Origin of the sequence: Acinetobacter sp. WU_MDCI_Abxe161 (assembly GCF_025514355.1) — a bacterium.
GTDB lineage: Bacteria > Pseudomonadota > Gammaproteobacteria > Pseudomonadales > Moraxellaceae > Acinetobacter > Acinetobacter pittii_E.
Genome location: NZ_JAHPTU010000006.1, coordinates 112,719 through 228,061, shown reverse-complemented (window position 1 = coordinate 228,061; position 115,343 = coordinate 112,719). Strand labels below are relative to the sequence as shown.

Genomic DNA, 115,343 nt, shown 5'->3' with positions numbered 1-115,343 from the left:
CACAGGTTTCTGTAATCGCACAGATAAACAAGTTGGCTTTGTCTTGAAAGTGGTTATAGACCGTCAGTTTAGTTACACCTGCTTCCTGTGCAATCTGGTTCATGCTGGTACCGTGATAGCCAGATTTCAAAAAAATAGCTTTAGCGGCTTGTAAGATACGAGCACGTTTTTCTAGATCTTTCGGGCGTCCACTTTGATTAACTGTTTGCACAAAATCCTCTAAATAATAATTTTAAAAATAAACACTTACATGTTTTTCTTTAATTAATGTACCAATGGGTATATTAATTAAAAAATAAACGAACTATGATGCAAGCATATTGTGCCTTAAAAAATCAGTTTGAATAAGAGCGATAAGATATGAATGTGTTAAAACCTCTCATCATGAGTATGGTGATTGTTTGTATGGTCACATTAATGGGGTGTAGTGAAGAGACTCCAAAAGCAGAAGAAATACCCTATGTGATGGTGGCACAGCCCTTAACCACACTTAATGAACAAAAAAGCTATGCAGGGGATGTTCAAGCGAGACAACAAACGGCTTTAGCATTTCGGGTAGGTGGACAAGTTACGGCTCGTTACGTGGATGTAGGCGACCGGGTTAAAGTAGGACAAGTATTAGCAAAGCTTGATGTGGCAGATGCTCAGCTACAATTAAATGCTGCTAAAGCTCAGCTAGACAATGCACAGGCTTCAGCAAAAACGGCAGCAGATGAACTTAAACGCTTTCAGCAATTACTCCCGATTAACGCTGTAAGCCGTTCGCAATATGACACTGTAAAAAATCAATATGACGCAGCACAAGCAGCCTTACAGCAAGCTCGTTCTAACTATGAAGTTTCTGCCAACCAAACAGGTTATAACCAACTTGTTTCTAACAAAAATGGTGTTATTACTGCGCGAAACATAGAAATTGGACAAGTGGTGGCAGCAGGACAAGCTGCTTATCAACTTGCTATTGATGGTGAACGTGAAGTTGTCATTGGTGTACCAGAACAAGCGGTTAGCGAGATTAAAGTTGGCCAATCTGCTTGGATTACCTTGTGGTCTAAACCGAATGAAAAATTTGCCGGATATGTTCGCGAAGTTTCTCCTGCAGCGGACCAGTCCCGTACTTTTACAGTTAAGGTAGCACTCAAAGAAGGCCAGTCTGCTATTCAGCTTGGACAAAGTGCACGCGTATTTTTTAGTTCGACTCAAACCAACGTGATGAGCGTACCACTTTCGAGTGTTTCAGCAACAGATAACCAGCCTTATGTGTGGGTGGTTAATGCAAATCAAACTTTACGTAAAGTACCTGTAACGATTGGTGCATATGGCAAAGATAGCGTACCTATTTTAACTGGTTTAGCTCCAAATGATTGGGTTGTGATTGGCGGCGTACATCTGCTACGTGATAAACAGAAGATTCACCCGATTGACCGTGAAAACCGTGCGGTGAAAATTCAGGGAGTGAAACAGCCATGAAATTCAATCTCTCGGAGTGGGCATTAAAAAATAAAGGTCTGGTCCTTTATTTTATGCTCTTGCTTGGCATTATCGGCGCGATCTCTTATTCAAAACTCTCACAAAGTGAAGACCCGCCATTTACCTTTAAAGTCATGGTTGTACAAACCTACTGGCCGGGGGCAACTGCGAAAGAAGTTTCAACGCTGGTGACTGACCGTATCGAAAAGGAACTCATGACAACAGGGCAGTATGACAAGATTATGGCTTACTCCCGTCCGGGTGAGTCAATGGTCACATTCGTTGCCAAGGATTCACTGACTTCTGACAAGATTCCTGATGTTTGGTACAACGTTCGTAAGAAGGTGAATGACATTCGCCATGAACTACCAAATGGTGTACAAGGTCCATTTTTCAATGACGAATTTGGAGACACTTTCGGTAATATTTATGTTCTAACAGGCAAAGACTTTGACTATGCGCTTTTAAAAGAATATGCAGATCGTTTGCAATTACAGCTTCAAAGAGTCAAGGATGTGAGTAAGGTCGAATTGATTGGACTACAAGATCAAAAAATCTGGATTGAGATTTCTAACACTAAAGCGGTACAGCTTGGAATTCCGGTTACAGCAATTCAAGAAGCCTTACAAAAGCAAAATAGTATGGCAAGTGCTGGCTTTTTTGAAACGGGTACAGACCGTATTCAAATTAGGGTAAGTGGGCATTTACAAGATATTGAGGAAATTAAAAAAACACCTTTGTTGGTTGGTGATAAAACCATTCAACTGGGTGACGTTGCGGATGTCTATCGTGGTTTTAGCCAACCTGCTCAACCACGTATGCGTTTTATGGGTGAAAATGGTATTGGTATTGCCCTATCCATGCGTAAGGGCGGTGACATTATTGCCTTAGGTAAAAATCTGGAAACAGAGTTTGCCCAACTGCAAAAGACCCTACCTCTAGGTATGAAACTGCAAAAAGTTTCCGACCAACCTGTAGCAGTACAACGTAGTATTCATGAGTTTGTGAAGGTACTCGCTGAGGCAGTCATTATTGTCTTGTTAGTGAGTTTTTTCTCTTTAGGATTCCGTACGGGACTGGTTGTCGCTTTTTCTATTCCTTTAGTTTTAGCAATGACCTTTGCGGGTATGAATCTATTCGATGTCGGACTGCATAAGATTTCACTCGGTGCCTTGATTCTAGCGCTAGGTTTATTAGTCGATGATGCCATTATTGCTGTCGAGATGATGGCAATTAAGATGGAGCAGGGCTATAGCCGAATTAAAGCCGCCGGATTTGCATGGAAAACCACAGCATTTCCAATGCTCACCGGAACACTCATTACTGCGGCGGGTTTTTTACCTATTGCGACAGCTCAATCTGGTACAGGTGAATACACTCGCTCTATTTTTCAGGTGGTAACAATTGCCTTATTGGTCTCTTGGGTGGCAGCGGTTTTATTTGTGCCTTATTTAGGTGAAAAGCTATTACCCGATTTTACCAAAACAGGCCATCAGGCACCTTGGTATGTTCGCCTATGGGCAAGATTAACTAAAAAGCCGCAACCGCAAACTGTGGCCATTTCTCAGGACCATCACTACGATCCTTATCAATCTAGCTTCTATCTACGTTTTAGAAAGATGGTCGAGTTTTGTGTAACCTACCGTAAAACTGTAATTGCGACTACGGTGGGTATTTTTGTGCTATCTGTACTGATGTTTAAACTGGTTCCGCAACAGTTTTTCCCACCTTCGAACCGTGCCGAAATTCTGGTCGATTTAAAACTTGAAGAAGGTGCTTCTTTAACAGCAACAGAACAAGCTGTAAAAAAAGTTGAAAACTTCCTGTTTAAACAAAAAGGGATTGATAACTATGTGGCGTATGTCGGTACAGGTTCACCACGTTTTTATTTACCGTTAGACCAGCAATTACCGCAAGCCAGCTTTGCACAGTTTGTTGTGCTCGCATCATCGCTTGATGATCGTGATGAAATTCGACGTTCGTTGGACACACAAATTAAGCAATTACTTCCGCAAGTTCGTACTCGCGTGTCATTACTAGAAAATGGCCCGCCTGTTGGTTATCCATTGCAATATCGTGTGTCAGGAGAAGATTTAAATCTGGTGCGTAAAGAGGCGCAGCAGGTCGCTAAGGTGATGAGTGAAAACCCGAATACCACTAATGTACACTTAGATTGGGGTGAGCCAAGTAAGATCATTTCCATTCAGATTGACCAAGACCGTGCTCGACAAATGGGCGTATCGAGTCTGGATTTAGCGAACTTCATTAATGCATCAATTACGGGTAGTGCGATTGAGCAATATCGTGAAAAGCGTGAACTCATTGAAATCCGTTTACGTGGAGATCAGGCAGAGCGCGTTGAAGTGGCTTCATTGGCAAGCTTAGCTGTACCTACAAACAATGGAACGACAGTACCTTTAGCCCAAATTGCAAAAATTGAGTATAAGTTTGAAGATGGTTTGATCTGGCATCGTAACCGTTTACCGACGATTACAGTTCGCGCAGATATTCGTACCAATTTACAGCCTGCTACCGTTGTGGGTGAGTTAGCTGAATCAATGGATAAGTTACGCGCTGAATTGCCAAGTGGCTATCTGATTGAAGTGGGTGGAACTGTAGAAGAATCTGCACGTGGGCAAAATTCCGTTAATGCGGGTATGCCGCTCTTCTTGGCTGTGGTCATGACATTACTTATGATTCAGCTCAAAAGCTTATCTCGCGCGACCATCGTGTTGTTAACAGCTCCATTAGGTTTAATTGGTGTAGTTTTATTTTTACTGTTATTTAACAAACCATTTGGCTTTGTGGCGATGTTGGGCACAATTGCACTCTCTGGCATGATCATGCGTAACTCGCTTATTTTGATTGATCAAATTGAACAAGATAGGCAAGCAGGTCATCCAACTTGGGAAGCGATTATTGAAGCGACAGTGCGTCGATTCCGTCCAATTATTTTGACTGCTTTAGCTGCGGTTCTGGCCATGATTCCACTTTCACGGAGTATTTTCTTTGGTCCGATGGCAGTTGCGATCATGGGCGGCTTGATTGTTGCCACCTTACTGACATTATTTTTCCTACCTGCACTGTATGCAGCGTGGTTTAAGGTGAAAAAAACCGCATAAAATACATAAATTTTTTGTGAATAAAGGTGCGAAATATTGAAAACTCCAATATAGTAGCACCTGTCTTTACACAAAAAATACAGGAATATTTCACTGCATAAAAAATAGGCAAAATGCAGTGAATTGAGGTGAAATACAGATGGGGCAAGACCATATCGAACAGCATCGCCGTTATATAGTAATTTCTTATGCGTTCATGTTTCTTGCATTGTTTACGGTTATTTTTGCGGCCTTTGCTTATTTGGTCGCTCGTAAAGTAGCAGTGGTAGATAATGCTGAAGTTTGGATTCATGCGCATGCACTATGGATTATGCGCAACGGGATTCTATTTCTTTGTATGGCAATTTTTGCTGTGGTCTGGTTTATTCCGCTCTTCTTCTTTGCATGGGACAGTAATCTTTGGGTCACAGCCTCTACAGTTGCTGGTGTAGTTTTTAGCGCTATCGCGTGGTTATTTCTATTAAATGCATGGTTAAAAGGCTTGTCTAAATATTTAAAAAATAAGGCAGTTTTTTAATATATCTATTTTTTGAACATTTTCCCCTTGTAAATTCGGCTAAAGTCCCCCATTTAGTCGGCAATAGAGTATTGATAAAATTCCGTGAGGAGCACCGCCAAAAATGGCTAAACGTGATTATTATGAGGTTTTAGGCGTTTCAAAAACCGCAAGTGATGATGAGATCAAAAAAGCCTACCGTAAATTGGCGATGAAATATCATCCTGATAGAAACCCTGACAATGCCGAAGCTGAAGAGAAATTTAAAGAAGCTGCTGAAGCTTATGAAGTTTTATCGGACAGTGAAAAGCGTAGCATGTACGATCGCATGGGTCATAATGCGTTCGAAGGCGGCTTTGGCGGCGGCGGTGGTGGCTTCGGTGGATTTAGTGCCGAAGACATTTTCAGTCAGTTCGGTGATATCTTCGGTGGTGCATTCGGTGGTGGCGGACGTCAACAACGTCAACGTCGCGGATCAGATTTACGCTATGTAATGGAACTTACCCTTGAAGAAGCTGTAAAAGGGGTGAAAAAAACCATTACCTTTACTGCTCCTGCACCATGTGATGTGTGTGATGGTAAAGGCTCTAAAAATCCAAAAGATGTTGAAACCTGTAAAACTTGTCATGGTTCAGGACAAGTACGTATGCAACAAGGTTTCTTCTCTGTACAACAAACATGTGGTACTTGTCGTGGTCAAGGTAAAATTATTAAAAACCCTTGTCAGGCATGTCATGGTTCAGGTGTGGCTGACCGTCAACAAACGTTGGAAGTTACCATTCCAGCGGGTGTAGATAATGGTGACCGCGTTCGTTTGAGTGGTAAAGGCGAAGCAATTCGTGATGGCCAATCAGGTGACTTGTACGTTGAAGTTGTAGTTCGTGAACACGAAATTTTCCAACGTGACGGTGCAGATCTTTATATGGACGTACCAGTAAGCATTGCTGATGCTGCACTTGGTAAAGAAATTGAAATTCCAACTTTGGAAGGTCGCGTTAGCTTGAAGATTCCTGAGGGAACTCAAACAGGTAAATTATTCCGCTTACGTGGCAAAGGCGTTCGTCCAGTACGTAGCAGCATGGTGGGTGATTTACTCTGCCGTATTGTGGTCGAGACTCCAGTCAACCTAAATTCTCGTCAACGTGAATTACTTAAAGAGTTACAAGCTTCTTTTGATGGCGAAGACAGTGCTTCTTCACCGAAGAAAAAATCATTCTTTGATCGTTTGTTCGATTAATGCTTGATTAGACAAGAAATTAAAAAGAAGGCGGATATTGATAAAATATCCGCCTTTTTATTGCGCTGATCTATCTTATTATTTTTATTCTGCTTAAAAGAAAATGACTACTGCTTACTCTGTAGGGTGAGCTACATCAATATCATTAACACTTACAGTCGGTTCGCTAGAAGCAAGAATAGGAGTATTTTCGATCACTGGTGCGGCTACTGCTTCTGCCTGTACAGCTACTTTCGGTGCTTCTGCTGTTGTTTCGCCAATAATCGGGTCAATATCTTCAACTTTAACGTCAGCATTGTTATCGGTTGTCACGCTTGTTTGAGCTATAGGTGTTGCTGTTTGAGTATTTACGTTTGTTGTAATACGTGTTTTAGATAAGCTTTCTAATGTGTCTCCTGGCTGGATTGCTGGCTCTGCAAATGCCATTGAACTCATTATCCCCATCATCGCTGTAAATCCAATAATTTTCGAATGCATTTTGAACTCCTTTATCGTCATCTTTTTCTCATTCGTGGCTCCGTAGTGTGCCGATCAATTCTTTAACTTTTGTGAAAACAGATTAAATTTCAGTTCATCTCAAAAAATAATTTTTACTTTTTATCGGGAGCAAAGAGTTTTGATATAGTAGACAAATTACGTAAAACAGAAGATTGAGAAGGATTATGTCAGCAGCTCCACGCATTGGTATTTTAGGTGCAGGCGGTCGTATGGGCCGTACGCTTATTCAAGCAGTTCAACAAGCAGGCTATCAATTAGCCGCTGCAGTAGAGCGTCCGGAAAGTAGTTTGGTGGGCACTGATGCAGGTGAGCTTGCTGGCATTGGTTCAGTGGGTGTGAAGGTTTCAGGAAACTTGGTAGATGTTTTGAAAGACTGCGATGTAATCATTGATTTTACCGCACCAGTTGCAACTGCTCAGCACTTAAAGCTTTGCCGTGAAGCTGGGGTTGCCATGGTTATTGGTACAACAGGTATGTCAGATGAGCAAAAAGCTGAGTTAGACGAAGTTGCTACTCATACACCTGTGGTTTACGCTGCGAATTATTCGGTGGGTGTAAATGTATCAATCAAGTTACTTGAGCTTGCAGCAAAAGTATTTGGCGATACAGTAGATATTGAAGTCATTGAAGCTCATCACCGTCATAAAGTAGATGCGCCATCAGGTACAGCGTTAATGATGGGTGAGGCAATTGCAGATACTTTAGGCCGTAACCTAAAAGAAGTTGCTGTATATGGTCGTGAAGGGCATACAGGCCCACGTGATCGTCAAACGATTGGTTTTGAAACTATTCGTGGTGGTGATATTGTTGGCGAACACACGGTTATGTTCATTGGTGAAGGTGAGCGCGTTGAAGTGACTCATAAAGCAACTAACCGCATGAATTTTGCTGCTGGTGCAGTGCGAGCTGCGGCTTGGGTTGTGGGTCGTGAAGCGCGTAAATATGATATGAAAGATGTTTTAGGATTGAACGACGTACAGGTTTAAAACCCTGTACGCATTCCATGTGTAGCGAGAAAAACAAGATAGAGCAGAACATGAATAAAAAACAAATTGCCTTGACCACTCTTCTTTGCTTGAGCAGCCTCTGGACGGGGGCTGCTTCTACAGAAAAAGCTAAATTAAGCTTAAATCGCAATAATATTAAAGTCTGGACTTATCAAAAGCCCGATAATCCAGTCTTTCAATATAAAGCAGAAACCACATTTGATGTACCACTTGAACGCGCTGTCGCTGTGATTTTAGATGTAAATCGTGCTGACCAGTGGGTGCCTTATATGGGCAAAGTTCAGATGTTGTCTCAAGATGAGAAAAAAGGTGAATTCACGCTATATATGGTGTTGGATTTTCCGTTTCCTTTAAAAGATCGTGATGTGGTTGTAAAAGGAAAAATGAGCAAAGCCGCAAATGGCATTGTGACAATTAAAAATACTGCGATTAGCGGAAATTATCCGATACAACCCGATGTAGTGCGTTTGACACATTATGAAGGGGACTGGACATTCCAGAAAGTTGCAAATAATAAGGTGAAAGTAACCACCAGTGGTTATGCAGATCCTGCTGGTTCAATTCCATTGAGCTTTGTGAATATGTTTGTTCAACAACAGCCTTACCAGATGCTACTTAAAATGAAGCGGGAAGTGATGAGTCCGATTTATGAACAACCAAAATTACCAGAAATCTTAAAATAAATAACTTAAAAAAAGCGCCTGATTTCAGGCGCTTTTCTTTATTAATCTGAACACTGCTGCAATGTTTGGACGGGACTACTTTCGCGTTTGATTTGGAATAAAACCAATAACAAACCTAACCCAGCCAACAATGCACCAGCAAATGATACTGCGCTATAACCCCAACCTAAATCGAGTACTAACGCTCCTGCTGCGGCACCGACTGCATTACCTAAGTTAAACGCACCGATATTTACTGAAGATGCAAGTCCAGGTGCTTCATGAGCGACTGACATGACACGCATTTGCAAAGGTGGTACTAAAGCAAAGGTTGCTGCACCCCAGATGACTAATGCAATGGCTGCTCCAATCTGGCTTTGTGCAAGGATGGGGAAAGTCACCATCATGATAATCAACAGAACCAAGAAGCCAATCAAAGTTTTGTTGATGGATAAGTCTGCAAAGCGACCGCCTAAATGGTTACCAATCGAGAAACCGACACCAATCAACACCAACATAAAAGTAATAAAGGTCGGTGAAGCATGGGTAAACTCAGTCAAGCTTGGCGCAATATAGGTATAAAGCGTAAACATTGCACCTGCACCGAGTACGGTGGTGAGTAGCGCAAGAACCACAGGAGTACGCGTTAACACCTTCAACTCAGCTTTCACATTTGGCTTTTGGGCAACCATGCCTGATGGCAGGGCTTTCCATAAAGCGAGCATCGTAATCACACCAAGCAAGGAAATCGCAAGGAAAGACATACGCCAGCCAATGTTTTGCCCAACCCATGTTGCCAACGGTACACCACCAATGTTGGCAATGGTTAAGCCCATAAACATGGTCGCTACAGCGCTGGCCTGTTTATGTGCGGGCACAATGCTTGCTGCCACAACAGAGCCAATTCCGAAGAAAGCACCATGATTCAGGCTTGTGATGAGACGCGCCCCTAATAAGCTCATATAGCTTGGTGAAAATGCTGCGATCAGGTTACCTATCGTAAAGATCGCCATGAGGAAAATAAGCGCATTACGTCGTGCAAAACCACCAAACCAGAGGGTCATGAAAGGTGCACCGAGCATGACGCCAAGTGCATAACCTGTAATTAACATTCCGGCCGTTGGAATTGAAATCCCTAAATCATGAGCGATATTTGGCAACAATCCCATTGGTGAGAATTCAGTAGTGCCAATGGCAAAGGCACCAATTGCCAATGCCAATAACGAGAACGCCGTATTTGATTGAGTGTTCATGAGTTTAGTCCCAAACTGGTGCCCATGGTTCTGGGCTAACTTCACGACTGTTACGATCAAGTCCGGCAATCATTTGCATTTCAGCTGAAGTTAACTCGATATCCTGTGCTTTTAAATTACTGATCAGGTTTTCACGTTTAGTCGAAGATGGAATAACTGCAAAACCACGTTGCAATGCCCATGCCAGTGCAATTTGCGCTGTCGTTGCTTGATGAGCTGCTGCAATTTCAGCTAAAACAGGGTCTTGAAGCACTTTACCGTACGCAAGCGTCATATATGAAGTGACATCAATATTCTTCTCTTGTAAGAAATTCACAAGTTTATGGTTTTGAAGATAAGGGCTCAGCTCAATCTGGTTGGTTGCAATATGCTCTGCACCAATTATGTCAATCGCTTGTTGGGTAAGCTCAATATTGAAATTTGAAATACCAATTTGTTTGGTAAGACCTTGTTGTTTCGCTTCAAGTAACAGTTGCATGATTTCAGGAATTGAAACGCCTAAATCTGGGGCTGGCCAGTGAATCAAAGTGAGGTCGACATGGTCAGTACGAAGCTTTTCCAAGCTCTCTTTTAAGCTCGGAATAAACTTATCTTGAGCAAAATTATCTACCCAGATTTTTGTAGTTAAAAATAAGTCCTGACGTGACACGCCACTTTCAGCAATAGCTTGACCAATCGCCGCTTCATTGTCATAAATTTGAGCCGTATCAATTGCACGATAACCTACATCTAGTGCATTTTTAACAGAATCAATCACCGCTTGTTCTTTAAGACGGAAAGTTCCTAGACCAAAACGAGGGATATTCATGTGTTCACCTGAATTTAAATAATTGTTTAACTTGAGGTGCATTTTGCTTTTTTTATTGTTGCGAAAAAATAGATGAATAAGCAAAATATCTTTGATCATTAGTCAATAATGGAATAAGACATGAAATCAACAATTGAAGAACTGGTTGCCTTTATCACAATTGTTGATACAGGTTCATTTGTAGCGGCAGCAGAACATCTAAAACAAACACCTTCAGGGGTTAGCCGATCTTTAACACGTTTGGAAGCAAAACTTGATGTGACTTTGCTGGAGCGAACGACACGTAAATTAAAGCTCACGCAAGAAGGGCAACAGTTTCTGGTCAAGGCTCGTAAAATTTTAAATGAGTTAAATGCGGCCGAAGAAGAATTACAAAAGTCTGATCAAGGTACTGCCGGTCTTATTCGTGTTGATTCTGCCACACCATTTGTTTTACATGTCATTGCGCCATTAATGCATAAGTTCCGCGAGTGTTATCCTGATATTGAAATTGAACTCAATAGTAATGATCAGGTGATTGATCTCTTGCAGCATAAAACCGATGTCGCATTTCGATTTGGGGAACTTAATGATTCAAGTCTTCATGCCAAATTAGTGTGTAAAAGTCGTTTATATATTGTGGCAAGTCCTGACTATTTAGCGATTAAGGGAACACCGACACAACCTGAACAACTCGAACAACATGATCTGATCGGTTTTACTAGACCTTCATATATCAATAGTTGGCCAATTAAAGTCGGCGATGAATATTTTTTTGCACAATCAAAAATTAAAGCTTCTAGTGGAGAGACGGTACGTCAACTCACCATTAGAGGACATGGTATTGCACGGCTATCTGAATTTGAAGTTTGGAAAGATATTGAAGAAGGACGCTTGATTGCATTATTCGAAGACCAAATTGAGCATCAATATCAAAGCATCCATGCTGTGTATTATCAACAAGAGCATCTACCAAAACGAATCCGTTTATTCATTGAGTTTTTGGCAGAACAGTTAAAAGATGGTTTTAAAAACGCTCTCTAAAAGTAGCATAGCCATCAGTTGGAAAATGAACCTCTAGAAGTGGAGTGGTTTGTCCTTCTGATGAATGCTGGGCCAGAAAATAGCTTTTTTGCTGTTGGCGGCAACTAAAATATAATTTGGAATAGGCCGAGTTCACCATCACAACTTCATTTGAGCTATTACGCTTATATTGATAATGAGAAATCGTACTGGCTTCATCATCAGTGCGCTGCTCCAATTTGTAGTCTTGTTGATTGGTTATTTTTAAATAACCCTCAATCAGACTTTGGCAAACGGTATGTCTGTGCTGCTCATTTTTTGGTTGTGGTTGGCAACCTGCTAAAACAATAGTAAATGACAATATAGCTTTTAATTTCATGATCTTGCTACTCTTTGAGTTGATTTCTATAGCGTAAAGGTGTTCTATAAACCAGTACAGATACAGAAATTTTTAAAAAAGCAGCACAGAATGACTTTCCAATATCAGGTTCTTGCCAATCAATTAGCACATCGAATTTATCAAGATGAGCTCAAGCCTCATCAAAAGCTGATTTCGTTACGAGATTTCGCTCGTCAGCACACTATTAGCTTAAGCACGGCAAAAAGTTGTTATGAATTGCTCGAGGCGAGGGGGCTCATTTATGTAAAGCCGAAATCGGGTTACTTTGTGGTTGCCAGAACCCAATCTAGTCCTATTCCTGATAGCCCCGATTTTTTGTCTTTACCTCGGCAAGTCTCAAATCTGGAGTTGCATAACCAAATTCAAGAAGCCGCCTTACAAAGCCATCTGGTACCATTAGGCTCGATTCAGTTAACGCCTCATTTTATTCCGGTGGAAGGCTTACGCCGTTCTATTCAACGTGCTTTAAAAAATTGTCAGCCACAAGACTTTCTCTACTGTAATAAACAAGGACATGAGCAATTAAGAAAAGCGCTTTCTGATCATTGGCGCGAAGATGGCATTTTCATTGCAGCAGAAGATATTTTCATTACCAATGGTTGTATACCTGCTTTGTCGTTAGTCATTCAGCATCTAACAGAAGTAGGGGATAGTATTTTGATCCCGACGCCTACTTTTAATGGGCAGCTACAGCTTTTAGCCAGTTTAAAACGGCAGATTATTGAAATTCCAGCGCATCATCGAGGTATTGATCTTGAACGTTTAGAATCATTGATGCAGCAGGGTTTGGCTAAGGTTTGTCTCATGACTGCCAATTATCAAAACCCTTTAGGATATTGTTTAAGTAATTCAGAAAAACAAAAGATTGCTGAATTAGCTGCAAAGTATCAGTGCTTTATTATTGAAGACGATATTTTTGGTGAATGTGGTTACAGTAATGAACGCCCACTACCGATTCGCTATTGGGACCGTGAAGGCTATGTCATTTGGTGTGGGTCGGTTTCTAAGTCGCTGTCGAGCGCGTATCGGGTAGGGTGGTTTTGTTTAAGTGCAAAGCTACAGCATTTAAGACTTGAGCTACTGGCAAGTAATATTGGGGTAAATACACCGCTACAATTAGGTCTGGCAGATTTTATTTATAGCCGTGGTTATCGAGAGCATTTAGAGCAGCTACGGCCAAATCTGATGCGGCAAGTTGAGCAATATCGCAGTTGTATTTTAAGAGCCTTTGACGGCCTTCCAATCGCATTGAGTCAGCCAGAAGGGGGCTATGCACTCTGGATACAGTTACCTAAGGGCATTGATACATTAGCGTTGTATTACACTGCAAAAGCCCAAGGAATTACTGTGGTTCCCGGTCATGTTTTTGGTGAAGATGAACGTTATCGGCATTTCATTCGGTTAAACGCGGGTCATGAATTAACAGCAGATGTCCGCCAAGCAATTAGTGACTTGGCGGAATGGTCGCGACAACAGATGAAAACAGTAAATTAGTTTTATTCTGCAAAGTCTGCTTTAAGCACAATTCGATAACGTGCCTGACCTGAGTGTAAACGTTCAATTGCTTCATTAAGCTCGGACATTGCAAACAGCTCAATTTGAGGGGCAATTTTTTTGCGTGCAGCAAACTTTAAAAGTTGACGCAGTGCAGCAGGTGAACCGGTAGGTGAGCCTGTCACTGACTTGGCACCGTCAATAAGTGATCCGACAGAAACTGGAACAGGTTCAAGGGTAAGTCCCAAGAAGTGCAAAGAACCATTCGGTGCTAGCGTAGAAATGAAAGCGCGCCAATTTAAGGTCACATTCACGGTACTCAGCAATAAATCAAATTTACCTTTTTGTGCTTTTACCGCGTCTGTGTCGCGGCTATTCACCACATGATCGGCGCCCATTGCTTTGAGCTCTTCCGTTTTATCAGGATTAGAACTGAATGCCGTGATTTCACAGCCCCAAGCTTTAAGTAGCTTAATGGCCATATGACCTAAACCGCCAATGCCAATTACACCTACATGGTGTGTTGCCTGAATTTTGTGTTTGAGTAGTGGATCAAAAACGGTAATCCCACCACAAAGTAAAGGCCCTGCACTTTCTGGGTCTAAATCATCGGGAAGGGGAATAATCCACTGCCAACCTGCACGTACTTTATCGGCAAAACCACCAGCATGCCCCACGATTGTTGCTACATTTTCACCCGTACAAAGGACTTGCTGACCACCAATACATTCATCACATGCTTGGCAGCTCTCAGCGGTCCAGCCAATACCGACACGTTGCCCGATTTGTAGACCTTTGGCTTCTGAGCCTAAAGCAACAATTCGTCCAATAATTTCATGCCCTGCAACCACAGGGTACACAGTTGAACGCCACTCATTGTTCAAAACAGAAATATCAGAATGGCATAAACCACAGTATTCAACTTTTACTTCAACCTGATGCGGTTGTAACTCACCTGCATCAAATTGGTAAGGAACCAGTTTTTCACCTGCCTGCATAGCAGCATAAGCTTGAATTGTATTATTGCTCATCGGAAACTCCTTAAGCGGGTTTGATCCGTTATGGTGGGTTATGAAGCTTTAAACTGACAATTGTTTTCATGATCATTGACCATGCCTACTGCTTGCATAAAAGCATAACAGGTGGTTGGGCCAACGAATTTGAAGCCATTCTTTTTAAGAGTTTTGGAAAGTTTTACGCTGAGTTCGGTTTGTGCTGGTGCCTGACGATAATCTACAACATCGTTTTGTTGTGGGGCCGCATCTACAAATTGCCAAAGCCATGTAGTGACATCACCGACTTGTGCTTTGAGTGCTTGCCAAGCAATTGCATTATCACGAATTGCTTTAAGTTTGCCTAAGTGGCGAATTAAACCCGCATCGGATAATTTTAGTTCTAAAAAGTCATCTGTGAATGAGGCAATATCTGCAATTGGGTGATTAAAGAAGTGCTCTCGGTAACTTTCTCTTTTTTTGAGTACGGTAATCCAAGATAATCCTGCTTGCTGACCTTCCAGACAAAGCATCTCAAATAATCGTGCTTCATCATGTTCTGGTTTACCCCATTCTTCATCATGATAGGCAATATAGAGGGGATCATTGGAACACCATCCGCAGCGTTGAGTTTTCATGATGATGCTCCTTATATTTATCTTAGAATTTTAAAGTTTAAATAACACCCATTCATTTGGGCGCGTATCCCAATAATACAGTTCAGCTTGAGTTAAGTCTTCAAACTTTAGCCAAAAGTCTTTGCCCAATTTATCTGAAAAACCAGTACTGATTAGCAGGGCATCGTCGCTGATTTCCATGATCCAGCCTTGATAGCTATTGCCATTTAAAATGATCTTTTGCTGATTGCCTGACTCGGCAAACTCTACTAAGCGATTGATCAGCGCTTCCGACATACAATGTTCCTAGCGTAAATAAGAATAAGGGTTAATAGCACCACGTCCTTTACCATCTAGATAAAGACCATAATGCAAATGAGGTGAAGTATAACGTGCATTGCCCGTGTTGCCGACATAGCCGATCAGATCCCCTTTTTTGACATAGTCACCGACATTTAGTCCACGTTTGTGCCCATCAAGATGAGCATAATAATGCCATGTTCCTGCTGGACCTAAAATCCAGATGACTTTACCACCGAGATTATTATTGCGCAGATCTGCAACAAGCCCTTCGGTTGCACTGTACACTTTGGTTCCACGTGGAGCCAAAATATCAATTCCTTCATGACTACGGCCCTGACTGCGTGCAGCTCCCCACGTATCTTTTAACTCATCTCGGTCGACACCTTTTACAGGCACAGGAAGTCGATTTGCAAGTTGCATACTTTTAAGCTTGCTGACTTGATCGGGTGAGAGTGGGGCTGGTTTTTTAGGTGCACTGGCACAGGCAGCCAAGAGAATAATTAAAAAGCTAAGTGAGAAATGAGAAACAAAACGTCGCACAAAATACTCCCTGTCACTGCCATATCAAAATTATTTTACTCAATATGTCATGAACGGCTTGTCGAGATCAATTTTTTCATTGCTGTTGGAACGCCCTTGGCAACAGCTTGTTCTGGACTAAGCCATTGTCCTTCGAGTTCAATTGCCAGATGTTCTTTTTGATCAGGTTCCACGTGGAACGTGTGGGCATTAAGTAACCATGTAAAATGAGTGAAACTATGACTGATCTGAAAGGTTTGCGGTTGAGGTTGCAATTTAAATTGCTGACTTAAGCTAAGACGTTCGTGTTCAATTTCTAAAATGGGTAAACAGAATAAACCACCCCATAAACCATGAGATTGTCGTTGTTGCCAGAACCATTCATCTTCACACTGAATGATAAGAACATCTGCTGTTCTAACGGGTGGTGTTTTTTTAGGTTTTTTAAATGGGAGTTCTTGTTCTAGGCCTTGTTGGTAAGCTTGGCAGTGAGCTTGCATTGGGCAATATAAACAAAGAGGCTTTTTAGGCGTACAGATGGTTGCACCCAAGTCCATAATTGCTTGAGTGTAATCATGGTTACGCTGGGTTGGGCAAAGCGCTTCAGCTAGTTTCCACATTTCACGTTCATGTTGGGGTTTACTTAAATCATCCTCAATAGCAAAGAAACGGGCTAAGACACGTTTCACGTTGCCATCCATAATGACCCCGTACTGACGTAAACCCAAAGACATGAGCGCACCTGCGGTAGAGGGACCGATGCCAGGTAGTGCAATCCATTCTTCTAGCGTTTCAGGAAACTTACCCTGCTGCATTACAAGACCTGCGGCCTTGTGCAAATTACGAGCTCGAGCGTAATAACCCAGACCTGCCCAATAAGGTGCTACTTCATCCCAAGTTGCATGACCTAAAGCTTCTACAGTCGGGAAGCGCTCCATAAAGCGGTCGAAATATTGCAGAACTGTTTTAACTTGAGTCTGCTGCAACATAATTTCAGAAACCCAAACTTTGTATGGATCATCTGCGACTTGCCACGGCAAATCATGACGACCATGTTGATCGAACCAGTTTAAGAGGGCATCAGAAAAAGAAAAGTCGGGCATGAACAGCTAAAGAAGAAAAGTAAGAGTTAAATTATAGCTGAAATTTGTGGGGAGATTTTGTTTAAAGCAGGTGAAGTACAAGTACCAGTTAAAACAGAGATGACCTTAAAAAGCGTGATCTCTGTTTCAATAATAAAAAAGGATTAATCCTTTTGTACACCCCAACGCTGATCAAGTTTCAACGGCTGGTTTTTGTAGTACGGAATGACATGAATGTGGAAATGATCTGAATTTTGTCCGAACACTTCACCATCATTGAAGCTAATATGGAAACCGTCTGGTTGATGGCGAAGCTGCGTTTCGTGGCGTGCAATTTCAAGAAGTGTAAGCAGGCCTTGATGCTCTTTAGACGTGATGTCAAAAAAAGAACGAACATGGCGTAGTGGTGTTACTACACAGTGACCTTTAGACAACGGATTAGAATCAGGTAAAATTACAGCAAATTCATTCTTATCAATGATGTCATATTCATCAAATTCGCAATACGGACATTTCTTGTCAGTCATTGTTGTATCCTCTCATGTTATTCCATTAAACCCCGAGTGCGGGAAATAAGACTAGGCTTTGCTCTAGCTCAACGGGAGTATAGTTATTGAAGTATGGTTTAAAAAATACAGTAAAAATATTGCAAAGTCATAAACATTTAAGGGAGCAAATGCAAATAAACAATTTGCTCCAAATTCGCTTCTTTTATTTTAAAGTACGTTCTAATAAAGCGTACATTTTAGCAAGGCCTTGTTTTTCCGCTTCGCTATTGTAGCCAAGGTCTACACCGTTCGCTTTAGCTCTTTCATCTGCAAGCGGGTTACTAAAGCCATGTTTAGCACCTTCTAAAACCACTACCTCGTGTTTCACCTCAGCAGCTTGCATCTCTTTTTCAAAATTAGCAACATCTTCTAAGGTGACCATACTGTCTAATTCACCATGAAGAACTAAAATTTCACCTTGAATGTTGCCTTTTTGAGCAGGTGCCTTAGGTGTTAGCGTGCCATGGAAGGTTGCAACTGCTTTTAGGGGAGCACCTGAGCGAGCAAGGTCTAATACCACTTTCCCGCCATAACAAAAGCCAACAGCTGCAAGTTTTTCACCGTTTACTTCTGGTTGGGCTGCAAGAGTCTGAAGTCCAGCATTTGCACGAGTAGTGACAGTGTCTAATTCTTCAAATGTCTGCATCATCCATTCATAGGCTTGAGCTGCAGTAGTTGTGACTTTTTTATCACCATACATGTCAATTGCAAGCGCAGCATAACCATGTTCAGCAAGCTCACGCGCACGTTGTTCGGTATATTCGTTACGGCCCCACCATTCAGGAGCAACAATCACACCCGCAACAGGTGTTTCACTATCTGGAGCAGCAAAGTAACCAATTAAATGGCTGCCATCTGGTGCAGTATATTGAATTTCACGGGTTTTAATTGCTGTACTCATAACCTTAATCCTGAAATTTAAAGAGATTTAAACACGCTTGATTAAAGCACAAAAAAATAAAGTAATATAAATAACTATGTAAGAATCTACATCAAAAGAAAAAGTTAGAAAATTTTTGCAATAAAAAAAGAAGGAAACTGGTTCCTTCTTTTTTATATATGGTCATGATTAAATTAAGTCCTGCCTCGCGAAATGAACCCAATTACAGCAAGAATTACAGCTATAACTAATAAAATCACGGCAAAGTCTTTAGATAACCCTGCAACACCACCAAACCCTAATAGACTGGCAATGAGTGCAATCACTGCAAAAATTATTGCCCAACGGAACATATGCTGTCCTCCTACTTATTTTTCATTGTCCTTTAACTATATAGGGTGTTTTTTGCACCGAATGTGTCGTTTATGTGGTTGAAATGTATATTAAACAATCATTTTGTGATGTTAGGAATACAGCTTCTTTTTTCGTACAGATCACTTCAATGCTATACTTAGATACTGTTTTATCTCATCTGCTGCTAAAAAATTATGCCTACCGAGACCTCACTTCGTCCATTGTTTTGGAAAAATTACACGCTTGAGCAACTGACTCAAATTGAGTGGGAGGCTTTATGTGACGGGTGTGGTTTATGTTGTCTGGTAAAGCTAGAAGATGAAGATACCCATGAGGTGGCTTATACCAAAGTGGCTTGTAAGTTACTTGATTGCAGTACCGGTCGTTGCTCGGACTATTCTAATCGTCAACAACAAGTACCTGACTGTTTGCAATTAACGGTAGAGTCTTTAAAAACAATTCACTGGTTGCCATCAAGCTGTGCCTATAAACGCTTGAATGAAGGTAAAAATTTACCTTCTTGGCACTATTTAAATACGGGTTCTCGACAAAGCGTGATGAATGCGAAAAAGTCGGTTGCAGGACGTTGTATTTCTGAAATTGATGTCCATGAAGATGATCTTGAAGATTACGTTGTACGTTGGGTACGTTAAGCAGATCTGCATAAGCATTTTTAATTACAGCGTATAATAAAGTAACACTTTTATCGTAAATTTTTTGCTCATCTCCGTTATATAACAATAAAAACAAAAGGAGATAAAAATGATGAGACGACTAGCAGCCCCGTTATTATGTAGTAGCTTTTTTTTGTTAATGGCTTGTGGTTCTAATAATACCAATTCAAAAAATCTTGAACAAAACACCTCTGCTAAAACAGAACAATCTAATTCAGTCAAACAATCTTATCAGGTTGAAACAGTTGCACATTTTGATGAACCTTGGGCAATAACAAGTTTGCCAGATCAGCGTTTATTAGTGACGGAGCGCCAAGGTAAATTAAAAATTTTTAATCCTAAAAATAAACAGATGTTGGATGTTTCAGGAGTACCTCCAGTGAGTTATGGCGGACAAGGTGGTTTGGGTGATGTAGTTTTACATCCCAACTTTGCGAAGAACCACTGGATTTATCTGAGTTATGCAACAAAAGGGCAAGGTGGGTATGGTGCAGCCATCTCACGAGCGAAATTAGATTTGTCCAACCCCAATCAACCTAAACTTACAGATGTGAAGCAGATTTGGCAGCAAGTACCCAAAGTTTCAGGTCAAGGCCATTATGGGCATCGCATGGTTTTCGGGGCCGATGGAAAACTTTGGGTGAGTTCAGGGGAACGACAAAAATTTGACCCTGCCCAAAACATGAAAAGTAACTTGGGTAAAATCTTGCGTTTAAATGATGACGGCTCGGCATCTGTAGGTAACCCTTTTTATCAGCAAGGCGGGGTAACTGCTGAAATATGGTCGCTTGGACACCGTAATCCGTTAGGAATGACATTTGACCCTCAAGGGCAACTATGGGTGGTTGAAATGGGCCCGAAAGGTGGTGATGAGCTTAATATTATTACCAAAGGTGAAAATTATGGTTATCCAATCGTTTCAAATGGAGATCATTATTCAGGTCTGCCAATTCCAGATCATCACACTCGCCCAGAATTTAAAGCACCTGAAATTGACTGGACTCCTGTAATCTCTCCGTCGAGTTTGATCATTTATCGCGGACAACAATTTCCGGCATGGCAAAATAAGGCTTTAATTGGAGGCTTATCTTCCGAAGCGATTATTGTTGTGGATTTACAGCATAAACCTGTGAAAGAAGTGCAAAGACTAGATATGAAGCAACGTATTCGTGGTTTGCATGAAGCACAAGATGGTTCGATTTGGGTCATTGAAGATGGTTCAAAGGCACGCTTACTTAAGCTGACTAAGAAAGCATCTTAAGGTGATAAAACCGCCTGTAAATAAAGGCCGTGTCTCATAGATTCAAATTGTAGATTTCTGTGAGACACAATAGACTATAGATAAAAGACGATAAAGCTATTTGAAATGTCAGACACCCATATTCCACTTCCCGAACGCCTACGCCCGAGAGACTTGTCTGAAATTATTGGGCAAGATCATTTATTAGGTGAGAATGCACCACTGCGTCAAATGATTGATCAGGGTCATTTACCTTCTATTATTTTTTGGGGGCCACCGGGAGTTGGTAAAACCACAATTGCTTTGCTGTTAGCTCAGGCGATAGACCGCCCATTTGTGAGCTTATCTGCGCTGAATACGGGTGTAAAAGAATTACGTGAAGTCATTGCAGAAAGTGGTGATTTACTAACACCTGTGGTTTTTATTGATGAAATTCATCGTTTTAATAAATCACAGCAAGATGCTTTATTGGGTGCAGTTGAAAAAGGTAAAATTACCTTAGTTGGAGCGACCACCGAAAACCCGTCTTTTGAGGTGAATAGTGCGCTTTTATCACGCTGTCAGGTTTATACCTTAAACAGTTTAGACAGTGAAGCGGTCCAGACTCTCATTAATAATGCACTTCAAGCCGATAAATTTTTAAAAGAACGCTATATTCATATTGAAGAATACGATGCTCTCATTCAATTCGCTGCTGGTGATGCCCGTAAAGCGCTTAATTTACTTGATCTGATTGCCAGTACATTTGAACCAGAGATTGAAAATACCATTACTAATGCGGTTGTGGTGAAAGTAGCACAGCAAAATATTGCACGTTATGACAAATCTGGGGAACAGCATTACGATTTAGTTTCTGCCTTCATTAAATCGATTCGGGGCAGTGATCCAGATGCAACCCTGTATTGGATGGCGCGTATGCTCAAAGGCGGGGAAGATCCGGTTTTTATTGCAAGACGTATGCTCATCGCAGCTTCTGAAGACATTGGAAATTCTAACCCAAATGCATTATTACTTGCTGGTGAGTGCTTTCGTTCAGTACAAGCTGTGGGTATGCCTGAAGCTCGAATTATTCTGGGCCAAACGGCGGTTTATTTAGCGACAAGTGCAAAAAGTAATAGTACCTATTTAGCGATTAATAAGGCCTTGGAACTTGCTGATAAGACTGCAAATTTACCTGTGCCTTTACACTTAAGAAATGCACCAACCAAGCTTATGAAACAGCAGGGTTATGGAATTAATTATCTCTATCCTCACGATTATCCTGAGCACTTTGTGCTGCAAGACTATTTGCCGCCTGAGTTAAAGGGAACCAAACTCTACGAGTCTGCGAGAAACAAGCGTGAAGTTGAAGGTGAGCGCTTGCAACAACGTAGATGGCAGCAAGAACAGTAATAACCTATTCGTTTTATCAAGCTACACCTAACGATGATCATGCTGTTCCAGCTCTTCAGTTACCTGACCATAAATCAGTAGCGTGAACACGCCTGTACCACCAATAATATTACCAATGGTGGTTGGGACTAGAAAAGTAAACAGATATTCCTTAATGGAAGCCTCTCCTTGCCAGACGAGATAGGACATTTCGGTAGAGCCAACTACTACATGGGTAAAGTCACCTAGTCCTATCAGATAAGTCATGAAAAAGATGAGCAGGAACTTATTGCTGACTGAAGGCAGCATCCAGACCAATGCTGCAATTAACAGCCCTGACATAATACCTTTAAGCATATTCTGGGTCGCAGTAAAGGAACCTACATGATGGGCTAGCTCATCGAGTGCTTGGTCAATACCGGGAGTAAACAGGTGAGTAGTGAGGAAAAATAAACTCGCTAAACCTGTTCCAATCACATTGCATAGAATCACAATCCCCCATAAGCGGCCTACTGCTCGTAATTTATCGAAGGTAAAGGGCTTGAATAAAGGTACAACTGTGGTGATGGTATTCTCGGTAAAGAGCTGCATGTGACCCAAAATTGCGATCAGGAACCCAATGGTATAACCGATATTGGTGATTAAATCGGTCCAGATAGCATCAGTCGGGAGATAAGAAGCAATAATCGCTTTAAATACAAATGAAAAACTGATGACCAAACCTGCGGCAATTCCTGAAAAGATCAGCGCAGCCGTCGGGCGATCCAGTTCCTCGGCACCATCACGACGGATAATTTCATAGACCAGACGGGGTGACAGCTTCTCATGTTCTTCAACCGCTATTTTTTCACGCCAGCTTAAGGTTTTCTCGACCTTTTTTTCCTCTATTTCGTGATCCATCAGGTTTACTCCTCACTGAATAAATTTCTTATATTTATAGTTTTATTTATTGTTAAGGCAGTGCTCAGGATAAATCTAGTCTATTCATAACACGTTTATGTGTCTTTTTATAAATTGAATATGCAATGCAGCAGATCATCGAAAATAAGGTTAAAGAAATGTATAAGCTCTTAAAGTGCGGATGAGTGCCATATAGTCGCCTTGAGAGGCTTTAGAAATAACGGATTCAACCTCTGTTTGAGTCCAGCCTTGTTTTAAAGCAGAACTGCTAAAGTTGGTTAATAAGACTAGAGGATTTTCACCAAAATGGACTGGATGATTGATTAATTTCTTTTCAAACTTAGTTATTTCCATAAATTCGCCCTAGTTTTTAAATTTAATTATTGTGAAGTACTTTGTGTTTTTTTAGATTTTAGTGTTTTAAATTAAGTTTGTGCAAGTGATAATTTATTTTAATAGACAAATCTGTCTATATTATTTGGTTCTCGGGCATTAAATATAAAAAAACCGGGCTGAAACCCGGTTTTTTATGAAGTCACTGATTAGATGTCAGATAAATCTACGCCTAAACGAGCAGCAACTTCTTCATAAGCTTCAACAACACCGCCTAAACCTTGACGGAAACGGTCTTTGTCGAGTTTCTTCTTAGAGTCTTTATCCCATAAACGGCAGCCGTCTGGAGAGAACTCATCACCAAGCACGATACGGTCATGGAAAACACCGAATTCAAGCTTGAAGTCCACCAAAATCATGTTGCCTTCAGCAAACAATGCTTTTAATACGTCGTTTACTTTATAAGTTAAAACTTTCATTTGTTCTAACTGTTCAGCAGTCGCCCAACCTAAAGCAATCGCTTGAGATTCGTTAACCATTGGGTCGCCTAGACCGTCATCTTTATAGAACAATTCAAATGTAGGAGGAGTTAACTCTTTACCTTCTTCTACACCTAAGCGACGGCATAGAGAACCAGCTGCGTAGTTACGAATTACACATTCAACTGGAATCATTTGAAGTTTTTTAACAAGCACTTCAGTTGGAGAAAGCAATTTTTCAAAATGCGTTTCAATACCCGCAGCAGCAAGTTTTTCCATAATGAAGGCGTTAAAACGGTTGTTCACCTTGCCTTTACGATCTAGTTGTTCGATTTTTTCGCCGTTGAACGCAGAGGCATCATCACGAAAGACTAAAATCAGATGGTCGGCATTGTCTGTTTCATATACAGATTTTGCTTTACCAGTATAGAGCAAGGTTTGTTTTAACATGAGGGAACCTTTTTAAAAAAAATGCCTAGTAAACGACTAGGCTGGCCAATTTTGGTAAATCTGGTTTAACACTTCAGCGGCCACATCTGGACTTGCAAAAGTGTTATCTACATTAAATAGAGCAAGAGTATGACTAGAACCCACACCAGTAAGTTTAAGCACATAAGTATTGTCATTTACTTTAATCGTCGCCTGATTACTGCCTTGAGCGATGATGTTGTAATTTAAAGTACTTAAAGTTGCTTTGGTGTATTGCCAAATCTCGGTCGTATTTCCATCAACTTTTAATAACGGGTTTTTATTACCGTCAGTCACAAGTTGAGGGCGTCCAAGGGCAGTCGTGGTTTGAGCAGACGCATCTGCTGTAGCATTACCTTGTGTTTGTTCAGGGCGTGGCAATTCAAAACGGTTACCACGCTTGTTTTCAAACTTCGGTGCGTTATCGATAGCGCGCTGCTCTACAGTTGGTGCAGGATACAAAGGTGTCGCTGGTCGTACAGTTGCATCGGCAGGGTACTCAAGCGGGGCAAGTTCCTTGGCATTTTTATAATCTAAAGAATGATTATTAATTGCGAAGCGACTACAACCAGCTAAACTTAAGGCTGAAACTGCAAGGACTAAACCAAGACGTAATTGCATCATAAATTGCTCTTATTAAATAATTCCCGCATCTTTTAGGGCATTGCGGAGAGGTTCGCGATATTGCTCAGCGAGAGGAGTGAGTGGTAAGCGAATACCAGTATCAATCAGTCCCATCTCATGTAGTGCCCATTTCACAGGAATTGGGTTTGATTCGCAAAATAGAATATTGTGTAAATTTGCAATCTTATTGTTAATCGTCTTCGCTTGTTGTTCATCTTTAGCAATCGCAACAGCACATACTTCACTCATTGCTTTAGGTGCAATATTGGCAGTAACCGAGATATTGCCGTCAGCGCCAAGAAGCATGAGTTCCCAAGCAGTCTCGTCATCACCTGAGTACACAGCCATTTTGCCGTTTAAAGCCTCGATTAAAGCTTTACCGCGAGGTACATCACCTGTCGCATCTTTAATACCAACAATATTAGGGATCTCTGCTAAACGTACAGCTGTGTCGTTTGCAAGATCTACACCAGTACGGCCAGGTACGTTATAAAGAATAAGAGGGAGCTCTACGGCTTCAGCAATCGCTTTATAGTGTTGGAATAGGCCTTCTTGAGTTGGCTTGTTATAGTACGGCGTTACAAGTAAAGCTGCATCTGCGCCAAGATCTTTCGCAGCTTTAGTTAATTCGATTGCTTCACGGGTTGAGTTTGCACCAGTACCGGCAATAATTGGAATACGTTTATTAGCTACACGAATAATTTCTTTAATAACCTGTGTGTGCTCTTCCATGCTCAATGTTGAGGCTTCGCCGGTTGTACCGACGGCTACAATACTGTTTGTACCTTGTTCTATGTGCCACTCAACCAGCTTCTCAAGACCCTTCCAATCTACACCGCCGTCTTTCAACATTGGTGTGACGATTGCGACGATTGAGCCTTGAATGGTCTGTGCTTGCTGAGTCATTTTTAAAAATATCCTATTTATCCATCCGAATCTGAGGTAAGAAAAACAAAATGTGGGATGGTTGCAGTATTTTGATTGTCCAGTTCTAACAATAACAGATTGTTGAATGACAATTATGCAAATTATGACTGATCAGACGCATAAGAACAATACGCCTAACGGATAATCGCGATGTAAACTTGAGGAAAAGATAGGATGTTTTCATTATTGTCAGCTGAGAGAGGCCAGTAAATATAACAATACAGCCTGATTCGACTGAGCCTTACTTAATATAGGCTTTTTTTATGGCAAGATAGAATGCAATTTTCCCGATTGGGATTGAAGATGACATGAATATGAATAAACAACCCCAAAATGCGGCTTTAATCGTAGTTGATGTACAAAATGGTTTTACACCGGGTGGAAACTTAGCAGTTGCCGATGCCGATACAATTATTCCAACCATTAACCAATTGGCCGGTTGTTTTGAAAATATTGTTCTGACTCAAGATTGGCATCCAGATAATCATATTTCTTTTGCACAAAACCATTCGGGCAAACAGCCATTTGAAACGATTGAACTCGACTATGGACCGCAGGTGCTTTGGCCTAAGCATTGTGTGCAGGGCACCAAAGATGCTGAGTTCCATGCTGATTTAAATATTCCAACTGCTCAACTGATTATTCGAAAGGGCTTTCATGCGCATATTGATAGCTACTCGGCCTTTATGGAAGCAGACCACAACACAATGACGGGTTTAACGGGATATTTAAAAGAGCGTAGCATTGATACGGTTTATGTGGTCGGAATTGCCACAGATTTTTGTGTCGCATGGACTGCTTTAGATGCAGTTAAACAAGGTTTTAAAACTTTAGTGGTTGAAGATGCTTGCAAAGGTATTGATCTGAATGGTTCATTAGAACACGCGTGGCAAACCATGCAGCAACGAGGTGTTGTACGTATTCAATCGACTGATCTGTTGAGTAAGTATTAAGTATATTGCTCTAGTATTTTAACTTTCATATTTTATTTTTAGGGATAGAAAATATGGCTGCATTTCTGCGTTTTACTCAATTTATTCAAAAAACTTTTGCCCTATGGGTGATTGTTTTTGCAGCTCTGGCGCTATGGCAGCCTGAATTTTTTGTCTGGCTCAAAGCATACATTCCATGGATTTTGGGGATTATTATGCTCGGCATGGGAATGACCATGACCGTTGATGACTTTAAAGGGGTATTACAAAGCCCTAAAGCTGTGTTGATTGGGGTGGTGGCACAGTTTGTGGTTATGCCGGGTTTGGCATTTATCTTATGTAAATTATTTAATTTACCGCCTGAAATTGCTGTCGGTGTCATTTTAGTGGGATGTTGTCCGGGCGGAACGGCTTCAAACGTAATTACTTATATGGCTAAAGGCAATGTGGCTTTATCGGTGGCCTGTACATCGGTGTCTACGCTTTTAGCGCCTGTGTTAACACCTGCTATTTTCTATCTGCTTGCGAGCCAATGGCTAAAGATTGATGCAGCTTCGATGTTTATTTCGATTTTGCAGGTGGTCCTGCTTCCTATTGTCGTGGGTCTGATTTTAAGAACATGGCTTAAACGTCAAGTCGAATCTTATATTCAAGTGATGCCTTTAGTGTCAGTCATTGCAATTGTCGCGATTGTGGCAGCCATTATTGGCGGCAGTAAAGCGGCAATTTTACAGTCGGTTTTGCTCATTTTGGCTGTGGTGATATTGCATAATGGCCTTGGATATTTATTAGGCTTTACCGCGGCACGTTTCTTTAAATTACCTTATGCGGACAGTAAGGCAATTGCCGTAGAAGTAGGAATGCAAAACTCAGGCTTAGGCGTTGCGCTTGCCGCAGTACATTTTGCAGCATCTCCAATTACTGCCGTACCGAGCGCAATTTTCAGTCTTTGGCACAATATTTCTGGGCCTGCGCTTGCGACTTACTGGGCAAGTCGTAAAGATGTAAATGATCTTGCTAAAAAAATTGAGTAACTTTTAAAGAGGGTGCTCTACTAACCAATCTTCAATTTCATTTTCAGAAATCACTTCAAAACCATGGCGCCGCAACAGTGCCGTGGTGATTCCAGTTCCCACAATTTTTTCGCCTTGAAAAGTACCGTTATAAATTTTTTGACTGCCGCAAGACGGACTATTTTCTTTTAATACCACACAACTTGCTTTTATTTGTTGTGCGACTTCTAGTGTGCGATAAGCACCTTTTAAATATAGATCAGTTACATCTGAACCAGATGAATCGGTAATTTTTGCTTTGCCATCAAGCACATCTTGCCCTGTTCCTCCTACAATCTCTGCAGGTAAGCGAGGTGTAGTAAAACCCCCTAATAACTCTGGGCATAATGCTTGGGCTTTTTTATTGATTAATAGCTGCTTAAGTATGGTATTTGGACAAGATTTACCATCATATCGAACAGGTTCACCAATTAAACAGGCGCTCACTAAGATCATAAGTTTTCCTAAATCAAATGGATGGTGTGGCTGACTATAAGAATCATAAACAAAATTTGAAAACTGACCATTAATTTTAAAATAGCTTAATTCAAGATTACTAAAATTATGCAATTCATAATTAAGTTATGTATTGCATAATTTAATTGTTTTTAGTAGCATCTAATTCAAGGTAAATGGCCATTGGAGATCCAACAAGGATGTTGGTCTCCATAAATCTATAAATGATTTTTAGGAAAAGACGATTTTTAAAGGTTTATTGAAAAATCTCAATCGTACTTTTAGATAACAAAGGACAGTGTGTATGGAAAATAAACACCACATGGAACGGAAATTAATCATCAAAGGCTTTACGCCCATCATATCTTCGTTTTAGCGACTCGTTTTTTTCTCATAGGATGCGTTGGGTTAAGGCATTTTGACGGTTCAAATACTCACTCAATGACGACGTATTCTATAGAGAAAGGAGCTGAGTTCATCAGCAATAGAGATAAACGGAACAGGTAATCACCAGAGGGAAACTAGATGGATATTTTAGAGAACCCATTAGAATTATGCGGTTTTGCATTTATTGAGTTTGTTTCAAAAGAAAATGAATTAGATCCAGTTTTTGAAACGATCGGCTTTTCAAAAGTAGCCAAGCATAAATCGAAAGAAGCGTACTTATGGCGTCAAGGAAATATCAATATTATCCTGAATTATCAGCCAGAATCTTATGCTTCATTCTTCTTTAATGAACATGGTCCATCTGCTTGTGCGATGGGTTTCAAAACACGTGATGCAGCAAAAGCTTTCCAAAAAGCAGTAGAGCTTGGTGCTGAACCAATGTATTCAAAAGTTGGGCCAATGGAGCTCAATATTCCAGCAATTAAAGGTATTGGTGGCATGCCAATCTTTTTAGTTGACCGTGATATTTATGAAAATGACTTTGTTTTCTTTGATGATGCTGAGAAACGTCCAGTAGGGGCAGGCTTAAACGAGATTGACCACTTAACTCATAACGTCTACAAAGGCCGTATGGAGTATTGGGCAAACTTCTATGAGAAAATCTTCAACTTCCAAGAAATTCGCTACTTTGATATTAAAGGCGAATATACAGGTTTAACATCTAAAGCATTAACAGCGCCAGACGGTATGATTCGTATTCCTCTAAACGAAGATTCGGACAAAGGAAACGGTCAAATTGCAGAGTTCCTATCTGACTTTAATGGTGAAGGTATTCAGCATATCGCATTTATTTGTGATGACTTAATCTCGACTTGGGATAAGTTAAAAGGCCTTGGTCTGAAATTTATGACTCCGCCGCCAAATACGTATTATGAAATGCTACCAGAACGTTTACCTGAGCATGGTGAGCCAACTGAAGAGTTAAAACAGCGTGGTATTTTACTCGATGGGAATACTAAAGACGGTCAGAAAAAGCTGTTATTACAAATTTTCTCTGAAAACATGATTGGTCCAGTTTTCTTTGAATTTATTCAACGTAAAGATGATGATGGCTTTGGTGAAGGTAACTTCAAGGCATTATTCGAGTCGATTGAACGTGACCAGATTCGCCGTGGTGTTTTAGAAACTAAATAAGCTGAGCTTTATTCCTGAGAAAAAAAACCAAGAGTTGATCTCTTGGTTTTTTTATCGCTATTGATTAGCGGCTTTTAATATATTGATTGATGAGGTTTACTTCATTTTTCAAGATTTCAATCGTTTTACTGTGAGGGTCGACTGGTAAAAACATTTCACTATCCAATGCGACAATACAAAACTCAATGCTCTGGTTTGAGTTAAACACAGGTAAACCCACCGCATTAATCCCCGTCAGTAAATCACCTTTCGCTGCCGACATTTGTTGTTGGCGAATAGTGTCTTTGAGCTCTGTAAACTCTTGCCAGTTTCGTGGTGCGATGTGCAATCCAAGTTCTTGATGCTTTTGCCATTCAGCTTCCATTAAAGGACGAACAAAATGCTCTGGAAGATAAGAAGCAAATAGACGTCCCGCAGCAGAATTGACTAAAGGCATAATTGAGCCGACTTTAGTGACAATCGAAATAGGGTGGTTCGATTCAATCGATTGAACCACGACAGGACCTTTCGGTGACCATTTACTGATTTGTATACCGCAACCAATTTTGTTTTGTAGGTCGTAAATTAAATGCTGTACCAGCTGTAGTGTGTCGCTATGCTGAACACAGTTTAGACCTAAGCGCCATGCCTGATCACCTAAAGCATATTGCCCATCATCAAGCTGTTTTGCATATTCCATACGAATAAGGCTGACCAGATAACGATGTACTTTGGCAGGATGCATGTCGAGCTTGCTCGATAGATCTTTGAGAATAATAGGTTGATTGTGTTCCAAAAGGGCGTTTAGTACAGATAAACCGACTTCAAGTGATTGAACCCCCCCAGATACTTTTTCTTCAATCATTTAAATACCCTTAATAAATTTACTTCAGCTGTTAAATAGTGACGATCAAAACATAAATTGAAATTGGCGCGTTTTACATCATGCCTGAGCCTAGTGAAAAATAGAAATCACCTTTTTCTATTAGCGAAATTGACATGTTTAATAATCAACAATTTTCTAAAATCACTATGCTCTTATTTATAGCGCAATTTTCTAGAAATTTAGCAGTATTAAATAATATAAATCGGCATTGATATAGAACTGCTCGTTAAAAACAATTCTAATCAATGCCGACTTTTTAGTTCGCTCTTTTAAAATTAGGTTCCTAACTCTTCTTCATGTAAGAAATGAGTGTGGTGCGGAGCGCGTTTAGTTTTGCTCCATTCCTCTAGCATTTCAACTTTCATCTCTTCAGTAATTTTCGCAATTTTTTCTTCAGCATGCACATCGTTATAAGTCAGTTCTAAACGGTGGCCATTTGGATCAAAGAAGTAAATTGAGTGGAAAATACCATGGTTGGTCACGCCTAAAACTTTCACACCATTTTCTTCTAAATGTTGCTTGGCAGCCATCAGTGCATTTAAGTCTTCAACTTCAAAAGCAATATGTTGTACCCATTGAGGCGTATTTTCGTCGCGCCCCATTTCTGGTTGAGTTGGCAATTCAAAAAATGCCAAAACGTTACCTTGGCCGGCATCTAAAAATAAATGCATATATGGGTCAAAGGCTTTAGTTGAAGGTACATGATCTTCGGCAAAAGCTAAAATAAAGTCCATGTTGAGCATTTTTTTATACCACTCAACGGTCTCTTTCGCATCCTTACAACGATATGCAACGTGATGTATTTTTTTAATGGCAAATGTCATATTAAAACTCCTTTTTACTATTCCCAATCTGGTTGTTGTTCTGGCGCCGCGTTATAGAAGGCTGGGATAGACAAACAATGGTGATAAATCGATTCAATTTTTGGAAACGCAGATAAATCAATCTTGAAGCGTTTCGCGTTGTAGACCTGTGGAATTAGGCAGCAATCGGCAATAGTTGCTTGCTGTCCAAAGCAAAATTGTCCATTTGAATCTTGAAGTTGCTGTTCGAGATTTTGAAAGCCTTCAATAATCCAGTGCTGATACCAATAGTTTTTCTGCTCATCTGAAACATTTAAGTCATTTTTTAAATATTTCAGTACACGTAAGTTGTTTAATGGGTGAAGATCACAGGCGATTGCTTGGGCAAAGGCACGAATTTTGGCTCTCTCTTGCACATCATTTGGAAGTAATTTGGTCTCTGGATATTGCTCATCCAGATATTCCAAAATACTTAACGATTGAGACAAGATTAAATCACCGTCAATTAAGGTCGGCACGAGAGCACTGCGGTTTAACTTTAAATAGTCTTCGCTTTGCTGTTCATTTTTTACCAGATGAACTGGAACAGTCTCATAAGCTAAGCCTTTAATGTTGAGGCCAATCCGTACTCTGTAAGCTGCAGAGCTACGAAAGTAACTATACAGCTTCATAGTTAGGCTCCGAAGTTTCTGCAAACTCGAAATTTAATGCAGGAAGAACCGTGTTTCGAACCTCGCCAAAGCCAATGCGAATACCATTTTTCTCACAGTGGCCTTTCATAATGAGCGTATCGCCGTCTTGCAAGAAACCACGAGTTTCACCATTGGCGAGTGTTAAAGGCTTGGTGGTGTTCCAAGTCAGCTCAAGCAAGCTGCCATATGAATCTGGCGTAGAACCAGAAATTGTACCTGAGCCCATCAAGTCACCGACCTGAACGTTACAGCCTGCAATGGTGTGGTGAGTCAACTGCTGAGCCATTGACCAATACATATATTTGAAATTGGTTTTGCAGATCACATCAGGTTGTGCTGATTTCGGGCTTTGAATTTCAACACTCAAATTAATGTCGTAACTATTTGCGATATTTTCTTGTAAATACGCTAAAGGTTTAGGGTCTTGTTTTGGGCCTTCAACTTTAAATGGCTCAAGTGCTTCAAGTGTTACTACCCAAGGAGAAATCGAACTTGCAAAAGTTTTTGCGTTAAAGGGTCCAAGTGGAACATATTCCCATTGCTGGATATCGCGTGCTGACCAGTCGTTCAGCAAAACCATTCCAAAAATATGGTCCCACGCATTTTCAATTGAGATCGGCTGGCCAAGCTCCGTTGGTTTACCAATAACAAATGCTGTTTCAAGTTCAAAATCGAGTTTACGCGTCGCTGAAAAAACTGGGCGCTCTTCATTTGGAAGTTTGATTTGTCCAGATGGACGTACGACTTGAGTGCCACTGACTACAACAGAGCTAGCACGACCGTTATAACCAACAGGCAATTCGGTCCAGTTTGGCAGTAAAGCATTTTTAGGATCACGGAACATACAGCCCACATTGGTCGCATGTTCTTTAGAAGAATAGAAATCGGTATAACCCGGGACTTGAAGTGGTAAATGCAAAGTAACACTATCTTGCTTAACCAAAACTTCTTGGCGCAATGCTTCATTTTCTTGAAGCGTTAAATTTTCAACTGAAAGAAGAGACTGTAATGTTTTACGAACTTTAGACCAGTTGGCTTTGCCTGATTCAATAAATTTATTCAGTGTAGGCTGGTTAAAGTATGTGTCTTGATCTGAAAGTTTTAAAAGACCATGCTTTTCAAGAGCAGCGAGATCAATGACCCAATCACCGATAGCTACACCGACCTGACGCTCGCCTTCGGCTGTTCTACTAAAAATACCGTAAGGCAAATTATGAATAGTGAAATCTGATTGAGGTGAAACTTCAATAAAAGAGTTTAGTTTTTGTTCCATTTTCGCGTCCTTGTCTTTATCTCGGGTCTTATACAAATAAAAGTTCGGTCTAGGACTGAGCTACTCAATAAGCTTTTAACCTTTGTTTAGATCATCTTTGGTCTTATGAGTTTGATATAGACCGAGCACAACCAATTGCTTCATATCTCTATAATACTGAATTCATCAAATTACGCAATACATAATTTAATTACACATTTCATAATAATTGTCATTTCTTGTATTTTCTGTTTTCATTCGCGTTCTTGAGAAAAGTCACGCAATTATTTTTTCATCAATCTCTATGAAAGTTTGATCAATTTATGATATACGTAATTTATTGGAAAAAAATTACGTGACACGGATGAGAATAATCATATGTCAGCACAAGAGCAAGGAAACCTGAAACATGGTTTGAGTAATCGGCACATCCAGCTTATTGCATTGGGTGGGGCGATTGGCACAGGGCTTTTTCTTGGTATATCACAATCGATTAAATTAGCAGGTCCATCGGTCATCCTTGGTTATGCCATTGCAGGATTTATTGCTTTTTTAATGATGCGCCAGCTTGGTGAAATGGTGGTTGAAGAGCCAGTGAGTGGTTCTTTTAGTCATTTTGCCTACAAATATTGGGGACCATTTGCCGGGTTCATGTCAGGATGGAACTATTGGGTACTCAATGTCCTCGTCTGCATGGCAGAACTTAGTGCAATTGGTCTTTACATTCAATATTGGTGGCCGCAAATCCCGACGTGGGCATCTGCTTTAACCTTCTTTGTCTTAATTAATGGCATTAATCTGCTACACGTTAAGTTTTTTGGCGAAATGGAATTTTGGTTTTCTATTGTCAAAATCTTGGCGATCCTTGCAATGATTGGCTTTGGTTCATATCTACTTGCAACAGGCACAGCAGGTCCACAGGCAAGCATTTCGAACCTCTGGGCACTTGGTGGTTTCTTCCCGTTTGGTGTTGAAGGCTTAGTCATGGCAATGGCAGTCATTATTTTTGCTTTTGGTGGTATTGAGCTGTTCGGTATTACTGCGGCTGAAGCACGTGACCCTGATAAAACTTTACCTAAAGCTGTGAATCAAATTATTTACCGTATTTTGATTTTCTATATTGCGACACTTTTTGTTTTATTCTCGCTATTCCCATGGAATCAAATGGCACAAGGCGGAAGCCCGTTTGTGATGGTTTTTGCTTCTTTAGATAGCCAAGGCATCGCAACGTTATTGAACTTTGTCATTTTGACAGCAGCGGTTTCAGTTTATAACGGCACAAGTTATTGTAGTAGCCGTATGTTATTAGGCCTTGCACAACAAGGAAATGCACCAAAAGTATTTGCACGTATTAATAAACGCGGTATTCCAACCAACGCAGTGATCCTGTCTGCGGCAGTCACTATTTTATGTGTACTGTTAAACTATATTTTCCCTGAAAAAGCATTTGGTTTATTGATGATGCTGGTGGTTGCAGCGATTGTGATTAACTGGGTAGTCATTTCATGGACGCACTTAAAATTCCGCAAATATATGCAGCGCCAAGGGCAAACAACCAAGTTCCCAAGCTTTATGTATCCGTTTAGCAACTATCTATGCATATTATTTATGCTTGGCATTTTGATCGTAATGTCTTTAACACCAGATATGCGTGTTGCGGTCATGATGATTCCTGGCTGGATTTTGTGTTTGATGGTGGCTTATCAATTTAAACGTCGGAAATTAAAAGCTGAGCAGTCTATACGCGCTTTAGAAGCAGATATTTAATAAATTATTGAGTTGTATTTAAAAAAAGGACGTTCGAGAGGCGTCCTTTTTTATTTTTAAAATTTAGCAACAGAAATTAAAGGATTTTATTATTGTTATAATATAACATTTCGTTAATTTAATGTTGAGCAATTTTCCCATTTTTGGTGAAGATAGAGCATATTTATGAAGCGTTATTTAGGTTTACTTTTTTTATCTCTCACAGCGTGTAGTACTCAAACTCCCAAGCCAACAATTCCTCTGCACACCCAGACCTCTTTACCTCAACCTACAAAACCAGTGGTCAGAATAAAGCCTCAACCCGAGGCGTATGTTGCATGGTTAGCTACAGGCGATCACAGGCAGTCTGTGCAAGCTTACAAGCAATTTCTTAAGCAAAAGGGTCTTGCCGATTTAGTTCCAGATCATGAGTTATTACGCTCGGCTCGCGATTGGCAAAAATGTGGAGTCGAGCCCTATGCTGTACCACCGCGCGAGATTTGGTCCAATATTGTTCCGACACTTAGCATTTTAAAAGCGTTAGTTGACGATGGCGTGATTAATGATTTTGAAGTGACTTCGGTCTACCGTGCTTTATCTTTAAACCGCTGTGCAGGTGGTGCGGATGCTTCCCGACATGTCTTTAATGCAGCTCTTGATTTTAGAATTGGCCCAGAACAGCCGAGTGATTTAGACCAGTTTAATATTCAACAAACCAAAACCAAACTGTGTCAATTCTGGGCGACTAAAGGCCAAACTCTTAATATGGGCCTAGGTGTTTACGCTTCGGGACAAATTCATATTGATAGCCAAGGATTCCGTGCATGGGGACCTGACCATCACTATAGAACCTCAATTTGTCAGTGACTATAAAAGCAATTTTTTCAAATACTAAGAGTGTTAGCTTAAATAAAACTGGAATAAAAACTTGATCAATAGTTATGTTATAACATAACATTATTGTGATTTAGAAATATATTACGCCTGTGATCTGGTCATACTTAAATGGCCAGCCATGATCAGTTTAAAGATTATTCAAAGAGATCAAGCCATGCGCACTGCAATCGCCAACTCATTTGCCAAGCTTCCCGTCACTGTTTTATCGGGCTTTTTGGGTGCAGGAAAGACCACATTACTCAACCATATTTTAAATAATCGTGAAGGCCGCCGTATTGCCGTGATTGTCAATGATATGTCTGAGGTGAATATTGATGCGGCATTAGTACGCGAAGGTGGGGCAGAGCTTTCAAGAACAGATGAAAAGCTGGTTGAAATGAGTAATGGTTGTATCTGTTGCACGCTACGAGAAGATTTACTGGTTGAGGTTAAACGTTTAGCTGATGAAGGACGCTTTGACCAATTGGTGATTGAGTCTACTGGCATTTCAGAACCTTTACCTGTGGCAGAAACCTTTACCTTTGAAGATGAAGATGGAAACTCACTCAATGAATTCGCTCGACTCGACACCATGGTCACGGTAGTCGATGCTTTTAACTTTCTTAGAGATTACAGTTCGGTTGACTTACTGCAAGAGCGTGGCGAATCATTAGGCGAGCAAGATGAAAGAACTGTAGTCGATCTTCTCATCGATCAAATCGAGTTTTGTGATGTAATTGTGCTGAATAAAATTGACCTGATTGACCAAGCTCAGCAAGACCAACTCATCGCAATTTTAAAAACTCTCAATCCGCGTGCCCGAATTGAAATTGCTCAATTTGGAAAGATTGCCTTAAATAAAATTTTAAATACACAGCTATTTGATTTTGATGAAGCCGCACAAGCACCGGGCTGGCTAAAAGAGTTACGCGGCGAGCATACGCCAGAGACTGAAGAGTATGGAATTAGTAGCTTTGTTTACCGTGCCCGTCGACCTTTTCACCCAGAGCGTTTTTATGATTTAGTACAGTCTGAATGGCCGGGTGTCGTTCGTTCTAAAGGCTTTTTCTGGTTGGCTGCTGAACCGACATTGGCTTATTCATGGTCACAAGCGGGAGCAATGGCTCGCCACGGCTTAGCAGGTTACTGGTGGGCGGCCGTTGCAGAAGAAGACTGGCCGAGTGACCTAGCCAGTATTGAAGAAATTAAGAAAAACTGGGATGCCCGCACAGGTGATGCACGTCAGGAACTGGTTTTAATTGGTATGCAAATGGATGAGCAAGCTTTAATACAACGCTTAGATCGTTGCTTGTTAAATGATGAAGAAATGGCTTTAGGACCACAAGCTTGGCAGAGCTGGTCTAATCCTTTTAAGCAAGATAATGAAACCATGTTGATCGCTTAATAAAATAAAGCCCCTATTTTAAAGGGGCTTATTTTTATGATTTATCTTTAATAAAAACCTTTCGAATGTAGCTGTTAAGTGGGGTGGAATAATATTTTTCAATTGCTGCGCTGATGATAAAAGTCAGAACCAGATAGCCAATTAAAAGCATAATTTTGATGCTAGCGTCGGTTTGAGCCGGAATAAAAGCAACTTTCATAAGCCCCAGCACAACCAGATGGAACAAATAAGTTTCATAACTTCTTTGCCCCAACCAGACCATGACTTTTGTAAATAGATTATGCGCTTGCGCTCCTGAAGGATGTTGAAAACACAAAATCAGTAAGCCTGTGGCAAAAGCAAATAAGCTAATCCCCCATGTACTCACTTCTTTAATTGGCGCATATAAATATAGAGCGGTCATGCCCAAAATAATCAACCACGAAAGAGGTTTTTTATAAGTCCAGTCTGGTCGATATGTATGAGAAAAAATGGCAGTTAAACAGCCAATCGCTATACCATCAAAACTCGAAAAATAATGATATAAATAGGCGCCGCTTTCTTCTCCAAAATGTAGAGATCTAAAATAAGGCCCATATAAAATTACTCCAATCAGTACAGCAATAAAGAACTTATTACTACGCGTGAGCAGGCACAATAATGGAAAAACAAAGTAAAAAACTTCTTCTACAGAGAGCGACCACAACACGCCTAAAGCATAGTTTACCCAACCAAATTTAATAATCAGGATATTCATCCAGAAGGTTAAAGCTGCAAAAATTGTTAATGGATAAGAGACCTCAATGCCATTCGGGGCTTGGTTCATAAAGGGTTTTAAATCAAATGACCCAAGTAGACTTACCCCTAAAATGAGTAATCCTAGACACGGTAAAATACGTGCCGCCCGCCGGATATAAAAATGCTTGAGGTTAATTGCGGAGAATTGTTTATCTCTTTTTAAAGTGTGATGGGTAATTAAAAAACCCGAAATCACAAAAAACATGGTGACGCCATAATTTCCGTTTCTTGCGATGACTGTGCTAAATGCTTCACCTAAGAAATCAAAACCTAACCATGTGTCTTTAAGTTTATAGGGAATATTAAAATGATGTAAAAGAACCAAAAGGATAGAAATTCCTCGGAGAATATCTATTTTATAATTACGCATTCGATGTGCTTCCAGTTTTATTAATATACTGTGTGGCAGAAGAATACTATCGATCAGTTATTTTAAATAAAAATTTTAAGCAGCATTTCGTAAATTAGAAAAGATGATACTTTTTACATCCTTGAATTGAGCATAGTCTTAGCAGAAATAACTATTAAATAAATATTGATAAAAGCCTAATATATTTGAATTTCTCTACATAAAACTTTAAATTAGCTCTTATTGAGCTATGTTTATTTTTTAAACTTTTTAAAATCTATTTAATTCATCAATTAACATGTTGTATGTAGTTGTATATACATAGCATGTCAACTAAAATACTTTTTTGCCTGCCGCCTTTTTGAGTATTTGTTATGCCCAGAACATCAAAACAAGAACATGCTGAGCTTTCGATTGAAGCTGATAGTCCAGTTCCTTTATATCAACGCGTCAAACAGCTCATTTCACAAAAAATTTATGAAGGATCGTGGGCTGTAAATAAAAAAATTCCTTCGGAAAGTGAACTCGTTAATCAACTTGGCTGTAGCCGTATGACGGTAAACCGTGCGCTACGTGAGCTAACGACTGAGGGCTTGCTTGTGCGAATTCAGGGCGTTGGTTCTTTCGTAGCTGAAGGACAGGGCCGTACTGCACTTTTTCAGATTAATAATATCGCCGATGAGATTATTGCACGAAACCATAAGCACCATGCTGAAGTTTTAGTTTTAGAACAAATTTATGCAAATGCAGAGCAAAGCGTGTTAATGCAGACTCGCGAAGGACAAAGATTATTTCACTCGATTATTGTGCATTATGAAAATGATGTACCTGTTCAGGTCGAAGATCGTTTAGTCGATGCAGCACTGATTCCAGATTATCTACAACAAGATTTTAAAACGATTACGCCTAATGCTTACCTCATGGCAAAAGCGCCTGTGACAGAAGGCGAGCATATTGTCGAGGCCGTTTTAGCATCTGCTCAAGAGTGCAAGTGGTTGAAGATCACCAAAGCTGAACCATGTTTACTCATCCGTCGCCGTACATGGTCAAATAAACAACTCATTTCAAGTGCACGTTTGATCTATCCGGGCAGCCGCTATTATCTCGAAGGGAAATTTAATCCATGATTGAATTGATCAGGGCCGATCAATATACAAAAATGCTTTGGAAAAATGGTGCGGGTTTCACTTTAGAAATTGCCAGAAGCCAAGGTGAGGCTGACTTCGATTGGCGCATTTCAATGGCAGATGTAACTACTTCCGGGCCATTTTCGCTATTTCTAAATAAGCAGCGCATTATTAGCGTACTCGATGGACAGGGCATGGTATTACATGTCGATGATCTTCCTGCCAAGACGCTGAACCAAGGTGATATTTTTGCTTTTCATGGTGAGAGTCAGATCCAAAGTGAACTGGTAGACGGTGCAATTCGAGATTTAAATTTAATTTATGATCCGGCAAAGTTTTATGCTCGTTTTCAGTGGTTGAATGAGGCAGCGGAGCAGGCATTTATAAGCTCGGCAGACCTGATTTTTATTTTTAATCAGGGTGGTGAAACGGAAGTGAACGTTGATGAGCATTCCGTTCAGCTTGCTGCTCATGAGACGCTAAAAATTGAGAAAAATGCTAGTGTCACATCAATCAATTTTCCAAAAAAACAGCACAAAAGTTGCTATATCATTGAGTTAATTCAACGTTAAAAAGATATAGTTTACTGATTAAAAAGCACATGTCTTGTTAGAAGATATGTGCTTTTTTTATGTCAGATATAAAAATAAATTATTTTAATTCATGAGCTTATTCAATTTTTTTAAAAAAATACGAGCAAGCCTCTTCACGCCGAAAAATATTTGTGTAGTATATAAATGTATATACAAGTTAATACATTACTATACAAATGCAGAAACAAATGATGTTCTGCTGATGTAAGCTCAAAGGAAGGAGTCCGACTGTGACAACAATGACAACAAAATTTCGTGATGTAGAAATTCGTGCGCCACGCGGCACTGAATTGACGGCTAAAAGTTGGTTAACTGAAGCTCCATTACGTATGTTGATGAATAACCTTGATCCGGACGTTGCAGAAAACCCGAAAGAGTTGGTTGTATACGGTGGTATTGGCCGTGCAGCACGAAACTGGGAATGTTTCGACAAAATTGTAGATACTTTAAAAAATCTTGAAACTGATGAAACTTTATTAGTTCAATCAGGCAAACCAGTAGGTGTATTTAAAACTCATAAAGATGCACCTCGTGTTTTAATTGCAAACTCAAACCTTGTACCGCACTGGGCAAACTGGGAACACTTCAACGAGTTAGACGCAAAAGCACTTGCAATGTACGGTCAAATGACAGCAGGTTCATGGATCTACATTGGTAGCCAAGGCATTGTACAAGGTACTTATGAAACTTTCGTTGAAGCAGGCCGCCAACACTACAACGGTGACTTAAAAGGTCGTTGGGTACTTACTGCCGGTTTAGGTGGTATGGGTGGTGCTCAGCCTTTAGCTGCAACACTTGCAGGTGCATGTTCTTTAAACATTGAATGCCAACAAGCAAGTATCGATTTCCGTTTACGTACCCGTTATGTAGACGAACAAGCAACTGATTTAGATGACGCTTTAGCGCGTATTGACCGCTATACAAAAGAAGGTAAAGCAATTTCAATTGCGCTTCATGGTAACGCTGCTGAAATTTTACCTGAGCTTGTTCGCCGTGGTGTACGTCCAGACATGGTGACCGACCAAACAAGTGCACACGATCCACTCAATGGCTATTTACCAGTAGGTTGGACTTGGGATGAATATCGTGAACGTGCAAAAACTGAACCAGAAACTGTTGTAAAAGCTGCAAAACAGTCGATGGCTAAGCATGTACAAGCGATGCTCGATTTCCAAAAAATGGGTGTGCCAACATTTGACTATGGCAACAACATTCGTCAAATGGCGAAAGATGAAGGCGTAGCAAACGCTTTTGATTTCCCAGGTTTCGTACCTGCATACATCCGTCCATTGTTCTGCCGTGGTATTGGTCCATTCCGTTGGGCAGCGTTGTCTGGCGACCCAGAAGATATTTATAAAACAGATGCCAAAGTTAAAGAGTTAATTCCTGATGATGAGCATTTACATCACTGGTTAGACATGGCTCGTGAACGCATTAGCTTCCAAGGCTTACCAGCGCGTATTTGCTGGGTAGGTTTAGGCTTACGTGCAAAACTTGGTTTGGCATTTAACGAAATGGTTCGTAGCGGTGAATTATCAGCTCCAGTTGTGATTGGTCGTGACCATTTAGACTCAGGTTCAGTTGCGAGCCCAAACCGTGAAACTGAAGCAATGCAAGACGGATCTGATGCAGTATCAGACTGGCCTTTATTAAACGCATTGTTAAATACAGCGGGCGGCGCAACTTGGGTGTCTTTACATCATGGTGGCGGTGTAGGTATGGGCTTCTCTCAACACTCAGGCGTTGTGATTGTATGTGATGGTACAGATGAAGCTGCTGCACGTATTGCTCGTGTACTGACCAATGACCCTGCAACAGGTGTTATGCGTCATGCTGATGCAGGTTATGAAATTGCGATTAACTGTGCGAAAGAGCAAGGCCTACACTTGCCAATGATCACGCAATAAAAATACACGGAAGAACTGGCGGTGCTTTTTGCAATTGTGAAAAGCACCGTCTCAGCAGAATATAGTGCAAAAAATTAGGAAGCCAACATGGAATTATTGATCCAACCGGGAAAACTGACCTTAGCCGATTTACGTCAAGCGTACCTCAACCCGATCAAAGTTAAATTAGATGAAAGTGCTTCATCTGCAATTAATGCAAGCGTGGCTTGCGTTGAGAAAATTGTAAATGAAGGACGTACAGCTTATGGTATTAATACGGGCTTTGGCTTACTTGCTTCAACCAAAATTGCTCCTGAAGATTTAGAAAAGTTACAACGTTCATTGGTTCTTTCGCATGCCGCAGGTGTTGGTGAAGCACTTGATGATGCAATGGTTCGTCTAATCATTCTATTGAAAGCAAATAGCTTGGCGCGTGGTTTCTCTGGTATTCGTCGTAAAGTGATTGATGCGTTGTTGGCTTTAATTAATGCCGAAGTTTACCCACACATTCCACTGAAAGGTTCAGTAGGGGCTTCAGGTGACTTGGCACCACTTGCACACATGTCTTTAGTGTTACTTGGTGAAGGTAAAGCGCGTTATAAGGGTGAATGGTTACCAGCAGTTGAAGCTTTAAAAGTTGCAGGTTTAGAACCGATTTCTTTAGCAGCTAAAGAAGGTTTAGCACTTTTAAACGGTACACAAGTTTCAACCGCTTATGCTTTACGTGGCTTATTTGAAGCTGAAGATTTATTTGCAGCTGCAACGGTTTGTGGTGGCTTAAGCGTTGAAGCAATGCTGGGTTCACGTGCACCATTCGATGCGCGCATTCACGAAGTGCGTGGCCAACGCGGTCAAATTGATGTAGCTGCGGCTTATCGTGATCTACTAACAGACTCGAGTGAAATTGCACATTCACACGAAGACTGTAGCAAAGTTCAAGACCCATACTCTTTACGTTGCCAACCACAGGTGATGGGTGCATGTCTAACTCAAATCCGTCAAGCTGCTGAAGTTTTAGAAATTGAAGCAAATGCGGTATCGGATAACCCGCTTGTTTTTGCTGAACAAGGTGATGTGATTTCTGGTGGTAACTTCCATGCAGAACCTGTAGCAATGGCGGCAGATAATTTAGCATTGGCAATTGCAGAAATTGGTTCACTGTCTGAACGTCGTATTTCAATGATGATGGACCGTCACATGTCACAGCTTCCACCGTTCTTGGTGGCAAATGGTGGTGTGAACTCAGGCTTTATGATTGCTCAAGTGACCGCTGCTGCGCTTGCGAGTGACAACAAGGCACTTGCACATCCTGCAAGTGTTGATAGCTTGCCAACTTCAGCGAATCAGGAAGACCATGTATCAATGGCACCGAATGCGGGTAAACGTCTTTGGTATATGGCTGACAACGTCCGTGGCATTTTAGCTGTTGAATGGTTAGGCGCTTGTCAGGGTCTAGACTTCCGTGAAGGCTTAAAAAGCTCGCCTAAACTTGAACAAGCTCGTAAAATCTTGCGCGCTCAAGTGCCTTACTACAGTGAAGACCGTTTCTTTGCTCCTGATATTGAGCAAGCAAGTGAATTACTCTCAAGCGGCTGCCTAAACGAGTTAATTATTCCAAAACTACTCCCTAGTTTATCTGAAGTGTGATTGATAAAACGGTCACATGGAGTGGCCGAATCTAACTAAATATCCTCAAGGATTGGAGATTATAATGTCACAAAACTCCACACTACAGCGGGGTTTAAACACCCGCCATATTCGTTTCTTGGCATTGGGCTCAGCAATTGGAACTGGGCTTTTCTATGGTTCGGCAACTGCCATTAAAATGGCAGGGCCTTCAGTTTTACTTGCGTATATCGTTGCAGGGATTGCAATTTATATCGTTATGCGCGCATTGGGTGAAATGGCTGTCCATAATCCCGTCTCTGGCTCATTCAGCCACTATGCATCACAGTACATTGGTCCTTTGGCTGGTTTTACGACAGGCTGGACTTATGTCTTTGAAATGGTGATTGTTGCGATTGCCGATGTGACTGCTTTTGGTATTTATATGGGGTTTTGGTATCCCGATGTACCACGGTGGATCTGGATTTTATCCCTGATTATGTTCTTGGGTGCAATTAACCTGATTCACGTTAAAGTCTTCGGTGAACTCGAGTTTTGGCTTTCTATTGTCAAGGTGAGTGCGATTGTTGCCATGATTTTAGGTGGAATAGGCTTAATGTTCTACGGCTTCCATGCTGACCATAGCAGTGTGGTACCGGGTATACAAAATTTATGGATTTATGATGGCTTTATGCCGCATGGGATTGCAGGCTTAGTTGCATGTTTATCTGTAGTGGTATTTGCGTTCGGTGGTATCGAAATTATTGGTATTACAGCCGGTGAGTCACAAGACCCGAAAACAACTTTGCCAAAAGCAATTAATGCAGTTCCAGTACGTATTTTACTTTTCTATGTACTGACCATTTTTGTTTTGATGTCGATTTTCCCATGGAATCAAATTGGTAGCCAAGGTAGTCCATTTGTACAAATTTTTGAAAATCTAGGCATTCCATCTGCTGCGCATATTTTAAATATGGTGGTGGTGACCGCCGCGATCTCGGCAATTAATAGTGATGTGTTTGGTGCTGGCCGTATGCTTTATGGTATGGCAAATCGTGGTCAAGCGCCTCGAGTTTTTCAGAAGTTATCACGTAATGGCGTGCCATGGATGACCGTAGTGGTTATGGCTGGTGTGCTATTAATTGGTGTCGTACTGAATTACCTGATTCCTGAAAATGTATTCATGATCATTGCGTCGATTGCAACTTTCGCAACCGTTTGGGTGTGGCTCATGATTTTACTTTCGCAAGTCGCAATGCGCCGTAAGTTATCTACTGCGGAAATTAAGGCACTGGATTTCCCTGTATGGGGTTGGCCATATGCACCTGCATTTGCGATTGGTTTTATGGCGTTCATCTTAGTCATGATGGGGTATTTCCCAGATTCACGTCCTGCAATTTATGTAGGAATCACTTGGCTTGCTCTGTTAACAATTGCTTATCGCATTTGGGTAAAGCCAGAGCAAAGCTTGGGAAAGGAAAGTAATCCTATCCAGCAAAATGTTGAGATAGAAAGCTAACAAATGAACTGCCCAATGGTTGAACTATTGGGCAGTTTTGAGGAAGGGCTAATGAAAAAACTTTGGCAAAATTGCCACATTGCGACCATGCAAAATGGGCAATATTCATACATTGAAGATGCTGCAATTGTCACAGAAGGGCATCTCATTCACTGGATTGGAAAACAACAACAACTTCCTACCGATACTTATTCCGAAACAGTTGACTTAAAAGGCGCTTGGGTAACCCCAGGGTTTATCGACTGCCATACGCATAGTGTATTTGGTGGCAACCGTAGTGTTGAGTTTGAAAAGCGCTTACAAGGCGTGAGCTATGCTGAAATTGCAGCAAGCGGTGGCGGTATTGCCAGTACTGTTCGTGCAACGCGTGAAGCAAGCGAAGAACAACTATTAAATTCAGCACTTAAACGTATTCGCTGTATGCAGCAAGATGGTGTAACCACCATTGAGATTAAGTCTGGTTACGGACTCAACTACGAAAACGAGCGCAAAATGCTGCGTGTGATCCGTCAAATTGGTGAAGCTTTACCAATGACGGTCAAAAGCACCTGTTTAGCTGCTCATGCTTTACCGCCAGAATACAAAGATCAAAGCGATGCTTATATCGAGCATATTTGTACAGAAATGCTGCCTAAACTGCATGCTGAAGGTTTGGTCGATGCTGTAGATGCATTCTGCGAGCATTTGGCCTTTTCACCAGCTCAGGTCGAACGTGTTTTTAAAACGGCACAATCATTGGGGCTACCCGTTAAGCTTCATGCTGAGCAGCTCTCATCGCTAGGTGGTTCAAGCTTGGCAGCACGTTATCATGCGTTGTCAGCTGACCATTTAGAGTACATGACCGAAGATGATGTCAAAGCCATGGCAGAGTCGGGTACGGTTGCAGTGTTACTACCGGGCGCCTTTTATTTATTACGTGAAACACAATATCCACCGATTGAAAGTCTGATTAAACATGGCGTGCGTATTGCGCTGTCGAGTGATTTAAACCCGGGTACATCTCCAGCACTTTCTTTACGTTTAATGCTCAATATGGGCAGCACACTTTTCCGCTTAACGCCTGAGCAAGCATTAGCTGGTGTCACCATTCATGCGGCACAAGCACTTGGTTTAGAACAAACGCACGGCAGTCTAGAGCAGGGCAAAGTCGCTGACTTTGTGGCTTGGGATATTGAGCATCCATCTGAAATTGTTTACTGGCTGGGCGGAGATTTGCCTAAGCGAGTCGTTCAGCATGGACAAGAAGTTATTTTTTAAACGGTGTCACATGAATCACACATTTAAATGGCAAGGCCGCCATGATGGCGAGGGTGAAGCACACCAACGTATTCACCATATTATGAATAAAACTCAACATGCCGAATTTGCCCTGATTGGTTTTAGCTCTGATGAGGGCGTGAAGCGTAACAAAGGCCGAGTCGGTGCTGCCGATGCGCCAGATGCAATTCGCACACAACTTGCTAATTTACCGATTCATCGTCCAGTCAGTATTGTCGATTTGGGTACGGTCACTTGTGAATATGGCAATTTAGAGCAAGCCCAAACAGAGTTAGCTGAGCAAGTCGCAAATAGCCTGCAAAATGATTTAAAACCGATTGTATTAGGCGGTGGACATGAGGTTGCATTTGGCAGCTTTAGCGGCCTGTTCCAATATATACAAGCCCACGCACCAGATAAAAAAATAGGCATTATTAATTTCGATGCCCATTTTGATTTGCGTGAAGCAGAGCATGCCACTTCTGGAACACCTTTTTTACAAGCAGCGCGACTTTCCGAACAGCATCAAAAACAATTTAATTATTTATGTATTGGGGTCGCTAACCATGCCAATACTAAAGTTTTGTTTGATACAGCCGATGCTCTGAATTGCTCATATTTGCGCGATCATGAGGTTAATATTTTTAACCTAAATAATGTGCTTGCAGCGGTTGATGCTTTTATTGAAAAAGTGGACGGTTTGTACGTTACGATTGATTTAGATGTATTTACTGCCGCGGTTGCACCCGGAGTAAGTGCACCTGCTGTCAAAGGAATTGATTTAACGACTTTTGAAGCGATTTTTAAGCATATTCAAGAGACTGGCAAAATCAAACTTTTAGATATTGCTGAATGCAATCCAAAATTTGATTTGGACAATAGAACTGCAAAGTTGGCTGCCTATATTGTTTATCAATATTTGTTTTCTTGAGAAACAATTTTTAATGTAGAAATTCAAAAGTGCACTGAGATCGCTCATGTGCACTTTTTTTAAGTGTCTGATACATTAAAGTCAGATACGGAATATAGATAGCAACTATAAATAATATAATTAAAAATAAAATTAATTTATAAAATCATTGAGTTAAAAAATACTCGATTTTTACACCATTTTATATGCTGCTTGGCACGTAATTTGTTTTGTCTTTATTTTAACCTTTGTTAAACATTTCTGGATAATTAAATGAAAAACAGAACCTTACATTTGGCTTGTATCAGTGTTTTATTTTGGATGTCTCATTCCACTAATGCTACAACCCCCGAAATTAATTCTAATACCATCAAAAAATCACAAGCTAAACAAAACAGTGATGTCTCTGTTCGGGTGAAAGCTTTAAACCAGCTTTTACAAGAGCAGTGGGAATATACTTTGAAAAATAATCCTGAAACTGCAACTGTTTTAGGCGATTTGCGCTATAACAATCGGTGGACTGAGCTTTCAAAAAATCAGATCGAGAAAGATAAAAAAACTACTCAAAATTTTTTAAAACGTTTTGAAGCAATTGATAGCACAGGGTTTTCAGCAACTGATCAATTAAATAAAGATTTAATGGTTTATCAATTAAAAGAGTCACTTAAAAATTACGATTTGAAACTCTATGAGATGCCTTTCAACCAAATGTGGGGACTACATTTACAATTTCCGGGATTTATTAGTTCGATTCCATTTAATAATACGAAGCAATATCAAGACTATATTGCTCGTTTAAAACAAATCCCTCTTATTCTTGATCAAGGTATTCAGTTAGCAAAACAAGGACAAAAAGATGGCTTGATGCCACCCAAGTATTTAATTGAAAAAGTGGCAAAGCAGATTAATAGTATTGCAGCTCCAGCAGGGAAAGACAGTGTTTTTGCTTCACCATTAAAGCAATTTCCAAAAAATATTTCGAAAGCAGAACAAGAGCGTTTAAGCCGTGAAGTGCTACAGGTCATAGATCAGAATGTTCGCCCTGCATATCAAAAACTCGGGACATTTATTCAGAAAGATTACTTACCCTATGGACGACAACACGAGGGTATATGGAGCTTGCCAAATGGTGACGAGCTCTATCGCTTTTATGTAGAAAACAATACGACAACCTCGGAAAGCCGTGAAACTATTCATCAATTGGGATTAAAAGAAGTTGCTCGTATTGAAGCGGAAATGCTGAAAATTGCCAAAGCACAAGGTTTCAATGACTTAAAAAGTTTCCAACAATCTTTAAAAACAAATCCTGCGGTTTTCCCAAAATCTCGTGAAGAAATTTTAGAGATTTATCGCGGGTATATTGCCCAAATGCAACCAGAGTTGCCGAAGCTGTTTGGTTTATTACCCAAAAATAAAGTCGAAGTTTTACCTGTAGAGCAATATCGAGAAAAAGAAGCGGCAGGTGCGGAGTATCACCAAGGAACACCTGATGGTTCACGCCCCGGACAAGTGTATGTAAATACTGGCGACTTCTCTGAGCGTTCAAAAATATCAATGGAAGCGACCGCCTACCATGAGGCGATTCCGGGGCATCATATGCAGATTGATATTGCCCAAAACCTACCAAATTTACCGATGTTCCGAAAGCAACCCAACCACACCGCCTATATTGAAGGATGGGCACTTTACGCAGAGCAATTGGGTAAAGATGTTGGTTTCTATAAAGACCCGCTTTCAGACTATGGAAGACTCTCAAGCGAGTTATTTCGTGCGTGTCGTCTAGTGGTTGACACTGGCGTACATTATAAAAAGTGGACCCGCCAGCAAATGATTGATTTTATGAGAGAACACTCTGCTTTAGATGAGCCTGATATTCAGGCAGAGACAGACCGATATATTGCTATTCCTGCCCAAGCATTAGCTTATAAGATGGGCCAGTTAAAAATTTTAGAGCTGCGGGAGCTCGCAAAACATGAGCTTGGAGACCGTTTTGATATCAAAGCATTCCATGACATGGTTTTAAATGCAGGAACATTGCCTTTAAATATTCTGGATGCACGTATTAAAAATTGGATTAAGGAACAAAAAGCAGCAACTTAAAATAAAATTCGAAATTTAGGTCAGGTCCTCGTTGGGCCTGATTTAAAAACGGATAGAAAACAGAATATAATTATAAAAAATATATTTTATTTCAGAACTTTAAAATGGAAAAATCTTTAAAAGAATACCAAGCTATTATTTTTGATATGGACGGTACTTTAGTCGACTCCTTTAGCTTCTTTTTAGGTACTTTAAATCAGCTTGCCAAGAAGCATAAATTTCAATCAGTAAAGCTACATGAAGTAGAGCAGTACAAACATCTTTCACCAAAAGAAATTATGAAAGAGATGAAAGTCTCCAGATGGAAACTGCCTTGGATTGCCAAAGATTTCATTCGTTTAATGAAAGAAAGAGACCAAGAAGTTTACATGTTTGAAGGCATGAGGGATCACTTAATTGAACTACATAATCGGGGATATACGCTCGCAATTATTACTTCAAACTCTAAAGAAAACTGTCAAAGTATTCTTGGTACAGAACTATGTGAACTTTTTAGCCATATTGATGGTGGCTCGTCTATATTTGGCAAAGCTAAACGAATTAAGCGCGTTCTCAATATTCTGAATTTAAATAAAGAGCAGGCCATTTATGTCGGTGACCAAACCACTGATGGCGAAGCTGCACATAAGGCAGGCATTGATTTTGCTGCGGTAGGTTGGGGTTATACATCGGCTGAAAAATTAAAAACCATTCAGCCCAAAGTCGTGCTCACAGACTTGGCAACCATGAAAGAATTTTTCTAAATACATGAAATACAGGACCAACCATGAATAACAATAACAACCCGATTGGAATGATTGACTCTGGTTTAGGCGGGTTATCTCTCTTTAAGCATATTCGGCAGGCTCTTCCGAATGAAGACATTATCTATTTCGCCGACTCGAAATATGTCCCGTATGGCGACAAAGAAAGCGACTGGATTGTTTCACGAACCACGCATTTAATTTCGAACTTAGTTGCTCATGGCAAATGCAAAGCGATCGTGGTTGCTTGTAACACCATGACCGCTGTAGCGATTGAAACGATTAGAGCGCAAATTAATGTGCCACTGATTGCGATAGAACCAGCCGTAAAACCAGCTGTAGCAATCACACAAAGTAAGCATATTGCGGTTTTGGCGACTGCAACCACGGTGAAGGGCAAAAACTTAAAAAGTTTAATTGAAATGTATGCGCAAGATATTAAAGTGTCTTTAGTACCTTGTATTGGCTTAGCCGAAAAAATCGAAATGGGCAAAGCACATACCGCGGAAGTTAAAGATTATTTAAAAAATATTTTGGCGCCGTTAGTTGAGCAAAAAGTCGATACGATTATTTTAGGCTGTACGCACTATCCATTTGTCTCAAATACGATTCAGGAAATTGTTGGTCGTGATATTCAAATTATTGAGCCTTCGGAAGCTGTGACAGCGCAATTAATTCGGCAGCTCAATCAATATCATTTAAATTCTGAAAGTCCAAATGAGGGAAATCATATTATTTGGACCAGTTCAGAGCCGTTAGAAGTTGCGGACGTGACTTTTTCTTTGTTAGGTACGCGATTACCCGTAAAAGCTATAGAAAAGTAAACTCTAGAAAAGATGATAAGAGGTATATGCTTATCATCTTATATATTTATGTAAACTGTTAAATTAAAATTAATGATAAATCTATTTTATTTACTAAATATATATAACCAAATTTTATATTTTAAATTTAATTAAAAGTCATGAATATAATAACAAGGATAATATTATTCAAAAATTAATTAAATTATTATATTTAAACTTTTTCACTAAAATAAATTGACGTTCTTTATTATACCGATTAATATTTCGTTGCTGGCCTACATTGCCAGACGGTTTTGACAGACCGTACTTAGCAAATGGGTTATACTTCCTTAGTATTTCCCATGTGGAACCTTTGTGCCCCCTTTTTCTCTATGGTAGGGCGGAAGGGGGACGCGTTCGCGCGTGCTGGTCGCTAAGTCTAGTCTGTCAACCCTCTTTCGTTCTGCCACCCTAATCAATTGACGGTGATTTGGTGGTAGGACTCCATTTTTAAGGAGTTGGCCATGCCATTATTCAAACTCATTTTCTCTCTCATTTAACTATTTTATTTATTTAAAATTTTGGTTTTCTATATCCATATTTTTTAAATTTATAAATTATTTTTATTTTAAAATTTTATTTATTTTATTATCCTATTTTTATGGGAGGATTAATTATTATTTAAAATACTATTTTAATATTTAGACAAATCATATTTTTATTTAAAGATATAAATAATCATGAGAATAATATGAAACTTCATAAATTTATATTAGTTTTAAACCTTATGGTTGGTGCTTACAGTATTACAAATGATGATGCCAATGCTCAGCAGGAATTTGAAAAAATTTGTTTATCAGGTGAAAAAATGCAAGCCAGTTGCAATTGTATTTGCCAACAGCTTGAACAAATTTATTCACCTCAAACTGTGCAACATTTAAAACACACCAGTTTGCAAAGCCCTGATCTCCCACAGGACTTTGCTCCTAATTTGTTCAGTATTATTCGACGTTGTGACAAAAATGAAATGGGCTAAGTTCGCTTAGCTCCTTTATCTCTGTGTCGCAATGATCTCTCAAACTTTAAATCAGCGCAAAAGTAAAAAGTCCGTTGTGACACGGGGGCCTAGGGGAGTGTTCTTTATGTTCTGGTATGAACGCAATAAAAAAGCCCGATAGGCAATTAATGCATATCGGGCTTAATCAATCAGTTATTAAAGCAGGGGATGCCTTAATAATGATCTTTTTGAATTACTCTACAGTTACTGACTTCGCCAAGTTACGCGGCTGGTCAACGTCTGTACCACGTAAAACAGCAACGTGATAAGACAATAACTGAACTGGTACGCTATAAACAATTGGAGCTAACCATTCGTTTACTGCTGGAATTTGTACAACGTGTTGACGCTCTTTTTCGACTACGCCACTATTTTCATCAGCGAAAACAAATAATTCACCACCACGTGCCTGAACTTCTTCCATATTTGATTTGAGCTTATCAAGCATTTCATCATTTGGCGCAAGAATGACGATTGGCATTTCGCTATCAACAAGTGCCAATGGGCCGTGTTTTAACTCGCCAGCCGCATAGCCTTCAGCATGAATATATGAAATTTCTTTCAGCTTTAATGCGCCTTCTAATGCGATTGGATAATTCGTACCACGGCCTAAGAATAAGCAGTGATTTTTTTCAACGAATAATTCTGACAAACGCAAAATTTCTGGGTCATTCTTAAGCGTATCAAGAATAACTTTCGGGCTGTGCCACAATTCACGTGTAATTTCTTCAAGAAGAGCAGGGCTAATACGTTGTTTCACTTGACCAATTTTCAAGATTAACAACATAAGCGCAGCGAGCTGAGTCGTGAACGCTTTAGTTGAAGCAACACCAATCTCAGGACCAGCAAGCGTCAATAAGTGGTGATCAGTTTCACGAACCATTGAAGACGTAGCAACGTTACAGATAGTCAAAGTCTGAATATCGATATTGTTTGCTTTCGCACGCTTTTGAGTTTCACGTAGTGCCGCTAAAGTATCGGCAGTTTCACCTGACTGTGAAATACAGATATAAAGTGTATTTTCAACAATTACAGGGGTGCGATAGCGGAATTCACTCGCGATTTCAACTTGGCAAGGCACGCCAATCAGTTGTTCAAACCAATATTTCGCAATCATTCCTGAGTGGTAACTTGTACCACAAGCAATGATTTGTACACTTTGAATTTTGTTGAAATCTGCATCAGCATTTTTCAAGAAATCATCACGTAAGCTATTGCCATCAAGCGCTTGAGAAATCGTTTGCTTGATTGCTTCTGGTTGCTCATAAATTTCTTTGAGCATGTAGTGCTTGTATTCACCTTTTGATGCACTGCTTACGGTTGCATCAAGCTCTCGCACTGGGCGTTCAACGCGTTCGCCATTTGCAAATACTTCAATTGAAGTACGAGTAAGACGTGCAATATCGCCTTCTTCTAGGTACATAAAGCGGTTAGTCACCGGTAAAAGTGCAAGTTGGTCTGAACTAATAAAGTTTTCACCAATACCTACACCAATCACGAGTGGTGAACCTTCACGTACAGTAATCAGTTCATCTGGATAATCGCTATGGATAATACCTAACGCATAGGCACCTTTAAGCTGCGGTACAACAGTTTCGACAGCTTCTAAAAGGCTATCTGTGCTTTTTAGTGCTTCAGCAACTAAGTGTGCAACAACTTCAGTATCTGTTTGAGAAGTAAAAACGTAACCTAAAGCTTGAAGGTCGTCTTTTAATTCTTGGTAGTTTTCAATAATACCGTTATGTACAACAGCCACCTTACCAGACATATGCGGGTGGGCATTATTTTCAGTTGGTTTACCGTGCGTTGCCCAACGTGTATGTGCAATCCCGATAGCCCCTGTAAGCTGGTGTTCAGCAACAGCATCTGCAAGGTTAATAACTTTACCTACACGACGCTCACGTAAAATTTGTTGATTATTTAGTAAAGCTACACCCGCAGAATCATAACCGCGGTATTCAAGACGTTTTAAACCTTCAATTAAAATCTCGGTTACACAACGTTCTGCAACGCCTCCGACGATACCACACATACTTCAATCCTCTTATTTTTTAACCTTTTGGGGACGTTGATAATTTGCTTTTGAAATTTGTTGCGCACGTTCAAAGGAGAGACTTTGTTCGGCTACATCTTTCGTAATCACAGAACCCGCACCAACTGTAGCGCCATTCCCAATGGTTACCGGAGCAACCAGCGAGCTATTAGAACCGATAAAAACGGCATCGCCAATAGTGGTTTTGTGTTTATTTGCACCGTCATAATTACAAGTAATCGTACCTGCCCCAATGTTTGATTCAGCACCGATTTCTGCATCACCTAAATAGGTGAAATGGTTAGCTTTACTACCCAATCCAATCGTTGTGTTTTTAACTTCCACAAAATTGCCAATATGTACTTCATTTGCCAATTTAGCGCCTGGGCGTAAGCGTGCAAATGGTCCAATTTGAGCATTTTCACCGACAACAGCACCATCAAAAACGCTATAAGCCTGAACTTTAGTGCCTGCTGCAATTTTGGTGTTCTTTAAGATACAACCAGCGCCGATTTCGACAAAATCACCAAGCTCACAGTCGCCTTCAATAATCACATTGACGTCAATACGAACGTCATGTCCAACTTTCACTGAACCGCGTAAGTCAAAGCGTGCAGGGTCTGCAAAAGTTACGCCTTGTTGCATAAGCTCTTTTGCTTGCTGTTGTTGGAACTCACGTTCAAGTGCAGCAAGTTGCAAACGGTCATTGACGCCTTCAACTTCAAATGCGAGTTCTGGTTGAATAGATGCGATTTCTAGTCCATCTGCAACAGCCATTGCCACGATGTCGGTTAGGTAATATTCGCCTTGCGCATTTTCATTTGAAAGTTTAGGCAACCACTCATGAAGTTTTGCATTGCTAACACAGTAAATACCTGTGTTGATTTCTTGAATCTGGCGCTGAGCTTCTGTTGCATCTTTATGCTCAACAATCGCTTGAATTTTGCCTTCTTGACGAACGATACGACCATAACCTGTTGGATTATCGACATGTAAAGTAATCATGCCAATACCCGTTTTACTTGATTCTTCAACAAGTTGCTCGAGCGTTGTTTGACGTACTAAAGGCACATCACCATAAAGAATTAATGAAATACCGTCTTTAGGAAGTACGGGTAAGGTCATTTGTACTGCATGGCCTGTACCTAATTGTTCTGCTTGTTCAACCCATTCAATATTTTCTTGTGAAAAAGTTTGTTTGACGTGGTCACCACCATGTCCATAAATCGTAATAATATTTTCTGCGAGTATTTTTTTTGCTGTTTGAATGACATGTCCTAAAAGTGGGCGACCCGCTAAAGGTTGTAGTACTTTAGGAAGCTGAGAACGCATACGCGTTCCTTTACCTGCAGCAAGAATAATGACGGTAGTTGACATGAATAACTCTAATGATTTAACTCAAATGGATAATAATTAGTGTACAAAGAGCAGCCCATACACCGGCAATAATATCGTCAAGCATAATACCAAAACCACCATGCACTTGACGATCAATAACGCGTATAGGCCAAGGTTTCCAAACATCGAAAATCCGAAATAATATAAATCCCCCAATCACCCACATCCAATTCATTTGTTGTAAATAAAGCAGAGGAAGAAAGGTAATAGATTGACCTGCAAACTCATCCCACACAATTCGACCATCATCGTGTACATCTATAACTTTTGCAGTTTGACCACAGATATAAATCCCGACCAATGACATGATGAGGATGGCGATCAAGCTTAAGTTAAAGCCAAGCGATAACCAGATTGGAACGAAGAGTAGGGCAAAGGCAGAGCCAAAAGTACCGGGAGCTTTAGGTGCGAGACCAGATCCGAAACCAACTCCACAGAAAACGATGCAGCGGTTGAACCAAGACATGTCCTTAAAATGAATCGGTGGCTTATGCAAAGTGTTGGTATCCATGAATTTGCAATGGGTAATCTGAACCCAAATGCTCAAAAGTTAGTTGTGTTTTTTCAACGATCTCTCCGATCATTGTAATCTTAATGTCTAGTTGTTTTTGCAAAAGTTTTTCATAATTTTGCGGTGTTATTGTAAAACATAATTCGTAGTCATCGCCACCAGCGAGTGCATATTGCCAACGCTGCTGTTCCGGTAGTTCTTGTAGTGTTGAATCAATCGGTAATTTTTCTAAAAATAATCGGGCACCGACCTTTGAAGCTTTTAAAATATGGCCTAAATCTTGGGCTAATCCATCAGAAATATCAATCATACTAGAAGCTAATCCCTTCAACTGTTGTCCAAGCTGACAACGTGGTGTTGGGTAGTCCAGTCTTTTTTGTAATGGATGACCTAGATGCTGTAAACCATACGCGGCATCACCCACTTGACCGCTCACACAAATATAGTCACCGACTTTGGCACCGGAACGTAACACAGCTTGTCCAGTTTCAATCCAGCCCATGGCTGTGACGGTAATGGTGAGATGAGGACCTTGCGTCGTATCTCCACCAATAAGAGCAACCCCAAATTGATTACAGCAGTCATAAATTCCCTGACTGAATCCTTCAAGCCATTCATGGTCAATAGTAGGAAGACTTAACGCTAGTAAAATACTATGCGGTTTTGCCCCCATTGCTGCAATATCTGAAAGATTGACAGCCACACTTTTCCAGCCAATCGCATGGGCAGAAGTATCAAGAGGGAAGTGACGTCCAGCAACGAGCGTATCTGCACAGATCACCAATTGTTGGTTTGCGGGAGGGGTAATTAAGGCTGAGTCATCTCCAATACCTAAGGTGACATCTGTATAAGATTGTCTGTTAAAGTACTGGTCAATAATAGAAAACTCAGCCATATCAACTTCAAACCTGTTAGTTTGCTTGTTGTTTTTCAGCACTACGTAGTGTTGAACTTAAACGATCTAGAACGCCATTAATATATTTATGGCTATCTGCTCCACCAAAGTGTTTAGCGAGTTCAATAGCTTCATCTAGAACGACACGATAAGGTACTTCTAAATGATCACGTAACTCGTAAGCACCTAAGCGTAATGTTGCTAGCTCTACACCATCAAGTGCACTAAGTTCACGGTCAAGAACCGGAACAAGTAATGCATCAAGATCTTCGTGCTGTGCAATCACTTGTGTTAGCAGTTCGTGATAGTAGTTTAAGTCTACCTTGTGCATTGCATTTTCCGCACGGGTACGTGCTTCGATTTCATGTACAGGGTTGTGACTCATTTGCCACTCATAAATACCTTGTACAGCAAAACGACGTGCTTTACGTTTTGCTGCATAAGCGGCTTGCAGTGTTTGAGACATGCTTTAAATTGCCTTTAATAAATTAACCATTTCAATAGCAGTCAATGCAGCTTCGCTACCTTTGTTTCCTGCTTTTGTACCTGAACGTTCGATGGCTTGCTCGATGCTATCAGTAGTTAATACACCATTGATGACAGGCAAGCTGCTTTCTAACGCGACTACACCTAAACCTTTTGCACACTCACCAGCAACGAAGTCAAAGTGTGGTGTGCTACCACGAATCACTGCGCCAAGTGCGATGATTGCATCAAACTGGTTTGATGTAGCTAATTTTTTAGCAACAATCGGGAGTTCCCATGCGCCAGGAGCATGAATAACAGTAATGTTATCTTCATTTACACCATGACGTTTTAATGTGTCGATTGCACCATCCAATAAGTGTTCAACAACAAAGCTGTTGAAACGACCCACTAAAATCGCATAACGACCTTCGCTTGCGAGATGTAATAAACCTTCAATACGGCGAATTGCCATAGCAACCTCGATTATTTCGTTGTGATTTGATCAGCAGTGACATATTCCACTACTTCTAAATTAAAGCCAGATAAGGCATTGAAACGTAATGGTGAGCTAAGAAGCTTCATTTTTTCAACACCTAAATCACGCAAAATTTGAGCACCGACACCAATGGTTTGATATTGATGTGAAAGTGCTGCATTGGATTTCACCGGTTTTGGCTTATTTAAATCATCCAACGCTGGTCCCAAGTCTTGCAAATGATCTTGTCCGATCCAGACTAAAACACCGCGATCACTCGCTGCAATCGTCTGTAGTGCACGGTCTAAATTCCACGCTGGTTCACCATCCGCTTTATTCAGCTTAAGCAAATCGCGAATTGGACTAAAACCATGTACACGTACTGTTGTAACGCCTTCTTTTGGCTCGCCTTTGACTAAAGCCAAATGAATGTCCGGGTTACCAATCTCACGATAACGATAAAGTTCAAATGAACCATATTCTGTTTGAATGGTTTTTTGATCCAGACGTTCAACCGTTTGCTCATTGGTCATGCGGTAGTGAATCAAGTCCGCAATTGTACCAATTTTTAAGCCATGCTTCTCAGCAAAAATTTCTAAATCTGCACGGCGTGCCATTGTGCCATCTTCATTAATGATTTCACAAATGACAGAAGCTGGTTCCAGACCTGCTAAACGTGCTAAATCACAACCTGCTTCGGTATGGCCTGCACGATGTAAAACACCGCCTGGTTGTGCCATTAATGGGAAAATATGGCCCGGCTGTACAATATCAGTTGGTTTAGCATGCGCTGCAACAGCAGCTTGAATTGTATGTGCACGTTCTGCTGCTGAAATACCCGTTGTAATACCTTCAGCGGCTTCGATTGATAAGGTAAAGTTTGTACTGTGCTGAGCACCGTTTTGGTCAACCATCAACGGAAGGTTTAACTGTTTACAGCGCTCACGGCTAAGCGTTAGGCAAACTAGACCACGTGCATGGGTAATCATGAAGTTAATATCTTCAGGACGAACATGCGTTGCTGCAATGACAAGATCACCTTCATTTTCGCGATCTTCGTCATCCATCAAGATAACCATTTTGCCTGCACGAATATCGGCGACAAGATCTTCAACACGACTCAGCGGCATTCGCTTTCACCTTTTTTTGTCGTAAGACAATTTCTATTTAATAAATTTTGCATAGTTTACGCTGTTTAGATAATTTTGCCTATGATTCTGATTTATCCAAATTTATGAATCCAAAGAATAGATCGAGATTTATTTATACAAATAAATCATAAAAAAATGGAGTGATTTTAAAGAAAAGCTATGAATCTAAATAAAAAAACCTAGCCAAAAGGCTAGGTTATGATGCGCGTAGTTACTTTTTATGAAGCTGCACTACTTGGACTGTCATTTTGTGGGATTGATTTTTTTCCCATTAAAATTTCAGTCCGGATATTTTGAGCAAGTTCAGCACATTCTGCATTCATGCCATTAATCATAAATGCGTGACGTGTCATCACATTGCTTGGGTTTGGCATAGCAACAAGTTGATAGCTGTCTTGAATTGCTTTGAGCTGATCATTCTCAAGATATAAAGCCGACTCTTTCGCATGAAGATGCTGCGCTAAACGTTGAGCAGCTTCTTTTGCATCGATCTGCATGGCTTCTACAGCATTACACGTTGCACTACGAGTTTGCAGCGCAAAGCGTTTATCTTCACGGTAACGTTTATATAAAACGTCTGAAAGTAATTGGAAGACAGTTCCAATCATGAGCAGACACTCTACAGCGTGGGCATGCGAAGTTGAAATCGCAAGTGTTGCACCGTCGGCATTAAACTCATCTACCACTTCAATATCTGTTAGCTTTAATTGGTAATGCTTAACGCACAGCTCAATACTCTTGTTTAAGAAGAGCTGGCAGAGTTTAAAGTACGGAACAGAAACCGATTGGTTAACGCTGCTTAATAACTGTTTAGGGTCATAGAACTGGATATTAAGTGCCAGAGTATGTTGATCAGTTGAATCTGAAGTTTTCTCAGTTTGTTGGCGGACTGCTGGTTTAGCTTTCGCTTGTTGCTGAGCTTGTGCAACCAATGTCACCGTATTTTGTTTTTCTAGAGCCAATGCTTGAGTTAACTGCTGAATTTCATGCTTCAAGCGGTTTTCTTCATTAATGCGTGCCAAATATTCGCTACGGGTTGGACGAGCAATCGCGCGATAGGCAAGCCATAGTAAAACATGCAAAAACAGAGAAGCTAAAATTGCAAGCCATTGAGTACGAAGAATTTCTCCAATACTTGGCTGAATCAACGTAACCTCGATAGAGCCCACTTTCTTTTCATTTTGAAGGGCATCACGAGCAAAAATCTCGCCTTGGCGGGTTTTTGAAATTCCGCTCGTTGCTAGAACCTGTTTGTTAGCATCAAGAATGCGAATAGACGCAACGCTTGGATTGGTCGCATAGCGATTGGCAATCAGAGCTAAAGACACCGTATTGGCAGGTTCAAGCTCAGATAAGCTGTCTGCAACGAGCTGGCTGGTCATGAGCTGACCTTGACTCGCACGGTTTTCATTAAGCTGGTGTGTCGTTGCAATGACCAATAAAAAGGTATGCAATGCAAAACTAACGATCAGTAGGCTAGCAAATAGCCCTTGTCTAGGCGCAATCAAGTTAAACTTCCAAGGCAATTATATTGAAATTCGATTATGATTCTTACAATAGTTGTCACTCAGACTAGAGTCAATTCATGCGAGAAATCATTCTTATATCCTTTTTAGGACCGGACCAACCAAACCAGTTTACCCGATTAATGCAAGTACTATCCGTACATTCATTGCAAATACTGGATGTAGGTCAGGCTGTTATTCATAATCAACTTACATTAGGCATTGTGGTCGCTTCTGATAATGAAACTGCGACCGCATTGGCAATGAAAGAGATTCTGATTTTAGCACATGATATTGGCTTAACAGTGCGCTTTAAACCAATCACGGGCGCAGAATACGATCAATGGGTAAGCGAAGGCGGCCGTACTCGTTATATCGTCACGGCTTTAGCGCCAGAACTCACTGCTGCACATTTACAAGCGGTTACACAAATTGTGTCTAGCCAAGGCTTTAACATCGAAACGGTAACGCGTTTATCAGGTCGTGTCGACTTTGAAAAGGATAGCGCATTCCCACGTCGTGCATGTGTACAGTTTGGTTTAAGTAGTGGCCCAACTTTAGATGCACAAGCTATGCGTGCTGCATGTTTACTTCTTTCAAGCGAATTAAATATTGATGTTGCTGTTCAAGAAGACAACGCTTATCGACGCAATCGCCGTTTAGTGTGTTTTGATATGGACTCAACCTTAATTGAGCAAGAAGTGATTGATGAATTGGCGATTGAAGCTGGGGTAGGCGCTCAAGTTGCTGAAATTACTGAAAGAGCGATGCAAGGTGAGCTTGATTTTCAGCAAAGTTTCCGCGCACGTGTCGCATTATTAAAAGGGCTTGATGCCGCTGTTTTACCTAAAATTGCAGAGCGTTTAACCATTACCGAAGGTGCAGAACGCCTGATCTCGACTTTAAAAGCACTTGGGTATAAAACGGCAATTTTATCTGGTGGATTCCAGTATTTTGCTGAATATTTACAAGGCAAACTGGGTATTGATGAAGTTCATGCCAATATCTTAGATGTGCAAGACGGTTTCGTAACAGGTGAAGTGAAAGGTGCGATTGTTGATGGTGCCCGTAAAGCTGAGCTATTACGCGAGCTTGCGAATAAAATGGGTATTTCTCTAGAGCAAGCGATGGCAGTAGGCGATGGCGCAAACGACTTACCAATGCTTGCTATTGCGGGCCTAGGCGTTGCTTATCGTGCAAAACCATTAGTACGTCAAAATGCAAATCAAGCGATTTCAAGTGTGGGTTTAGACGGTGTGCTGTATTTACTCGGTATGCATGATAAAGATTTAAATCGTGCTTAACCTATATGGATAAGCTTTAAGCGCTACTTCAGAGTAGCGCTTTTTTTATGCAGAATAGTCATAAAAACAAGCAAGTTATGTCAAAATTTTGCACAGAAAAAAGGCAATAAAAAAATCTGAAAAAAACTTATTTTGGCCCTTAAAAACATCATATTTTATTGTAATGACACGCCAGAATTGATGCCATATAGGGAATCGATCTTTTTGAATTTTACAAAAATGTAATGACAAAAGAATGTTGCGACAAAGTATGTCGCATTAAGAAAAAACGGGTCTTTTTTTCTAAAAAAAAACATACATAATGCATCCTAAGCTTCAACACAAATCATGAATTAAAGTTGTTTTTGGAATGAGGTCGGGTATCAAAGACCGAATGTTTTTAGACGTTTTCATTAAGACGGAGGTTTCTATGGTAACAGCGAATTTTGCCGCTATCGCCGGATTCAGCTTAATTGCTGTCGCGCTTGTTGCTGTTTTCTTTTCTCCTTACCGTCGTTGGCTTGGTTTTATGCTTGCAGGGATGTTCTTTTGGGGGCTATTGGAAGTGGTCCGTTTTGGAGTTCAAGTCACTTTTGAGATGCCAGTCACATATAGTTATTTAACTGCACTAAGTCTAGCGATGGTAATGGTTACATTTATTTTGTTACGTGAGGATAAACAAGCACAAAAGGCTTTGGCAAATCGCCAATATATAGAACACACGCCAGTATATGAAGATGATCAGCAGCAATGTTCTAGCCGATAATTAAATTGTTATCTAAAGGTAAAAAGGCATGCACAGCATGCCTTTTTCATTTACGAAACGTGATTTTTATTATACAAAGCATTTATTAAAAAATAGCCAGTTATGCTACGATAGATGTGTCTGTTGACGTTTCATCTAGATTGCGTTGCCAGCTAAAAAATTATCAATTGAGGCATAAAACATAAGCAATGGTATGGCCTTGCTCAGTTTTGCTCTAAAGTTTTCATAAAAATACAATAGGCGTGAATGTTCATGAAACTTTCTTCTATACCTGTAGTCAAGTTACCTCTCGTTGATGTCAGTACAGACCCGTTAGATTTATTGGTAGCAGGTTTAGTGCTGCGTATGAAGCAGTTGGCACGTACTAGCCCTAAGTTTATTGAACTGATTCATGACCGCGCTTTTCGTATTCAGATCGGTACAGATTTAGGTGTTGCACGTCAGATCATTATTAATAATGGCCAGATTGACACGGTTGCAGGCGCACCTGAAAAGGCTGATTTTATTTTGCAATTTGCAGACAGTGAGCAAGGTGTAAAAACTTTGATCAAAGGTGACCCAACAGCATTTATGACGGGGATGCAAGAAGGCAGTATTAAAATGGAAGGTGACTTCAGCCTATTGGTATGGTTTAACCAAGTTGCTAAGCTCATTCCACCTAAGTTACCAAAACCAGTAAAAGATAAAGTACGTCAGGCGCGTGCTTTTATTAAAGAGAAAACTGGTCGCTAATATCCAGCTATAAAAAACTCCCGTTTTGGGAGTTTTTTTTATATTTATGCTTCAACTTCCAGATTGAATGTCACTGGACCATCATTTATTAAATGTACTTTCATGTCAGCAGCAAATATTCCAGTTTGAACTTTTTCAAATTGAGAATGCGCATATTCAACCAATTGCTCATATAACGCTTTTGCGCCGCTAGGTGGCATTGCTGGGCCAAAGTCTGGACGTAAACCCTTTTGTGTTTGTGCCATCAAGGTAAATTGTGACACAAGCAGGATTCCACCATTTGCTTGAGATACATTCCAGCCCATTTTGCCTTGCTCATCATCAAAGATTCGATATTTCAAAATCTTATCAATAAGCTTTTGGCCAACAGCCAAAGTATCATCTCGGCCAATGCCTAAAAACACCAGTAGGCCGTGTTGGATTTCGCCTGTAGTTTCACCGTCTACGACCACTTTGGCTTCAAGAACTCGTTGTATTAAAGCGCGCATAGTTAAAGCAAATTTCTGCAATTAATTGAATTGGTTTAGTTTAGCAGAATTTAAATTAAATGATTTTTAAAAGGAAATTTCATGGAACTGCAACAATGGTATAAAACCTCGCAATTCATCCATAAAAATATGCTTTAATGCTAAGAAGCAAGCGAATAATCATTGACTATGTCTCCAATTATCCATTCTTTACTAGATACAGACTTGTACAAATTTACGATGCTACAAGTGGTTTTGCATAAATTCCCGCAAACACATAGTGTCTATCATTTTCGTTGCAGAAACTTAGAAGATACAGTTTATCCGTTAGTGGATATTTTGGATGACTTAAACGAGCAACTCGACCATTTATGTAATCTCAAATATAAAGAAGACGAGCTACAATATTTACGAAAATTACGATTTATTAAAAGTGACTTTGTCGATTATTTAGAATTATTCCAACTCAAACGACGTTTTATTCAGGCAAGTATTGACGCCGAAGGCCGACTAGATATTCATATTGAAGGACCAATGGTCCAAGCTATGATGTTCGAGATTTTCGTTCTGGCTATTGTAAACGAATTATATTTTAGCCGTATCAAAACAGATCAAGTTTGGGCTGAAGGCGAACGCCGTTTACAAGCAAAACTCGAATTGATTCAGCAATATGAAAAGTCTCAACAGCCGAATGACCCACCGTTTTTAGTTTCTGATTTTGGTACGCGTCGTCGTTATAGCTTTGCATGGCAAAAACATGTCGTAGCAGCTTTTCATAAAACTGTACCAAATGTGTTCCGTGGTACAAGTAATGTATTACTGGCTAAAGAGCTTAACATTACACCAATTGGAACCATGGCCCATGAATTCCTACAAGCGTTTCAGGCGCTTGATGTCCGCTTACGTGATTTCCAAAAAGCTGCTTTAGAAACATGGGTGCAAGAGTATCGCGGAGATTTAGGAATTGCCCTAACTGATGTGGTGGGGATGGATGCCTTCTTACGTGATTTTGACCTGTATTTTGCAAAGTTATTTGATGGTTTGCGTCATGACAGTGGTGACCCTTACGAATGGGGCGATAAGGCTTATGCGCACTACCGTAAATTAAAAATTGATACTAAAACCAAGATGCTGACTTTTAGCGATGGTCTTAATTTGCCAAAAGCATGGGAATTGCATCAATACTTTAAAGATCGTTTTCAGGTGAGTTTTGGTATTGGAACTAATTTGACTAATGATATGGGACAAAAGCCACTCAATATTGTGTTGAAACTTGTTGAATGTAATGGTCAGTCGGTTGCAAAAATCTCTGACAGTCCGGGTAAGACCATGACTGATAATGATACGTTCTTGGCCTATTTACGTCAGGTTTTTGAAATCGAAGAACTTGAAGAAGTGGTTTAAGTAAAAATTAGTCTCGCTATTTTTTATTTTTAAAAGTGAGAATGCTGATATCTGATTTTCTGCTAAAGCGTAGCAGAAAATCAGAGTTTGTTAGATATATGCTTATGCTAATATGAAATTAAGCTGGTATAAAAAGAAACCATGACGATGACACTCCCTGATTTTAAACTCGATTTATTAATAGAAGCAGAAGAGTTAGTGCCTTATTTAGGCAATGAATATATTCGCGTTGTAGATTTGAGCCGTGCATCGGTTTATGAACAACTCCATGTTCCACATGCCATTCACTTACAGCCGAAATGGTTGGTGGCTCAACATGAAGAAGCTACTGGTGTTTTGCCAGATGAAGCGGGCTTACAAGCACTGATTGAAAAATTGAATATTTCACCTAATCATCATGTCGTGGTTTATGATGATGAAGGCGGAGCATGGGCTGGGCGTTTAATCTGGAATTTGCATTGCTTAGGATTCACCCGTACCAGTTTAATTAATGGCGGTATCCATGCATGGTTAGGAGCAGGGTTACCAACTACAGCAGAAGTCGAAGAAGTTTCTCCTGTTGAAGACTTAATTCAGATTGATTTATCGCATGCTGCTCAGTTCCGAGTGAACTATGAAGAGCTGCGCAAACAAGTTGAGCAGGAAAATGTGCAATTGTGGGATTGCCGCACGAGTGATGAATATAGTGGTATCCGTTTAGCAGCGCGACGCGGCGGTCACATTCCAAATGCCCTCCATTTTGAATGGAGTACTGCACTTAATCGTGAAAATCATCTAAAATTGCATCCGCTTGAACGCACGCGGCAGCGCCTTGAACAACTGGGGTTTGATTTACATCAACCTGTAGTTGTGTACTGCCAGTCACATCACCGTTCCGGTTTGGCCTATATTCTGGCTAGACTCTTGGGCTGGGAAGCAAAAGCCTATGATGGTGCGTGGAGTGAATGGGGCAATCGCCTCGATAGTCCTATTATTACTGGAGAATCACCGTCGTGAGTTTCACATCTCGATTAAAAAAAGAATTATTTATTAAGGCACAAAATCTTGTACCACAGCATCAATTGAGCCGTGTGGTAGGTAAAGTGGCGGCGAGTGAAAATCCTGTTGTGAAAGCCGCTGTTATTCATGCATTTAAAACCAAATATGGGATTGATTTATCAATCGCTGAACAAGGCAATGCATTGAAATATAAATCTTTTAATGACTTTTTTACCCGCGCACTAAAAGAAGGTGTACGTTTAGTTGATGAAAATGCAGATAGCATTGTGTCACCAGCGGATGGCGCAATTTCCCAAATTGGTAAAATCACTGCGGGTGAAGTATTTCAAGCCAAAGGCCAAAGTTTCTCTGTAGAGAAACTTATTGGTGATCCACAGCTTGCTCAACCATTCCAAGATGGTGAGTTCGCAACAGTTTATTTGTCACCGCGTGATTATCATCGTGTGCATATGCCGTTTGCAGGTACATTAACAGAAACGTTATATGTACCAGGCGAGCTATTTTCGGTAAATCAAGTCACTGCGGAAAATGTACCGGGTTTATTTGCTCGTAATGAACGTATGGTGTGTTTGTTTGATACTGAGCTTGGCCGTATGGCGGTTGTTTTAGTGGGTGCAATGATTGTTGCCGGTATTGAAACTGTGGCAACAGGTAAAGTGAAACCTTCAGGTCGTATCGAATTACAGCATCATCAGTTAAAGCTAGAAAAAGGTGCTGAGCTTGGACGTTTTTATTTAGGTTCTACCGCAGTTATCTTATTTGAAAAAGATAAGATTGAATGGGAACAACGTTTTAAAGCTGAGTCTGTGGTTGTAATGGGCGAGCGCATGGGTCATACAGTTTAATCACTTTTATAGCCTTTATAATACAAATAAGCCCTGAATTTAATTATTCAGGGTTTATTTTTTAATATAAAAATTAAGTCGTTATTATATTCAACTTAAAAACGAATATATTCTAGATAGAGCCGAAATAATAATTTTAAATTATTTATTCCAACCATATTTTTTGAAAATAATATTACCTTGCTGAGACGATAAGAACTCTACAAAACGTTTCGCTTCAGCATCTTTTAAACTATGTTTTGTTAATGCTACACCTGTATCGCGATAGACAACCAGCTCTGGCTCGATAGGGATAATTTGCCCTACGTCTGGGTTACTAATTCCCCAAATGTTAAAGACTAGCCAAGCATCGTAGCTGCTATTTTCTTCCCAATTTTTCTTGGCAATACCTGTGTTGGCAGCGTAGGTGACAATATTTTTTCGAAAAGATTTTGTTAATTGAATATTTCCGGTTCTACCCGCAATATCCTCCCACATACCGACTTGACCTGCACCATGCGTAACTAAGACTTTAACACCGGGTTTAGCGAGATCCTTAAATCCTTTAATATTTTTAGGATTTCCTTTTCTTACTAAAATCGCTGCGGGACGTAAATATAAAGGTTCTACCGAGTCTTTTATAATTTGTTCAGAAAAAGCATTTTCAAAATCAGACATCATCGCTTCGGAACCACTATAGATAACATCGGCATCTAATTTCGCTTTATCAGACCATTGAGAAGTTGGGCCAGAAGTCACATGGACTGCTATCCCCGTTTTTTTGGAGAATTGTTTGGCAGCCTCTTTCATTGCAGGGGCTGGCCCACCAGGACCATACACTTCTACGTCTGCAAAACTATGGATAGGTAGAGAACCGAGAATAAGACAAATCAGGTACGGTATAAATTTATATTGTTTTGACATTTTAATCACTATCGTAATTAAGAAAATATCAGCATATATTTTTTATTATTTAAATGGGATTAATTTTTTGCAACTATATTTATACTAGATATTCTTAAAAGATTTTCTATCAAATTTCAGCAATGATATTCAAAGTGTTTAGTGATTGAGTATAAATATAGATAATTTTATGGTAATTTATATTTTATAAATTAATCATTTAAATAGATGTAATATTAATAATAGAGGAGTAATCCCTTGATTAGAAAAAGTAATTCATTTCTTAAAATTTTATTTAGCAGTGTTTGTTTAATGTCTGGCTCTGCTATGGCAGCTCCAATTACAAATTTAAGTAAGCAAATTGTGAGTGAAAAGCCGGGTTCAATACTCTCTATAGAACAACAAAAAGTGACGGATTTATTTCCTCATGCCGATCAACGTTTGTTAGTCAATTATCGTAGTCGAGGTATTCAGAACGAACCCATCGTGGCATCGGCTTTTATTTTATTACCGAAAGGCACACCTCCAAAAAATGGCTGGCCTATACTTGCTTGGGCACATGGCACGACAGGAGTTGCTGATACCTGTGCACCTTCGGGTGATTATGTTGGTGGACCAGTTCATGCATATCAAGAAATTGCTTCAAAAGCTTTAGATAGTTGGTTGGCACGTGGTTATGCAGTTGTCGCACCTGATTATCAAGGCTTAGGTACTTTAGGTGCACATCCTTATATGAATGCAAAGAGCCAGCTACATACGGTGGTCGATGCTGTGCGGGCATTACATGTGCTTAAGCCTAAAGATTTTAATAAACAGTGGTTGGTAATGGGGCATAGTCAGGGTGGAGCTGCGGCAATTACAGTGGCGGCTTATGGTCAGAAAGATGCTCCCGAATTAGATTTAAAAGGAGCGATTGCACTTGCTCCGGGTGGTTATCAATATGAAGGCATTGCAGAATATGTGTTGAGTCATCCAAACCCTGAACCTAGTGTAGCCGCATTTTTCCCGATTGTGTTGTTGGGAGCGCAAGCAGCGGAGCCAAGTATTGTTCCTGAAAATTTAGTTAGTCCAGAAATGAACACGGTGCTGACTCAAGCACGTAGCCGCTGTTTATCTGAACTTCAATCTGATTTGAAGAAATCGCCTTCGAGCATATTTCGACCTGATGCAGACTTAAAACCTCTTTTGGCTTATCTAAAACAACAGTCCATTGAAAATATGGTGCCTACTGTACCGTTAATGATTGTTCAAGGTTCTAAAGATCATTTAGTCGACCCTAGAGGGACATCAGCTTATTACCAACAGTTATGTAAATTAAAAAAACCAACTATCTATCAAACAATTGATGGCGGAGATCACCGTGATGCACTGCGTCAAAGTAATACTTTTGCCACTAGTTTTTTAAATATCCTAGAGAAAAATCAGACGAAATCTTATTGTTCGAATTTTAAGTAACTTAGCTTAAATACTACAAAAAAGCCGACTTTTTATCAGTCGGCTTTTTATATATGCGGGGGCAACTTTAGGTCATGTTATAGAGTCTTTCTTTTGGAAAAACTGCGGTAAAGGTTGACCCTTCGTTTTCTTTAGACTGCACGTCTAAATACGCGCCGTGTTGCATTAATACGTGTTTTACAATCGCAAGGCCTAAACCAGTTCCACCTGTTTGACGACTACGATCACTGTCTACGCGGTAGAAGCGCTCAGTCAGACGTGGCAAATGCTTAGGGTTAATTCCGATGCCTGTGTCTTGTACACTAAAGTAAGCATGTTCGCCATCGTCGTGCCAGCCAATCGTAATCGTTCCACCTTTTGGTGTGTACTTGATGGCATTGGTAATTAAATTACTAAATGCACTGGCAATTTCCATGTCAGAACCAATCAGGTCACAGTGGCTATCAATATGTAAATTGAGCGTGTGTCCATAATCGGCATTGTAGGCCTGAGCATCATCAAAGAGTTGATTCATTAAACTCGGCATTTCAATAATCTGATTTTTCGCAATTTTCTTATTATTTTCTAAATTTGATAACAGCAGTAAATCATTCACCAAAGCATTCATACGCTTAGTTTGAGACTGCATCTGATCAAACGCACGTTTCCAGCGTGGACTAATATCTTCCTGATCGGTAAATGTCTCGATATAACCACTCAGTACCGTTAATGGTGTGCGAAGTTCATGAGAAATATTATCGACGAAGTCTTTACGCATTTGCTCAAGGTTGTGCATACGAGTCACATCGTAAGCGACTAATAAACGGCTTTCTCCACCAAATCTTGTGAGTTTAACCTGTACATAGCGGTCATCATCAAAATTTGAGTGAAGTTTAATCCCGTCGGGTGCCTGATCAATATTGTTAAAATATTCGATAAAGGTCGGCTGACGTAAGATCGTTAATAGATTTCGACCGCGGTCGAGAGGACTGATTCCTAACAAACGTTCAGCTGCAGGGTTCCACCATTCGATTTGATGTTGGTCATCAATGAGTACAACCGCTTCAGCAAGCGCAACTAATGAAGACTGTGCTCGGTCAATTAAACCGACCATTTCGGCCTGAACAATTCGTTCTTGGCGCTGAGCACGGTAGACGTTAAATAATAATGCCCCCCAAATCCCATTAAGATTTGGAGGAACGTCATAAGGTTTATTCGCAATCCAGTCATTGACCAGATATAAAGAACGCAACTGGAGTGTAAAAAACACCACGAAGGCGATAAAAATACAACTCCAGAAATACCCGACACCTAAACCGACTAAACCGGCAATGATTAGAAAAAATAATAAAAGCCGTAAATCTTGTTTGGCAAACGTCCATAAACTACTGTAGCGAGAAAGCTTTTGTTCACGTACCTGTTCAGGGACGGGGTAGGGTTCATACATAAATCTTAGTTAACCTGCGGCTAAATCTGCACGTGTAGAGAAACGGTAGCCAGTTCCACGTACGGTCTGAACAAATCGGTCAACACCAAAAGGTTCTAGTACTTTACGCAAACGACGGATATGCACATCGATAGTGCGGTCTTCGATATATACATTACCGCCCCATACTTGATCGAGCAACTGGGCACGCGTATATGCACGCTCCGGATGGGTCATAAAAAATGCAAGTAAGCGATATTCAGTTGGACCCATATCTAAAATGCTGTTGCCAAAGCTAACACGCTGGCTTACAGGATCAAGAATTAAACCATTGGCATCAATTGTTTTTTCACCACTTAATGCATTGGCACGGCGCAGAACTGCCTTAATACGTGAAACCAGTTCACGTGTTGAAAAAGGCTTAGTCATGTAGTCATCTGCACCCGCGTCAAGACCTTGTACTTTGTGGTCTTCTTCTCCGCGAGCGGTGAGCATAATCACTGGAATTTCTGCTAAGTTCTCATCGCGTTTTAAGCGGCGACATAAATCGACACCGCTTACGCCTCCAGGTAACATCCAATCAAGCAAGATAAGCGCCGGACGTTGGTCGACGATAATTTGATGAGCCTGTTTGGCATCTTCTGCCTGTAAACATTGAAAGCCTGCCATGTCCAAAGAAGTATGAATCATTTCGCGAATAGGAAGCTCATCATCGACAATTAAAATGTAGTCATCTTTCACAACGCAATATCCTATAGATTTAACGGTGAACCGTTTTGTAGTTATGACAGGCTTATTACAAAGATTAATTATGACAATTTCATTGCAGAAAAGTCTATAAAATTGAATTTAGCAATAATTTGTGACAAAACCAAGGCAAAGGTATGACCAAATTATGACATGTAATTTAGAGAATTCTTAAAATCATTCAATAAGTTACTATATTAAAGGTTTAACTGGTTTGTCCCATTTATAGCTGTCAAAAAACTTTAATATTATTTTGAAACTTGAGCTAATAAAGATAAGAAAACGATACGGCATGCGGTCAAAACCTGCTCAAGGGACTGCTCAAACCCTCCCATGACCCATCGAATCGCAATTTGAGTGACATATCCATTCAAACCAGTTGCGATTAAAGAAAGCTCATTTTCATGGTGTTGAATTTGGGGCATAGTCAGCATAACGAAGGCCTGAATCATGCGATCAAATTGCGCAAGTGTTTCTTGAATGGTGGCTTGATTATGTAATTCTTGTACCAGAACTGCATCGACATAGACGATGCGAGCTAATCTTGGGTCATCTTTTAAGGTAGTCAGCAGTGCTCTTAAACCTGCATCAACCATTTTTTCTGGATCGGGTGCAGCTTTAATCACGGCTTGCATCAGATTTTGCTGTAATTCTTCAATCATTTTTAAAAAGATGGTTTGGAATAAATCTTCACTCTTCTTAAATGATTCATAAAAATAACGTTCTGTGAGTTTTGCCTCTTGGCAGACATCTTTTACCGTCACTGAAAAAAAACCGAGCGTTCCGTAGGTCGCAATGCCTGCTTCAATCAGTTTTTCTCGGCGTGCCTCTTTACGTTCAGATAGAGATAATCCTTTGAACTGACGTTCTTTACTCACACTTTTTGTTTTCTTTTTACTGGTTGAGTCGTTAGTCGTCATAAATAAGTCGTTTCCTAATTTATAGGTTTTGGCCAAATATGCTCACTATGATAAAGCGCTCAGAAGAATTGTGCCATTCTATCTGAAATTACAGTGTACTATATTGACAATGTGTATTGTCAAAATTATATTGAAGATGTCTAAACTGCACATGCAATGAACCGATTGTGCAAATATCGAAAAACAAAGGATGGACAATGAAAAATTTTAAAAACAAAGTCGCTGCAATTACGGGCGCAGGTTCTGGCATTGGGCAACAGTTAGCAATTCTTTTGGCAAAACAGGGCTGCCATCTTTCGTTGAGTGATATTAATGAAAAAGGATTACAACAAACTGTCGAGCTTTTAAAACCGTACAATGATATTACTGTTACCACCAAAAAGCTTGATGTGTCTGATCGCGAAGCGGTAAAGCAGTGGGCGCAAGAAACTGTACAAGATCACGGTTCTGTTAACCTGATTTTTAACAACGCTGGCGTAGCATTAGGTTCTACTGTTGAGGGTGCGACCTACGAAGATTTAGAGTGGATTGTTGGAATTAACTTCTGGGGTGTGGTTTACGGGACTAAAGAATTTTTACCATTCATTAAGCAGACTCAAGATGGCCATATTATTAACATCTCAAGCTTATTTGGTCTGACTGCTCAACCGACTCAATCTGGTTATAACGCGACTAAATTTGCTGTACGCGGTTTTACCGAATCATTACGCCAAGAACTAGATATCGAAAAAAGTGGTGTGAGCTCTTTGTGTGTACATCCGGGGGGAATTCGCACCAATATTGCTAAAGCGGCAAAAATGAGTGATAGCTTGAGTAGTTTGGGTATGGACCCGACGAAATCAATTCAAAACTTTGACAAGTTACTACGTACTCCACCAGAAGAAGCTGCACGTCAAATCTTGGATGCCGTTTTGAAAAATAAACGCCGTTTATTGATTGGTAGTGACGCAAAAATTCTTGATGCTTTTCAGCGTTTGTTCCCAACAGGATATCAACGTGCTTCAACCATTGTGACCAAATTAATGAAATAATTTTTTAATAAAAAAAAGCCATCAAATGATGGCTTTTTTTATGTGGTTTTAGTGGTTCTAAATAAGAACTTTGATCTTCTTTTTCTTCCAGATAAATTGGTAATACAGGCCTTGGATAATACATAAACTGACAAATGCCAAAGCATAGGCAACCCAGATGCCTTTAAGCCCCCATATTGAGCTAAACCAATAAGCACATGGAATTTCAATAAATAAAATAGCCGAGATATTGATTAGCATTGGGACAGTCACAGTTCCACTGGCACGCATAATCGATGCAAAAATGGCACCTGCACCAAAGAATAAAATTGCCCAAAGTACAATAAATAAAAGTTGCTGTCCTAATACCACCACAGTTGGGTCGGTAATAAACAAAGCCATTAAATATTTTGAAAATAAATAGCCAAGTGCAATTAAGCTACCTGTAAATAAGAAGTTCATGCCTAAAGCTGTGCGGGTTACCCGTGCTAACAGATCTGATTTGCCAGCGCCAATCGCTTGTGCTGCAAAAATTGAAGCTGCAATTGAGATTGATAAGGCAGGAAACTGAATGTAGTTGAGTACCTGATTCACTGCACCATACGCTGCTGTAGCATGTGATCCATAACGGTTGACCAGTCCAACAATAACCAAGCCTGCCATTGAGGTGGTAATCATTTGAATACCGGTTGGGACGCCTAAGCGCAAAATGATTTTGCTCAGTTCTGGATTATGACGGATATGTTGCAGAAGCTGACGATTCGGGCGAAGTGGATGATTTTTCTTGTTCAGATAAATTGCGAGAAAAATCAAAATAGCTACATAGCCCGTAATCGTTGCGATTGCTGGAGCAATAATCCCTAGAGCGGGTAAACCAAAATAACCTTTAAGTAATATTGGGGTAATAACTAAGCCAATCACACTGGTTAAAGCAAGGGCTAGCAAAGGGGTAGTACTATCGCCTACACCACGTAAAATTGAGGTATAGATAATATATACAAACAGAAGCGGGCTACCTGCAAGCATCCATTGCACATAAGGCAAAGAAAGATGCATCACCTTTGGATCTGTACCTAATAACTCTAAAATATCATGGGCAAAAAACACACCGATAATCGCGGTAATTACCCCACCAATCAATGTCATAAACAGGGTAGAGCCAACCACACTTTGGACTTTCTCTATATTTTGCGCGCCCCACGCTTGTCCGACTAAAACAGTAGTACCCGTTGAAATCCCGATAATAAAAGCAAGGAGCAAGAATAAAATAGGGAAAAAAACCGAGACGGCAGCAATCGCGTCTACTCCCAGCATTTGACCAACAAAGATGGTGTTAATCGTTCCCGACAAGTTCTGCAAAATATTGGTTGCAATGAGGGGCAATAAGAAAACAAAAAATGCTTTCCATAGATTTTGCTGATGAATTAAAGACTGTCTTGGTGGCATGTATTCTCCATCGCCCATCTCTTTGATGAGCGGGGCGGATATTCAACTTAGCATAGTTGGAGCGAATGACTTGTAGTATTTTTACAGTGCTAAGTGGCTAAATTTATTAACATTCATTCAAGATTTCTCCTGCTTTTTGCAGAGTTTCATCATTTTTTGCAAAGCAGAATCGAATCAAACGTAAAGACTCAGGCGCTTGCTGATAGAAAACCGAAACTGGAATAGCCACGATCTTATGTTGCTCAGCTAAAAATTGGCACATTTCCACATCGTTTAAGTCGGGTCTAATTTGACTGTAATCGAGATTTTGAAAATAAGTACCTTGAGATGGTTTTAGTAAAAAACGACTATTGTGAATTGCCTGATTAAACCGATCTCGCTTAGTTTGATAAAACTGCGAAAGCTCTTGAATATGTTCTGGATGTTGTTCCATGTATTGCGCTAGAGCAATTTGACAAGGTGTCGTGCCACAGAAATTTGCATATTGGTAAATCTGGCGGAATAAACGCATTAACTCAGGTGAGGCGACGCAATAACCTGTTTTCCAGCCCGTCACATGAAAGGTTTTTCCAAAAGACCCAATCACAAAACTACGCTCTCTGAGTTCTGGAAAATGCAATGCACTAAAGTGTTGCTGACCATCAAAAACTAGGTGTTCATAGACCTCATCGGATAAAACTACAATATTTTTATCTCGAATCAGTTCAATAAGCTCTAACCAATCTTGTTTTGCCCAGATCGTACCTGTTGGATTATGAGGAGTATTCACCACAATCATTCGGGTTTTGTCATTAATCAGATCTTTAACTTGTTGCCAGTTCACCTTAAAGTCAGGTGCTTGCAGAGCAATATGAATTGCTTTACCGCCTGCTAACTCGACAGAAGGGCCGTAACTATCATAACTTGGGTCGAAAATAATCACTTCATCACCTGCAGTGATGCAGGCCTGTATGGCACAAAAAATTGCAATGGTTGCGCCGGGAGTAATCGTGATTTGAGTTACAGGGTCAAGTTGAAGCTGATCGCGCTGTTGAAATTGTAAAGCGAGTTGCTCCCGTAAACCGAGAATACCATCGCCGGGCGGGTACTGATTATGTCCAGCTAAAGTCGCCTGAGATAGGGCTTCCAGCAGGGCCTGTGGTGCCGGAAAATCTGGAAAGCCTTGTGACAGATTGAGTGCACCTAGACGATGTGCCAGTGCTGTCATGGTACTAAAAATAGTTACGCCTTGAGTGGCCAATTTTGACTTTAGCTGTAGCATATTGTTCTCTTTTTTAAAATATTTAAAGTTATAAAATTGATTCAATCACTGCCCGAATTACACCGAGTGTCAAACCAATAAATGCACCGACTACAACGCCATTCACTCGGATCATGTGTAAGTCGCCACCGACTTCATTTTCAATTTTCCCGATCATTTCACGCGAATCCCATTCATGAATGCGCTCACTCACATAGCGTATGATTTTATGGCTATATTGATCCGTAAAATTCATAGCAAGTCCTGTCATTTCTTTGTTGAGAACTTCACGTACTTTTACATTCTGAACAAGGTTTTCACCCAGTTGCTGGATAGCCGCTCTTAAGTTCATTGCAATGCCAGAGTCTTCTTTCATTAAATCTTCTTTAATGGCATCACACAGAATTGTGACCGCACCACTAATAAAATTTAGAACTTGCGGACTGTCTAGTAGCGCATCTTTACCGCTGTTAAGGCGCTGGCTCGCAATGCTGTCTGGTTTCGCCAGCTCAAGCATGAGTGAATGAGCTATGGTTTCAATTTCTTGTCGCCATGGGTGTTCATGATCTGCCAGCATCGATTCTACTTTTTCAACCAAGGAGTCGATGGTGCGTTGTTGAACGTCAATACCAATCCAGCTTGCTCCTCTTGCAAGTGACCATACACCTAACGCTTTAAACATTTTTCTGGTTAGTTCACGGGTTTTATCCGGGTTTTGTACCACCCACTCATGAGCGATATCCAGACCTCGCTGCAATACATCTTGGTGGAAATCATTTTCCAATACTGCACGCAGCATTTCACTTGCAAGTTTATTGACTTGAGTGTTACGTACCCATTGCACGCTGTTATTTTGCACAAAATTAGCAATTTGCTCTTGGCTAACAAATTCAAAAATTTTCGGTACAGTTTGCTGAATGAGCTCTACCACTTGTGTATTGTTTTGCGGACTTGCTAACCATTGACCAATTGCGAGGCTTAAGTCAGTTTTTTCTAAGCTACGTTCGACCACTTGAGGCGAAAGAAAATTTTCTTGTACAAAACGGCCCATTGACTCTGCAATACGTGCCTTGTTGCGTGGAATAATCTCGGTGTGGTCACGTAAAAACTTAGGAATTGGCAGCTTACCAAATGGGTTACGAAACAGAACGGTAATCGCGTACCAGTCGGCTAAACCACCGACTACACCTGCTTCAGCACCCAGCATTAAAATATGAATAAAATCTGTGTACTCTGGTAGAAACCGGTCGGCAACCATCAGTGCAACCCACAGCACAACGACGATAATTAGCGCTAGAGTGGCAAAATATTTGCTACGTTTAAGACTGGGCACGTGGTGGACTTCTTCTACCATGCTCATACATTTATCCTATTCATTTTTGTTTTACTGGCGGCTCAGGCGGTGGCAACAGCGCTCCTGTCGGACTCAATCCATATTTTTGACCGATTGATTTCAAGATCAAGGTTGCATCAAAAGCGTCCTGAGGAGCCTGTTTTTGATCCCGATAACATTCAATAGTATACGACACTTGAACAGGATCGATATTGACCACTTGTGGGTAATCATAGAACGGATCATGCCAGAAACCTGGATAGCGTCGACCATAACCATATGGATAAAAGCTTGGAGCTGATGGATAAACCACAGCCTGACGTGGCGGTTTCTGGCTCTGATTGCTTGGATCATTTTGCACTTTAAAAAAGCGGAAACCCTTTTGTACGGTCGTTTGTGCTGATTTCACCAAGGTAATTTCTTCAGCTCTGCCATAACTCATATTTGGGTCGGCTTGAAAACTAATACGGAACGTTTGGGCATTTAGAGGATATGCTGAAAACTGCCCAAGCTGATCAAAGGTTTTTGGTTTACTTGGAGTCGTTGCACACGCAGTTAAAGTTAAGGCAGTGCCTAAAGCTAAACAAAGAGAGAGATATTTCATGATGAACTCCCGACTGAGCATTAAAAAATAATGACTCAGCATTAAAAATTAAGAAACTTTAAAAACTACTGTTTGGTTCTAATAAAAATTCGGTTTCCTCTGGAGTAGAAACACGTCCGAGAATAGTATTGCGATGAGGATAGCGTCCAAAACGGTCAATAATGACTTTATGCTTTTTCTCAAAGCTTAAATTAATTTCATTGCCGAGGCGTTGAAATAATTTTAAGGCAAACTCATGAATCAATTTTGATTCACTATGCATAAACGGCATATATAAAAAAGAGCGTTGCTCTGGATTAAGCTGTGCATCGAGTTGCAAACTAATGGCCTCTTGCGCCAACGCTAATGCCAAGCTGTCATAGGCAAAAGATTGAGGCTGATCACGATAGATGTTGCGAGAAAATTGGTCTAGTACAATAATCTCTGCTAAACGGCCTTCTGCCGTTTTTCGCCAAGACCAGAGTTCTGCTTGAGTTGCCTGTCGATGAACGTCAGAAAAATTTTCACGGATTTTTTTGTCAAAATCATCACTTTTCGCAAACCAAAGTGAACGGTGTTCAGGAGAAAACCAGAAATTTAAAATGTCTTGTTCGTTCATGATATTGACAACTCTTTAGCAATTATTCTTCAATAAAATCACAATTCTTTCGTGTCTTAAATAACAAGATTGTGATAAAAATTGCCAAACTGGAATGATGTGATTATATAAATAGCCGTATCATCTCACGATTTTGTATATAGTGATCTTTAATAAGCGAGCAAATGCATGAGTCAACCCACTACACCATCTCAATCAGTTATTCCTGCTTGGGTGGATTCGTCGCTACTACAAGGCATGTTACGTGGAATAGAGCGTGAAAGCCTACGTATGCAAAGTAATGGGTTCTTATCACAAGAGTTACATCCGAAGGCATTAGGTTCAGCTTTAACACATCCACAAATTACGACTGATTATTCAGAAGCGTTGATGGAGTTTATTACTTCACCTAAGCCAACGATTGAAGAAGCTTTGCATGAGCTCACCGATATTCACGCGGTTGTACACCGTCATTTAGAAAATGGTGAAAAACTCTGGCCGCTTTCGATGCCATGTATGTTAGATGACAATGAAGAGCGGATTCGTCTAGCACAATACGGCACCTCTAATATTGGTCGTTTTAAAACACTATATCGCCGTGGGTTGGGAATACGATATGGCCGTCGTATGCAAACTATTTCAGGGGTGCATTACAACTTATCTTTCCCAGATACACTTTTTGCTGAGCTACAAGCTCATGAAACTGACGAACAATTAAAATCATTAAGTTTGCAGGATTATCGTAGCCATCGTTATTTTGGGCTTATTCGTAACTTCATTCGTTTAACACCATTAGTGATGTTCTTGGTGGGTGCGAGTCCAACGGTATGTCGCTGTTTCTTGACCGGACATAAACATCATTTGTTGCCTTTAATCAAAGGTTCATATTATTTGCCGTATGCTACAGCACTTCGTATGGGACGATTGGGCTATCAAAACTCGGCTCAAAAAAGCTTAGGCATTCATTACAACAATTTGACGGGCTATCTGGATGGTTTACAAAAAGCCGTTCATTCTCCTTACCCGCCATTTAGCCGTTTAGGGTTAAATGATGCCTCTGGTGAGCCGTTGCAGATCAATGATCATGTTTTGCAGATCGAGAATGAATATTACAGTCTAGTACGTCCAAAACAGGTGCCTCAAGCAGGTGAAACACCGTCTCAAGCTTTGAAAAATCGAGGCGTGGGTTATGTTGAATTACGTGCTGTTGATGTAAATCCATATTCAGCAATTGGCGTTGATGAAACGACAGCAGGCTTCCTTGAAGTGTTAGCACTTTATTGTTTGCTAAGTGATAGCCCAGATTTGTTAGGTCCAGAGCAAGACTTGGTTGAGAAAAATCAGACAGAAGTGGTGAACCGAGGCCGAGCGCCGAACGCAACCATTACAGATTTAACTGGGTCATATCACATCGAAGATTGGGCACGTCTGTATATTGCAAAAATGCAAGATTGTGCGCAGTTACTCGATCAGACCTACGCAACGGACTTGTATCGTTCAGCTTTAGCGGTCATGCAAGCACGAATTGATGAAGTTGATGAGACTTTGTCTGCACATGTTATTGACGATACGTTAAAGCATGGTGGAACTTGGAGTTTTGGTAGCCACATGGCTCAGTTACATGCGGAAAGTTATGAACAGCATGAGCTTAGTGTGGACACTTTGAAACATTTTGAACAATTGGCTGCACAATCTTTACAGCAGCAAGAACAACTTGAACAAGATACTCAGGTCAGTTTTGATCAATATCTTGAACAATATCGATAATAAAACGAGGTTTTACATGCGATTAAGTTACCGTTTGGTGAGTGGACTACTTGTTTTAGCAAGTATTGTCGGCATGTCTTTTGCGTTGTATTTGGAGCATGTAAAAGGTTTAGAGCCATGTCCGCTCTGTATTTTTCAACGTGTTGGCTTAATGGCGATGGGCCTTATAGCACTAATTGCCTTTTTACATAACCCAGTTTCCAACGCGGTGAAACGTTTTTATGCATTTTTAGCAGGCATCGCAATTTTATGGTCAGTAGGTGTGGCAGGACGTCATGTCTGGTTGCAACATTTACCACCTGATCAAGTACCAAGTTGTGGTCCGGGATTAAATTACCTCATTGATGCTTTACCAATGAAAATGGTTTTACAAGAAGTATTGTCAGGTTCAGGTGAATGTGCAGCAATTGATTGGACCTTTTTAGGTCAATCTTTACCAGTTTGGTCATTTGTTTATTTTCTTTTGATATTACTGGTTTGTTTATGGCAATTGTTCCGTTTTTATCCAGTATTTAAGACTGCTAAAAAGTAAGTTTAAAGTGGTTAAAGAAAAGCTCAATATAAGTTGGGCTTTTTTATTACTTTCGAATAAGTGAAAATATAAAAAAATTGATAAAAATAACGCATAATTTTGTAGACAGATAGTTCTGTTTTTTATAAAGTGCAGCCGTTTTATATCCTTATGATTATAAAAAAATGCTTTTCAATATATTTAATGTTTTGGAAAAAATAGGGTTAAGTGCGCAGAAACGTGCCATCCATGTGCAATTTTCTAATGAGCTACTCAATAGCCAAGTTTTTTTACAGCGTATCGAAGGCCAACATCAGCTAAATGGGGGATTGGAAGCTGAGTTGATCTGTCTTTCAACGAATGCCCAAATTGCATTAAAGCAGTTTATAGGGGTACAAGTTGCTGTTGATCAGGTTACTGATTCTGGACAATTATTTCGAACTACAGGAATAGTGACAGAAGCCAGTTATGGTCAAAGTGACGGTGCTTTAACACTTTATAAACTCACATTAAAAGACGCGACAAACTTATGGCACAAGCGCCGTAATAGTCGTGTTTTCATGAATAAAAGTATTATTGAAGTCACGGAAGTATTATTTAAAGAGTGGCAAGAAAAAAGTCAGCTTTTTGCGACAAGTTTAAGTCTTGATCTTAGTGGGTTAAGTCAGAATTATGATATTCGCCCATTTATTATGCAGCACAATGAATCTGACTATGACTTTCTTACGCGCTTATGGCGAAGTGAAGGCGTTAGCTGGTTAATTGATGAAGCCGAACTTTTTGTACCTCATTTCACTGCGCCAATACAGGCTCAAAAACTGAGACTTATTGATGATAATAATCAGTACCAAGCTTTAGCACGTCGCAGCATTCACTATCACCGAAGTAGTGCAACAGAATATCAAGATAGTATTACAGGTTTTGTTGCGGTGCGGACTTTGCAGCCGACTGCGGTACATGTGCAGCGTTGGCAACCTGATGCACTGGCACATGAAGAAGGTGTAGGATCAGTGATCACTACACACATACATTCAGAGCAATTTGATTCAGCGAGTTTGAGCCTTGAACAAGCATGGCACGTAAGCCCAGCTTGGATGCAAGATTTAAAAGGGGAAGATCAAGCCACTGCTTCAAGTAGTAATCAGCTAGAGAAATTAAATCAGCAATTTACTAATATGTACGCGAGTCAGGCCAAATATTTTAAGGCCTATAGTAGCGTTCGTGACGGCCAAGTCGGCTATTGGTTTAATCTACAGGAGCACCCTGAAATTGATCAGCATGAAGGAGCAGATCAAGAGTTCCTAATTATTGCTAAAAATTTCTATAACCAAAATAACTTACCTAAAGATTTACATCAGCAAGTTAGCCAGTTATTAACCCAAAGTCGTTGGGATCAACATGGTTACGATGATATTGAGCGCCAAGGTAATGAGCTGACATTAATACGCCGTCAAATCAAAACTGCACCTGAATATAATCCGGAGCAGCATCGACCAATAGCCTATCCACAAAGAGCGAAAGTCGTGGGGCCAGAGGGAGAGACTATTCATGTTGATGAATGGGGGCGCATTAAGGTACGTTTTCTATTTACCCGTAGTGATGATCATGGGCATGACGGTGGAGCAGGGAGCAATGACAATGATACCGACTCGGCTTGGGTAGATGTACTGACTCCTTGGGCTGGAGAAGGTTATGGGGCACGCTTCTTACCACGTATTGGTGAAGTGGTAGTCATTGACTTCTTTGATGGCAATATTGACCGTCCATTTGTGACCGGGCGCATCCACGAGGCACAGCGTTCACCAACCAAGTTCGATGTAAAAGGGCAGCTTCCTGATACTAAAAAGCTAAGTGGTATACGCAGTCAAGAAGTTAATGGTAGTGGCTTTAACCAATTACGCTTTGATGACACAACAGGGCAAATCAGTACCCAACTCCAAAGTAGCCATGCAGCAACACAGTTGAATTTAGGTAACTTAAGCCATCCGAAAGAACAAGCGACGAGCCAAGGCCGTGGTGAAGGTTTTGAGCTAAGAACAGATGCTTGGGGAGCTGTGCGTGCAGGTAAAGGCATGCTCATCAGTACCTATGCACAAGAGCAAGCGATTGCAGACCATTTAGAGGCTGCACAAGCACAATCCTTACTTTCACAAGGCTATGAAAGCATGAAAATGCTCAGTGAAGTTGCAGCAAAGCAACAGACTGATGCTTTGAACGTGATTAATCGCTTACCCAAATTCATTCAGTCACTTGAGCTAAAAACTACAGGACAAGCATTAGATAGTACGGTGAATCTATTTAAAGAAGGAATTAATAACGATCCTATTCACGCCTTAAAAGATTGTGGTGGCTTTATTCAAGATATTGGCGCGCTAGGGGGAAATGCAAAAGGTGTTGTAGACGAATTTAATGCTTTCTTTAGTGATGCCAAAGATGCGGTGGAAAACTTAAAAGCATTTATTGAAAATGTTGAAGAGCATGGTGCCGACATCGTTAAAGGAAAACTTGCCAGTATTAAAGACCGCATTCATAAAAATCCATTTGAAAGTATTCAAGAGGTTGGAAAAGTCTTAGCCAACGTCGAGACCAAAGACTTTGACATGATGAGTGTATGTGGAACGTTTAGTAAAGGCAGTAAATTAGAAGTATCACCTTCTAAAGCATTAAGTTCTTTGCAAGGCTTTATGGAAGGTTATACCCAAGGTTTAGAAAGCAGTTCCGATACTAAACAGCAAGAGCAAGGCAAGATCTTTAGACAAGCTCTTATGTTGTTGGCATCGCCAAATGGTATTGCTTTGACGACGCCTGAAAATATTATTCTACAAGCTTCGCAAGATATTGCTGAAAGTGCGAGTGGTTCAATTAATTTGAGTGCGCAGAAAAATATTATTGGGCATGCACAAGACAAAATCAGTTTGTTTGCCGCACAAAAGGGTTTTCGCGCTTATGCAGCAAAAGGAAAGCTCGAACTACAAGCGCAAGATGATGCTATTGAAGCGATTGCCAAGAAGGTCATCAAGTTCATTTCTACTGAAGAAAAAATCGAGCTTACCAGTCCAAAAGAAATTGTATTAACAGCAGGTGGGTCACAGCTCAAAATTAATGCGGATGGCGTATTTTCAACAACAGGCGGTAAGTTTGAAAGTAAAGCTGGGCAGCATTTGTTTACGAGTGGAGCAACAGTAAATGCTGAGTTGCCGAAAATGCCGGCAACTGGAATGTATAGTATGAGATTTGATTTAAGTCAAATATTTGATACTAAAATATTAAAAAATATGAAGTATAAATTAATTAATCATTCTAAGAAAATTGAAGCTGTATATGAGTTTGAGCAAGAAAGTAGCGCGAGAGTTTACAGCGATTCTGTTGATAATTTAGAACTCGCTTTAGTCCCAGGAGCTTATTTAACAGAAATTAAAGAGCTGATGCTTGGACAGGAAGCTGAATCACTAGATGGTGAGGAGATTGATGGCTGTGGATGTGGAATTGATCATGAACATACACATAATGATTAGGAGATTGACTGATGTTTAATAAACAAAATATTGTTTGCCTCTTTTTGGTTTTATTTTCACTGAAAAGTTATGCAAAAGAAGATTTTAATCTTATTTCACAATGTACGGACGAATATGAGACAAGTTGTAATGTTGTTCTAACAGCAAATGGTAAAAAAAATATTTTATTACGCGATATAAAATCACCAAGTATTGAAAAAGTTAATGAAGACATCTTTCATGTAGTAAGTTCATGTGGTTCACCTTGTGTAGGACATTACTTTATCGGAAAACATGAGGAAGATTATACTGAGGAGTTGATTAGTTTTGATATTAAGTCTAAATGTATTATAGAAAGTGATAGTCGTAAAAAGAAAATATATGCAAAAAAGATGTTCACTAATAATAAAAGAATTTTAATAGACTTAAGTGAAAAGAAATTCAATATTCTTCCATCAAAATTTAATTATTACAGTGATTTTAGTGAGATGTCTCATTTTGATAATACTGGAGAGCTCAATTTAATTGCAAATGATTATGGTAAAATTCTATTTAAAAAGAAAATTCAAAATCCTTGTGGAAGTAACAGTAAATGAGTTATTCAGAAGAATTTATAAAGTTTGTTGGGACTGTGGCAGGAGAAGCTGGAGGATGCAGTCCAACCACTTGGAAAGTTGTGGCGCACTGTATAAAAAATAGGATTGGTTTTGCAGAGTGGCTTAATGCAAGAAATATTAGTGATATTTTAAAAAAGAATTTCGATGCTATTACTGATAAAAATCCACCTTTTAAAAAAGCTGTGACAGAAATGTATTCGGGGAATATATCTGATCATACCCAAGATATCATTGAAGCAATATCACCAATTTATCAAGGACTGGAAGAGGATATAACAAATGGAGTTGTATTATATTTTAGCCCTAAAGCTCAAGCAGCTTTACATAAGAAAAATCCAGAAAAATATACTTCACTAGTTCCAGATTTTGCTAAAAGTTCCTTGACTGAAGAAGTAAAAATAAAAGGAACAGAAAATGATGATATGCGTTGGTATAGATATAAAGGCACATCACGTTTCTATGTTCAATTTGTTGATAGAAGTGCTAATGTACTTGCTAAGTCTAGTGTAAGTATTGGGTACAAGAAAACAAAAGTAGTACCAGCGTTAAGTAATTTAGTTACTGATAATCAAGGTAAAATTAGATCATTTCTTGTGAAAGATGGTTGGGGAGCAAGATTTACTATTGATGGTGTTCAAGCGGTTGATAATAATAATAAAGAAATTTTATTAATTGCTGATGGGAAAAATCATTCTTCGGTTATAGTTGTTGCAAGTGGTCGTAGTGGAATAAAATCTCAAACTGACATACATAACCAACAGACATCACCTAGTCAAAAGCAAGAATCTGTAAAAAAAGACACCAAAGCTGAAGTAAATAATGAAAAAAAAGCAGAAGAGGGTGAGAATAATACTAAACAAAAAAACGTTAATTTTAGTATTAAGATCATAGATAGTGAAAATAAGGTAATACCAAATTTTTCCTATTTTTTAAAATATAAAAATGCTGAAAAGAAGCATAGTGTAGGTACTAATGGTATTGAAAATAACTTAGTAGCGTTAAGTGGTGAGGAGATTATAGTTTTAATTAGTGGGCTGGACTCAAAACAAGAAATTATTCGTTTTACAGCACAAGAGGGGATGGGTGAAAAGACTATAAAGGTTAATTTACATACTTTTAATATCCTGTTCAGACATAGAGATACAAAAAAACCTATAACGAATTTGAATTTAATTCAAAAATATAGAAATCAGATAAAGCAAAAAAAGACTGATGGTAATGGAAAGATAACTGTTAGTGCAATGCCAGGATTCGAACTGAATTATAAATTAAGAGATGAACGGAATTTATTAACTATCAAAGTTGATAAAAATAAATCGCTTCGTGTTATCGATGTTGATTCCTCAGCAATAGAGCAAGCATCAAAAAATATAAAGACAGGGACTAAAGTTGTAGAAATATCTCAATCTAAACAACCAATTCCTTCAGCTAAACATAAGCGACTAGTTGATAAGCCAGTTGAAACTCATGACTCTACCCCTAAGAGGGATGAAAAAGTAAAAACCAGTACAGAAGGCCATCCTAAAACTATTGTTATAGATAATAGTGATATAGAGTTTAAAATTTTAACTTATGACAAAATAACTAAGCAATTAGTTAGTAATTGTGAATATATAATTGAGTATAAGGGAAATAAAAACTCTCATATAAGCGGTGTTAGCGGTCTAGGTGCAAAAATACATAAGGGCCAAGCCGGACAAACAATAAAAATATTTGAAAATACAAACCTATTGACCCAAGTAGTATTACAAAAAGATATGAAACCTATATCTATTAATGTTACTAAGTCGGATTCATCTCAACTAAAAGTTAGCGGAGTGGATTGGTGTAGCTTGTTCTTACAAAGTAATAGATTAAGTGATTTAGCTGAGCCTTTCAAAACCAACGCTTCAAAATTTATTAATGGTATGAAAAATGCCGGTATCAGTGTCGTAATTAATACAACTTGGCGTCCATCTGAAAGAAGTTATTTAATGTATTATTCTACAGCGATAGCAAGAGGAGAAATTGCTGTAGATAAAGTACCTCCATTTCCGGGAGTAAATATTGATTGGACACATAAAGGAAATAAAACTGAAGCAATAAAAGCAGCAAAAGCAATGTATAAAAAATATGGTATAGGCAAGAATCCAGTAGGTAAACCAGGCTCTTCAAACCATAATAGAAAAAAAGCAGTAGATATGAGAATATCTAATTATATTGGAAAAGTTGTGACTATTGATGGTGAAAGTATAAAAATTACAAGTTGGGCAACATTAACTCAATTAGGCAAAAAATATGGTGTAATTTGGTATGGTAGTAAAGATGCACCTCATTGGTCAGAGACAGGTAGGTAAAAAGTGATTTACAAAACATTAATTGGTATGTGTTTATTGGGATTGGGCTTAAGTGCTTGTGATAATAAACATTTAAGTGAGACTACTCATGTTAAACCTACTGAACAACATAAAGTCGAGATGCCACAAAAAAAATTACCTTCAGTAGAGAAATTACAGGTTAGTAAAGATATAAAAAAAATGTTAGACAATAAGATTTATTTATTATTAGATTCTGATGAAGGTTGTATAGTAAGTGAAAAACCTCTTAATAAAGATGTTGTAATTGTTTATAAAGAAGAAGAAAAATTTAAATATGATATCGTGAATCCAGTATTGAAAAAAGATAGTAGTGATTGTGTTTCAGAATTAGCTTTTGTTACAGATGAGCCTAATTATTTTTATAATATTAATAAAAGAAGCAAGGATTTAGTTCGAGGCTATGGCTTTGAATTAAATAAGGATCAGATTTTATATAAAAATAATAAAATTAGAGGGGTGGATTTAATAGGGGATGGAATTCCTAATATTATAACTGAATGTTTTTCAAGTGAAGGTGCACATTTTAATATTTTTGGAGGGCACAATAATGAAGAAAAATTAGTACATCGTTACACTTACCTAGATATGAATTTACAAGTATCATGCACTGAAAATGAAAAAATATATAGTAAAGGTCTGTTGGATATAAGAAATAAATATAGAGAAAATTAACTAATAATATTCATGATAAATGAAAATTTAAATAACATAGGCACTTTTATTACTAAAAGTGCCTATGTAGGTTAATTTAATTGATTCTATAGCGTCTTCGGTTAATTAGTTTTCGGTGGCTTCTAAAAATAATATTAATGTTCTAACTTTAAAACCCAATTTAATATTTTTAAGTTGTTGATTTTCATATTTTTAATCTTATTGTTATCCCCGTTAATTAAATAGGGGAGTTTGGCGCCCATCAAAATAGGCAAGTCATCTTCAATATTATCACTATATGTTGCAAACCAAGGTTGTTTGATATCAAGCTTATTCAATCTTCTTACTTTTTCTTCAGACCTACAATGTATCCCACTTATCCATCCTCCTAGTTTCTTTTGCAAAGGAGTACCAATAATTTGTACATCTAGATTGATGGACTCTAGTAAAACATTCGCTAACTTTTCTGGCGCAGCCGTGGCAATAAACACAATCCTTCCATGTGCTAAATGATCTTTAACTTCAGTTATACCTTGCTCAAACCAATATAATGAATCAGAAGTAATATCTTTGATATTATTGGAAAAATTTTTAAAACTATATTCTAATTCTTCTTCATTCATACCATACGTTGCAATCCACAAATACAATGAAGCACCTTTAGATTTATATTTCTTGAATTTCATAAGAGGTAAAGCAATCGAACTAACAATAATTGCAGCGATAAATCTGAGAAGATTAGATTTCAATTTATCTGTTAACCATGCCTTTGTAGAGTCACCCGAAAGTAATGTCCCATCCAAGTCAAAAACAACAATTTCTTTCATATATTTCTCTAAATTTACTAATAGTGATAAGAATTAATTTTTGAAAAGAGTATTTTTAATAGTTTATTTATGAAATCATAAAATATTTTATTGTATTGCAATTTGGTTATAATAGTTTGACTTAATTGTTTATAAATTAATTTAATGAAATTTTTTTGTTTATTATTGCTGGCTCTTTCTGCTAACGCATTTGCAAATACGGATAAGTGGAATGGTACTTATCATTATTATAGTTCAGAAGAGTTGCCGGGTGGTAATGTTGCGACGATAGAATCTGTTTTAACATTAACACCCAAAAAGTGTGAGTATTCTATTAGTGGCTTTCAGGTTGATAAATCTTATATATGCAAAGTGAAAGAGAAAAATAACGAGCTATATTTCTTTAATGTTCAAAGTGGTGAAAAGTTAGGAAAAGTAGTCTTTAAGAAAGGAAAATACTATCTTTATTCTGATGAAGTTTTAGATAGTAAAGACAACTTATTTTTTAAAGATAAATAATAGTTATAGAGCTTTTTTTAAAATATTTAAGATTCTATAAAAAAGCCCAACATAAGTTGGGCTTTTTTTACGTCTCTACAATCCCTTCTAAATCTTCGAGCGTATAGTTCGGCATATCAATAATATGGGTTTGAATACCATCTTGTACATAATCATTAATATGAGGATATAGCCAGCGCGTAATTTGTTCGGCAACACTTGAGTGATACTGTATTTCAAAGTGATTTAAGCCATAAAACACGGCTTTATGCGAATCTGGAACTTTGAGCTGAAAACGTGGATTTGGGTGTTCACCTAGCGCGCTTTTTACACTTACCAAATAGTCACCAATCACCGTCAGCGCTTTGTTACGTACTTTTTCAAACTCGAGGGTGCCTGCCACTAAAAAAGTATTGATATGGGAAGGTAGCGGAGCTGGGGCACGATTATCATCCATCATACCAATTCGGGCATCCATATATTCCCAGTCGTCATCACGGACGCTACCGTGGCGTAAGTCTAAAATGCCATTACTACGAATATTAACCAGTTGACCAAGTAAACCTACGAAAGGAAAAGCCCCGAGTTTGTCTTGTATGGTAAAGCCAAAGCGCTCTAAGACTGCGCCATGATGTGGAGAGCCAATACATACCAGATTCTCGACCATATGAATCCATTGATACATATTTTGTTTGCCATAAAACAAGGCACTACGAGAAACCAATCCGCCCATACTATGGCCAATAATATCAATACTGGTAATTCTTGGATTACGTTGTACTAAATCTTCTAATAAATTTGAAAAGCTGCGGCCATTGGCTGAAATACGTCGACCAGTATTGTAATTTAAATACAGCATGGTGTTATGGTCACGCTGGGCTAACAGACGCTCCCCAATACCGCCATAATGCGCATTTGACCAAGTAAGATGGTTCATACACAAACCATGGGCCAAAATTACAATACGACCTGCAAGTTCTCCTTGTTGGATTGCACCGTAGTGATCGTATAGCACCATGGGTAAGGCGAGGGGGCTATGTTGTTTAAGCAGATAATCCCCAAAAATCCCATTCAAAATTCCAACCAAAAAATGTAGGCTTGGGGTGAGTGGTTTTTCGTGAAGTGTAGGATATTTTTCAATAATATGACGTAAACTTGGCGCTAAAAAACAGCTACCGTATTTTTGTAAAGCGCCATAAGAAAGCTGATATGCCTTTTGCACAAATGGTCGTTTTTGAAAGTTTTTAGCATTTTGTGTGCTCACACCAAAAGCATTTTTTAATACTTCAATATTAATAACTTGAATTAATTCATGTACACCATTTAAGCTGGTACTGAACAGTTGAGCTAAACCTTCTAATACGTCTGCCTGACTAGGGGGCGTACGATCCCATTTACAATAAGTTTCATGTAGTGGTGTTAAGCTCGGCATATCTTTTCCCCATGTACGTTATAACCGACGTTTTAAGCTGTACTTTTTATCAACGGCAGTAAACGTTTCCATCTTAGTAGTTTAAATAACACATGTTTTTAAAATACTGATGAATGGTTAGTTGAGTAGTTTTTCTTGTCTGACAATAGTGTTTTTATATACAAACTGAGAACAAAAATGTGAGTTTATTATCAATTTAGAGGGAAATATATGAATATTATCTACCTCCATGGCTTTAATAGTAGCTCTCTTTCAATTAAGGGACTAAGCCTTAAGCAGTATTGTAGCGAATTGGGTATAAATGTGCATTTGCCAGATTTAAATAGATCTCCCGATCTAGTGGTAGAGCAAGTTTCAACACTTATTGAATCTTTACAAGACGTGGCTTTAGTCGGTAGTAGCCTCGGCGGGTTTTTTGCGACATATTTTGTCGCGAAATATAATATTCCGGCTGTACTGATTAATCCTGCTATGCAACCATGGAAGCTGTTTGATGAGTTATTTCAAGTTGAAAGCATGCCCTATGTGGTGAATGATCAATGGTCAATTGACCATATTCAGTTACGACAGTTACAACAACTTGAACTGAAACAACCTGAAAATGCTGACAAAATACTCGTCTTGTTGCAACAAGGCGACGAAATTTTGGATTATCGTCAAGCACAACGCTATTATAGTGCTGCAACGCCATCCTCATTGATTTTGACGGATGCTCATGGCAATCATGCTATGGAAGATTTTGAAGAAAAATTACCGTTAGTGATCGAATTCTTTGCGCACACCATCAAATAAGGAAAACGTACAACGTGACACAATATACGGCTCAATCGCTTGAAGTCCTTTCTGGTTTAGACCCTGTTCGTCGTCGTCCAGGGATGTATACCGATACGACTCGACCTAACCATTTAGCCCAAGAAGTGATTGATAATGCTGTTGATGAAGCATTAGCTGGTCATGCCGACAAGATATGTGTCACGGTTTATAAAGATGGTTCATTGTCAGTTGAAGATAATGGTCGTGGTATGCCGGTCGATATTCACCCTGAATATGGCCAAAGTGGTATCGAAATCATTCTGACCAAGCTGCATGCCGGTGGTAAATTCAGTACCGATAATTACCAATTTTCAGGTGGTTTACATGGTGTGGGGATTTCGGTTGTAAACGCTTTATCAACACGTGTTGAGGTTGAAGTTCAACGGCAGGGCAACCTATACCAAATGGCCTTTGAGCAAGGTGAACCAGTAGCACCTTTAGCCGTTCTCGAAGGTAAAGCACCAAAACGCGCGACAGGTACAACAGTACATTTTTGGCCAGAAGCGAAATATTTTGATAGTCCAAAATTTGCTTTAAAAGCCCTTAAACACAATTTAAAAGCCAAAGCTGTTTTAGCGGCTGGCTTAAAAATTATCTATATCGATCAAATTAACGATGAAAAAATCGAATGGCAATTTGAAAATGGCCTCGTTGATTATTTGATGGATGAGTTGCAAGACCGTGAAATCTTGCCGAATCCTGCTTTTGTGAGTAATGGTCAGGCAGATCGTGCGGCGTGTGAATTTGCAATTTGTTGGAATGTAGAAGGCGGTGAGCAGGTTCAAGAAAGTTATGTCAACCTGATTCCAACCGCGCAAGGCGGTACTCACGTGAACGGTTTACGCTCAGGTGTAACTGAAGCGTTACGTGAGTTCTGTGAGCTGCGCAACCTGTTGCCACGAAACCTTAAACTTTCGGCAGAAGATGTTTGGGATGGCGTGAACTATATTTTATCGCTCAAGTTCCAAGAACCGCAGTTTTCAGGTCAAACCAAAGAGCGTCTTTCTAGTCGAGAAGCATCTAATATTGTTTTAAACATTGCTAAAGATGCTTTCGCACTTTGGCTAAACCAACATGCTGAAATTGCCATGCAACTGGCAGAAATGGCGATTTCTAAAGCAGGTCGTCGTTTAAAAGCAGCAAAGAAAGTCGAGCGTAAAAAGATTGTTTCTGGCCCTGCTTTACCGGGTAAATTGGCGGACTGTGTCGGTCAAACGCGTGAGGACAGTGAGCTGTTTATTGTCGAGGGTGACTCTGCGGGCGGTAGTGCCAAGCAAGCCCGTGATAAAAACTTTCAGGCCATCATGCCAATTCGTGGAAAAATCTTAAACACATGGGAAGTTTCTTCAGATGAAGTCTTGGCTTCTCAAGAGGTTCACGATATTGCAATTGCGATTGGTGTAGATCCGGGCAGTGATGATTTATCTGAACTACGTTACGGCAAAATCTGTATTTTGGCCGATGCGGACTCGGACGGCTTACACATTGCGACTTTGCTTTGCGCTTTATTTGTTAAACACTTTCCAGCATTGGTTGAAGAAGGACATTTGTATGTGGCAATGCCACCATTGTTCCGTATCGACATTGGCAAAGATGTCCATTACGCGCTTGATGATGATGAACTTGAAACTATTTTGAAAAATATTAAAGGTAATCGTAATCCGCAAATTACCCGATTCAAAGGGTTGGGTGAGATGAACGCGATTCAACTACGTGAAACCACGATGGATCCTAATACACGCCGCTTGGTTCAATTAGATCTTGATGATGCCCATTTTACAGCAGGTTTACTCGACAAATTACTTGCGAAAAAACGTTCGGCAGATCGTAAACAGTGGCTTGAGCAGAAGGGTAACTTGGCTGATATTACTGTTTAATTAAAGTGTGCAGGATAATTTTTTATAAAATTATCCTGCACCTGATAATTCATATAATTTATTGCAAGCAACTAATTTATAAGTAGTTTTCCTGATTTTAGGTATATCCTTTATCTTTTGATGGCCATACTTCTAAAAAAGCTGTCTTATTCTGTTCTTTAAAGAACAAATGTTTTCCTTTGACGGTTGTTTATCCCCTCTGCTGCTAACAATACACTTCATATAAATCATCGTTATGGTGTTTCAGTCATCTCAGTTTTTCCATGAATTTATGTAATTAATTTGCAAAACGTATTGGAACAGGATGAAAGGGAATTTAGTAATACTTTAGCTCTCTTTACATCTTATGTGGTGACTCATCGCTAATAGGTCCTTGATCAGAACGTGGCTAAATCTGGTATAGCCAAAGAATGATTAAAGCGTCTGCACACCATCTTTAAATATGAAAAGGAAAAAGCTATGGATCTCCAACTGAAAGGTAAAACAGCTATTGTAACTGCGGCAACAGCAGGCATCGGTCTAGCAATTGCCAAAACTCTGGCTAAAGAAGGAACTGATGTCATCATTACGGGCCGTACCCAAGACAAATTGGCAGCGGCGGTAGCCGAGATAGAAGCAAATGCTCCCTTGGGCAAAGTACGTGGGTTTTTAGCTGATCTTAGTACATCAGAGGGAGTTGAGACATTAATTTCACAACACCCTTACACCGATATTTTGGTAAATAACTTAGGATATTATGAAGCTAAAACATTTACTGAGATTACAGACGAAGACTGGTGGCATATGCTTAATGTGAATGTTATGTCAGGTGTGCGCTTATCTCGTCACTACTTTCCAAAAATGTTAGAAAATAATTGGGGAAGAGTGATTTTTATGTCGAGTGAAGTAGGAGCATTCACACCACCAGATATGGTGCATTATGGCGTGAGTAAATCTGCTCTATTGGCTGTATCACGTGGAATGGCCGAGTTAACAAAAGGCACGGGAGTTACGGTGAACAGCGTACTTCCTTCTGCAACACGTTCCGAAGGTATCATGGACTATTTACGTCAAACTGCTCCTCGTCCCGACATGACAGATCAACAAATTGAAGCACATTTTTTCGAGACATATCGTCCAAGCTCATTGATTGCAAGAATGATTGAAGCTGATGAAATTGCATCTATGGTTGCGTTGTTGGCAAGTCCTTTGGGATCAGCATCTAATGGGGCAGCAGTTCGTGTTGAAGGCGGAACCTTCCGTTCCATTCTGTAATACTCAAAGCTTAGGTTGGCGTTTGAAGTACACGACTCTGTTCTTACGCGACCATTGGCATTTTGATCACTAAATTAAAATAGACAGATTTGTCTATTTTAATTTAGACAGTAATTTTTATAGCTTCCGGAAATTGAAAAACATCACAATTTGCGCCATTACCAATTCGATCCACCACTGCAAAATCACTTGGTGCCTCAAAGGTAAGCAAAGGATGATGCCATGTGCCTGCCCGATAATTGATACTTTGCTTACCGTCTGAGATAAAAGCACATAGCTTTGAAATATCGGGAGTATTCTCATCTAAAGCGGGCGCCACAATGATTAAAAACTTTTGTTGTTGTAATGGGATAAATGCTTGAGAGCCTTTCGGATGGCGTTCTAACATAGAAATTTCCAGAGGAAGAACACTGGCTTTAATATTACGGAAAATACTAATTCCTGCTTTCGCTTCTCCCTCAATTTCAGTTTCAACGAGCGCATGGTAGCGCTCGGTGTGGGCATCATTAATATGAAAAAAGTCATGCCCGTCACAACAAATAACTTCTCCGAAGGGCTGAAATTTTTCAATTGTTAAAGGCTGAATTTGAAAATTATTCATGATCATGACTTGGCAATTTTTCCCCATAAACGAACACGGCTAATACCACCATCGGGAATCATGTTAATACGAATATGCGAGATTTTTTCATGTTGTAAAATCTCATTCACATATTCATGAATATGATCCATTTGCATCGGTTGAGCTTCAAGTAAATAAGACCAGAACATACTTTGAGGAATTAACTGTGCATCGGTTGGATTTTCAAGGTAAACCGCCTGAATAGAAACCTCAGCAGGGAAGTTCCCTTTAAAGTGAGCCGTATCAATTTCAAGTTTCTCAATTTTTCCGCTTTTACCGAGTGCAAGAATACACCAGTCATAACCCGGTGCTCGGCGGCGTTTGGTTTCCCATCCATCGCCCATATTGACGCCACGGCCTGGGTTAATCAAATTACGTGGATGTCCAAAGTGCGCATCGCTATAGGCAACTACACGGCCACCATTTTCGAGGGCTAATAAATCGAGAGTTTGTTCGCTGTCAGTCACTTGAATATGAACATCACCATAGACACGTAAACGGGCAATACCACCATCTGGGAAAATATTAAGGCGTATATGAGTGAAAAGTGCATCATTATTGACCATGAAAATATGATGCTGGCTTGGGCCGAGTTCAGTATTTCCTAAAAGATTCTCCCATTTTGCCCCTGTAAGGTCACCATTTGGTGCATAGCATGCTTCTAATGATGCAGAAGCTGGATAATTTCCTGTAAAAAAGCTGGTATCGATATCAAGAGCAGTGATTTTTCCACTCACCCCTAGTTTTACAATACACCAGTCATAGCCCGCATGACGCTTACGGCGGGTTTCCCAGCCGTCCATCCATTTGCCGTTATCATCAAATTTATCTTCAACAAAAATGGGTGCTTCAAATTGCAGCATACGCTTTGCTTCTGCAAAGAAATCGTCTGAACACTCAATGACTTGTGCACCAATTCGGGCATCTGCCAAATTAGTTTTAGTATTCAAAATTTCAGGAAGTTCAAAAGCTGGGGCGTGCAATGTTGCCATAGGGGAGTATCCGTATTTCTTGTTAAAAACATGATTTTTCATTTAAAACTGCACTCACACTGAGCGTGCCGAGACGAGTTTTGTACTTAAATATATAAGCATGGTGCATGCCAGTTTTGTGGAAAAGCTAAATAATTTTTGAACGATGGCATGTTTTTAGCATAAGCACCTTATAGGTCAATATCTATAGGAGCGTGTTATGAATGTGGTGATTATTGGTGCGGGAATGGGAGGTCTAACCACAGGCATTGCATTAAAAAAATTTGGTCACCAAGTCCGCATTTTCGAGCAAACTGAAAAAATCCTTCCTGTCGGTGCAGCAATTTCGCTATGGTCAAATGGTGTGAAATGCCTAAATTATCTGGGATTAACCGAGAAAATCGCCAAACTTGGTGGACAAATGGATGACTTGGCCTATGTAGATGGTTTAACTGGCGATGTGATGACACAATTCAGTTTAGTGCCATTAATTGAAGAAGTAGGCCAACGACCTTATCCAGTTGCACGTGCTGATTTACAAAATATGCTCATGGATGAATTTGGCCGAGATCAGATTTATTTAGGCAAAAAAATGGTCCGCCTTGAAGACAAAGCTGATTATGTCGAGGTTCATTTTGCAGATGGCAGTTCAACGCAGGCTGATCTATTAATTGGGGCTGACGGTACCCACTCACTTACACGGACCTATGTGTTGGGCCAACAAGTACAGCGCCGTTATGCGGGATATGTGAACTGGAATGGCCTAGTTGAAATATCTGAAGATTTAGCACCAGCCGAGCAATGGACGACATATGTGGGGGAAGGCAAGCGTGCGTCTCTGATGCCGGTTGCGGATGGTAAGTTTTATTTCTTTTTAGATGTGCCTTTGCCAGCAGGTTTAGACAATAATCGAGATGACTATAAAAAACTTTTAAAACAATATTTTGCTGATTGGTGTTTGCCAGTACAGCAACTCATTGAGCGCTTAGACCCGCAAAAGACCAATCGGGTCGAAATACATGATATTGAACCGTTCACTCAATTTTATAAAGGTCGCGTGGTGATTTTAGGGGATGCTGCACACAGCACGACACCTGATATTGGCCAAGGCGGTTGCCAAGCGATGGAAGACGCAATTTATTTAGCGCGTTCTCTGCAAATTAACACTTTAGGTGTCGAAGATGCTTTGCGACGCTATCAAAACAAGCGTAATGAACGTGCCAATGAATTGGTACTTCGTGCACGCAAACGTTGTGATGTGACCCATATGAAAGATGAAGCTGTTACACAAGCATGGTATGAAGAACTACGCCGTGAACAAGGCGGACATATTATGCAGGGGATTATTAGCAATATTGTGGGTAATCCACTCGATTAAAAACAAAAACAGCAAGGATTCTTCCTTGCTGTTTTTATGCTTCTAAATAAAAATTTTAGAAGTGGTATTTAACCAATGCACTAACGTTATTTTCGTCGGCACCTTTAATACCAAATTTGTTATTCCACACTGAGTGCTCGATACCTAGGTATAAACGTGTATCAGGAGAAATGTGTTTACCTACATTCCATTTCCATTGAGTTGTCCAGTTCAACTCGCTTGCATGGTCATCTTCAGCGGTTGACCAGTCAAGGAAACCATCTACCAAGAAATCTTCAGATCCTAATTTTAATGGAATGCCGTAAACGAATGTCATTTGATAATCGTCGTCAGTTTTCTCATTATTGGCACGGTAGAAGTTTAAATTCGCATATTGGAAATATGGGATATCTAAATCAACTGCGAAACCATAAAGGAAGTTGTCGAAGTTGTTGCCGTTTTGAGAGTTACTCTCCCAAGTGGTACTAATCAACACATCTTTTACTGGGCCATATGCCAGTTTTTTACCAGCTACTTCACCTAAACTTAAACGTGGTGATAACTCAAAATAAGTGCTTTTATAGTCATCTTCGCCACGCATGCGGTCTAAGAAGAAAAATACGTCAGCATATTTAACTTTCGCTGCATATTCCAAAGTAATCGTGGTTTCTTTCTCATCTACAACTTCATAGTTTTCACCATAAAGTCCAGTCACGCTAAAATCTTGCCAAATTGGTTTCGCCTGAACCATGGCCGTTGCAGATAACAAGGCACAAGTCGCCGCAAGTTGCTTTAATTGCATTTAAATGATCTCCCCCCAAATAAAGCACGCTAAGGATACAGGGTCTTAAGCAAAAATGAAGCCAAATTTGATCAACGGTTAAAAAAAAGCCCACCGAAGTGGGGCGCTAAAAATTAAATCTTTAATGAGTATTTCTTGTGTTTATTGTTTGGCTTAAATGTGGTGTACGCGAACTGCGAAATGAGGGTAAATGATTAAATAATAAATTCAACAAGATAGCAAAAATACATGTTGAACTAATACCTGAGTGAAATAATGTTTGTACCCAAACTGGGAAATGGGCATAAAACTCATGGTTAATAATTGGAATCATCCCTGCTGATAAAGCAGTTGCCACAATAATCAAATTTTTCTGATCGTTATAATCTATTTTTGCCAAAGTGCGAATTCCACTCGCTGCAACCGATCCAAACAAGACCAAACCTGCACCACCAAGTACAGGCATTGGAATCGCGGCAATCAAACGACCCATAATAGGGAGTAGGCCCAAAATAATCAGAATCACACCACCTGCTGCGACTACAAAGCGGCTTTTGATGCCTGTAATCGCAACCAGTCCAACATTTTGGGCAAAAGCACTTTGCATGAATGAACCAAAGATAGGCGCAAAAGCACTCGAAAACATATCTGCACGAACGCCATTGGCGATTCGTTTCGAATTGACTTCAGTTCCTACAATATCTCCGACAGCAATAATATCAGCTGTGGTTTCCGTCATAATCACTAAGGTCACAATCAACATCGATAAAATTGCACTGAGCTCGAAAGTTGGTAAACCAAATGCAAATAAGTGTGGAAATTGCAGCCATTCGCCTGAACTCACCTGACTAAAATCACCAAAACCCATGAAGTAGGCAAGGGTAGTACCAACAACAATAGCCAACAAAATTGATAAACGACGAATGCTTGCTTGCGGCAGCATATTTAAAACAATCACAATGCCTAAGGTCAGCAGGGCCAAAGAAATATTTTCTACGCTACCCCAGTCAGGCGCTTTGTTGTTACCACCCATCATCCAGCGAATTGCAACAGGTAGCAAAGACAATCCAATAATCGTAATGACGCATCCAGTCACAACGGGTGGGAAAAACCGAATAATTTTTGAGAAGTAAGGCGCAAGGCATAGTCCAATCAGAGATGCAGCAATGACCGCGCCGTAGACAGCAGGCAAACCACCGCCTGTGGTGATAATGGCAACCATGGTGGCTACACCTGCAAAAGACACACCCTGTACCAGAGGTAATTTTGCGCCTAAATATTTGGTTCCGATTGTTTGGATTAGGGTTGCCAATCCACCTACAAATAGAGCTGCTGCAATGAGCATTCCGATTTGTGCTGAGCTTAAGCCAGCTGCCGTTCCAATAATCAAGGGCGGGGCTACAATGCCACCATACATGGTCAGCACATGCTGTAAGCCGTAAGCAAAACTTTTGGAAATTCCTAAATATTCATGCTCTGGAGAAATCGCATTTTTTTGCTGATGGGTCATATTTTTCTCCTATTTATATTTGAATTAACTACCGCGATAAGTGGAGTAAGCAAATGGGCTGATCAGTAATGGAATGTGATAATGCTGATTGACGTCGTCTATAAAAAATTGGATACAAACACGTGGGAAAAAAGTTTTGACTTGTTGTGATGAAAAATAAGGTGCAATTTCAAATTCAAGTTGATAAGCGCCTTCACCTAAGTCTTTTATTCCAAAATTACTCACTCGACCGTCTTGATTGGTAATTGCAGTCGCTATCAGCTCATGAGTTTCTGCATGAAACAACTTCACTTCTACCTGTGCAGCTGGTTTACCTAAATTCGTATCTAAAATATGAGTGCTGATCATGCTTGTATTTCCTGAGATAGGCGTAATAGAGCAATCGCTGCGAGTTGCCCATGTACAATTGTTTTTTCAATAGCCAAGTCATTTTGTAGACGTTCATGTAGTTTTTTTAAAATTTCATCGCTACTGAGGCCTGCCGCTTTAATTAAAAAAATAAAGCCAAACTTTTGTTCATAATCAAGGTTGCCTTGTAGCAGAGCTTGTTGTGTTTGTTCATCTAAAGAAATGCCAGCTTGTTCTTTAGATGAAAAATCTTGCTCTTTTGCATTGAGTTGTTTTTTAGCTTGGCGTTCACCAATTTTTGGATGGGTTGCTAAAGCAGTTTCAATGTCTTGCCATGACCACATTTGACTTAAATTTTCTGCATATTCCAAAAGAGATGCTTTTGTTGAATAGGGGCGTTCTGAAATAATTTTTTCGGCCCATGCAGGAATATGGACGCAGTTGTTTAACAGAGTCTTGAGTTGTTCTGGTGAGGCTTGATTAAACTCGACTAAAAACACTGTTATTCCTAAACTCGTTAATGTGATATAGAGTTTTAGCAATAACAGTGCCAAGAGTGATTTGTAATTCGCTGATGAATTTGGAAAATTAAAAATCAATTATTGAGTTATGTGATTTTTATACCAATGCTGCGCAATATCCTGTCGACGACATATCCAAACAAGATCATGCATTTGAATATAGTCGAGGAACCTTTGTAGCGCTTTAAAACGGCCTGGTCGCCCTAAAATACGGCAATGCATTCCAATTGACATCATTTTTGGTGCAGTTTCTCCTTCTGCATACAACACATCAAAACTATCTTTTAAATATTGAAAAAACTGTTCTGAGCTATTAAATCCACCCGGCGAGCAGAACTTCATGTCGTTACATTCCAAAGTATAAGGAATAATGAGGTGAGGGCGTGATGCACCAGCTGTATCGGTGAGAGTCGTCCAAAAGGGCAGGTCATCGCCATAATAATCAGAGTCATATTGAATTTGCGGAAATTCTGCAAGTAACTGACGTGTATTCGGGCTGTCACGTCCGGTGTACCAACCTGTCACTTTATTTCCAAACAAGTTTTCTAAAACAGATAAAGCCTGTTCGATATGCTGCTTTTCAACTTCCCTATCGGTATCTTGATAGTGAAGCCAACGGTAACCATGAGAAACCACATCATAATCAGCTTCCTTAATCGCCTCCACAATATAAGGATTGCGGGCAAGCGCCATAGCTACTCCGAAAATGGTCATTGGAAGTTTGCGCTTTTGGAACTCATTATGAATGCGCCAAAAACCAGCACGTGAACCATATTCGTACATAGAGTCCATCGACATATGTTTCGCCGGGTAACTTGCTGCACCAATAATCTCCGATAAAAACTGTTCTGAGCCATCGTCGCCGTGCTCAATATGTTTTTCGCCACCTTCTTCATAATTAAGCACAAATTGCACTGCAACCTTGGCATTGTTAGGCCATTTAACCTGTGGAGGTTGCCCGTGATAACCGATCAAATCACGTGAATAAGGAGACTTTTGAATTTGCTCAATGAGCTCGGCTCCAGATAAATAAGATTTGGACACGATTGCTCTCCTTTTGTTCAATTTTTCATAAAAATTTAAAAAATCAGCTTGCATATTTTTATAGATGGACTGATATTGAAGATATGAAGATCTTCAAAATAAATTAAAAGCAGTACGTTTAAGTCAGGAGATAACAAACCATTACACCATCAAAATGTACAATTGAAGTCGGTTCATGCATGCTTAAAACATGCCAACATAAAAAAGTTTTGCATAGAAAAGATCCACAGTAAGAAAGAGAGGATGGTATTTATGAATATTGAAATCCGCACAGATAAAAACATCCATAACAGTGAACGTTTAATTACTTATGTACGTGCAGAACTTACTCAAGAATTCCAACGTCATAGCGAACGTATTACGCATTTCTCGGTTCATTTTAGTGATGAAAATGGGGACAAAGGTGGTGACAAAGATATCCACTGTATGATTGAAGCACGTCCTTCAGGTTTAAAACCGGTTGCAGTGCACCATAAAGCAGGAAATATTGATGCCTCAATTCATGGTGCGATTGAAAAATTAAAACGTAGCCTTGAACATACTTTTGAGAAAAAAGAACACCCGAGAGGTGGACAACCAGAATTCATTGATGATGAAGTCTAATTGAAAACGCTAAAAAGCCCTTCGGGGCTTTTTTTATATTTGATGAAAATAAAACTATTCACAACATTAGGTTTGCAATGCGATGCAATCAACCTCTAAAATCTTCATATGAGATTAGGCATAATAGCCCTAATATATTTTTGAGAGATGGTCATGTTAACCACCCAGCAGCAAGCTTTAATTAAAGCCATAGAAGAATTAGAACTCGCGCAAGTGCAAAAATTACTTGCTGACGGGCTTGATCCGAACTTTATTGATCCGGAACAAGGACCACCTGTATCAATCATTTGTGACGGAATTTTCAAATGGTGGGAAGATGTATCAGAAGCCTATGAAGCGGGTACACCTTTATCAAAAGAAGAAAAGCAACAAAGATTACAAGTTTACCTCGATATTCTTGAAGCTTTAATTCAAGCCAAAGCCAACGTACACCTTTGGGATGCAGAAGAGTTTTATGGCCCTTTATGGGATGCAGCAAGCTCGGCATGTGCTCCAGCCGTTCAACGTTTACTCGATGAAAAAGTTGACCCAAACACACGTGATGAAGAGGGTCTCACTATTTTATCTTCAATCAGTCAGTTGTTCTTTGATTGTGACTTTGATGAAATAGACTGGTCAGAAGCGCTTCAAGAAGAGCGTGAAACACTCGAGTTATTGCGCCAACATGGGGCAAAAATGTCAAAAGAACTAACTACTTGATTGGATAATAGAATGAGAACATTTCAAATTTTAACTTTTGCTCTGACCACTGTTGCTGCAGGAAGTGCTTTTGCCGCAGAGTTCTCGTTTGACCGTCCAGGTGCTGGAATGGGAACGGGAATTACTCCTGTAGGTAATTTAGCGTGGGAGCAAGGTTTACCAAGCGTAACCTATACTGAGTCGACTGTTGACGGTGTTAAAGAAAAGACCGTAACCTTAAATCAGGATATGTTATTCCGTACAGGTTTAGCGCGTGATTTAGAATTACAATTAGGATGGCAAGGTCCAGCATGGACCCAAACTAAACGTGCTGGCAAAAAAAATGATACTTCAGGTTTTGGTGATGTAAGTATTGGTTTAAAAAAAGCTATTGATTTAAAAGACGATAGATTGTCTATGGCAGTGTTGGCAGAAGCTATCATTGCAACGGGAAATGATAAATTTACAGCCCATGACGACATTTATAGTCTTAGCTCTGCGGTAGCTTACCAATATAGTGATTTAGTGGGCACCTCAATTACCATGCGCTACGAAGTGCAGAATAGTGATTGGGCAGTGACAGCAGTACCGACGATTGACTATAAAATCGCAGGTAAGCTATCAGGTTATTCTGAGTTCATTTACCGTAAAGCTGAAAGCCAAGACTATGAGTATGGTTTAGGTACAGGTTTAGTCTACGCCGTAAATAATCGTACACAACTCGATGCAAGTATCGGGGTTGATTTGAATGGTCAAGACAAGAGCTACAACGGTGGCTTAGGCGTGGCGTTCTTGTTCTAAATAAAGCAATTTAAATTTATGTTAATGAAAAAGCTTATTCATCAGGGAATTCTTTATTTTCTAGCAGTTGCTGTTTGTGTGTTTAGCCAGTTGGTTTCTGCGCAAGATAAGCTACTTTCACCCGAACAAGCTTTTTCATTTTCGGTTGAATCTTCTGAGCCGCATACTGCGAGTTTGTCTTGGCAGATTCAGCCAAATTACTATCTTTATCAGCATAAATTTTCCGTACAACAAGGTACTCAACCTTTAGCTTTAAAGTTACCGAAAGCGATTGCCCAATATGATGAAAATTATGGGCAAAGTCAGGTTTATTACCATCAAGTTAATTTCCAAATTAAGACTAAGCCATCAGAGCACTATAGTGTGACTTGGCAGGGCTGTGCCAAAGACCGTATTTGTTATCCACCACAAACTATTGAGTTTCAAACTGATGCAGATGGCCTAGTTGGTGTACAAAACCAAGCAGGAACAGCCCCAAAACGATTGCTAGATTTAGCAAATACACAATCTGACACTTCCAAGGGTTCAGAATCTGTAGAAAAAGAGCAAAATACAGAGACAGCAGTTACTACAACCACACCACAAATTGCGCAAGATCAGATCTGGTCTGCTAAGTTAATTGAGAACTCGCTGTGGTATGGCGTTTTATTATTTTTAGGTTTAGGCATGTTGCTCGCATTTACACCATGCTCTTTACCGATGTTGCCCATTTTAACTTCACTCATCATTCGGGATCATAAAGGTCTAAAAGCTTGGACCATTGCACTTACTTTTGTGTGTAGCATGGCATTGGTTTACGCAGGCTTAGGTTTAATTGCCTCTTCGGCAGGTTTAAATTTCCAGCGCTGGTTACAACAGCCAGCAACCTTAATTGCTTTTAGTTTGCTGTTTATTGTCTTTGCTCTGAATTTATTCGGTCTGTTTGAGCTTCGTTTACCACAAACATGGTTAAACCGACTTGATCGTATTCAGTCGATGCAACAAGGTGGCACTTTAGTAGGTGCTGGAGTCATGGGTGTGGTTTCTGCACTCTTGGTGGGTCCTTGTATGACCGCACCCCTCGCTGGAACTTTATTATTTATTTCTCAAACACAAAACCAGTGGCAAGGGGCTTTGCTTTTATTCTGTCTAGGTTTTGGAATGGGAATTCCGCTATTACTGGCAAGTATTTTAGGGGCGAAATTTCTGCCTAAAGCTGGTGACTGGATGCATCAGATTAAAGTTATTTTTGCTTTTCTGATGTTAGGTTTAAGTCTTTATTTTATTCGTCTTTTATTGCCAGATTGGGGCATGCAAGTTCTTAGTCTCGTATTAGGTCTCGCTTTTATAATTTATGCGCTTTATCAGTTTTTCTGGAAAAAAGGGCAGCTCCAATGGCTCTACGCGATTTTATTATTAATCGTTACACCTTTTGTAGCCTATAACCAATACCAACACATTCAAAATCGAACTTTGCAAAGTTCTAATCATATGGCCGAATGGCATATTGCAACTACAGCAGTGGACTTTGAGAAAATTTTAGCAGCAGCGCCTACAGATCGAGCTATTGTCGTTGATGTCTATGCAGACTGGTGTGTTGCCTGCCAACCGATTGAGCATCGTATTTTAAAAGCACCTGAGGTTCAGTCCGCTCTTGCATCTTATTATTTAATTAAGCTTGATTTGAGTCATTATGACCAGTCACATGAAGCGCTACTCAAAAAATGGAATATTTTAGGTCCACCGACCTATCTATTTTTAAGCCCAGAGCAAAAAGAAATTCGTGCATTGCGTTTAACTGGTGCTTTTAATCAGCAAGAACTTTTGCAACAACTTGCGAGTTTGGCAAAACTAAAAGATTCATAAGGTATTCATCGTTTCAATCTGATGAAATGTACGTACTTGATTGCGTCCTGAAGCTTTTACTGCGTAGAGTGCTTGATCAGCTTGTCGAATAACAAGATAAGGATCTTCTGCAAAAGCTGAACTGCTGATTCCAAAACTTGCACTAATATGAATAGGATTGTTTTGAGCGCTACAAACGGGTAGTTCTTGCAAAGCAAGACGACAACGCTCAGCAATTTTCTCTGCTTGAATAATATCGGTGTGAGGGAGTAATAAAATAAACTCCTCTCCACCAAAACGTCCAATAATATCCTCGTTACGCAAGTTCTCAGAAAGACATTGAGCGATTTCAATTAAGACTTGATCACCTTGGTGATGCCCGTATATATCATTAATTTTTTTAAAATGATCGATATCGAGAAGTACTACTGCGTAATCAAATTGCTGTTGGTGTAGCGACTCTAAATGCGTGTTTAAACTACGTCTATTTAATACATTGGTTAAGGGGTCAAGTTGGCTTAGGCGTTGAATATAAGTTTCACGTTGCCGCCATTGAGTGAGCAATATTTCAAATAAAATAAAGCAAGCCAATAAGATGGGCATAATAAAAAAAGCCATGCTCCCTAACCAAAAGGGGTTAGTTTGAGCATGTTCCATAGCCTTAAAATTAAATAGAGGGGCATAAGGCACAGTACCGCTCATACTTAAATATGTACATACCGTTAAAATAATCGTCGCAGGTACAAGGGCGCTATAAACAATTTTACGGTCAAATAACACCAGACCGACACCAATCGTGCCCACATAGCCGACCATAGTGGCTGGGCTAATACTGCCAATTAAATATCCATCATGGCATAGCATGAGTGCAAAGAACTGCACACTAATGAAAGGAATGACTCTTTGAGCCCACTCAACATTTTTGTATCGATAGCAGGGGATAATCAAAAGGCCCAATAAAAATAAGGTCAATAAATTAAGCCAGATTTGTGACTCAACTAAAGGTAGATTTGCCCATTGCCAGACGCTTGGCGTAATTAAAATATAACCTTTCCATAAGATCCAACTAAAGTTCATGGCGCAGGCAAGTGTGAGCATCAGTGCGCTTTTTTGTAGTGGTGTCCAGTTGATGATGTGATTGTTATGGATGAAATCGATTATCACCTGTTTTGTTCTATGTATGGGATAAGTGATTAAACGATTTTTCATAGTACGTAAGGGCTCCTAAATTTAGATGCCTCTTTGTTAGACCATTCTAATATTGGATTGTTTAAATTAATTTATATTTTAAACATAGCATGATTTTCATTTTATACATGATGCCTTTTATAAGGAAAATGATGTGAAAAGTTTTTAGAGCTATTCACATCATTCATAAGTAAATTAAGTTTTATCAAGCTCATGGGCAAATTCAGCAATATCTGCCAATGCTTGTTTTGCTTCATCAAACCATGCATTAAACATCTGAAAGTTATGCCACATGCCTGTATAAAGTTTGAATTGAACTTTAACGCCAGCCTCTTCAGCTTTTTCTCTAAAACGCTTGGCATCATCTAATAAGATTTCTTTAGATCCTACTTGAACCAAAGTTGGCGGTAGGCCATGCAAGTCATCGAAAATAGGCGAAACGCGTGGATCATCAGCTGCAATATGATTGCCTATATAGTACTGAGTTCCTGTTTGTAGGGCTTCAATAGATAATAATGCATCATGTTTTTTATTAAATCTGAGAGACTCACTCGTGAGCGTTAAATCCAAAAATGGAGATAACAAAATCAGGCCACTCGGCATAAGCTCAGGTTGTTCTTTTAAGCGTAAGCAAAGTGCTAGTGCTAAATTTGCTCCGCATGAATCACCCGATAAAATAATATCTTTAGGCTGAACGCCTTGTACCAATAAAGATTGATAGATGTCATATAGTGCTTCAGTCGCCTCAGGGTAGGGATGTTCAGGCGCAAGCGGATAATCCACATGAATAATCTGCATTTGGGTGCGGGCAGCTAAATCGGTCATAAAAGCATGGTGAGTTTTGACACTCCCAAGGAAAAAAGCACCACCGTGAATATGAAAAATCAGTTGAGTTGCAGAATCTTGCGGTTTGATTTCTTCACCTTTAATGCCTGCTAACCGAATTGGGCGCACAGAAACATTTTTTTGTCGTGGAAAAGCACGACACATCTGATCTAGAACGGGACGTAAAGCAGTAGCCGGCAAATTTAGCTGGCTTGGCTTGCGAATTGTTGTTTTAAGAAAAGTTTCTGTAAAGTAATATTTCCAAACATTTGATATATTCATATAGCATCCATTTTTATGCTAGTTTCTTGTTTTCTTGTAAATTTTATTTTGCAAGATTACAAGGTTACACGAAACAGTCACATTCAAAAATTGCAATATCTTTGCGACTTCTGAATACTGAAAATCTTGAAAGACCCAAGGATATTACAAAAATGAAAAAGATTGCTTTAGCTTTAGGACTCATTGGTATGGCTGCATTTGCCAATGCAGCTGATTCACTCAATGGAACGGTATGGAAAACGATTGATGATCAGACCAACAAGCCAAAAGCCGTAGTGAAATTTACGGAACAGAAGGACGGAACCTTAACTGCAACCATTCAAAACATTTTGACACCGGGCGAAGAAAACGCTTGTACAAAATGTGAAGGTCCGTATAAAAACAAACCACTTAAAGGTGTCACCATTGTACATAATTTAAAAAATGTAGGTGGTAACAGTTATGAAAACGGTACGATTTTAGACCCAAAATCTGGTAAAACTTACAAATTGAAAGGTGAGTTAACCGATGGCGGTAAAAAGCTTAAACTGCGTGGTTATATTGGCGTTTCTGCACTTGGTCGTAACCAAACATGGATTCGCGCGAACTAAAAGTTTTAATAAAAAAACGAGCCGTATGGCTCGTTTTTTTATGCTTGGATATTTTGATAAGTGGTTTCATCGAAACCTACAATGAAACCTTGAGCGGTTTGTAAAACAGGTCTTTTAATCAAACTTGGTTGAGCAATGAGTGCTTCAATAAGGTGATCTTCATTGCTTAAAGCACGATTTTGTTCTTCTTCTGAAAGCTTACGCCAAGTCGTGCCTTTTTTGTTGAGAACAGTATCTTGTCCAATTTCTTTTAACCAGATTTTTAGAGTATCTGCATCAATGCCTTGTTTTTTATAATCATGAAAATCGTAGCTAAGCCCTTTGGCTTGCAAAGCATCAAAAGCTTTTTTCATTGAGTTACAGTTTTTAATTCCATAAATTTTTAACATTTTATCGGACCATGTCAAAAAGAGAGAGCACACAGCCTAACCCAAAAAGCTTTTAAGCACTACTTTATACCGATACTTTTAAAACAAATGAAAATTAATGATTAATTGAAAGAGAAATGTCATGTTATTGTCATAAGACAAGGCAATAATGAGGTTAATAAGAAGAAGTTAAAACTAAAAGAACTTAGCGCAAAAAATAAGAGACTAAAAAAGAGAAAACCCGCATTTAATCATCCTGATCATGCGGGTCTCATTTCAACGTCCATTGTCACATCCTTGCAAATAAACTTATCATAAGTTTATTTTATCTTCCTACGGCGTCCTATCCTTTTGCGTCATCCTGACTGCTTCCCTGTGCCGTGGGGCTATAATGCCGTTAAAGCTGTGTAAGAAAAATACTCAAAAACGACATATGCTGTAAGCGAAAACGACAATGCAAGTGAACAGTTGTTCACTTATTCTTGAATTTTGTAGTCGATAATGACAGGTGCGTGGTCACTAAACCATTGATCTTTATAAACCCAAGCATTAATTGTGCGGGCTTTCCAGTCTGGTGAGCAAGCATGATAGTCAATACGCCACCCTACATTTTTTGCACGGGCTTGACCGCGATTTGACCACCATGAATAAAGTTCTGCTTCTGCGCGAACCACACGGAAGGTATCGACATAACCCAGTTCGTCATAAATATGATCAAGCCATGCACGTTCATGTGGTAAACAGCCAGATGATTTTTGATTACCTGACCAGTTTTTAATATCTATTCGTTTATGAACAATGTTGTAGTCACCGCAAATGATGACTGACTTATTTTCATCACGCCATTGTTTCAAGATTTTTGCGTATTCACCTAAAAATAAATCTTTACGTGCTTGCGCTTCTTCACCACTTGAGCCTGAAGGTAAGTATAATGATGCAATATGTACCGGATGTGACAAACCTAAATCGAATTCCGCAGAAATAAAGCGGCCTTGACTGTCAGCTAGCTCAAACCCTAAACCATCTTTAACAGAGACGAAGGGTAAGCGGCTATATATCGCAGTCCCTGCGTAGCCTGCACGCTCTGCTGGAAAGAGATGGGTATGCCATCCTTCGGGTCTAAACTTTTCAGTCCATTGTTCATGGGTAATGCGGCTTTCCTGCATGCATACGACATCGGCATCTGATTGTTCTAACCATTCAAGTAAGCCTTTCGTTACTGAAGAACGTAAGCCATTTACGTTAATGGAAACGACTCGAAGAATTTTTACATCACTTGGATACTGATCCTTTGGTATCATGCGAAAATTTAACCTCAATTGTGAATTTGGAGCACCTCATGACAACGCCTGTGTCATTTCACCCGCAAGCATTTATCGAACTCGCATTATCACGCGGTGTGCTTAAATTTGGTGAGTTTACTTTAAAATCGGGGCGTGTGAGTCCTTATTTTTTTAATGCGGGCCTACTCAATGATGGTGAAGCTTTATCTCTTTTAGCGCAAGGCTATGCCGATAAATTAACACAATGCCAAAATGTTGATGTGATTTTTGGACCAGCTTATAAAGGTATTCCTTTTGTAGCAGCGACTGCTGTTGCTTTGTCGCAAGTGCATAACAAAAGTGTTCCATGGGGCTTTAACCGTAAAGAAGCAAAAGATCATGGCGAAGGCGGTGTTTTAGTTGGTGCTGCGGTTGAAGGTAAAAAAGTCTGGATTATTGATGACGTGATTACCGCAGGTACAGCAATTCGTGAAGTTGTAACGATTTTGAAAAACGCTGGCGCAACTATTGCGGGTGTTTTGGTGGCATTAGATCGTCAAGAACGTGGTCAAGGTGAGCTTTCAGCAATTCAAGAAGTTCAAAAAGAATTAGAAATTCCTGTGCACGCCCTAATTACCATGAAAGATTTAATGGATTATTTAGAGGCGAAAGGCGAAAAAGAAGCTTTAGCTAATATGCAAGCGTATCGTGAAAAATACGGTATCTAAAAATAAAAAGGCATACCTCTAAATAGGGTATGCCTTTTTAATATTTACTTAAAACTGATAATTCAAACGCAATAGCACATTACGTGGTGTGCCTGGCATGCTATCTGAGCGCCAGTACTCTTTATTGGTTAGATTATTCACCGCAAGTGTGACGTTCCATGGGTTAGCACTATAACCAATCGCCGCATCGACACGGTTAAAACCTTCCATTTTTACTTGATTATTAAGATTTGGATAATAAGAGCCCACATAGGTCACACCCACTTCGGTATACCACTGCTCGGTTGGTAAATAGCGAACAAATAAATTACCCGTGTTTTTAGATGTGTTGGCTAAATAATTGCCTTCTTGTTCAGGTTTTTGTTTGTCTTCTTTTACCTTAGCATCTGTATAGCCATAACCACCACGGACAAAGACATTATCAAGTACACGGCCAATAAAACTAAATTCAAGACCACGGGATTGATGCTGACCAGCAGTTGCCCATACTTCCGGTTCTTCATTAGGTTTTGGTTTATAGCGGATATTATTTTTACGAATATCAAAGACAGAAAGTTGAGTATTTAAACGATTATCTAACCATTCACTTTTTACCCCAACTTCGTATTGCTCGTTATATTGAGGTTCTTTATCCATTTTTGTGACATCGGTGCTTCCAGTGACTTGGTTGACACCCATTTGTCCGCCAAATGGTGCAAAGCTCTTAGAATAAGACGTGTAAAAGCTATGTTCAGGAAGCGGTTGCCATACCAAACCAACATTTGGGCTAAAGCTACCATCTTTTACGTTACGGTGTTCATTCGTTAACTTGTTGGTGGTTGAAAAATCGAAGTAGTCGTAGCGGACGCCCATCATCAGTTTAAGTTGGTCATTTAGACCAATTAAGTCCTGAATAAATATGCCGTAAGTTGTGCCTTCATTATAGTTATGCTGACTAATTTTTAATGGGCCATTGCCACGGCTGTACTCTCGTTCACCAGTGATTGGATTAACGTAACCATAAATGGCTGACCCATTTTGAGTTTTATTGGCTAGACGTGGTTCTCGTTGTTCATAAGTCCAGTCTGTACCCAACATAATTTGGTGTTCAAGCTGGCCTGTTTTGAACTTGCCCTTAATATCAAATGTATTGGTGGTGGTCTTATTGCTGGTTTGTTGCCAGTAATAAATTTGGTCGATGTAACCTTTCTTTGTACAAGTCTCATTCTTTGAGCTTTTTCCATCTAACCCACAATAAGTTCCAAAATAAAAGTGGTCAAAGTTCTGTTCTGCTTGTCGGTAACTTGCTGCCCAGTGGAAGTTCCAATCAGGCGCATATTGATAATTCACATCGGTACGGACCACTTGCAAAATATCATCAACATAATCGCCGTCTTGGGCAAATCCTGTTTTGATTGAAGTTCCCGCAGGCAGAATGTCATGTGATGGTCCGCGATCAGGTACACGCCCTAATTTGTCATAAGTATATTGCGTGGTCCAAGTGAGTGTTCCATCGTCATTTTTATAAGTGAAACTTGGTGAAAACATTTCAATCTTATTTTCAATACCAGAGCGGAAGCTGCCTGTCTCGCCATATTCTCCCGTTAAACGGACTGCTAAATTGTCATTAATGATTTGGTTGATGTCAGCGGTTGTTCCGTAGTTATCATATGAACCCGCATATGCGCCAACTGAACTTTTAGAGTCAAAATTGGCGAACTTACTCACCATATTCACAACCCCACCACCAGCGCTACGACCATATAAAACAGAAGCGGGGCCTTTTAAAATTTCTATACGCTCGATATTGGCTGTACTACGGCGTACTTGTCCGCTTTCACGTATACCATCACGGTAAATATCGCCTGTATCAGCACCAAAACCACGAATCGTGATGCCATCACCGCGCATATCGTAACTGGTTGATACCCCTGGCGTACCTTGCAGCATCACACTTAAATCATTCGATCCATAAATTTTATATTTCTGCACATCAATGGTATCAACGGTTTGAGGAATATCTTTTTTGTCTAAACCATTACGTGTGACATTGGCCTTGTCATAATCGATATAACTTTTAATCGGGTCGAGCTCACTCATGGCTTCAATTTTTATGGTGGGCATGGTAGCTGCCACTTTTGATGAGTCAGTTACATCTTCTGCATAGGCCCCTTGAATATTCAAGATCATTAAACTGAGTAAGCTGAGCGGGAATGAACCCTTAATTTGGGGAGATGATAAAGAAATTCTTAACATAAAAATAAAATCAATTAACAAAAATAAAAGTATAAATGATAATTATAATCATTTAATTGTTTAGAATAAAAGAAATATTGCCTTAAAAAATGACATATTTATTGTTTAGTAACTGATTTTTAGAAAGATGATTGGGGAATTAAACGGATAATATGAGTTAACTCATTAGTTTTTCTTGTTAATTGATTTTTGAAAGGGGAGCTTTTACCGATTAAAGCTCCCCTTAGAATTACGCATTATTTTTGAGAACATCTAAAATATCCATTTCTGGATCATAATTTTCATTAATCGTTTTACAAATTGCTTGTCCAACAATCACATGCGTGCCATTAAAGGTCATGGTTGGCGCTCCATATAATTCCCAGCCATGATTCAGTGCTTTAGTCACTCGTGCACAAAAAGCAGAGTCATCAGGGCCAGTTAAATAGCGATAAAGTTTCATGTTTAGCCTTTAAATATAATGTTTTATGGTCATAGTTTAACTGAATTTACTTAAATTCCAGATCAAGAAATAACAGATAATGTTTTACTGAAATTAAGAAAAACCAGTGAAAAATCTCAGTTATACTCATGCTAATTTAAATTTTAAGAAGAGCTTGAGCATGCGTGTACTTGTCGTCATGGATCCGATTGAAACCGTAAACCTTAAAAAGGATTCAACCATGGCAATGTTGTGGGCGGCGAGCCGTCGTGGACATGAATTAGGTTATGCATTACAGCAAGATTTATATATTGATCAGGGTAAGGCGTACGGCCTAATCTCACCGTTAAAAGTTTTTGAAGACTACAATCATTACTATGAGCTAGGCGAAAAGAAAAAAGAATCTATCGCAGCTTATGATGTTGTGCTCATGCGTAAAGATCCACCGTTTGACATGAATTTTGTCTATACAACTTATGTGCTTGAGCAAGCTGAGCGCGAAGGTTCATGGATTATTAATAAGCCTCAGTCACTGCGTGATTGCAACGAAAAATTGTTTGCAACGCAATTTCCAGAACTACAAGTACCTACACTTGTGACATCGCAACAAAGTTTAATCCGTGAATTTATTAAAGAACATGGTGATGTCATTGTTAAGCCACTTGATGGTATGGGTGGTATGGGTATTTTCCGTTTATACCAAGACGGTGTAAATATTGGTTCTACCTTGGAAATGCTGACAGAGCTAGGTACACGCCCAATTATGGCACAGCGTTATATTCCTGAAATTGTAGAAGGGGATAAGCGTATTTTAATGGTAAACGGTGAGCCTATTCCTTACTGTTTGGCTCGTATTCCACAAAATGGTGAAGTACGTGGTAACTTGGCAGCAGGCGGTTTAGGCCAAGCGCGTCCGCTTACTGAAAACGATAAACTGATTGCAGCTAAAATTGGTCCTTTCTTACGCGAAAAAGGTTTGGTTTTTGTTGGTTTAGATGTAATTGGTAATTATGTCACTGAAATTAATGTTACTAGCCCAACCTGTATTCGTGAAATTGATGCTCAATTTGGTACATCAATTGCAGACAATTTATTTGATGTATTAGAAGCTGGTCGTTCAGCTTAACTCGTTATTTCAGGTGGTTTTCCATGGTATTTATGGGAAATCACCTGAAAATATATAAATTAATAAAATAACAATACTAAATACACCACAGCTTTGTAGGCATATTTTCAAAAAAGCACATCTTTCTGTTATAAACGAGTGAAATTCGCTTTTCGTTAATGAAGCTTTAGGATTAAAATAAACGGCTACAAAAATAGATGACAATTTCCATTGTTTTTTGAGTTGAAGAATTAGACCGTGACCGATTCACAGCAAAGCAAACCCAAACATGTCATGATGATGGCTGCCGGTACAGGTGGACATGTTTTTCCAGCCCTCGCCGTAGCCAAACAACTTCAACAACAAGGTTGTCAGGTTTCATGGTTAGCCACGCCAACTGGTATGGAAAATCGGTTGTTAAAGGATCAAAATATTCCAATATATCAAATTGATATCCAAGGGGTTCGTGGCAATGGATTAGTCCGTAAAATTGCTGCACCTTTTAAAATTTTAAAAGCCACTTTGAG

The 115,343-nt window shown here is 39.7% G+C and carries 111 protein-coding genes and 1 pseudogene (2 of these 112 cut by a window edge); 55 read left to right on the top strand and 57 right to left on the bottom strand.

Features of this window, described 5'->3' with window-relative positions:
- Window positions 1–211, bottom strand: the beginning of a protein-coding gene (locus tag KTI78_RS09435) for a TetR/AcrR family transcriptional regulator (protein ID WP_224992241.1). Its footprint begins 413 nt before the window's first position; only the first 211 of its 624 coding nucleotides appear in the window; it begins with the start codon at window positions 209–211; its stop codon lies off the left edge, out of view.
- A gap of 149 nt (window positions 212–360) precedes the next feature.
- Here KTI78_RS09435 and KTI78_RS09430 point away from each other — a divergent pair, with 149 nt between their 5' ends.
- The 4 genes from KTI78_RS09430 to dnaJ all read left to right on the top strand — a co-directional run bounded on the left by KTI78_RS09430 (window position 361) and on the right by dnaJ (window position 6,322).
- A complete protein-coding gene (locus KTI78_RS09430; RefSeq protein ID WP_262445900.1) occupies window positions 361–1,467 on the top strand; it encodes an efflux RND transporter periplasmic adaptor subunit in 1,107 nt (368 codons plus the stop codon).
- The gene (locus KTI78_RS09425; RefSeq protein ID WP_262445899.1) at window positions 1,464–4,589 is read left to right on the top strand and encodes an efflux RND transporter permease subunit; all 3,126 of its coding nucleotides are present in this window, start codon (window positions 1,464–1,466) and stop codon (window positions 4,587–4,589) included. The genes KTI78_RS09430 and KTI78_RS09425 overlap by 4 nt, the downstream gene beginning before the upstream one ends.
- 139 nt (window positions 4,590–4,728) lie before the next feature.
- Window positions 4,729–5,106 carry a hypothetical protein gene (locus KTI78_RS09420; protein WP_004790237.1) on the top strand — a complete coding sequence of 126 codons (378 nt, stop codon included), beginning with the start codon at window positions 4,729–4,731 and terminating at the stop codon, window positions 5,104–5,106.
- 103 nt (window positions 5,107–5,209) lie between these two features.
- On the top strand, window positions 5,210–6,322 hold the full coding sequence (dnaJ, locus tag KTI78_RS09415; protein ID WP_002119101.1) for a molecular chaperone DnaJ: 1,113 nt from the start codon (window positions 5,210–5,212) through the stop codon (window positions 6,320–6,322).
- 114 nt (window positions 6,323–6,436) lie between these two features.
- Here dnaJ and KTI78_RS09410 read toward each other — a convergent pair whose 3' ends face one another.
- A complete protein-coding gene (locus KTI78_RS09410; RefSeq protein ID WP_262445898.1) occupies window positions 6,437–6,799 on the bottom strand; it encodes a hypothetical protein in 363 nt (120 codons plus the stop codon).
- Window positions 6,800–6,984: 185 nt separating this feature from the next.
- Here KTI78_RS09410 and dapB point away from each other — a divergent pair, with 185 nt between their 5' ends.
- Entirely contained in the window at window positions 6,985–7,806 is an 822-nt protein-coding gene (gene dapB / locus KTI78_RS09405) for a 4-hydroxy-tetrahydrodipicolinate reductase (RefSeq protein ID WP_262445897.1), read from the top strand.
- 50 nt (window positions 7,807–7,856) lie between these two features.
- Window positions 7,857–8,510: an START domain-containing protein gene (locus tag KTI78_RS09400; RefSeq protein WP_224992237.1), complete on the top strand. Its 654-nt coding sequence runs from the start codon at window positions 7,857–7,859 to the stop codon at window positions 8,508–8,510.
- A 41-nt stretch (window positions 8,511–8,551) separates the two neighbouring features.
- Here KTI78_RS09400 and KTI78_RS09395 read toward each other — a convergent pair whose 3' ends face one another.
- Both KTI78_RS09395 and dkgB read right to left on the bottom strand, forming a co-directional pair.
- On the bottom strand, window positions 8,552–9,742 hold the full coding sequence (locus KTI78_RS09395; protein ID WP_016142662.1) for an MFS transporter: 1,191 nt from the start codon (window positions 9,740–9,742) through the stop codon (window positions 8,552–8,554).
- Window positions 9,743–9,746: 4 nt separating this feature from the next.
- The gene (dkgB, locus tag KTI78_RS09390; protein ID WP_262445896.1) at window positions 9,747–10,550 is read right to left on the bottom strand and encodes a 2,5-didehydrogluconate reductase DkgB; all 804 of its coding nucleotides are present in this window, start codon (window positions 10,548–10,550) and stop codon (window positions 9,747–9,749) included.
- Between the two features lie 120 nt (window positions 10,551–10,670).
- On the opposite strand from dkgB, the gene KTI78_RS09385 reads away from it, so the two are divergent.
- Window positions 10,671–11,573, top strand: a complete 903-nt coding sequence (locus tag KTI78_RS09385; protein WP_262445895.1) for a LysR family transcriptional regulator — start codon at window positions 10,671–10,673, stop codon at window positions 11,571–11,573.
- Here KTI78_RS09385 and KTI78_RS09380 read toward each other — a convergent pair.
- Window positions 11,557–11,931 carry a hypothetical protein gene (locus KTI78_RS09380; RefSeq protein ID WP_262445893.1) on the bottom strand — a complete coding sequence of 125 codons (375 nt, stop codon included), beginning with the start codon at window positions 11,929–11,931 and terminating at the stop codon, window positions 11,557–11,559. The genes KTI78_RS09385 and KTI78_RS09380 overlap by 17 nt on opposite strands.
- Window positions 11,932–12,021: 90 nt before the next feature.
- Between KTI78_RS09380 and KTI78_RS09370 the strand changes: the two genes are divergently transcribed.
- Window positions 12,022–13,446 carry a PLP-dependent aminotransferase family protein gene (locus tag KTI78_RS09370; protein ID WP_262445892.1) on the top strand — a complete coding sequence of 475 codons (1,425 nt, stop codon included), beginning with the start codon at window positions 12,022–12,024 and terminating at the stop codon, window positions 13,444–13,446.
- A gap of 2 nt (window positions 13,447–13,448) precedes the next feature.
- On the opposite strand, the gene KTI78_RS09365 is transcribed toward KTI78_RS09370, so the two are convergent.
- The 8 genes from KTI78_RS09365 to KTI78_RS09330 all read right to left on the bottom strand — a co-directional run bounded on the left by KTI78_RS09365 (window position 13,449) and on the right by KTI78_RS09330 (window position 18,740).
- Complete coding sequence (locus KTI78_RS09365; RefSeq protein ID WP_262445891.1) at window positions 13,449–14,477, bottom strand: NAD(P)-dependent alcohol dehydrogenase; 1,029 nt, start codon at window positions 14,475–14,477, stop codon at window positions 13,449–13,451.
- A gap of 38 nt (window positions 14,478–14,515) precedes the next feature.
- Window positions 14,516–15,076, bottom strand: a complete 561-nt coding sequence (locus KTI78_RS09360) for a DNA-3-methyladenine glycosylase I (protein ID WP_045434035.1) — start codon at window positions 15,074–15,076, stop codon at window positions 14,516–14,518.
- A gap of 30 nt (window positions 15,077–15,106) precedes the next feature.
- Entirely contained in the window at window positions 15,107–15,352 is a 246-nt protein-coding gene (locus tag KTI78_RS09355) for a hypothetical protein (protein WP_262445890.1), read from the bottom strand.
- Window positions 15,353–15,361: 9 nt separating this feature from the next.
- Window positions 15,362–15,898 (bottom strand): M23 family metallopeptidase, encoded by a 537-nt coding sequence (locus KTI78_RS09350; protein ID WP_262445889.1) that lies wholly within the window; start codon window positions 15,896–15,898, stop codon window positions 15,362–15,364.
- A 47-nt stretch (window positions 15,899–15,945) separates the two neighbouring features.
- Complete coding sequence (gene mutY / locus KTI78_RS09345) at window positions 15,946–16,980, bottom strand: A/G-specific adenine glycosylase (protein ID WP_262445888.1); 1,035 nt, start codon at window positions 16,978–16,980, stop codon at window positions 15,946–15,948.
- Window positions 16,981–17,123: 143 nt separating this feature from the next.
- Window positions 17,124–17,486 (bottom strand): HIT family protein, encoded by a 363-nt coding sequence (locus KTI78_RS09340; protein WP_005037836.1) that lies wholly within the window; start codon window positions 17,484–17,486, stop codon window positions 17,124–17,126.
- Between the two features lie 184 nt (window positions 17,487–17,670).
- Complete coding sequence (locus KTI78_RS09335) at window positions 17,671–18,408, bottom strand: dienelactone hydrolase family protein (protein WP_080028042.1); 738 nt, start codon at window positions 18,406–18,408, stop codon at window positions 17,671–17,673.
- A gap of 173 nt (window positions 18,409–18,581) precedes the next feature.
- Window positions 18,582–18,740 carry a DUF1328 domain-containing protein gene (locus KTI78_RS09330; RefSeq protein WP_000490267.1) on the bottom strand — a complete coding sequence of 53 codons (159 nt, stop codon included), beginning with the start codon at window positions 18,738–18,740 and terminating at the stop codon, window positions 18,582–18,584.
- A gap of 195 nt (window positions 18,741–18,935) precedes the next feature.
- On the opposite strand from KTI78_RS09330, the gene KTI78_RS09325 reads away from it, so the two are divergent.
- The 3 genes from KTI78_RS09325 to KTI78_RS09315 all read left to right on the top strand — a co-directional run bounded on the left by KTI78_RS09325 (window position 18,936) and on the right by KTI78_RS09315 (window position 22,047).
- Window positions 18,936–19,394, top strand: coding sequence for a YcgN family cysteine cluster protein (locus KTI78_RS09325; protein WP_262445886.1), 459 nt, complete (start codon window positions 18,936–18,938; stop codon window positions 19,392–19,394).
- Window positions 19,395–19,506: 112 nt separating this feature from the next.
- Window positions 19,507–20,676 carry a PQQ-dependent sugar dehydrogenase gene (locus tag KTI78_RS09320; RefSeq protein WP_262445918.1) on the top strand — a complete coding sequence of 390 codons (1,170 nt, stop codon included), beginning with the start codon at window positions 19,507–19,509 and terminating at the stop codon, window positions 20,674–20,676.
- A gap of 105 nt (window positions 20,677–20,781) precedes the next feature.
- A complete protein-coding gene (locus KTI78_RS09315; protein WP_262445885.1) occupies window positions 20,782–22,047 on the top strand; it encodes a replication-associated recombination protein A in 1,266 nt (421 codons plus the stop codon).
- A 27-nt stretch (window positions 22,048–22,074) separates the two neighbouring features.
- Here KTI78_RS09315 and KTI78_RS09310 read toward each other — a convergent pair whose 3' ends face one another.
- The 5 genes from KTI78_RS09310 to dapA all read right to left on the bottom strand — a co-directional run bounded on the left by KTI78_RS09310 (window position 22,075) and on the right by dapA (window position 25,736).
- Entirely contained in the window at window positions 22,075–22,926 is an 852-nt protein-coding gene (locus KTI78_RS09310) for a formate/nitrite transporter family protein (protein ID WP_262445884.1), read from the bottom strand.
- Window positions 22,927–23,076: 150 nt separating this feature from the next.
- Window positions 23,077–23,280 (bottom strand): hypothetical protein, encoded by a 204-nt coding sequence (locus KTI78_RS09305; protein ID WP_016142677.1) that lies wholly within the window; start codon window positions 23,278–23,280, stop codon window positions 23,077–23,079.
- A 188-nt stretch (window positions 23,281–23,468) separates the two neighbouring features.
- Entirely contained in the window at window positions 23,469–24,188 is a 720-nt protein-coding gene (purC, locus tag KTI78_RS09300; protein ID WP_002119240.1) for a phosphoribosylaminoimidazolesuccinocarboxamide synthase, read from the bottom strand.
- 36 nt (window positions 24,189–24,224) lie between these two features.
- Window positions 24,225–24,827: a lipoprotein-34 precursor (NlpB) gene (locus tag KTI78_RS09295; RefSeq protein ID WP_224992251.1), complete on the bottom strand. Its 603-nt coding sequence runs from the start codon at window positions 24,825–24,827 to the stop codon at window positions 24,225–24,227.
- 15 nt (window positions 24,828–24,842) lie between these two features.
- Complete coding sequence (dapA, locus tag KTI78_RS09290) at window positions 24,843–25,736, bottom strand: 4-hydroxy-tetrahydrodipicolinate synthase (protein ID WP_016142680.1); 894 nt, start codon at window positions 25,734–25,736, stop codon at window positions 24,843–24,845.
- Window positions 25,737–26,065: 329 nt separating this feature from the next.
- On the opposite strand from dapA, the gene pncA reads away from it, so the two are divergent.
- Together pncA and KTI78_RS09280 are read left to right on the top strand one after the other, a co-directional pair.
- Complete coding sequence (gene pncA, locus KTI78_RS09285) at window positions 26,066–26,710, top strand: bifunctional nicotinamidase/pyrazinamidase (protein ID WP_262445883.1); 645 nt, start codon at window positions 26,066–26,068, stop codon at window positions 26,708–26,710.
- Between the two features lie 53 nt (window positions 26,711–26,763).
- A complete protein-coding gene (locus KTI78_RS09280) occupies window positions 26,764–27,723 on the top strand; it encodes a bile acid:sodium symporter family protein (RefSeq protein ID WP_262445882.1) in 960 nt (319 codons plus the stop codon).
- A 3-nt stretch (window positions 27,724–27,726) separates the two neighbouring features.
- On the opposite strand, the gene KTI78_RS09275 is transcribed toward KTI78_RS09280, so the two are convergent.
- Window positions 27,727–28,197, bottom strand: coding sequence for a DUF523 domain-containing protein (locus tag KTI78_RS09275; RefSeq protein ID WP_239976253.1), 471 nt, complete (start codon window positions 28,195–28,197; stop codon window positions 27,727–27,729).
- A gap of 525 nt (window positions 28,198–28,722) precedes the next feature.
- Here KTI78_RS09275 and hppD point away from each other — a divergent pair.
- Complete coding sequence (gene hppD / locus KTI78_RS09270; RefSeq protein ID WP_262445881.1) at window positions 28,723–29,778, top strand: 4-hydroxyphenylpyruvate dioxygenase; 1,056 nt, start codon at window positions 28,723–28,725, stop codon at window positions 29,776–29,778.
- Between the two features lie 64 nt (window positions 29,779–29,842).
- Here the strand turns inward: hppD and KTI78_RS09265 are convergent, their stop codons facing one another.
- The 4 genes from KTI78_RS09265 to fahA all read right to left on the bottom strand — a co-directional run bounded on the left by KTI78_RS09265 (window position 29,843) and on the right by fahA (window position 33,411).
- Window positions 29,843–30,622: an IclR family transcriptional regulator gene (locus tag KTI78_RS09265; RefSeq protein WP_239976251.1), complete on the bottom strand. Its 780-nt coding sequence runs from the start codon at window positions 30,620–30,622 to the stop codon at window positions 29,843–29,845.
- A gap of 296 nt (window positions 30,623–30,918) precedes the next feature.
- Complete coding sequence (locus KTI78_RS09260) at window positions 30,919–31,467, bottom strand: VOC family protein (RefSeq protein WP_016142686.1); 549 nt, start codon at window positions 31,465–31,467, stop codon at window positions 30,919–30,921.
- Between the two features lie 17 nt (window positions 31,468–31,484).
- Window positions 31,485–32,117, bottom strand: a complete 633-nt coding sequence (maiA, locus tag KTI78_RS09255; RefSeq protein WP_262445880.1) for a maleylacetoacetate isomerase — start codon at window positions 32,115–32,117, stop codon at window positions 31,485–31,487.
- Window positions 32,104–33,411, bottom strand: coding sequence for a fumarylacetoacetase (fahA, locus tag KTI78_RS09250; RefSeq protein WP_262445879.1), 1,308 nt, complete (start codon window positions 33,409–33,411; stop codon window positions 32,104–32,106). The genes maiA and fahA overlap by 14 nt, the downstream gene beginning before the upstream one ends.
- A 357-nt stretch (window positions 33,412–33,768) precedes the next feature.
- Here fahA and KTI78_RS09245 point away from each other — a divergent pair, with 357 nt between their 5' ends.
- The 3 genes from KTI78_RS09245 to zigA all read left to right on the top strand — a co-directional run bounded on the left by KTI78_RS09245 (window position 33,769) and on the right by zigA (window position 37,417).
- Entirely contained in the window at window positions 33,769–35,157 is a 1,389-nt protein-coding gene (locus KTI78_RS09245) for an amino acid permease (protein ID WP_057065560.1), read from the top strand.
- A 165-nt stretch (window positions 35,158–35,322) separates the two neighbouring features.
- On the top strand, window positions 35,323–36,003 hold the full coding sequence (locus KTI78_RS09240) for a YcbK family protein (RefSeq protein WP_262445878.1): 681 nt from the start codon (window positions 35,323–35,325) through the stop codon (window positions 36,001–36,003).
- 148 nt (window positions 36,004–36,151) lie between these two features.
- Window positions 36,152–37,417 carry a zinc metallochaperone GTPase ZigA gene (zigA, locus tag KTI78_RS09235; protein ID WP_262445877.1) on the top strand — a complete coding sequence of 422 codons (1,266 nt, stop codon included), beginning with the start codon at window positions 36,152–36,154 and terminating at the stop codon, window positions 37,415–37,417.
- A gap of 34 nt (window positions 37,418–37,451) precedes the next feature.
- Here zigA and KTI78_RS09230 read toward each other — a convergent pair whose 3' ends face one another.
- Window positions 37,452–38,564, bottom strand: a complete 1,113-nt coding sequence (locus KTI78_RS09230; protein WP_262445876.1) for an acyltransferase family protein — start codon at window positions 38,562–38,564, stop codon at window positions 37,452–37,454.
- Window positions 38,565–38,917: 353 nt separating this feature from the next.
- On the opposite strand from KTI78_RS09230, the gene hutC reads away from it, so the two are divergent.
- From hutC to KTI78_RS09175, 11 genes and pseudogenes are all read left to right on the top strand, one after another.
- Window positions 38,918–39,670, top strand: coding sequence for a histidine utilization repressor (hutC, locus tag KTI78_RS09225; RefSeq protein ID WP_199985820.1), 753 nt, complete (start codon window positions 38,918–38,920; stop codon window positions 39,668–39,670).
- Window positions 39,667–40,242, top strand: a complete 576-nt coding sequence (locus KTI78_RS09220) for a HutD family protein (RefSeq protein WP_262445875.1) — start codon at window positions 39,667–39,669, stop codon at window positions 40,240–40,242. Before hutC ends, KTI78_RS09220 begins: the two co-directional genes overlap by 4 nt.
- 260 nt (window positions 40,243–40,502) lie before the next feature.
- Entirely contained in the window at window positions 40,503–42,170 is a 1,668-nt protein-coding gene (gene hutU, locus KTI78_RS09215; RefSeq protein ID WP_239976878.1) for a urocanate hydratase, read from the top strand.
- An 87-nt stretch (window positions 42,171–42,257) separates the two neighbouring features.
- Window positions 42,258–43,796, top strand: coding sequence for a histidine ammonia-lyase (gene hutH, locus KTI78_RS09210; RefSeq protein WP_000421598.1), 1,539 nt, complete (start codon window positions 42,258–42,260; stop codon window positions 43,794–43,796).
- A gap of 64 nt (window positions 43,797–43,860) precedes the next feature.
- Window positions 43,861–45,273 carry an amino acid permease gene (locus KTI78_RS09205; RefSeq protein ID WP_016142696.1) on the top strand — a complete coding sequence of 471 codons (1,413 nt, stop codon included), beginning with the start codon at window positions 43,861–43,863 and terminating at the stop codon, window positions 45,271–45,273.
- 51 nt (window positions 45,274–45,324) lie between these two features.
- The gene (gene hutI, locus KTI78_RS09200; protein WP_262445874.1) at window positions 45,325–46,530 is read left to right on the top strand and encodes an imidazolonepropionase; all 1,206 of its coding nucleotides are present in this window, start codon (window positions 45,325–45,327) and stop codon (window positions 46,528–46,530) included.
- Window positions 46,531–46,540: 10 nt separating this feature from the next.
- Window positions 46,541–47,461 carry a formimidoylglutamase gene (gene hutG / locus KTI78_RS09195; RefSeq protein WP_262445873.1) on the top strand — a complete coding sequence of 307 codons (921 nt, stop codon included), beginning with the start codon at window positions 46,541–46,543 and terminating at the stop codon, window positions 47,459–47,461.
- A gap of 252 nt (window positions 47,462–47,713) precedes the next feature.
- Window positions 47,714–49,540: a DUF885 domain-containing protein gene (locus KTI78_RS09190; protein WP_262445872.1), complete on the top strand. Its 1,827-nt coding sequence runs from the start codon at window positions 47,714–47,716 to the stop codon at window positions 49,538–49,540.
- A 104-nt stretch (window positions 49,541–49,644) separates the two neighbouring features.
- Window positions 49,645–50,283 carry an HAD family hydrolase gene (locus KTI78_RS09185; protein ID WP_262445871.1) on the top strand — a complete coding sequence of 213 codons (639 nt, stop codon included), beginning with the start codon at window positions 49,645–49,647 and terminating at the stop codon, window positions 50,281–50,283.
- A gap of 23 nt (window positions 50,284–50,306) precedes the next feature.
- Window positions 50,307–51,107, top strand: a complete 801-nt coding sequence (gene murI / locus KTI78_RS09180; protein WP_262445870.1) for a glutamate racemase — start codon at window positions 50,307–50,309, stop codon at window positions 51,105–51,107.
- A gap of 712 nt (window positions 51,108–51,819) precedes the next feature.
- A pseudogene (locus KTI78_RS09175) lies at window positions 51,820–52,114 on the top strand (hypothetical protein).
- Between the two features lie 204 nt (window positions 52,115–52,318).
- Here the strand turns inward: KTI78_RS09175 and glmS are convergent.
- From glmS to KTI78_RS09135, 8 genes are all read right to left on the bottom strand, one after another.
- Window positions 52,319–54,157 carry a glutamine--fructose-6-phosphate transaminase (isomerizing) gene (glmS, locus tag KTI78_RS09170; RefSeq protein WP_262445869.1) on the bottom strand — a complete coding sequence of 613 codons (1,839 nt, stop codon included), beginning with the start codon at window positions 54,155–54,157 and terminating at the stop codon, window positions 52,319–52,321.
- Between the two features lie 12 nt (window positions 54,158–54,169).
- On the bottom strand, window positions 54,170–55,534 hold the full coding sequence (gene glmU / locus KTI78_RS09165) for a bifunctional UDP-N-acetylglucosamine diphosphorylase/glucosamine-1-phosphate N-acetyltransferase GlmU (protein ID WP_224992211.1): 1,365 nt from the start codon (window positions 55,532–55,534) through the stop codon (window positions 54,170–54,172).
- Between the two features lie 16 nt (window positions 55,535–55,550).
- Window positions 55,551–56,066, bottom strand: coding sequence for a phosphatidylglycerophosphatase A (locus KTI78_RS09160; protein WP_016143831.1), 516 nt, complete (start codon window positions 56,064–56,066; stop codon window positions 55,551–55,553).
- Window positions 56,044–56,961, bottom strand: a complete 918-nt coding sequence (thiL, locus tag KTI78_RS09155) for a thiamine-phosphate kinase (protein ID WP_262445868.1) — start codon at window positions 56,959–56,961, stop codon at window positions 56,044–56,046. The genes KTI78_RS09160 and thiL overlap by 23 nt, the downstream gene beginning before the upstream one ends.
- Window positions 56,962–56,977: 16 nt before the next feature.
- The gene (gene nusB, locus KTI78_RS09150) at window positions 56,978–57,427 is read right to left on the bottom strand and encodes a transcription antitermination factor NusB (protein WP_032054550.1); all 450 of its coding nucleotides are present in this window, start codon (window positions 57,425–57,427) and stop codon (window positions 56,978–56,980) included.
- 3 nt (window positions 57,428–57,430) lie between these two features.
- Window positions 57,431–57,901 carry a 6,7-dimethyl-8-ribityllumazine synthase gene (gene ribE, locus KTI78_RS09145; protein WP_002119264.1) on the bottom strand — a complete coding sequence of 157 codons (471 nt, stop codon included), beginning with the start codon at window positions 57,899–57,901 and terminating at the stop codon, window positions 57,431–57,433.
- Between the two features lie 11 nt (window positions 57,902–57,912).
- Window positions 57,913–59,034, bottom strand: a complete 1,122-nt coding sequence (gene ribBA / locus KTI78_RS09140; protein ID WP_002119278.1) for a bifunctional 3,4-dihydroxy-2-butanone-4-phosphate synthase/GTP cyclohydrolase II — start codon at window positions 59,032–59,034, stop codon at window positions 57,913–57,915.
- A 239-nt stretch (window positions 59,035–59,273) separates the two neighbouring features.
- Window positions 59,274–60,581 (bottom strand): hypothetical protein, encoded by a 1,308-nt coding sequence (locus tag KTI78_RS09135; protein ID WP_080648611.1) that lies wholly within the window; start codon window positions 60,579–60,581, stop codon window positions 59,274–59,276.
- A 59-nt stretch (window positions 60,582–60,640) separates the two neighbouring features.
- Between KTI78_RS09135 and serB the strand changes: the two genes are divergently transcribed.
- From serB to KTI78_RS09120, 3 genes are all read left to right on the top strand, one after another.
- On the top strand, window positions 60,641–61,864 hold the full coding sequence (serB, locus tag KTI78_RS09130; protein ID WP_005078729.1) for a phosphoserine phosphatase SerB: 1,224 nt from the start codon (window positions 60,641–60,643) through the stop codon (window positions 61,862–61,864).
- A 409-nt stretch (window positions 61,865–62,273) separates the two neighbouring features.
- A complete protein-coding gene (gene aciT / locus KTI78_RS09125; RefSeq protein WP_002119105.1) occupies window positions 62,274–62,609 on the top strand; it encodes a ciprofloxacin tolerance protein AciT in 336 nt (111 codons plus the stop codon).
- A gap of 252 nt (window positions 62,610–62,861) precedes the next feature.
- Complete coding sequence (locus tag KTI78_RS09120; RefSeq protein WP_025470417.1) at window positions 62,862–63,341, top strand: SCP-2 sterol transfer family protein; 480 nt, start codon at window positions 62,862–62,864, stop codon at window positions 63,339–63,341.
- 44 nt (window positions 63,342–63,385) lie between these two features.
- On the opposite strand, the gene dtd is transcribed toward KTI78_RS09120, so the two are convergent.
- A complete protein-coding gene (dtd, locus tag KTI78_RS09115; RefSeq protein ID WP_262445867.1) occupies window positions 63,386–63,829 on the bottom strand; it encodes a D-aminoacyl-tRNA deacylase in 444 nt (147 codons plus the stop codon).
- Between the two features lie 168 nt (window positions 63,830–63,997).
- On the opposite strand from dtd, the gene pncB reads away from it, so the two are divergent.
- From pncB to asd, 3 genes are all read left to right on the top strand, one after another.
- Entirely contained in the window at window positions 63,998–65,212 is a 1,215-nt protein-coding gene (gene pncB / locus KTI78_RS09110; protein ID WP_016142712.1) for a nicotinate phosphoribosyltransferase, read from the top strand.
- A gap of 147 nt (window positions 65,213–65,359) precedes the next feature.
- Entirely contained in the window at window positions 65,360–66,208 is an 849-nt protein-coding gene (locus KTI78_RS09105; protein ID WP_262445866.1) for a sulfurtransferase, read from the top strand.
- A complete protein-coding gene (asd, locus tag KTI78_RS09100) occupies window positions 66,205–67,056 on the top strand; it encodes an archaetidylserine decarboxylase (protein WP_016142714.1) in 852 nt (283 codons plus the stop codon). Before KTI78_RS09105 ends, asd begins: the two co-directional genes overlap by 4 nt.
- 141 nt (window positions 67,057–67,197) lie before the next feature.
- On the opposite strand, the gene KTI78_RS09095 is transcribed toward asd, so the two are convergent.
- Window positions 67,198–67,959, bottom strand: a complete 762-nt coding sequence (locus KTI78_RS09095) for an AcfC family putative adhesin (protein ID WP_262445865.1) — start codon at window positions 67,957–67,959, stop codon at window positions 67,198–67,200.
- 237 nt (window positions 67,960–68,196) lie between these two features.
- Between KTI78_RS09095 and KTI78_RS09090 the strand changes: the two genes are divergently transcribed.
- The gene (locus KTI78_RS09090; RefSeq protein WP_262445864.1) at window positions 68,197–69,393 is read left to right on the top strand and encodes a lysophospholipase; all 1,197 of its coding nucleotides are present in this window, start codon (window positions 68,197–68,199) and stop codon (window positions 69,391–69,393) included.
- 67 nt (window positions 69,394–69,460) lie between these two features.
- On the opposite strand, the gene phoR is transcribed toward KTI78_RS09090, so the two are convergent.
- The 3 genes from phoR to KTI78_RS09075 all read right to left on the bottom strand — a co-directional run bounded on the left by phoR (window position 69,461) and on the right by KTI78_RS09075 (window position 72,465).
- Window positions 69,461–70,819 carry a phosphate regulon sensor histidine kinase PhoR gene (phoR, locus tag KTI78_RS09085; RefSeq protein WP_068564604.1) on the bottom strand — a complete coding sequence of 453 codons (1,359 nt, stop codon included), beginning with the start codon at window positions 70,817–70,819 and terminating at the stop codon, window positions 69,461–69,463.
- 9 nt (window positions 70,820–70,828) lie between these two features.
- Window positions 70,829–71,539, bottom strand: a complete 711-nt coding sequence (gene phoB, locus KTI78_RS09080) for a phosphate regulon transcriptional regulator PhoB (protein WP_000650776.1) — start codon at window positions 71,537–71,539, stop codon at window positions 70,829–70,831.
- Window positions 71,540–71,793: 254 nt separating this feature from the next.
- Entirely contained in the window at window positions 71,794–72,465 is a 672-nt protein-coding gene (locus KTI78_RS09075) for a TetR/AcrR family transcriptional regulator (RefSeq protein WP_016142718.1), read from the bottom strand.
- A gap of 197 nt (window positions 72,466–72,662) precedes the next feature.
- Here KTI78_RS09075 and KTI78_RS09070 point away from each other — a divergent pair, with 197 nt between their 5' ends.
- Window positions 72,663–73,496, top strand: a complete 834-nt coding sequence (locus KTI78_RS09070) for an SDR family NAD(P)-dependent oxidoreductase (protein ID WP_262445863.1) — start codon at window positions 72,663–72,665, stop codon at window positions 73,494–73,496.
- Window positions 73,497–73,553: 57 nt separating this feature from the next.
- Here the strand turns inward: KTI78_RS09070 and KTI78_RS09065 are convergent, their stop codons facing one another.
- The 5 genes from KTI78_RS09065 to KTI78_RS09045 form a co-directional block, all read right to left on the bottom strand.
- On the bottom strand, window positions 73,554–74,921 hold the full coding sequence (locus KTI78_RS09065) for an MATE family efflux transporter (protein WP_262445862.1): 1,368 nt from the start codon (window positions 74,919–74,921) through the stop codon (window positions 73,554–73,556).
- A 106-nt stretch (window positions 74,922–75,027) separates the two neighbouring features.
- Entirely contained in the window at window positions 75,028–76,182 is a 1,155-nt protein-coding gene (locus KTI78_RS09060; protein WP_262445861.1) for a pyridoxal phosphate-dependent aminotransferase, read from the bottom strand.
- 28 nt (window positions 76,183–76,210) lie between these two features.
- Window positions 76,211–77,521, bottom strand: a complete 1,311-nt coding sequence (locus KTI78_RS09055) for a DUF445 domain-containing protein (RefSeq protein WP_262445860.1) — start codon at window positions 77,519–77,521, stop codon at window positions 76,211–76,213.
- Window positions 77,522–77,534: 13 nt separating this feature from the next.
- Window positions 77,535–78,098, bottom strand: coding sequence for a CC0125/CC1285 family lipoprotein (locus tag KTI78_RS09050; RefSeq protein WP_262445859.1), 564 nt, complete (start codon window positions 78,096–78,098; stop codon window positions 77,535–77,537).
- Window positions 78,099–78,156: 58 nt separating this feature from the next.
- Complete coding sequence (locus KTI78_RS09045; protein WP_002121850.1) at window positions 78,157–78,696, bottom strand: DUF924 family protein; 540 nt, start codon at window positions 78,694–78,696, stop codon at window positions 78,157–78,159.
- A gap of 168 nt (window positions 78,697–78,864) precedes the next feature.
- Here KTI78_RS09045 and gshA point away from each other — a divergent pair, with 168 nt between their 5' ends.
- The 6 genes from gshA (at window position 78,865) to KTI78_RS09015 (ending at window position 88,093) form a co-directional block, all read left to right on the top strand.
- Window positions 78,865–80,442, top strand: coding sequence for a glutamate--cysteine ligase (gshA, locus tag KTI78_RS09040; RefSeq protein WP_262445858.1), 1,578 nt, complete (start codon window positions 78,865–78,867; stop codon window positions 80,440–80,442).
- A gap of 16 nt (window positions 80,443–80,458) precedes the next feature.
- Window positions 80,459–80,974: a disulfide bond formation protein B gene (locus KTI78_RS09035; RefSeq protein WP_262445857.1), complete on the top strand. Its 516-nt coding sequence runs from the start codon at window positions 80,459–80,461 to the stop codon at window positions 80,972–80,974.
- A gap of 164 nt (window positions 80,975–81,138) precedes the next feature.
- A complete protein-coding gene (locus tag KTI78_RS09030; protein ID WP_262445856.1) occupies window positions 81,139–84,468 on the top strand; it encodes a type VI secretion system Vgr family protein in 3,330 nt (1,109 codons plus the stop codon).
- Between the two features lie 11 nt (window positions 84,469–84,479).
- The gene (locus KTI78_RS09025; protein WP_224992193.1) at window positions 84,480–85,043 is read left to right on the top strand and encodes a hypothetical protein; all 564 of its coding nucleotides are present in this window, start codon (window positions 84,480–84,482) and stop codon (window positions 85,041–85,043) included.
- A complete protein-coding gene (locus tag KTI78_RS09020) occupies window positions 85,040–87,400 on the top strand; it encodes a hypothetical protein (RefSeq protein WP_262445855.1) in 2,361 nt (786 codons plus the stop codon). Before KTI78_RS09025 ends, KTI78_RS09020 begins: the two co-directional genes overlap by 4 nt.
- A 3-nt stretch (window positions 87,401–87,403) precedes the next feature.
- Complete coding sequence (locus KTI78_RS09015; protein WP_224992191.1) at window positions 87,404–88,093, top strand: hypothetical protein; 690 nt, start codon at window positions 87,404–87,406, stop codon at window positions 88,091–88,093.
- 134 nt (window positions 88,094–88,227) lie between these two features.
- Here KTI78_RS09015 and KTI78_RS09010 read toward each other — a convergent pair whose 3' ends face one another.
- Window positions 88,228–88,899, bottom strand: a complete 672-nt coding sequence (locus KTI78_RS09010) for a haloacid dehalogenase-like hydrolase (protein ID WP_224992190.1) — start codon at window positions 88,897–88,899, stop codon at window positions 88,228–88,230.
- Between the two features lie 144 nt (window positions 88,900–89,043).
- On the opposite strand from KTI78_RS09010, the gene KTI78_RS09005 reads away from it, so the two are divergent.
- Entirely contained in the window at window positions 89,044–89,397 is a 354-nt protein-coding gene (locus KTI78_RS09005) for a DUF5991 domain-containing protein (protein WP_262445854.1), read from the top strand.
- A gap of 67 nt (window positions 89,398–89,464) precedes the next feature.
- On the opposite strand, the gene KTI78_RS09000 is transcribed toward KTI78_RS09005, so the two are convergent.
- Window positions 89,465–90,808, bottom strand: a complete 1,344-nt coding sequence (locus tag KTI78_RS09000; RefSeq protein WP_262445853.1) for a GPI inositol-deacylase — start codon at window positions 90,806–90,808, stop codon at window positions 89,465–89,467.
- 210 nt (window positions 90,809–91,018) lie between these two features.
- On the opposite strand from KTI78_RS09000, the gene KTI78_RS08995 reads away from it, so the two are divergent.
- The 3 genes from KTI78_RS08995 to KTI78_RS08985 all read left to right on the top strand — a co-directional run bounded on the left by KTI78_RS08995 (window position 91,019) and on the right by KTI78_RS08985 (window position 94,752).
- Entirely contained in the window at window positions 91,019–91,600 is a 582-nt protein-coding gene (locus tag KTI78_RS08995) for a YqiA/YcfP family alpha/beta fold hydrolase (RefSeq protein ID WP_016142731.1), read from the top strand.
- Window positions 91,601–91,614: 14 nt separating this feature from the next.
- Entirely contained in the window at window positions 91,615–93,498 is a 1,884-nt protein-coding gene (gene parE, locus KTI78_RS08990; protein ID WP_004790102.1) for a DNA topoisomerase IV subunit B, read from the top strand.
- 459 nt (window positions 93,499–93,957) lie between these two features.
- Complete coding sequence (locus KTI78_RS08985) at window positions 93,958–94,752, top strand: SDR family NAD(P)-dependent oxidoreductase (protein ID WP_262445852.1); 795 nt, start codon at window positions 93,958–93,960, stop codon at window positions 94,750–94,752.
- A gap of 103 nt (window positions 94,753–94,855) precedes the next feature.
- Here the strand turns inward: KTI78_RS08985 and KTI78_RS08980 are convergent, their stop codons facing one another.
- Both KTI78_RS08980 and alc read right to left on the bottom strand, forming a co-directional pair.
- A complete protein-coding gene (locus KTI78_RS08980) occupies window positions 94,856–95,359 on the bottom strand; it encodes an ureidoglycolate lyase (protein WP_262445915.1) in 504 nt (167 codons plus the stop codon).
- A complete protein-coding gene (gene alc, locus KTI78_RS08975; protein ID WP_262445851.1) occupies window positions 95,356–96,366 on the bottom strand; it encodes an allantoicase in 1,011 nt (336 codons plus the stop codon). The genes KTI78_RS08980 and alc overlap by 4 nt, the downstream gene beginning before the upstream one ends.
- A 199-nt stretch (window positions 96,367–96,565) precedes the next feature.
- Here alc and hpxO point away from each other — a divergent pair, with 199 nt between their 5' ends.
- A complete protein-coding gene (hpxO, locus tag KTI78_RS08970) occupies window positions 96,566–97,723 on the top strand; it encodes an FAD-dependent urate hydroxylase HpxO (protein ID WP_262445850.1) in 1,158 nt (385 codons plus the stop codon).
- 55 nt (window positions 97,724–97,778) lie between these two features.
- Here hpxO and KTI78_RS08965 read toward each other — a convergent pair whose 3' ends face one another.
- The 5 genes from KTI78_RS08965 to puuE form a co-directional block, all read right to left on the bottom strand.
- Window positions 97,779–98,504, bottom strand: coding sequence for an outer membrane protein OmpK (locus KTI78_RS08965; protein WP_262445849.1), 726 nt, complete (start codon window positions 98,502–98,504; stop codon window positions 97,779–97,781).
- 121 nt (window positions 98,505–98,625) lie between these two features.
- Entirely contained in the window at window positions 98,626–99,993 is a 1,368-nt protein-coding gene (locus tag KTI78_RS08960) for a nucleobase:cation symporter-2 family protein (protein ID WP_262445848.1), read from the bottom strand.
- Between the two features lie 24 nt (window positions 99,994–100,017).
- The gene (gene uraH / locus KTI78_RS08955) at window positions 100,018–100,341 is read right to left on the bottom strand and encodes a hydroxyisourate hydrolase (protein WP_262445847.1); all 324 of its coding nucleotides are present in this window, start codon (window positions 100,339–100,341) and stop codon (window positions 100,018–100,020) included.
- The gene (gene uraD, locus KTI78_RS08950; RefSeq protein ID WP_262445846.1) at window positions 100,338–100,841 is read right to left on the bottom strand and encodes a 2-oxo-4-hydroxy-4-carboxy-5-ureidoimidazoline decarboxylase; all 504 of its coding nucleotides are present in this window, start codon (window positions 100,839–100,841) and stop codon (window positions 100,338–100,340) included. Before uraD ends, uraH begins: the two co-directional genes overlap by 4 nt.
- Window positions 100,842–100,940: 99 nt before the next feature.
- Window positions 100,941–101,906: an allantoinase PuuE gene (puuE, locus tag KTI78_RS08945; protein WP_262445845.1), complete on the bottom strand. Its 966-nt coding sequence runs from the start codon at window positions 101,904–101,906 to the stop codon at window positions 100,941–100,943.
- A 252-nt stretch (window positions 101,907–102,158) separates the two neighbouring features.
- On the opposite strand from puuE, the gene KTI78_RS08940 reads away from it, so the two are divergent.
- The 4 genes from KTI78_RS08940 (at window position 102,159) to dsbD (ending at window position 105,833) form a co-directional block, all read left to right on the top strand.
- On the top strand, window positions 102,159–102,509 hold the full coding sequence (locus KTI78_RS08940) for an HPF/RaiA family ribosome-associated protein (protein ID WP_001019316.1): 351 nt from the start codon (window positions 102,159–102,161) through the stop codon (window positions 102,507–102,509).
- Between the two features lie 153 nt (window positions 102,510–102,662).
- A complete protein-coding gene (locus KTI78_RS08935) occupies window positions 102,663–103,208 on the top strand; it encodes an ankyrin repeat domain-containing protein (protein ID WP_032054517.1) in 546 nt (181 codons plus the stop codon).
- Window positions 103,209–103,220: 12 nt separating this feature from the next.
- Entirely contained in the window at window positions 103,221–103,988 is a 768-nt protein-coding gene (locus KTI78_RS08930) for a transporter (RefSeq protein ID WP_262445844.1), read from the top strand.
- Between the two features lie 18 nt (window positions 103,989–104,006).
- Window positions 104,007–105,833 (top strand): protein-disulfide reductase DsbD, encoded by a 1,827-nt coding sequence (gene dsbD, locus KTI78_RS08925; RefSeq protein ID WP_262445843.1) that lies wholly within the window; start codon window positions 104,007–104,009, stop codon window positions 105,831–105,833.
- Here the strand turns inward: dsbD and KTI78_RS08920 are convergent.
- A complete protein-coding gene (locus tag KTI78_RS08920; RefSeq protein WP_239966975.1) occupies window positions 105,828–107,021 on the bottom strand; it encodes a GGDEF domain-containing protein in 1,194 nt (397 codons plus the stop codon). The genes dsbD and KTI78_RS08920 overlap by 6 nt on opposite strands.
- 174 nt (window positions 107,022–107,195) lie before the next feature.
- Entirely contained in the window at window positions 107,196–108,107 is a 912-nt protein-coding gene (locus KTI78_RS08915) for an alpha/beta hydrolase (protein ID WP_174728134.1), read from the bottom strand.
- A 152-nt stretch (window positions 108,108–108,259) separates the two neighbouring features.
- On the opposite strand from KTI78_RS08915, the gene KTI78_RS08910 reads away from it, so the two are divergent.
- A complete protein-coding gene (locus tag KTI78_RS08910) occupies window positions 108,260–108,697 on the top strand; it encodes a DUF2147 domain-containing protein (RefSeq protein ID WP_002121971.1) in 438 nt (145 codons plus the stop codon).
- Window positions 108,698–108,735: 38 nt separating this feature from the next.
- On the opposite strand, the gene KTI78_RS08905 is transcribed toward KTI78_RS08910, so the two are convergent.
- Both KTI78_RS08905 and KTI78_RS08900 read right to left on the bottom strand, forming a co-directional pair.
- The gene (locus KTI78_RS08905) at window positions 108,736–109,086 is read right to left on the bottom strand and encodes an arsenate reductase (RefSeq protein ID WP_016142747.1); all 351 of its coding nucleotides are present in this window, start codon (window positions 109,084–109,086) and stop codon (window positions 108,736–108,738) included.
- 455 nt (window positions 109,087–109,541) lie between these two features.
- Window positions 109,542–110,366: an exodeoxyribonuclease III gene (locus KTI78_RS08900; RefSeq protein WP_016142748.1), complete on the bottom strand. Its 825-nt coding sequence runs from the start codon at window positions 110,364–110,366 to the stop codon at window positions 109,542–109,544.
- Window positions 110,367–110,404: 38 nt separating this feature from the next.
- On the opposite strand from KTI78_RS08900, the gene pyrE reads away from it, so the two are divergent.
- Window positions 110,405–111,055 carry an orotate phosphoribosyltransferase gene (gene pyrE, locus KTI78_RS08895; RefSeq protein ID WP_005300604.1) on the top strand — a complete coding sequence of 217 codons (651 nt, stop codon included), beginning with the start codon at window positions 110,405–110,407 and terminating at the stop codon, window positions 111,053–111,055.
- 48 nt (window positions 111,056–111,103) lie between these two features.
- Here pyrE and KTI78_RS08890 read toward each other — a convergent pair whose 3' ends face one another.
- Both KTI78_RS08890 and KTI78_RS08885 read right to left on the bottom strand, forming a co-directional pair.
- Window positions 111,104–113,290 (bottom strand): TonB-dependent receptor, encoded by a 2,187-nt coding sequence (locus KTI78_RS08890; RefSeq protein WP_262445842.1) that lies wholly within the window; start codon window positions 113,288–113,290, stop codon window positions 111,104–111,106.
- Window positions 113,291–113,519: 229 nt separating this feature from the next.
- Entirely contained in the window at window positions 113,520–113,732 is a 213-nt protein-coding gene (locus tag KTI78_RS08885) for a DUF1737 domain-containing protein (protein WP_239966980.1), read from the bottom strand.
- Window positions 113,733–113,892: 160 nt separating this feature from the next.
- On the opposite strand from KTI78_RS08885, the gene gshB reads away from it, so the two are divergent.
- Window positions 113,893–114,837 carry a glutathione synthase gene (gene gshB / locus KTI78_RS08880; protein ID WP_016142750.1) on the top strand — a complete coding sequence of 315 codons (945 nt, stop codon included), beginning with the start codon at window positions 113,893–113,895 and terminating at the stop codon, window positions 114,835–114,837.
- Between the two features lie 237 nt (window positions 114,838–115,074).
- Window positions 115,075–115,343: the beginning of an undecaprenyldiphospho-muramoylpentapeptide beta-N-acetylglucosaminyltransferase gene (murG, locus tag KTI78_RS08875; protein WP_224992172.1), read on the top strand. It continues 829 nt past the right edge of the window; 269 of the gene's 1,098 nt are visible here — the first part of the coding sequence; the start codon lies at window positions 115,075–115,077; its stop codon lies off the right edge, out of view.

Coding starts and splice junctions, on each gene's coding strand:
- KTI78_RS09430 (WP_262445900.1), top strand. CDS start 361: ATGAATGTGTTAAAACCTCTCATCATGAGTATGGTGATTGTTTGTATG.
- KTI78_RS09425 (WP_262445899.1), top strand. CDS start 1,464: ATGAAATTCAATCTCTCGGAGTGGGCATTAAAAAATAAAGGTCTGGTC.
- KTI78_RS09420 (WP_004790237.1), top strand. CDS start 4,729: ATGGGGCAAGACCATATCGAACAGCATCGCCGTTATATAGTAATTTCT.
- dnaJ (WP_002119101.1), top strand. CDS start 5,210: ATGGCTAAACGTGATTATTATGAGGTTTTAGGCGTTTCAAAAACCGCA.
- KTI78_RS09410 (WP_262445898.1), bottom strand. CDS start 6,799: ATGCATTCGAAAATTATTGGATTTACAGCGATGATGGGGATAATGAGT.
- dapB (WP_262445897.1), top strand. CDS start 6,985: ATGTCAGCAGCTCCACGCATTGGTATTTTAGGTGCAGGCGGTCGTATG.
- KTI78_RS09400 (WP_224992237.1), top strand. CDS start 7,857: ATGAATAAAAAACAAATTGCCTTGACCACTCTTCTTTGCTTGAGCAGC.
- KTI78_RS09395 (WP_016142662.1), bottom strand. CDS start 9,742: ATGAACACTCAATCAAATACGGCGTTCTCGTTATTGGCATTGGCAATT.
- dkgB (WP_262445896.1), bottom strand. CDS start 10,550: ATGAATATCCCTCGTTTTGGTCTAGGAACTTTCCGTCTTAAAGAACAA.
- KTI78_RS09385 (WP_262445895.1), top strand. CDS start 10,671: ATGAAATCAACAATTGAAGAACTGGTTGCCTTTATCACAATTGTTGAT.
- KTI78_RS09380 (WP_262445893.1), bottom strand. CDS start 11,931: ATGAAATTAAAAGCTATATTGTCATTTACTATTGTTTTAGCAGGTTGC.
- KTI78_RS09370 (WP_262445892.1), top strand. CDS start 12,022: ATGACTTTCCAATATCAGGTTCTTGCCAATCAATTAGCACATCGAATT.
- KTI78_RS09365 (WP_262445891.1), bottom strand. CDS start 14,477: ATGAGCAATAATACAATTCAAGCTTATGCTGCTATGCAGGCAGGTGAA.
- KTI78_RS09360 (WP_045434035.1), bottom strand. CDS start 15,076: ATGAAAACTCAACGCTGCGGATGGTGTTCCAATGATCCCCTCTATATT.
- KTI78_RS09355 (WP_262445890.1), bottom strand. CDS start 15,352: ATGTCGGAAGCGCTGATCAATCGCTTAGTAGAGTTTGCCGAGTCAGGC.
- mutY (WP_262445888.1), bottom strand. CDS start 16,980: ATGCCCGACTTTTCTTTTTCTGATGCCCTCTTAAACTGGTTCGATCAA.
- KTI78_RS09340 (WP_005037836.1), bottom strand. CDS start 17,486: ATGACTGACAAGAAATGTCCGTATTGCGAATTTGATGAATATGACATC.
- KTI78_RS09335 (WP_080028042.1), bottom strand. CDS start 18,408: ATGAGTACAGCAATTAAAACCCGTGAAATTCAATATACTGCACCAGAT.
- KTI78_RS09330 (WP_000490267.1), bottom strand. CDS start 18,740: ATGTTCCGTTGGGCAATAATTTTTGCAGTGATTGCACTCATTGCCAGT.
- KTI78_RS09325 (WP_262445886.1), top strand. CDS start 18,936: ATGCCTACCGAGACCTCACTTCGTCCATTGTTTTGGAAAAATTACACG.
- KTI78_RS09320 (WP_262445918.1), top strand. CDS start 19,507: ATGAGACGACTAGCAGCCCCGTTATTATGTAGTAGCTTTTTTTTGTTA.
- KTI78_RS09315 (WP_262445885.1), top strand. CDS start 20,782: ATGTCAGACACCCATATTCCACTTCCCGAACGCCTACGCCCGAGAGAC.
- KTI78_RS09310 (WP_262445884.1), bottom strand. CDS start 22,926: ATGGATCACGAAATAGAGGAAAAAAAGGTCGAGAAAACCTTAAGCTGG.
- KTI78_RS09305 (WP_016142677.1), bottom strand. CDS start 23,280: ATGGAAATAACTAAGTTTGAAAAGAAATTAATCAATCATCCAGTCCAT.
- purC (WP_002119240.1), bottom strand. CDS start 24,188: ATGTTAAAACAAACCTTGCTCTATACTGGTAAAGCAAAATCTGTATAT.
- KTI78_RS09295 (WP_224992251.1), bottom strand. CDS start 24,827: ATGCAATTACGTCTTGGTTTAGTCCTTGCAGTTTCAGCCTTAAGTTTA.
- dapA (WP_016142680.1), bottom strand. CDS start 25,736: ATGACTCAGCAAGCACAGACCATTCAAGGCTCAATCGTCGCAATCGTC.
- pncA (WP_262445883.1), top strand. CDS start 26,066: ATGAATATGAATAAACAACCCCAAAATGCGGCTTTAATCGTAGTTGAT.
- KTI78_RS09280 (WP_262445882.1), top strand. CDS start 26,764: ATGGCTGCATTTCTGCGTTTTACTCAATTTATTCAAAAAACTTTTGCC.
- KTI78_RS09275 (WP_239976253.1), bottom strand. CDS start 28,197: ATGATCTTAGTGAGCGCCTGTTTAATTGGTGAACCTGTTCGATATGAT.
- hppD (WP_262445881.1), top strand. CDS start 28,723: ATGGATATTTTAGAGAACCCATTAGAATTATGCGGTTTTGCATTTATT.
- KTI78_RS09265 (WP_239976251.1), bottom strand. CDS start 30,622: ATGATTGAAGAAAAAGTATCTGGGGGGGTTCAATCACTTGAAGTCGGT.
- KTI78_RS09260 (WP_016142686.1), bottom strand. CDS start 31,467: ATGACATTTGCCATTAAAAAAATACATCACGTTGCATATCGTTGTAAG.
- maiA (WP_262445880.1), bottom strand. CDS start 32,117: ATGAAGCTGTATAGTTACTTTCGTAGCTCTGCAGCTTACAGAGTACGG.
- fahA (WP_262445879.1), bottom strand. CDS start 33,411: ATGGAACAAAAACTAAACTCTTTTATTGAAGTTTCACCTCAATCAGAT.
- KTI78_RS09245 (WP_057065560.1), top strand. CDS start 33,769: ATGTCAGCACAAGAGCAAGGAAACCTGAAACATGGTTTGAGTAATCGG.
- KTI78_RS09240 (WP_262445878.1), top strand. CDS start 35,323: ATGAAGCGTTATTTAGGTTTACTTTTTTTATCTCTCACAGCGTGTAGT.
- zigA (WP_262445877.1), top strand. CDS start 36,152: ATGATCAGTTTAAAGATTATTCAAAGAGATCAAGCCATGCGCACTGCA.
- KTI78_RS09230 (WP_262445876.1), bottom strand. CDS start 38,564: ATGCGTAATTATAAAATAGATATTCTCCGAGGAATTTCTATCCTTTTG.
- hutC (WP_199985820.1), top strand. CDS start 38,918: ATGCCCAGAACATCAAAACAAGAACATGCTGAGCTTTCGATTGAAGCT.
- KTI78_RS09220 (WP_262445875.1), top strand. CDS start 39,667: ATGATTGAATTGATCAGGGCCGATCAATATACAAAAATGCTTTGGAAA.
- hutU (WP_239976878.1), top strand. CDS start 40,503: ATGACAACAAAATTTCGTGATGTAGAAATTCGTGCGCCACGCGGCACT.
- hutH (WP_000421598.1), top strand. CDS start 42,258: ATGGAATTATTGATCCAACCGGGAAAACTGACCTTAGCCGATTTACGT.
- KTI78_RS09205 (WP_016142696.1), top strand. CDS start 43,861: ATGTCACAAAACTCCACACTACAGCGGGGTTTAAACACCCGCCATATT.
- hutI (WP_262445874.1), top strand. CDS start 45,325: ATGAAAAAACTTTGGCAAAATTGCCACATTGCGACCATGCAAAATGGG.
- hutG (WP_262445873.1), top strand. CDS start 46,541: ATGAATCACACATTTAAATGGCAAGGCCGCCATGATGGCGAGGGTGAA.
- KTI78_RS09190 (WP_262445872.1), top strand. CDS start 47,714: ATGAAAAACAGAACCTTACATTTGGCTTGTATCAGTGTTTTATTTTGG.
- KTI78_RS09185 (WP_262445871.1), top strand. CDS start 49,645: ATGGAAAAATCTTTAAAAGAATACCAAGCTATTATTTTTGATATGGAC.
- murI (WP_262445870.1), top strand. CDS start 50,307: ATGAATAACAATAACAACCCGATTGGAATGATTGACTCTGGTTTAGGC.
- glmS (WP_262445869.1), bottom strand. CDS start 54,157: ATGTGTGGTATCGTCGGAGGCGTTGCAGAACGTTGTGTAACCGAGATT.
- glmU (WP_224992211.1), bottom strand. CDS start 55,534: ATGTCAACTACCGTCATTATTCTTGCTGCAGGTAAAGGAACGCGTATG.
- KTI78_RS09160 (WP_016143831.1), bottom strand. CDS start 56,066: ATGGATACCAACACTTTGCATAAGCCACCGATTCATTTTAAGGACATG.
- thiL (WP_262445868.1), bottom strand. CDS start 56,961: ATGGCTGAGTTTTCTATTATTGACCAGTACTTTAACAGACAATCTTAT.
- nusB (WP_032054550.1), bottom strand. CDS start 57,427: ATGTCTCAAACACTGCAAGCCGCTTATGCAGCAAAACGTAAAGCACGT.
- ribE (WP_002119264.1), bottom strand. CDS start 57,901: ATGGCAATTCGCCGTATTGAAGGTTTATTACATCTCGCAAGCGAAGGT.
- ribBA (WP_002119278.1), bottom strand. CDS start 59,034: ATGCCGCTGAGTCGTGTTGAAGATCTTGTCGCCGATATTCGTGCAGGC.
- serB (WP_005078729.1), top strand. CDS start 60,641: ATGCGAGAAATCATTCTTATATCCTTTTTAGGACCGGACCAACCAAAC.
- aciT (WP_002119105.1), top strand. CDS start 62,274: ATGGTAACAGCGAATTTTGCCGCTATCGCCGGATTCAGCTTAATTGCT.
- KTI78_RS09120 (WP_025470417.1), top strand. CDS start 62,862: ATGAAACTTTCTTCTATACCTGTAGTCAAGTTACCTCTCGTTGATGTC.
- dtd (WP_262445867.1), bottom strand. CDS start 63,829: ATGCGCGCTTTAATACAACGAGTTCTTGAAGCCAAAGTGGTCGTAGAC.
- pncB (WP_016142712.1), top strand. CDS start 63,998: ATGTCTCCAATTATCCATTCTTTACTAGATACAGACTTGTACAAATTT.
- KTI78_RS09105 (WP_262445866.1), top strand. CDS start 65,360: ATGACACTCCCTGATTTTAAACTCGATTTATTAATAGAAGCAGAAGAG.
- KTI78_RS09095 (WP_262445865.1), bottom strand. CDS start 67,959: ATGTCAAAACAATATAAATTTATACCGTACCTGATTTGTCTTATTCTC.
- phoR (WP_068564604.1), bottom strand. CDS start 70,819: ATGTATGAACCCTACCCCGTCCCTGAACAGGTACGTGAACAAAAGCTT.
- KTI78_RS09075 (WP_016142718.1), bottom strand. CDS start 72,465: ATGACGACTAACGACTCAACCAGTAAAAAGAAAACAAAAAGTGTGAGT.
- KTI78_RS09070 (WP_262445863.1), top strand. CDS start 72,663: ATGAAAAATTTTAAAAACAAAGTCGCTGCAATTACGGGCGCAGGTTCT.
- KTI78_RS09065 (WP_262445862.1), bottom strand. CDS start 74,921: ATGCCACCAAGACAGTCTTTAATTCATCAGCAAAATCTATGGAAAGCA.
- KTI78_RS09060 (WP_262445861.1), bottom strand. CDS start 76,182: ATGCTACAGCTAAAGTCAAAATTGGCCACTCAAGGCGTAACTATTTTT.
- KTI78_RS09055 (WP_262445860.1), bottom strand. CDS start 77,521: ATGAGCATGGTAGAAGAAGTCCACCACGTGCCCAGTCTTAAACGTAGC.
- KTI78_RS09050 (WP_262445859.1), bottom strand. CDS start 78,098: ATGAAATATCTCTCTCTTTGTTTAGCTTTAGGCACTGCCTTAACTTTA.
- KTI78_RS09045 (WP_002121850.1), bottom strand. CDS start 78,696: ATGAACGAACAAGACATTTTAAATTTCTGGTTTTCTCCTGAACACCGT.
- gshA (WP_262445858.1), top strand. CDS start 78,865: ATGAGTCAACCCACTACACCATCTCAATCAGTTATTCCTGCTTGGGTG.
- KTI78_RS09035 (WP_262445857.1), top strand. CDS start 80,459: ATGCGATTAAGTTACCGTTTGGTGAGTGGACTACTTGTTTTAGCAAGT.
- KTI78_RS09030 (WP_262445856.1), top strand. CDS start 81,139: ATGCTTTTCAATATATTTAATGTTTTGGAAAAAATAGGGTTAAGTGCG.
- KTI78_RS09025 (WP_224992193.1), top strand. CDS start 84,480: ATGTTTAATAAACAAAATATTGTTTGCCTCTTTTTGGTTTTATTTTCA.
- KTI78_RS09020 (WP_262445855.1), top strand. CDS start 85,040: ATGAGTTATTCAGAAGAATTTATAAAGTTTGTTGGGACTGTGGCAGGA.
- KTI78_RS09010 (WP_224992190.1), bottom strand. CDS start 88,899: ATGAAAGAAATTGTTGTTTTTGACTTGGATGGGACATTACTTTCGGGT.
- KTI78_RS09005 (WP_262445854.1), top strand. CDS start 89,044: ATGAAATTTTTTTGTTTATTATTGCTGGCTCTTTCTGCTAACGCATTT.
- KTI78_RS09000 (WP_262445853.1), bottom strand. CDS start 90,808: ATGCCGAGCTTAACACCACTACATGAAACTTATTGTAAATGGGATCGT.
- KTI78_RS08995 (WP_016142731.1), top strand. CDS start 91,019: ATGAATATTATCTACCTCCATGGCTTTAATAGTAGCTCTCTTTCAATT.
- KTI78_RS08985 (WP_262445852.1), top strand. CDS start 93,958: ATGGATCTCCAACTGAAAGGTAAAACAGCTATTGTAACTGCGGCAACA.
- KTI78_RS08980 (WP_262445915.1), bottom strand. CDS start 95,359: ATGATCATGAATAATTTTCAAATTCAGCCTTTAACAATTGAAAAATTT.
- alc (WP_262445851.1), bottom strand. CDS start 96,366: ATGGCAACATTGCACGCCCCAGCTTTTGAACTTCCTGAAATTTTGAAT.
- hpxO (WP_262445850.1), top strand. CDS start 96,566: ATGAATGTGGTGATTATTGGTGCGGGAATGGGAGGTCTAACCACAGGC.
- KTI78_RS08965 (WP_262445849.1), bottom strand. CDS start 98,504: ATGCAATTAAAGCAACTTGCGGCGACTTGTGCCTTGTTATCTGCAACG.
- KTI78_RS08960 (WP_262445848.1), bottom strand. CDS start 99,993: ATGACCCATCAGCAAAAAAATGCGATTTCTCCAGAGCATGAATATTTA.
- uraH (WP_262445847.1), bottom strand. CDS start 100,341: ATGATCAGCACTCATATTTTAGATACGAATTTAGGTAAACCAGCTGCA.
- KTI78_RS08940 (WP_001019316.1), top strand. CDS start 102,159: ATGAATATTGAAATCCGCACAGATAAAAACATCCATAACAGTGAACGT.
- KTI78_RS08935 (WP_032054517.1), top strand. CDS start 102,663: ATGTTAACCACCCAGCAGCAAGCTTTAATTAAAGCCATAGAAGAATTA.
- KTI78_RS08930 (WP_262445844.1), top strand. CDS start 103,221: ATGAGAACATTTCAAATTTTAACTTTTGCTCTGACCACTGTTGCTGCA.
- dsbD (WP_262445843.1), top strand. CDS start 104,007: ATGTTAATGAAAAAGCTTATTCATCAGGGAATTCTTTATTTTCTAGCA.
- KTI78_RS08920 (WP_239966975.1), bottom strand. CDS start 107,021: ATGAAAAATCGTTTAATCACTTATCCCATACATAGAACAAAACAGGTG.
- KTI78_RS08915 (WP_174728134.1), bottom strand. CDS start 108,107: ATGAATATATCAAATGTTTGGAAATATTACTTTACAGAAACTTTTCTT.
- KTI78_RS08910 (WP_002121971.1), top strand. CDS start 108,260: ATGAAAAAGATTGCTTTAGCTTTAGGACTCATTGGTATGGCTGCATTT.
- KTI78_RS08905 (WP_016142747.1), bottom strand. CDS start 109,086: ATGTTAAAAATTTATGGAATTAAAAACTGTAACTCAATGAAAAAAGCT.
- KTI78_RS08900 (WP_016142748.1), bottom strand. CDS start 110,366: ATGATACCAAAGGATCAGTATCCAAGTGATGTAAAAATTCTTCGAGTC.
- pyrE (WP_005300604.1), top strand. CDS start 110,405: ATGACAACGCCTGTGTCATTTCACCCGCAAGCATTTATCGAACTCGCA.
- KTI78_RS08890 (WP_262445842.1), bottom strand. CDS start 113,290: ATGTTAAGAATTTCTTTATCATCTCCCCAAATTAAGGGTTCATTCCCG.
- KTI78_RS08885 (WP_239966980.1), bottom strand. CDS start 113,732: ATGAAACTTTATCGCTATTTAACTGGCCCTGATGACTCTGCTTTTTGT.
- gshB (WP_016142750.1), top strand. CDS start 113,893: ATGCGTGTACTTGTCGTCATGGATCCGATTGAAACCGTAAACCTTAAA.